This is a genomic window from Haladaptatus sp. QDMS2 (assembly GCF_029338295.1).
In the GTDB taxonomy this organism is placed as follows: Archaea; Halobacteriota; Halobacteria; order Halobacteriales; family Halococcaceae; genus QDMS2.
Map to the genome: position 1 here is coordinate 2,198,168 of NZ_CP119791.1, position 112,411 is coordinate 2,310,578.

The window sequence follows — 112,411 nt, forward strand, 5'->3', positions numbered from 1 at the left end:
GAGACGAGCCTCGACGACCTGGTCGCGGCACGCGTCGACGCGCTCATCGACGAGCGCCTGGATGCCCTCATCGACGAACATCTTCGGTCGCGCGCGGGGAGCGGCCAGGACGTGAACGTGAACATCACCCTCGACGGAGATGGAGTGCGCGCGCGCCAGACGCCGCGTAAGACATCCGAGCCGGAGCCACTCGACGCGACGGACAATGCCTGTGTCCAATGCGGCGAATCGCTGGACGGAGACCACGTGTACTGCCCGAACTGCGGTGAGAAAGCAACCCACCGCGTGTTCTGTGAGTGTGGCGACGAGGTCCGGTCGGACTGGGCGTTCTGCCCGAGCTGCGGCCGTCGGACCCCGGCAGCCGACGTGTTGGACCGCTCGTAACCGAGTTACGGCGACGATTTTGCGCGATTGTCTTACAATCGCCACAACATTTATAACCCTTCAATTAGTGCATACTTCTGCGTAAGACGGTTGTCTTACACACCAGCAATTTGGGGGTGGCGCGGTGCGGCCTCATGCGGTTTTGGTGTGTAAGACAGGTGTGCGGGGGACCCGCATGCTTCCATCTTACAAGGGGATATACCATGGAGCGTGTGACACTACGGATTCCAAAGCAGCAGATCGAGGAGGTCGAGAGAATGGTCGAGACGGGAGAATTCCCGAACCGAAGCGAGGCCATTCGCTCCGCCGTCCGCGAGATGCTCAACGAACAGACAGAGGGTCGTGAACCGACGACCAAGAAGCGCAACTGGGCGAGGGTCTAACTAATGCAAGACATCGTTCAATCCGCGCTCGAGAACTCTGAAGCAGAACAGCAAAAGCGAAACGACGCAGCTTCGACCAACGACGAATTCGGCGACCCACGCATCGTCATCGTTGGTGCTGGTGGTGCCGGTAACAACACCATCAACCGCCTGTACAACATCGGCGTCGAAGGCGCAGACACGATCGCCATCAACACCGACAAGCAGCACCTCAAGATGATCGAGGCGGACACCAAGATTCTCGTCGGCAAATCGCTGACGCAGGGGCTTGGTGCCGGTGGCGACCCGTCGATGGGCGAACGCGCAACCGAGATGGCTCAGGGGACCATCAAGGAAGTGCTCGGCGAGGCAGACCTCGTCTTCGTCACGGCAGGCATGGGTGGCGGTACCGGGACCGGTGCCGCACCTGTGGTCGCCAAAATCGCCAAAGAGCAAGGCGCAATCGTCGTCGGCATGGTCTCGACACCGTTCAACGTCGAGCGTGCCCGCACGGTGAAGGCAGAGGAAGGACTGGAGAAACTCCGCAACGCCGCGGACTCCATCATCGTCCTCGACAACAACCGTCTGCTCGACTACGTCCCGAACCTCCCAATCGGCAAGGCGTTCTCGGTCATGGACCAGATCATCGCCGAAACCGTGAAGGGTATCTCGGAGACGATTACCCAGCCGTCGCTCATCAACCTGGACTACGCCGACATGACCGCCATCATGAATCAGGGTGGCGTCGCCGTCATGCTCGTCGGCGAGACACAGGACAAGAACAAGACCGAAGAAGTGGTTCGCGACGCGATGAACCACCCACTGCTGGACGTTGACTACCGCGGTGCATCCGGTGGGCTCGTCCACATCACCGGCGGCCCAGACCTTACCCTGAAAGAGGCAGAGGGCATCGCCCAGAACATCACCGAGCGCCTCGACGCCTCGGCGAACGTCATCTGGGGCGCCCGCATCCAGGAGGAGTACAAGGGCAAAGTCCGCGTCATGGCCATCATGACCGGCGTCCAGAGCGCCCAGATTCTCGGGCCATCGACCCAGAAGCAGGCCAACCGCTCGCGTGCAAAGCTGAACGAAGGCAACAACGGTAGCACCAACGACAACGACGACGGCATCAAAACCTTCGGCGCACAGTCCGACGGCGGCCAGAACGAACTCGAGAACAACAACGGTCTCGACGTCATCCGGTAGACGTCGCTCCCAGACCTCATTCCAAGAACTACGGTTTCTTTTTTCGCTTTTTTTCGCCCGTGAGGGCTCCTCGTGCGAAGCGTTTACCGGACTCCGATGAGATGCTTCGTTCAATGACCGACGACGGGACGATTTCGACGTACGATTCGCGGGTCACAGAGTACACGGAGCGAAACCACGACCGCTCGGTAATCGAAGCCGAAGTCCGTGAATTTCTGCGACACGTCGAACGTAAGACACCGCGTGAGACGGCCCGCATCGCCGACGTCGGCTGTGGCCCCGGCTTCGAATCCACGACGTTCGCCGCGGCCGGTCACGACATGGTCGGCGTCGATTTGACCCCCGACTTCCTCCACGCTGCCCGCGCCGACGTGCCCAATGCCGAATTCACCCGAATGGACATGCGCACCCTCGGGCTCGCGTCGGACAGCCTCGACGGCCTCTGGGCCTGTGCCCCTTCCTCCACGTTCCCCGCGAAGACGCACCCGCGACGCTGGCCGAATTTCGGCGTGTCTTACGTCCGGGCGGCGTGCTCCACGTCTCGGTGAAACAGGGAGACGGTGAGTCTGAAGGCGACGTGCACGAGGGCGACTCACGGACGTTTACGCTGTACGAGGTGGAAGAGTTGGAGGAGTTGGCGAACGAGGCTGGCTTCAAGATCGACTCGTGTGAGGCGAACGACGACGGCTGGATTCAGTTGGTGGCGGCCGCAGAAAAGCGCTAGACAGCGTTTACAGCCTCGACCAACTTGCACTTCCGACAGACGTCCCGGGTCGTCGCCGACCCACAGCGTTCGCACTCCACGAGATTCGTCTCGCCGTCGCCGTCCTCGCGGTACTCCTTGGCGGCGATGGCGGCGAGTTCCTCGTAGCCGGCCATAATCGAGTGGCGCGTGCCGGGGTGGTTCGATTCTAAGTTGAGCAGGAGTTCCTGAATCTCGCCGCGGAACGCCTCCGAGGAGTGAGGGCATTCGGTGATGTGCGCGGGGAGGTTTTTGATGTGGGCGTAGAGGGCAACTTCCTTCTCGGGAATGTCACGGAGCGGCTTGGCGCGGGGGATGAAGTGGTCTGACTCGCCGCGCTCGTCGAAACTGCCGAGACTCGCGTCGAAGTGTTTCGCGACCTGTCGGACGTCGCCTTCCAAGATGTTCATCAGCGCAGTCTGAGCTTCGTCGTCCAGATTGTGCCCGGTCAGGAGTTTGGTCGCGCCGTATTCTTCGGCGTACTTAGAGAGCAGGTCCCTGCGGAACACGCCGCAGTAGGCGCAGGCGGCCATGTTCATCGGGTCCTTCTCGACGACGTCGTCCATCTTCAGGTCGAACTCGTCCTCGTAGGTGACGACTTCGTGGCGCATGTCGAGTTTCTCCGCGAGTTCGACGCAGGCGTCGAGACTGGTGTCGCGGTAGCCCTCGATGCCCTCGTGAATCGTGAGCGCAATCATCTCGATGCGCGGGTCCTGGTTGAACGTCTCGTCTAAAATCGAGGTGAGGACCACGCTGTCTTTGCCCCCCGAGAGGCCGATGACCCACGTTTCGGGGTCGTCGGGCGTGGCCGAGCGCGGGACGAGTGAGTCCTCTCGAATCCGGCGTCGGACGCGCTTTTCGACCGACTGGCAGAAGTGGGACTCACAGAGGTGGCCCCCGGAGTACGCCGCGTGCATGACAGCATCGCGGTCGCACTTGTCGCATTCCATTGGGCGACGATTACGGAGCGGCGCGTATCACCGTTTCGCCTTAACTACTCGAGTGGCGTCCAGGTGGACGCTACGTTCGGCAACCCGACCACGCGCGCTTCGAGCGTCCCGTCGTCGGTTTCGCGGAGTTTGAGGGCTGCGTCGAACAGCGACCGGAGCACGTTCAGGTCCGCGTCGTCGTGGGCCGACGGGTCGATGGTGTAGACGCCAAAGTAGCCCGCGGCGGACACCCGCCCGGTGAGGACGTGGAGGAAGTTGAACACGCGGCCGACCTCGGCGTAGCGAAGTAGCGTCGAGAGGGAGAACACCCCAAGCCGGAGGCCCGACGTCGCCCCCGCACCGATTTCCTGCGTGCACTTGACGAGGCCGACGCCGATGCCGGTGAGGTCGCTCGGCGAGGTGACGTACTTCACGTGAGGTTCGTCGTCGAACGAACCCTTCCCCGAGACGCCGGTACAATCGACGACGTACAGCCGGTCTGCGTCGCCGTCGAAGGCCGAAACGTCGCGGACGACCCGGTCTGCGTTCGCGTCCGAAGAGATGACGACGGCGTTCTCGCCCTGTGCGGTACCAGTGGCGAGCAGCTGCGTCGCAAGCTGGCGGGTGTCCGCCTGGAGCGGCCCCTCGATGAGGAGGTTCGTCCCCGGTGGCACCTCCTCGAACCCTTCGATGTCGATGGCCGAGCCGAGCGCGTAGGTCGTCGGACGCGAGACGACCGCCTGCAGTTGCCGGTCACTGCTACTCATTGCTTGCCACCTCCCTCGCCCGCGTCGAACCCACGGATGGCTGCGACGAACGACATGTCGTCGAGAAACGCGTCTTTCTGTGCGTCGAGTTCGGCTTCGAGTGCCTCGATGGCGGCTTCGAGTTCGGCGAACGCTTCACTTCCTGCCAGTTCGCCGGCTGGCTTCTCTGCTGTGAGTGCGGCCCGTTTCGCGAGCAACGAGTGGTACTCCCTGACCTGTCCCGTGTAGGCATCGCGTGCCAGTAAATCCTCAATCGTCTCGACGAGTTGCTGTTCGGTCGGTGGCTTTCTGACGTAGTCGTCGAAGCCCATCTCGATGATGTCGAAGTCGGGGTCGACTGCGGTGACCATCGCGACTCGACAGTCGATATTCCGGCTTCGAATTTCGGCGAGAACTTCGTCGCCGGACAGCCGGGGCATCATCCGGTCGAGCAACACGACGTCCACCTCGTCGGTGAGCACGTCGAGGGCCGCCTGCCCGTCTCCGGCGTGACGAACGTCGTATCGGTCCAACAACCACATCTCGTAGGTTTCGGCGACGTCAAGGTTGTCTTCGACGATGAGGACGACAGGTTTCTCGGGAGAAGTCATTCGAGTGGGCTGATAATTCGGGCCCACTACTATGATGGTTTCCCACGAACCAGGTCAGGCCAGCGGGAGGGTGATGACGAAGACGGCCCCAGAGGGGTCGTTGTCCTCGATGTGAACCGTACCGCCGTACTGGTCGACCATCGTATCGACGAAAAAGAGCCCAAAACCGCTGCCCGCAGACTTCACGTGACCGGTCTCGTCGCGCCTGAAGATGTGGTCTTTCAGGTCGTCGGGGACGCCGACGCCGTTGTCGCCAACGCGGACCGTCGCCGTCTCGCCGTCGGTCGTGAGCGAAACGTCGATGTGTGGGTTCTCCGTTCGGTTGTGCTCGACGGCGTTCGTGATGACGTTGCCCAGGACTTCGGCGAGTAACGCGTTCGCCTCGACGGTGACGGCCTCGTCGATGTCGACGTCGAATCCGATCTCCGGATAGGCAGACCGGATGCGGTCGACCTGTCTTTCGAGAATGTCGGACAGGGACACCGGGTGGAACTCCACGCCCCGTCCCGCGAACAGGTCGAGCATCACTCGGACGTGCTGGACGAGTTCGATGATATTGTCAGACCAGCGCTCGATGGTCTCTGCGTGTCGTTTCTCCTCTCCTTCGAGTCTGTCGCGCAAGTACGTCGCTCGCGACTGAATCACGACCATCCCGTTCAGGATGTCGTGGCGCAGGAGACTGTTGAGAAATTCGAGACGGTCGTTTTGCTCCTGTAAGTCGGCCTCGAAGCGTGCTTCTTTGAGCGCCGCCTCGGTGTTTGCGGCGAGCAACCGCGCGATGGACACGTCGGTTTCGTCGAAGTCTCCGGGGACGAGCGACCCGATGTTCAACACGCCGGCAGACCCGAGCGGCAAGATGAGTTCGCTTCGAATCTTCGTGTTCGGATTGTACCGACCCTCAGTAGCCTGCACGTCCGCAATCGTGAATGGCGTTCCCGACTCGAAGGCCTGCCAGGAGAGGCTCTCACCGTCTGCAGTGAACGTCGGCATTTCGGAGAAGAGTTCGGCCGACTCGTCGGTCCACGCGACCGGTTCGAGTCTCGTCCCCGTCTCGTCGGCCAGCCAGAGGGTACAGAGCGGGAAGCCGAGGACGTTTCGCGCCGTCTCGATGGCGATTTCCGCGACTTCCTGCACCTCGGTCGTCGCGACCATCGTCCGCATATCCGCGTGCAACGCCTCGATGGTTTCTTCACGGGAGATTCGTTCGAGCGCGTTTTCGACGCTGCGAGAGAGGATGCTCACGAGATAGCGACTCGTCTGTGAGACCGTCTGGCGTTCGAGCGACCCCAGCCCGAGCAGCCCGTGCGACCCGAGCGGGACGTACACGGCGCTCGTAAGCGGCAGTGGGAACCGACGCGCGGCGGGGAAGTCCTGATAGTTTTCGACCACCTGCATCTCACCATTCTCGAATGCGTCCATCTGTTGCATCCCGGGCGTGACGACGAGGTTGTCGATTACCATGTCAGCGTCTTCGAACATCTGGTGGGCAGCATCGGACGCGTGCGTCGGAACCAGCGAATCTCGCTCTTCGTCGTACGTCCAGTAGATGGCGAGCGAGTAGTCCATGATGGACTGGCTGATTTCGACCGCAGACTCGATGACACTGGATAGGTCGCGTTCGGTGCCGAGGTCGAGGGTCGCCTCCTGTAAGAGATTGAGCCTGATTTCTTCGAGGCGACGTTCGGTAACGTCGCGAGCCGTACAGACGAGGTGGCCGTCCGCGAGCGCGTTCAGCGACAGTTCCTGCGTGAATTTCGACCCATCGCGTTTCGTAGCGTGGGTCTCGCCGTTCCAGTGGCCGATCGATTGGAGCGCCGGGAACACGGTCGATTCGACGCGTTTCAATTCCGTGGAGTCGTAGTGGGTGCGCCACGACGCTCCCACGAGCGCCTCAGGGTCGTCGAAGCCGTAGAGCCGCGCGTGGGCGGCGTTCAGGTAGACGTACTCCCCGTCCGGGTCGATAATCGCAATCCCGTCGAGGGCGTTTTCTATCGCTGCCGCCTGTAAGTCGAGGCGTTGTTCGCGTTCCTTTCGTTCCGAGATGTCGATGAGGATACCCGTAAACAGGTGCTGGCCATCGAAGGTGGTTTCACCGAACGAGACGCTGAGGGGGACTTCGTGACCGTCGCGGTGGAGTCCCGCCAGTTCGAGCGCACTCCAATCGAGGTGCTGTTCGCCCGTATTGAGGTAGCGGTTTACACCAGCTTTGTGCGCGGGTCGGAATCTGTCTGGAATAAGCGTCGCCATCGGCTCACCGACGAGTTCTACGGCGTCGTAGCCGAGCATTTCGGCGAGTTGCTGGTTCGCGAATTGAATGACGTTGTCCTCGTCGAGCGTGACGACACCGACGGGAGCGTTTTCCGTAAGGGCCCGGAAGCGAGCGCGCTCCTCCCTGAGTGCGCGCTGGGATTCGTGTTTTTCAGTGATGTCACGGATGACGACCGCGAGGCCGCCGTCGTCCAGTTGGTTGACCGTGAGTTCCTTCGGGAACGTCGTTCCGTCGCAGCGAACGCCCGTGAGTTCGCCGCGCCAGCCACCGGTTTGCTGAACCGCAGGTTTCACTTCCTCCTCGAGTCGGTCCGTCTCGACGGTCAGTTCCAGTTCGAGGTAGGAGTGGCCACACAGTTGGTCCGCAGACTCGAAGCCGTAGATGTCGAGAAACGATTGATTTGCCGACTGGAATCGGTGGTGTTCGTCCAGCACCGCGACGCCGTCCATCGTCGCGTCCACTGCCTGTTCGGTCCGAACTGCTCGCTCTCGGTGCTCTGCTCTACGAACGTCCAGAAAGCCGATTGCGGCCCCGGATAGTCCGCCGACGGTGACGTTTACGAGTGCCTGTTCGAGTATTTCTGCCGTCGAGATGCCGCTCGTGAGGTTATGATACCCTGACCAAAGACTCACGACGAAGAGGACGCCAATTCCCGCGACCACCCAGAGCGCGATAGAGGCGACCTTTGCGGGCGAGAGACGGGACTGAACCAGCCACCAGCCGAACCCAACCAACCCCATCGCGAGAAAGAGCGGAAGGACGTGTTCGAGCGCAGAGAGAGACGAATGTTCACTGTACAGGAGGCCGGATGAGAGCGCCGCGAGCAGCCCGCCAAGCAGGGCGACCGACCACTGCTTGACACGGCGCAACGCGACAGCGAAAGACATACCGAACACTCACAACATATCAGCAAGAAAGTTTTCCCTAACCAACACGCGCGGAAGCAACCGTTTTCCGCACCCGCTTGCAATACCCGGGCATGGAACTGGACCGTGCGACGGCGGTCGACCGCGTCGAACGACTCGTCGAGACGGTCGAGAACGAGACGATGCCGGTCCCGGTGCGCGAAATCTGGGTGTACGGCGACCTCGCACTCGGCCTCGACCCCGTCTCTCGCCTCGATATCTACCTGAAAAAGGACCTGCTGTTCCACGGCGACGCCAGCCGTGAGGAGGAGTTTCGCCGCGAATACGGCGTGAAGGGCGTCGGGCAGACCGTCAGTCTGGAGTGGGCAGAACAGTACCCGGAGTACATCCGCGCGAACGACAACGGGCACGTCGCCCCCGAAAAGTGCCTCGCCGCCCACCTCGTCGACAGCGACGAACCGATTCACCTCGAAGTGTGCAACGCCGGGTTCGAGAACAACGTCACCCAGCGCCTGAAAGGCGCGATGGCGCGTGAGGCATACGAACAGATTCTCGACCCCCGCGGGGCCGCCCTCTGGATAGATGGCCAGCGCTCGACTGACGCCTTCGACAAACTGCGAACCGGCGAGTACGTCTTCCCGACGCTCGCGGGCGCACTCGAAATGCTCGGCATGGACGACGACGAAGCCGCCACAGCGGCGGACGCGGTTCGCGCCTACCGGTCGAGTCAGGAGGGCGCGTCCGTCCGGGGTGACGTTGTCTAACACGCTGGCCGCAACAGGTTTTAGACTGGTGTGCTGTATTCCCGACAATGACCGACTGGACGACGCGCCGCCGACTGCTCCAGCTTACGGGGGCAGGGCTCGCACTCTCGCTCGCTGGCTGTACGTCGGGTGGATCCGAGACCGACCAGACGACGAGCGCCACGACCGCTGGACAATCGAATAATACGACGACCACGGCCGCGACGACGACGCGGACGGCGACACCCGAAGACCCAAGCGAACCGTCGGGCGACACGACCGTCGAGATGTGGACGGAGGGCAGTGAGACCGGCTTCGCCCCGGATATCGTCTGGGTCGAACAGGGCGCGACTGTGACGTGGAAGCAGGTCAGTGGCGTCCACTCGGCGACCGCGTACCACCTCGACTACGACCAGCCCACACGCATCCCGGACGAGGCAGAGCCGTGGGACAGTGAGGTGCTGGTAGACGAAGGTGCCGTGTTCGAGCACACCTTCGAGGTGGAAGGCGTCTACGACTACTTCTGTACGCCCCACGAGAAGGTGGGAATGCTCGGGACTGTCATCGTCGGCAAGCCGTCCCCCGACGGTCAGCCCGGCCTGGAACCCCCACAGAAAATGCTCCCCGAGGAAGCCCAGAAGAAAATCGAGGAACTCAACGAGCGGACGAAGAAGATTCTCGACGGGTAATTCGCGTCACTCAAACGCGCCCGACGGTTACGTAAAACGGCACGGTCTCAGTTTTCTCGTAGGTTTCTGCTTGCATCTGCGCGATTGCCTCGCGCCCCATCTCGCGCCACGCGGTTCGCAGGGCGTCGTACTGGTCTGCGGTCAGGTCACCGGCGAGCAGCGTCTTCCGGTCCTTTTCGAGTCCCGACCCGAGCGCTTTTCGCTTCGCCGCTTCGAGTTCGTGGGCCGCATACGGCACAGTGACCGTTCGAGTGTGGTCGTAGCGGACGGTCGAAACGTCGGTGAACCCGGCGTCACGGAACAGGGCAGCCGCGTCCGCGCCGAGCGTCACGTCCGTGTTTACGCCGGCGACGTAGTGTTTACGCGCCGTTTCCGCGAGCTGCGACTCAGCAGCGACGGTCGAATCGATGGTCACCGCACCGTTGTCCGGTTCGATGGCCGCGACGAGGTCGCCCGAAACGCGCCCGAACTCGCGGACGGCGACGGCGGGGTCGGGCAGATTGATGAGCAGTGCCTGACAGACCACGAGGTCGAACGAGTCGTCCGTAAACGGAATCGAGAGGGCGTCTCCGAGGACTGCGGGCCCAGAAAGGTGTGCAAGCAGCGCCGGGTCGCGGTCGAGACCGACCACTTCACCGGGCGTCTCCGCGCTGAGTACCGTCGTCAGTTCGCCCGTGCCACAGCCAACGTCGAGGACACGCCGGCGATTCGGGAGATCGAGACCGGCGAGTGCAGACCGGTCCGTCCACATCCCGCGGCGTGTCTCGCGGAGGTACTCGGCGGCGAATCGACGCATTTCAGTTTTCGCGCAGGTCCTTCACGCGGTCGATGTTCCACGCGAAGCCCTTGCCGTCTTCCGTCGGCGTTTCGAGGACGAGCGGGACGTCTTCGAGGTCCGGATGGTTGATGATGGCGCGCATGCCTTCTTCACCAATCAGGCCCTCGCCGATGAGGGCGTGTTCGTCCTTGTTGGTTCCACAGGCGTGTTTTGAGTCGTTGAGGTGGATGCACTTGAGGTGTTCGAGGCCGACGACGTCGTCGAGTTCTTCGACGGTTTCGTAGACGCCCTCCTCCGTCGAGAGGTCGTAGCCCGCGGCGAAGGCGTGGGCCGTGTCGAGGCAGATGTCCAGATTCTGGTCCGAATGTTCGAGGACGTAGGCGAGGTGCTCGAAGTCGCCGCCGAGTTTCGTCCCGCTCCCGGCGTCGCTCTCGATGAGGACGGTCACGTCCTCGGGGACGTCGAGTTCGCTCAGCGCGGAGACGGCGTTTTCGAGGCCGCCTTCGACGCCTGCACCGGTGTGTGCCCCGAGGTGGACGTTCACGTACTCGATGTCGAGGGCGGCGGCGGCGTCTACTTCCTCTTGCATGCTGTCGATGGACTTCTGTCGGAGGCCGTCTTTCGGCGTACAGAGGTTCACGAGATACGAGGTATGGATGACCCACGGGCCGTCGAGTTCGGCGGCCGTCCGGTCTCTGAACAGCGCCACCTCTTCCTCGCCGAGGTCCGGGCTTTGCCAGACCTGGGGAGAGTGGGTGAAAATCTGTCCGCAGTTGCCGCCGAAGGCGACCTGGCGGAAGACGGCGTTCGCGATGTTGTCGTGTGGCGGTTTATCGTCGTCACTCGACACTTTCGAACTCGACATAGAAACGTGTGCTCCAACTCGCATACGCGTCTTTTTTCCCAGAGGAGCAAAGGGGCTTCGAAGGTGTCCCCGACCCGAGTCTATACATTCGTGTAGACCTATCAGAAATCATGACTGGAACCAGAGGACTCACTGTCGGACAGGAAGCGCCGGAGTTCACCGCCCCGCTCGTCACGCCGTCGGGGGCCATCGAACCGACCACGCTCTCTGCGCTGCTCGACGACCGGCCCGTCCTTCTCGCGTTTTACACGAACGACTTCACGCCCGACTGCATCAGCGAGTGGTGTGCCTTTCGCGACTACGACTGGTTCGCGACGGGCGAGCAGGTGCAGGTCGTCGGCGTGAGCAAGTCTCGCCCCGCCACGCACCGCCGGTTCATCGACCATCTCGGCCTCTCGTTTCCGCTCTACTCGGATACCGACCTCTCGATTGCGGAGGCCTACGACGTGCGATATCGGGCGTTCAAGGTCGTCCCGCGCGCGCATCGGTCCTGCTTCCTCATCGATACAGATGGCGTCATCCGGTACCGGTGGCTGGCGGACGACCCCATCGACCCGACGCGGGACACCCCGCCGATGGCGGCGCTTCACGAGGCCGTCGTCGAACACATCGGCGAACCGGAAAACGAGACGTTCGGGTTCTAGTTTGCGAGCGGATTCGTCCGCTCTCGGTTCCACGCGTCGGTGGCGAATTTCGTCGCTGCTCGCTCGCGCGCACGGTCGATTTCGTCCTGCGTCCATTGGCCTTCTTCTGCGTTCGCCCACTCACCGAGTGCGTCTTCGAGGGCGCGAACCGCCTGCTCGCGGTCGATGCCCGCGAGTTCGCGAATCGAGGTGATGCGAGTTTCTACGTCTTCGGGAGTGAGGTCAGGGTCTGCAAACACGGCCAGATGCGTCTCCGCGTCGAGGTCGTACTTAAGCGACCCGTGCTGGATGATGGCGTCCCGACGGCGGTACTGGGCATTGCCGCTTATCTTGCGCCCCGCCGCGACCACGTCGTGGGCGGGATGCAGGTCGCGCAGGTAGCACGACGGTTGGTAAAGCGACGGCTGGGGTTCGTCCGCGAAGTGGGCGGGGACGTCCATCGCGGAGAAGGCATCGAAGACGGGCGTACACAGCAGTTCGTAGGTCTCCATGAGGTCGCCGGGCAACTCCGCCGCGGGCGCGGTAATCGAGTAGGAGATGTCGGTGTCGTAGCCGTGGAAAATACCGCCGCCGCCGGTCGGTCGCCGGGTGACCGTGATGCCTTCGCGGTCGCAGTAGTCCCAGTCGGCGGTGTCTGCCTCCTGTCTGTAGCCGAGCGAGAGCGTGCTCGGTTTCCAGCGGTAGACTCGAAGCGTGCGCGGTCCGCCGGCGGCCGCCGTCTCTGCTGCAATTTCGTCGAGTGCCATGTTCATCGGCCCGTCCCACGATTCTTCGCGGATGAGCCGCCACTCGCGGTCTGCGAGGTCTGTCATCAAGTCACTGTCCGCAGGCCGAAAAGAAAGGAGTTGCGCCGGTCAGTGGTCTTCGAGTGCGCCGTGGGCGGCCCCCGCGTGGATGGCGGCGACCGTCACACAGTCGAGACACGCCCAGACGCGGTCGTCGTTGTCGCCGAACACGCGCCGGAACTGCGGGGTGACGGCCTGTCCGCAGTTTTGACAGAGCGTCTTCTCGAACGCGGCTCCGTTCACGGCGTCACCTCGAACGGGTGGTACGGTCGGTTTCGGTACTGAAACGGTGTGGAGACGGTGGTAGTGATGGCTATTCCCCCCTGAAGGTAATGGCGTGAAAGTCGTGACCCCACACGACTTTCAGTTGGGCCCCGAATTCCCCACCCCATTGGGTCCGGTGACCCGTACTCATTCGAGAATTTCAACCAACTAACAAATAGTGCTTGAGTGGTAAAGCCCTATTTATTGCACAGTCGATTACGGTGAATCTTCCCCGGTTGCGAGACCATCGAGAACCGAGGCAATCTGCGTCAATCGCTCGTCCTCACCTTCGATATCGTGACGGTCGGACAGATACTGCGGGTCGTTGTATGTCACGTTCACAGTGCCGTCTTCCTCCCAGACGAGGAGTTTCTGGGGCAGGACAGTATCGACTGGATACGAATTTACACCGGCGGCGGGGCAATCCACGCCCACCGAAAGAGATAGGTTGTATATTTGAGATTTGAAAAGCAGCTCCGAAATGCACGCACGAACGATGGTCCTCGTCTGGCTGGCGCTGGCGCTCTCCGTCGGCAACGGTGCTGCGCTGACCCCGCACCCGGCGCTCGACACCGCGGTCTCACTCCCAGACGACACGACCGACACTCTAACCGACACAGACGGCGATGGGCTGACAGACGTCGAAGAGGAACAGAATTACCAGACAGACCCGAGAGAAGCCGACAGCGACCAAGACGGACTCGGTGACGGCAGAGAAATCCAGTACGGCACCGACCCGGCCGACCCCGATTCGGACAACGACGGCGTCCTCGACGGTGAGGAACTCGACGTGACCGACCCCCTCCACCCGGATACCGACACCGACGGGCTGAGAGACGGTGCCGAGTTGGAGCACGGAACCGATCCCGTGCGGAGCGACACCGACGGCGATGGCTTACCGGACGGCGAGGAAATCGACCGCGGAACCGACCCACTCAGTGTCGACTCAGACGGCGACGGTGCGCGTGATGGTGAGGAGGTTCGCCTCGAAACCGACCCGCTGCAACCCGACCAGCGGACGGAACTCGACCTCTCGCTGTCGGCGATGCAAACGCAGATCGCGACGTGGAAACCGGTCGATTTCGTCGGCGTCGGAGTACTGGTCGCCCTGGCTGCGTTCAGCGCGTTTTTCCTCTTGCGACGGGCCTAACGGAGTCGCGCTTCGGCCAGCACCCTCCGTAAACCACCGCGGAATGAACCACTAAGCTCGGATTTTATATCCCAATATGCGGTTTATTCACCATGCTCCCGCACACGCGGAACTTTTAGTCACGGGCCCGCTATCAGCCAGTAATGGTCAGAAACGTCGCACCCGAGATGGCGGATCTCGAGCCCGAGGACTTCTATCTCCTCTCGGGCATCGAACACGGGATGCGCTTTAGCAAGTGGGTCAACCGCGAGAAACTCCCCGAGTTCGCGAACCTCACCGAGAAAGAGGTCGATTACCGCATCGACCGGTGTCACGACCGAGGGTTCATCGAACGAAAGACCCAGCAGTACGAGGGGTTCCGGCTGACCTTCGAGGGGTACGACATCCTCGCGCTACGAACGTTTGCGGAGCGCGACACCATCCGCGGGTTCGGATCACCACTCGGCGTCGGCAAAGAGAGCGACGTCTACGAAGTGCAGTCGTACAAACCGCTCGCGCTCAAGTACCACCGGGAGGGCTTTACGAATTTCCGGCAGGTGCAAAAAGAGCGCGACTACACGTCCGACAACCAGCACGTCTCCTGGCAGTACACCGCCCGCAAGGCAGCAGAGCGCGAGTACGAAATCCTCGAAACGCTCTACCCCGACGTGCGAGTCCCCCGGCCCATCGACCACAACCGTCACGCCATCATCATGGAGAAGATAGACGGCGTCGAACTCTCCCGGGCCGGACTCGAACCGGAGCAGGTCGTCCCCGTGTTGAACCTCATCCTCCGCGAGATGCAGGGGGCCTACGAGCGAGGGTACGTCCACTCGGACATGAGCGCGTACAACGTGTTCGTCGGAACCGACGGCGTCACGATTTTCGACTGGCCACAGGCGGTGGCCACCGACCACGACAACGCCGCGGAACTGCTCACCCGCGACGTCGAGAACATCGTTGGCCACTTCCAGCAGAAATACCCCGGGCAGATGGCCGACAACATAGACATGCGCGCCATCGCCCAGGCCGTGATGGCCGGCGAGTTCGAGTCGATCGAACACACGGCGTAGTAGGATTCCGTATTTTCGGCAGTTAGAGCCTCGATACGGCCGAGTATGCGATTGTGGAGGCGCGACGAATAAACCGTATTTCAGGATATGAAATCCGCGTTCGAGGCGGAATCCACCGTAGGTAGCGTGCTACCAACGGTTGAGACGGCTACCCGAACACTTCGAGTTGCGCTTCGTAGTCTGTCCCGTCGTACGCGAAGTAGACCTCCTCGGAGAACTCGACGCGTCCCGAGTCCGGCTCTGGAGTATCGTCCACACCGAGTCGCGCTAAAATATCGGTGAAGTCGGTCGAGAGCGGAACTGTTTCTTCGTATCCGAGACCCCCCTGCGCCGAGTCGAGCAATGACTGTTGTTCGTCCGTGAGGTCTTCGCTCCAGAAGGTAGTCTCGAGATACGTGTCGTCGAGATAGGCACGGTACGCGGCTTCCGAGTCAGCGATTCGCGTCGCTTCGTGTTCGTACTGCGCGAGTTCGACCGACACTTCTTCCACGACCGCACGGGCGTATACCGTTCCGTCACCCGATTCGAAGACGACGTGCGTGAACGGTGGTGCGGGGACGAGGTCGGTTTCGTCGGCTGACCGGCGAAGGAACAGGTGTCCCCGGTGTTCGGGCGGTTCATCTTCGAGGTCGATAAAGCCGTACTCGGGTGCCATCCTGCCTTCCGCAGTTTCGACTGCGTGAATATCGAGTTCCGAAAGCCCGTGAGTCGTGTCGAGAGGCGTTGGATTACCCAGGCCGAGACTGGAGGTGTACGTTTCGGCGTCAGCAGGTGGTTGACCGTCGATGCGGTCGAACCAGAGCAGCCATCGCGTCCGCGTCACCGTCCCCGTTTCCCTGACGCGCACTTCGTAGTAGTTCCCTTCCTGTTCCAGATAGGCGGGAACGTTTCTCCCGGTGGTCGAAAGGGCGAAACCCTCGGTGGTGACCGCGCCCTCGGTTACGATTCGTGAAGCAAGGTCCCGGTCGGATTCGTCGTACGGACCGGCGGCTCGCCAGGTGAACCGACCCACAAGAGATGGCCCGAGCCTGCGAAGGGAAAGCCGATATCTGGGGGCATTGTCTGTACGTGTAACACACCCACCGACTGTGCCAATGGCCACCCCACCGAGCGAAGTCAGGAACGTCCGTCGAGACGGGGAGCGACCGCCGGGAGTAGCAGATGGCCGATGTGGAGGAACCTGCATACGACAAAATGTTAATCTGTTGGTAAATGTTTTCTCCCACTTCGACGCAAACCAAGTGGATTGGACCTCGAAATAGCCGCTGGTAGCGCGCGCTGGCAGGGGCGGGTGCCGCTGGAACCGCCAGAGCGCTTAATTGGCTCACGCGAGTGTGACGACTCACGAAATGTGTTCGTCTCCCCAGTCGCTTCGTGAGCCAGTGGTACAGCGCCGCGTCGCCGCCGAACTGGCAGCCGAAGAGACGCTCGCGCTCTGTCTCGACTTCGACGGGACGCTCTCGCCGATTCGCGCCGACCCGACCGCCGCGACGCTTGCCAGCGAGAATCGACGACTGCTCACCGCGTTCCGTGACCATCCGGCCACCGAAGTGGCCGTCATCAGCGGGCGGGCGCTCGCCGACGTGCGCGACCGGGTTGGCATCGAGGGACTCACCTACGCCGGGAATCACGGACTCGAACTGCAGAGAGACGGGCGAACGGTCATCCACCCGCTCGCGGCGGCGTGTGAACCGACCATTCGTTCGGTGGTCGAGACGGTTCGAGACAGCCTCGTGGACATCGACGGCGCGTTCGTAGAGGACAAAGACGTCACCGCGACCATTCACTACCGAGGGGTTGCAAGTCAGCAGGTCGAGGCAGTGCATCGAGCAGTGGACCGAGCGGTCGCGGACGCAGACCGTCCCGTTCAGGTCGGCGACGGTAAGGAGATACTCGAAGTGCGTCCGGCTGTCTCCTGGGACAAAGGAGCTATCGTCGAACTGGTCGACGAGTCCGCTGGCCCGGGTGCGACTACCGTCTACATTGGCGACGATACGACCGACGAAGCCGCCTTCCGAGCAGTCGGCCGGTCGGGCGCGTCGGTTCACGTCGGAACCACCAGCGAAACCACTGCCGCGTATCAGCTGTCTGACCCGGAGGCGGTGACCGCTTTCCTCGGTAGGTTGTGGGCTGAACTGGCGAGTTCGGCCGACGTTGAGGGCTGAGCGACGGCCGCTTGCTCGCTGTTCTCGCCGTCTTTCGGCGTCGACTGGCCCGCAGTTCTTTACGTCGTGAGAGTTGATTTTCCAACACAATATATGGGTGAAAATAGATGGCTTGCTGCGTGGGGACTGGGCTCGATTGCCGCCGGCGGTGCGTCGTTGCTCGTGCCGCTCTACGTGGTCAACCTCGGTGCCGGGCCCGGCGAACTCGGCGTGCTCGCGTCAATGGCGGCACTCGCTGGCGCAGTCGGGGCACTCGTCTGGGGACGACTCGCCGACAGGATGGGGCGTTGGCGACTGCTCGGCGTGGCTAGTCTCGGCGGCATCGGGCTCTCGCTTGCGACCATTCCGGTCGTTTCTGGAACGACCCTCATTGTCGCGCTGAACGGGTTGCTCTGGCTCTCGTTTTCCGCCGCGACGCCCGTGTTCACCATACTGACAGTGAACGACGCGAATCCCGGCGAACGGAGTGGACGGCTCGCCCACCTCAACCGAGTCCAGGGCTACGGCTGGGCGAGCGGCCTCGCCATCGGAACTGTCTGGACCGTCGTGTCGAGTCAAATCTTCGCACTCCCGGCGCTCGCGAGCCAGCGACTCTTCTTTGGGATGTGCGCCGCAATGGCAGTCGGAAGCGTCCTCGCCGCCGGGGTCTGGTTGCCTGTCGGTGGGGGGCGGACGCCCTCGAACGGAACGACGAACCGGCAGCGAAACCCTCGTCCGGTCGTCGCGTCCACGTTCCCATTCCTGCCGAGTCAGTTGTACTGGAAGGTCAGAGGGCTCCAGCCCCAGCAGTTCGTCACCCGATTCACCCCGGCGCTGGCGGCGTATTTTTTTACCGTGGCGCTGTTCTTCGCCGGATTCGGCATCTTCTTCGCTCCCCTGCCGGCGTATCTCACGGTGGTCGGCTACTCTGAGACGTTCATCTACCTGTTCTACGTCGTGTCGGCGCTCGGGTCGGCAGTCTTCTTCGGCAAAGCCGGGGAATTGAGCGCGACGCGCAATCGTCGGTCGCTCCAGGCGGGTGCGCTCTCTATTCGCGGGACCGCACTTCCCGCCGTCGCGCTCGTCGGCTCGGGCACGGCATTCGACGCGGGCGTCCTTGCACTTGGTGGCATCTTCGCACTCATCGGTGCTGCCTGGGCAGTCATCGCGCTCACCGCGACCGAGTTCATCTCGGACCTCGCGCCGTCGGTGATTCGGGGTGAGGCCCTCGGGATGTACACCGCGCTCTCCGCGCTCGCCGGCGGACTCGGAAGCCTGCTCGGCGGGGCGCTCGCCGACACGCTTGGCTACTCGCTCACGTTCACCGTCGCTGGCATCGTCGTGCTCGTGAGCGCCGTGTTCGTGATGAAACCGAAACTCCTGCGCGTCGGGTTCGGCGCGGGACAAAAACAGGAAGCCGGGTCGTCACTCGATTGAGGCGGCCTCGGCGAAGAAGCCGTCTATCCACGACTCCAGATTCTCCTCGCGGACGACCTCTCTGAGCGCACGCATCCTGGCGATGCGCTCTGCTTTCGACAATTCGATTGCCTGCTCGATCGTCGCGGCCATCGCGCCGGTGTCGTGGGGATTGACCGTGAGTGCCCCCTCACCGAGTTCCTCGCTCGCGCCGGCGAGTTCGCTGAGAACCAGGACACCGTCATCGTCTGTCTGGGCAGCGATGTACTCCTTCGCGACGAGGTTCATCCCGTCACGCAGCGAACTAACGAGGCCGATATCGCTGTGGTGATACAGCGAGACGAGGTGTTCGCGTGAGAGGTGCGCTCGCGTCTCGACCACCGGTTGCCAGTCGTCGGTCCCGAAGCGGTCGTTGATGCGCTCGATGGCGTCGGCCACGGTCTCCTGAAGATTCTGATAGGCAGGGATGCGACTGCGACTTTCGGTCCCCTTCTGAACGTAGGTTAGTTCCTCTCGTAGGTCGGGACGATGCTCGAACAGCGATTCGAGGGCGTCGAGGCGCTTTGGAATCCCTTTCGTGTAGTCGAGACGGTCCACGCCGAGGGCGACCTGCACGTCAGCATCGATGCTGTGTTCGGCACGGAAGTCGGCCCAGAACGATCCGTCTGCGGCACGGGCCTGCTTCCGGACGGATTCCTCGTCGATACCCATCGAGGCGTGTGTGACGGTCGTCGTGCCCTGCGCGGTGTGAACCGTATTCTCTTCCCAGTTGACCGTCGCTTCGGGGAGCAACCGGTCTGCACATTCGAGGAAGTTCGCGGCGAACCGCGGCGTGTGGAAGCCGAGCAGGTCGTTCCCGGTGAGGCCGTCGAGGATTCGTTCCGCGTGGGGACAGGCGCGGAAGACGTCCGGGGCGGGCCACGGGATGTGGAAGAAGTGCATCAGTCGGACGTCCTCGTCCAGACGATTTCGCACCATCCGCGGCACGAGGGTGAGGTGGTAGTCCTGGAACCAGATTGCACCGCCCGGCTGGGCGTGGGTGACGACCGCGTCTGCGAACTTATCGTTCACCTCACGGTAGGTCTGCCAGTCGCCCGTGTCGATGTCAATTTTCTCGGCCATGCTGTGACAGAGCGGCCAGAGCAGCTGGTTGCTGTAGCCGTCGTAATAGCCTCGAACGTCGAACTCGCTGAGCGAGAGCCGTTGCAGCGTGTATCTGGGTTGGTCGGGCGGGACCCGGACACAGTTGTCGTCGTCGGTCGACGCGGAGTCTGCGTCCCCATCACCCCAGGCGACCCACGTCCCCTGTATCTCCTGCATCACGGGGTCGAGACCGGCGGTGAGGCCGCCACACGGTCTGTCTACGGAAATCGTTTCGCCGTCCTCGTCGAAGGAGTGGCGATACGGCTGTCGGTTCGAAACCACGACCACGTCCGAAAACGCGTTCGTCGGGTCTGTGGCTGCTGACGTCTGATTGACTACAGAGCGCTGTGACATATGGTATAATTGACCACGAGCGCCACTCCTGTAGACCCGTGGCTTGCTTGTGAAAGCCGAACAGAGAAATTGCCTGCAGACCCGCCTCCAGTAGGTGGTCGAGACTGTTCAGAAACGTGCTAATAATCGTCTTTCAGGTAGACACCGTCGTCGCTGACCGACCCGACTGCGTGGAGTGCGAGCGGGTAGGTGTCCATCCCGTCTTCGCTCACCGACCACCCGAGTTTCGAACGCAGGAGGCCGGAAAGTCCGGTTTGCGGCGCGACGTACACCGTCTCCTGGTCTACGCGTGCGACTTCGCCAACCGTCTCGTCTCCCCAGAACACCGTCTTCCCCGAATCGATTTCGGCGAGTTGTATCGTCATAGCGCTACTTGGAGTCTGTCCCCCAAATTACTTGACCATGCAAATGCAGGCGATATCGCATGCCGGCGGCGACTTGCAAATGCAGGCACAAGAATAGTGCCTGCGCCGTCGGAACTGACGGCTGGGCTCTGGGACGGTTTCCACGACAGCGCTTTCCCGCTGTCGGACGAGATGAAATCATTGGATGGAGCTTCCGAAGGGGGACTCCGCCGCGCTGGGGGGCGCGGACCGCTTCTCTCGTCGCCATCTCAGAACCCGGTGGTTCTCTCGACGCCATCGAAAGCCGCTTAGCGCTGCGATTCGCGCAGGATGAGCGGTCCGATGGCGAGCGTTCGCTTCGCGATGGTTGCGATGCGGGCGATGTACGACACGAGCAACAGGAAGGGCAACAGCGTAATCGACAGCGCCCCGACCACGAGCCAGACGATAGTCGGGATGCCGAGCATCGTGCCTGGCACCGTTCCGCTCCCGATGAACGTGAGCATCCCACCCGAGACGATGAGCGCCGGAATCGCGGCGTAGAGAATCATCTGGGAGAGGTCGATGAGCGCCCACTCGAAGTAGAGCGTCTTGATGTGCTCGCGGGCAGGGCCGAACATCGTGAGCGTCGTCTTCAGTTCTTCGAGCAGCCCCTGGTCGTCGTCGGTGAGGACGTCTTCGTACTCGTGTTGAATCCGCTCGACCTGGAAAATCTTCCAGCCGTAATTGAAGTCGAGCGCCGAGTAGAGCACGTCGAACTCGCCGAACTTCGCGCCGTCGAGTTCGGACTTCACCTCGTCTGCGTTCCCGGTCAGACTGTCGGTGAACTCGTCCACCTCGTCGCGCAATTGGTCGTTGTCGTGACCTGAAATCTGGTCGCGGAAGGCCTTGGTCCGGCGCTGTGTGGCATGGACGAGATGCTGGAGGAACGCAGATGGGTCCGCCGGCACCGGGTGGCCGAGAAACTCCTTCGTGTAGGTGCGAAAGTCCATCGTGTTGCTCATGCGCAGGTGCTGGTCGCCGAGTGGGCCGTTCTCCTGTGAGACGACCAACTGGGTGATGGTGACGACGAGCGTCGTCCCGGTGATGATCGCCCCGAGCATGGTCGAGAAGATTGTCTCGATGGTGTCCCCCGACTGGAGGTCGGACTGGAACGCCGGGTAGAACACCGCCCCGAGGACGAGCAACGAGACGAACACCAGGCCGGCGAGCGCCCCCGTCACCGCGAGGCGGTTCGCGTCCAGCATCACGTACAGTTTGATGCGACTCTCGTTGGTCCGCTCGGTCATCGTGTTCGCGGTGCTGATGTCCGCGTCACCAGCGGTGTCTAACTCCGTGTCCGAGTCGGCGTCGCCGTTCAAGTCGGTCGTCGCCTGATCACTCATCACTGTCCTCTGTGGCCGGGCGTTTGAAGACCAGATACTTCGTCCCGCCGCCGACGTACGAGATAGATTCCGCGAGTTCCCACCCCTCGCTGCCGAGTTCGTTGAGTTCAGCTGTCGGGTCCGTCGCCTCTTTCTTCGTCGAACCACGAGGCGGCTGAATTGTCTTGTACTCCCACGCCACCGTCGAATCGCTCCCCATAGATTCTGCGTTGGGACGTGAGTTAAAAAGGCAACTGGCCAGCAGTTTGGCGTTGTGACTCTCAGGGTCGCGAGTGCGTCAGAAAAATCACGGCGTCACGTCACAGGATGAGCGCGATGATGGCGAGGATGAGGAAGATCGCGATGAAGATTTTCGCGATTTCCATCGTAATCCCCGCAATCCCGCGTGCTCCCACGACGGACGCGATGATCGCCAGCACGAAGAACAACAGCGCATACTGGAGGAACTGGCCGGAGAACGCCTGCAGCGGCGTGAGTAACTCCAACATCTCAGTTCACCTCCGAACGGCCGGATTGGTGTGCGGGCAAGTCGCCATCTGCGCCGCTTGGTAGTGGCACCATGGCGTCCTGTATTCTGGGCCGGATGCCCTTTGTTAAGCAGATGCAAAGATTACAAAATACGGACCTTATGTCCGACGTAAGGTGTGAAACGGTTCGTAGCGAACGTCCGATTCGAAGGCCTTAAGCGGCAAAGCGCGGAAGTGGCGAACAACTCGCTGGGCGACACGGGCACCAGCGGGCACCTGTGAATTCAGGTCGGAATGTGGCCAGGGTGGACCGTCCACCGAACCGCACGGCCCCGCGCCGTCGAGATGGCTGAACCACGCAACGCCCGTGGTGATACCCATGGCAAAAAGCTTCTACTCTCACATCCGAGACGCATGGAAGACCCCGAAGGAAGGCAAACTCGCCGACCTGCAGTGGGAACGAATGCAGGACTGGCGAAACCAGGGCGCAATCGAGCGCATCGAGCGCCCCACCCGCCTCGACAAAGCCCGCCAGCTCGGCTACAAGGCCAAGCAGGGCATCGTCGTCGTGCGCGTCAGCGTCCGCAAGGGCAGCGCCCGCAAACAGCGCCACAAAGCCGGTCGCCGGTCGAAGCGCCAGGGCGTAAACCGCATCACGCGCAAGAAGTCCATCCAGCGCATCGCCGAGGAGCGCTCCTCGACGAAGTACCGCAACATGCGCGTGCTCAACTCCTACTGGGTCGGTGAAGACGGCCGACAGAAGTGGTTCGAAGTGATTCTGGTCGACCCGGCACACCCGGCCATCCAGAACGACGACGACCTCAACTGGATCGTCGACGAAGACCACAAGGGACGCGCCTTCCGCGGTCTCACCAGCGCCGGCAAGTCCAACCGCGGCCTCCAGAAGCGTGGCAAGGGGACGGAACACAACCGTCCGTCCACCCGCAAAGGCCAGCGTCGCGACTAAACCGCAGTTTTTCTTTCGCGCTCAATCTTCCGTGACTGGCGAGACCCCCGTCCGGTAGGCTTCCGCGCCGAACTCCGGGTGGGTTTCGCGCATCCAGACAATCGCGACGCCGCCAGAGAGGAACATCGCGAGGGCGACCATCACGAAGGCTGCCTCGATGCCGAGGGCGTCTGCGGTGACGCCGATGAGGATTGCCCCGAAGCCGTAGCCAGCGTCGCGCCACATGCGGTAGACGCCGAGGCCCGTCGCCCGCCACGTCGGGTGGGCGGCGTCGCCAACCACGGTGATGAGGTTCGGGTAGAGCAGCGCCATCCCGACGCCGGTGAATCCGGCAGTCAGTATCCACGGCCAGTAGCCGGTGACGAAAACCGTGCCAAGCACGCCCGCCCCGGCGATGAACATCCCGAAGATGATCGGGATGCGCCGGCCGATGTCGTCTGCGAGTTTGCCGGTGTAGAGTTGGAGGACGCCCCAGACGCCGCCGTAGACGCCAACGACTACGCCGACCTGTGCGACGTTCAGCCCGTTGGCGGTGAGATAGAGGGGGTAGGCAATCCAGACGAGAGCGTCCACGAACTTCTCGACGCTGCCCGCCTGTGCGGCGGCGAACAGCGTTCGATCGCCCCACGTCGCACGCTTGAGGACGGCGGTGAAAGGGAGGTCTGCGTCAGTACCGTCGCTCGCGTCGGCCTCAGCCTGCGCGTAGGGCAGCGTCTCTTCGACGAAGAATATCGCACCGAAGAGGGCGAGGACGATGACCCCCGCGAGGAAGTAAAACGGTTCTGGCTGGAGGCTGTATTCGGCGGCGATGACGCCGGTAATCCACGCGCCGATGGCGACGCCCGTGTAGCCAAACGCCTCATCCAGGCCGACGGCGGTGCCGCGGGCGGCCTCACCCGCGAGGTCGATTTTCGCGTTCACGCTCATACTCCACGCGAGGCCCTGATTGACCCCGAGGAGGACGTTCCCGAGCGTAATCCACCACCAGTTCGGCGCGTAGATAAGGATGACCGGGATAGGAAGGGCAACTAGCCAGCCCGCGATGAGAATCGGGCGACGACCGTAGGTCTCCGACCATTTTCCCCCGTAGAGGTTGAGCAGGGCTTTGACGAAGCCAAAGCTCACGACGAACGACCCGATAATCGCGAGCGACTCGACGCCGAAGAGGTCTCTGCCCAACAGCGGGACGACGTTTCGCTCGGCCCCGATGGTGAGGCCGACGGCGAAGACGGTCAACAGTTGGAGGGCGAACTGTGCGCGATTCTGCCGAATACCCTGTGCGTAGTTCATTTATGTGAGAGCGGGGTGGTCACTGCACGTTCTCCAGCGGTGATTATATCGGTACCGTCCGCAGGCCAGTATTGTCCAATATGGGCACAACTATTGCATCCAACCTGATTACGGTGTTGCTTCCACGTGCCATTGGTATCTATTGCCACGCGCGACGAACGGGTAGTGATGGCTGACCATCCGCTGAAACAGCGATTCGTCCTTGACACGACGACGTTCATCACGGAGGAGATTCGGGTGGACGACGAAGGCGTTGAGGAAGCGGTCGACCGACTCCTCGACCTCATCGCCGAAGCCAAACTCAAACTTCACATCTCCTGTTACATCCCGCCGTCGGTGTACGACGAACTCGCCCAGATGCTCGAAGACCGGGGCGTCTCAGACGAGGTGCTCTCGAAACTGAACACCTGGCTCATCAAGAAGAATCCAGACCGGTACACCGTGATGATTCCGGCCGAAATCGTCTACGAGTTCATCGAGGAGATGAGCAATCGCGTGAACCGCGGGCTGCGCGTCTCAGAGAAGGCGGTGCGGAAAGCAGAGGAGTCGAAAGATGCAGCGACCGGCGACGTCATGAGCGAAGTCGATAAGGTCATCTCCGAACTCCGCTCTGAGTATCGCTCGACGCTTCGGCGGGGGATTCTCGACTCCCGGGAGGACTTCGACTTGCTGATTCTCGCCCGCGAACTCGAAGCCGGGGTCGTCACCGAGGACACTGGCATCATCCGGTGGGCGGAGGATTTCGGCCTTCGCTATCTGAAAGGCCGGGACTTCCCATTGCTCCTCGAATCGTATCTGAACGCGAGCGACGACGAGACGACGTAATCACCCGGGGACATAAAATCGTCGAGAGCCACGAATAGGACCCGAACGGGAAACGTTTTCCACAACCCCCTACGGCTCTTCTGGTTTCCCAGATTCACGAACGACGCTTACACGCCATCCGTTACATGGCCTTCACAACACGCCTTCCGGAAGGCGACGTTTGTGGGTTGCTTCGGTTCTCCTTCGGAGCGTTGACTTCGTTCTCCTTTCACAGAGACTCAGTTGTTGCCCCTAACCTGTTCCGTACTGTCTGAGATCAGAGTTTCTGGTTCAGATCGCTCGGTGAATCCTCGTGGTTCCCGATACAGCATATGATACGTCACATCATACCATAAAACTGCGTTCGTTTACCCAGACACGTTCTCTCTCAAAAGATAAGCACGTCTTCAGGCGTCAGGCCACCGCTCGATGTAGATGGTCTTGTCCGTGTAGAACTGAATCATGTCCTCGCCCTGTGCGTGCAGGTCGCCAAAGGCAGAGGCTTTGCGCCCGCCGAAGTGGAAGAAGGCCATCGGGGCGCTCGTCCCGACGTTCACGCCGAGGTTGCCCGCCTGCGCTTCGTTGCGGAACCGGCGAGCGTCCGCACCCTCGCGGGTGAACAGACTCGCCGCGTTCCCGAACTCGCTCATGTTCAGCGTCTCGATGGCGTCGGTCATGTCCGAGACGCGCACCAGGCCGAACACGGGGCCGAAGATTTCCTCGCGTGCGATGGTCATGTCCGGGGTCACGTCGCCGAAGATGGTCGGGCCGATGAACTCGCCGTCGTAGCCCTCGACTTCGACGTCTCGCCCGTCGCGCAGGAGCGTCGCACCCTCGTCGATGCCGCTCTGGATGTGGCCGCGCACCCGCTCTGCGTGGGGTGCAGAAATCATCGCGCCGATGTCGGTGCCCTCGTCAAGCCCGTAGCCGACGACCTGCTGGTCTGCGATTTCGACGACGAGGTCTGCGAACTCGTCGTACACCGAGTCGTGGACGAGCACCACGTCGTTGGCGAGACAGCGCTCGCCCGCACAGGCGCAGGCCGAGGAGACGGTCTGCTCTGCGGCGTGGCGGAGGTCCGCGGACTCCGCGACGATGATGTGGTTTTTCGCCCCGCCCTGTGCCTGCACGCGCTTGCCCGCGGCGGCGGCTTCCTTGTAGACGTGGCGGGCGACCGGCGTGCTGCCGACGAAGGAAACGCCCGCGATGCCCTCGTGGGTGATGAGCGCGTTCACGGTGTCCTTCCCGCCGTTTACGAGCTGGACGACGCCGTCTGGGAAGCCCGCCTCGTCGATGAGTTCGAAGATGCGCTGGGCAACCAGTGGGTCCTGCTCGGAGGGCTTCAGAATGAACGAATTCCCCGTCGCGACGGCGTACGGGAGGAACCAGAGCGGAATCATGCCCGGGAAGTTAAACGGCGTGATGGCGGTGAAGACGCCGAGTGGCTGGCGGATGGCGGCTTCGTCGATGCCGGGTGCGGCGTTTTCGAGGAAGCCAGCCTGCATCATCGTCGGGATGCCACAGGCGACTTCGACGTTCTCAATACCGCGGCGCAGTTCCCCGCGCGCCTCGGCGAGCGTCTTCCCGTGTTCCTGGACGAGAATCTCCGCGAGTTCGTCCTGATGTTCGTCGAGCAGGGCTTTCAGCCGGAACATCGGCTGGATTCGCTCGACGACTGGCGTGTTTCGCCACGTCTCGAACGCTTTCTGCCCGGTCGCGATTGCCTCGTCTAGCTGTGCCTGGCCGGTGAACGGGACGTAGGCGAGTTCCTCGCCAGTCGCGGGGTTGACGACTGGTTGGCCGTCGTCGCCCTCGACCGCGGTCCAGTTGCCACCGACGTAGTTGCGTACCTCTCCCGTCTGAGAGAGGGCGTCAAGTGAAACCATGTGCGTGAATGGTTCTCAGCCACCACTATAAAGATTCGTCGCGCTAAAATTCGATAGATATCGGCTTCTTTCGAACAGTGTTCAATTGTTTTCCGAAACTACACGAAAGAGTTGTCTAATCGAGCTATTGAGCAAAAGATTAACCATACATGAGAATCGATGTCAAGCCACATGACGAGCCAAGAGGCCGCGGATGGCATGAACGAAATCGAGCGGCTGGACAAACAGTACGTCTTCGGGACGTGGTCGTACCAGTCTGAAGTCAGACCGACGCAAGTCGTCGGCGCAAACGGGAACCGCATCGAGACGGCAGACGGGAACAGCTATCTGGACCTGTCGGGCCAACTCATGTGTTCGAACCTCGGGCACTCGGCCGACGCCGTCGCGGAGGCGATGGCCGAGCAAGCACAGCGTGCCGCCTACGTCGCGCCGGGCTACACCACGGAAGCGCGCGCGAAACTCGGGCAAAAACTAGCCGAGGTGACGCCGGGCAACCTCACGAAGACGTTCTTCTCTACGAGTGGGACGGAGGCAATCGAGGCGGCCATCAAAATCGCCCGCTTCGTCACGGGCAAGCACAAAATCGTCTCGCGCTACCGGTCGTACCACGGCTCTACCTACGGGTCGATTAGCGTCACGGGCGACCCCCGCCGACTGATGGCCGAACCGGGCATCCCGGGCACCATCAAGGCTCCCGACCCCTACGCCTACGGGTCGACGCTCGAACCGATGGAAAGTCTCGAATACATCGACGAGATGCTGATGCTCGAAGGCGACACCGTCGCCGCCATCCTGGTCGAACCCATCGTCGGGTCGAACGGAATTCTCGTCCCACCAAAGGAGTACCTCCCCCGGTTGAAAGAGATCGCCCACGACCACGGCGCACTGCTCATCGCGGACGAAGTGATGAGCGGCTTTGGGCGCACCGGCGAGTGGTTCGGCTGTGACGTCTTCGACGTGACGCCGGACATCATGACGATGGCGAAGGGCCTGACCGGGGCGTACGCACCGCTCGGCGCGACCATCGTCACCGACGAGGTGGCCGCCCACTTCGAGGACAACATGTTCTGTCACGGCCACACCTACTCCGGGCACCCGGTGGCCGTGGCCGCGGGTCTCGCCGCCGTCGAAACCTACGAACGCGAGGGTCTCATCGACCAGGCGCGCGAGCGCGGGGCGTACCTCGGCGAGAAACTCGAGGAACTCGCAGCAGACCACCCGAGCGTGGGCGAAACTCGCGGCGTCGGCCTGTTCCGTGGTATCGAACTCACGAAATCGAGCGAGGGGCGCGTGCCGTTTGGCCACCGCGAGGACAAGATTTCGATGGGCAAGACTGTCGTCGACGAAGTTTCCGGCGCGGCGAAAGAACAGGGCGTCTACGTCGCGAACATGATTAACACGCTCATCATCGCGCCGCCGCTCACCATCAGCGAGGACGAAATCGACGAGGCGGTTGCGGCGCTCGATACCGCGCTCGAAGTCTCAGACGCCGCGATGGAGGAGTGATGGACGGCGCCCCCGCCGTCTCGCTCGACGAGACAGACTTCGCGCTGCTGTCGGCAGTCGAACGCGACTTCGACGTGAGCCTGGAGACGCTCGCGAACGAACTCGGTCTCTCGAAATCGGCGGTCCACTATCGACTGTCGAAATTAAAAGAGAACGGGGCGATTTCGGGTGTCACGGCGGACGTAGACCCCCACGCCCTGGGGCTGTCGATGGTGACGATAACCGAAGTGTCGGTCACCCACGAACGAGGGTACGCAGAGGAAATCGGTGCCCGACTCGGCCAGATTGGCGGCGTCCAGCAGGTGTTCTACACCCTCGGCGACGTCGACTTCATCGTCATCTCCCGGGTCGCCTCGCGCGAACAGATGAACGCCCTCTTAGACGACATCGTCGCCGTCGAGGGTGTAGACGAAACGTCCTCACACTTCGTGATGAAAGAGATTCCCGTGAATCCAGAACGCCTGCTCAACCTCTCCAAGACGCAGGCGACGCAGTTGCTCTCCGGAGATGCAAATGACTGACGAACTCACCGAACTCATCCAGGACCTCGTCCGTATCGAGACGGAAAATCCACCCGGCAACGAAGCCGCCGCCGCCGAGTACATCCACGATTGGTTTCGCGACCAGGGCATCGAGTCGTGGCTGGTCGAAGAGCCGTACCCAGACCGCCCGCAGGTCGCAGCGCGGGTGGGCGACGGCGACCCCACCATCGTCCTGAACGGCCACATCGACGTGGTGCCGGCGGGCGACCGCGACCAGTGGACCTATGACCCGTACGGCGGCGAAATCGCAGACGGGAAACTCTACGGTCGGGGCAGCGTGGACATGAAAGCGCAGGTCGCCATCGCGATGGTGCTCGCTCGCGACCTCGCCCCAGAATTCGAATCCGGCAACATGCCGGGGTCACTCGTCGTCCACGCGGCCATCGGCGAGGAAACCGGCGAACCCGGCACGAAATCACTCCTCGAAGAAGGCTACGACGGCGACTACGGCGTCGTCCTCGAACCGACGAAACTGCGCACTGCGACCAGCGAGAAGGGCCTCGCGTGGTACGAGTTCTCCGTCGAGGGCACGCCGTCGCACGCGAGTCGCCCCGACCAGGGGACGAACGCCATCATGCACGCTCGCCCGCTGCTCGACGCCATCGAAGCCTACGACGCGGAACTGCGGACGCGGACCGACCCGCTCGTGGAGAAGGCCTACGCGACGGTGACGAAGTTCGAAGCCGGGACGAAGGAGAACGTCGTGCCAGAACGTGCCGTCATCACGATTGACCGCCGAATTCTGCCGGGTGAGCCGGTCGAGGGCGTCGATGCGGAAATTGACGACCTTGTGGCCGAGGTGGCCCGCGACCACGACGTGGACATTTCGTGGGAGCGAATTCGGACCTACGAGGCCGCGGAAATCGACGTAGACAGCCCGCTCGCCGACGTGTTCCGAAAGCACTCGGCAGAACTCGGCGGCGTCGACCCGGAGCCGTGGGGCATTCAGGCCTCGACCGACGTGCGAAACTTCGTCAACGACGCGGACATCGAGGCCATCACCTGGGGGCCGGGTGACCTCTCGCGAGCGCACAAGTTCGACGAGTACATCGAACTCGCGGAGGTCGAAACCGGGTACGACGTACTCGACCGCGCCGTCCGCGAGGTGCTCACCCGCTAGTCGTCGCCGTAGAGGTGACAGGCGATTGGGTGTGACTGCCCTCGCAGTTCGAGTGCCGGATTTTTTCTATCGCAGGGTGAGTCGAACCGCTCTGCGAGCAGGGCGGCCGCCCCCTGCTCGTTGCCCGCGGCGAGTTGGTCGAGGGCGTTCGAAAAAACTGCTTCTGCGGCGTCGTCGACGAGCGAGGAGAGGAAGTCGAGAATCTCTGCCTGCACGCTCACGTCTAAGGCACTCACGGGTTCGTCCGCGATGAGCAGGTCAGGGTTGACGACGAGCGCCATGGCGATAACCACGCACGCGGTCGAGCAGCGCGACCGCCCGGTCGCCTGCCTCACGCTTATGGTGCTCAACGTCTACGTCATCGAGCGACTGTTCGGCATCGGCGGCATCGGCCGGTTGAGTCTGTTCGCCATCCTTCAGCGCGACCTTCCGCTCGTCATCGGGACGGCGATGATCATCGTCCTCGCGAGCGTGGTCATCTCGCTGCTCCAGGACGTTGCGAACACCATCATCGACCCGCGTGTGGCCGGCGACGCCTGAGTCGGTTGGCCCGCACCGTTATCTGGGATTAGTGCTTTTGCCGGGGCATGGTAGACCTCTCGGGACACGTCGCGTTTGCCCTCCTGCTCTCACTGCCCGTCTGGCTGACGTTCGACCGACGCCACAGTCTCGTCTTTCTTGCCCTCGCCGCACCAACGGCGCTGTTGCCGGACTCTGACCTCTTTCTCCGGGCGGTGCTCCCCGTCTCCCACCACGGCATCACCCACACCGTCGTGTTCGCACTCGGACTGGCGCTCGCCATTGGTGGCCTCGCCGCCACCGGGGTCGCCCCGCGCATTCGGTCGCACCTCGACCGATATCTCGGGTCCGTGCCGAGTACGCGCGACGTGTTCGGATTCACCGCCGTCGCCGTCTTTATCGGGGCGTCAAGCCACCTCGTCGGCGACATCCTCTCTGCGCCAGACATCGCCCCGCCGATCAAGCCGTTCCTCCCCTTTACCGACGCGCCGGTCATCGTCGATACCATCTACTACAACGCGGACGTGTGGAACTACGGTCTGTTCGCCACGCTGGTGGCCGTCCACGGCGTCATCTACTGGTACGTCGGCGAGTGACACAGTAGTTTAGGCGTGCCAAAAAATCGGAATCGTTATAGTGGTTTAGGCAGGCCTAAACCCCATGGACAAGCAGACGTGGGCACCGACGCGACGAACCCTCCTCACGACCGGCGGCGCGCTTGCCGGTGCGTCGCTGGCCGGTTGTCTCGGCGGCGCAACCGACTCGAGCAACGAAGACGAAAGCGACGGCGACTCCGGTGACGGTCCCTACACCGTCTCGATGGCTCCCGTCGGCGAGGTCACCTTCGACGCCGTCCCCGAGACGTGGGTCGCGAACAACGGCAGTTGGGCCGACATGGGCATCGCACTCGGCCTCGAACCGCCGAAGGCGCTCTGGCTCACGAGTCGCTATCACACCCAGTACTACGACGAGATTCCGGGCGTCTCGGTGGACAAAAGCGACATGGTGTCGCTCTATCAGGACGGCGTGAGCAAGGAGTTGTTCTACGAACTCGACGCCGACGTCCACGTCATGGATCCGAACTTCCTCACCAATCGGTTCAAGGGCTGGAAACAGGCCGACGTAGACGAGATTACGGACACCATCGGCCCGCTTTTCGGCAACTGCATCTACGCCCAGCACTACCCGTGGCACGAGGACTATCGGTACTACTCGCTGTACGAAGGCTTCGAAAAACTCGCCCAGGTGTTCAAGCGAACCGACCGCTACGAAGCCTTCGCCACCCTCCACGACGAGTTTCAACAGCAACTCACCGACGTCGTCCCCGACGAGGGCGACCGGCCCGCCGTCGCCGTCCTCTGGGGCGTCGGCGAGGAACCCGAGGAGTTCTACCCGTACATCATCGGCGAGGGAACCGGCTTCAAACACCTGCGCGACCTCGGCGTGAGCGACGCGCTCGCCAATACCGACGTGAAAGACTTCCACGGAAGTCGCGCCGCCATCGACCTCGAAACGGTGCTCGAAGTCGACCCAGAAGTGCTCATGCTCCGGGGCTACGAGGCGAAGTCCGAGGCCGAGTTCCAGGACACCGTCGTCTCGGCGCTCGAGAACCACGAAACTGCGAGCGCACTCACCGCGGTCGAAAACGGCGACGTGTACCGCGCCGGCGGCCTCTATCAGGGTCCGATTACGAACCTCGTGTTGACCGAGCGGACGGCAGGACAACTGTACGACTTCGAGGGTGAACTGTTCGACCGCGACCGCGTCACGAGCATCGTCGACGGAGACGTCTAACCGTGGCGCACGAGCGGTCGGACGACGCAGACTACGACGTGGTCGTGGTCGGTGGCGGCCCCGCTGGCTGTTCTGTCGGCGTGTTCACCGCCCGGTACGGCCTCACGACGGCCATCTTCGACCGCGGACGCTCCTCGTTGGGGCTGTGTGGTCACCTCGAAAACTACCTCGGCTTCCCCGCCGGCATCGACATCGAGACGTTCTACGCGCTCATGCACGACCACGCCGAAGAGGCCGGGTGCGAGCGTATCCCCGACCTCGTCGAATTGGTCACCCGGCGTGACGAGGGTCGTGGGTTCGTCGTCGAACCACAGGAGGGTGAGCCGGTCACCGCCACGCGCGTCGTCGCTGCCACTCGCTACGACGGCGAGTACCTGCGACCCCTCGGCGGGGACGCGATGTTCGAGACCCGCGAGTACGACGGCGAACAGCGGGAGTTCTTCGACAACGACTACGCGGACGCAGACGGCACGACGCCGGTCGAGGGATTGTACGTCGCCTCCCCCTCTGCTGCGGCAGACCGGCAGGCAATCATCACGGCCGGGCGGGGCGCGCGCGTCGGGCTTGCGGTGGTCGAAGCCGGCCGCCGCGAGCAGGGCTACCCCGCCGAGATGGCCCCCCGCTACGACTGGGTGCGCCAGGAGTCCAGTCGGCCCCCTGAGTGGGACACCCGCGACCGATGGCGCGAGTGGGCAGAAGAGAAGCGACCCGAAGACCACGAACTGGACGAGGAGCGGTGGGTCGCCCTTCGAGAGGCAGAAATCGACCGCCGACTCGCGACCTACGTCACTGACGACGAACGCGACCAACTGGCGGCCCGCGGTCAGGAACGACTGCTCGAACACGTGGACGACGAGCGCATCCTCGCGTACGCGCGGAATCTCGAATCAGCAGGCGAACAGTCGCCAGCAGAACCGGCCGTGAGCAAAAAGCGCGAGCAATCGGTGGAGCACTGACATGGCGAGCGAGAACGACTCGGTCGAACTCGGGAACCTTGGCGTGCTCGGCCGCTTCGACCGGTCGCTCGTGACGCTCTGTCTCGGCAGTCTCGTCGTCGTCGTCGCTGGGGGCCTCGTGCAGGTCAGTTTTGGCGCGTACTCGATGAGTCTCGGGGAGGCGTGGCGGGCGGTGTTCAACCCGAACGTCATCTTCAACGTCCAGACGTGGCAGGCGTTCCTCCTCGGCGGCGAAGTGCCCGAGATGACGAAACAGAGCCTCATCGTCTGGAACATCCGCCTGCCGCGGGTGTTCGTCGCGATGCTCGTCGGGATGAACCTCGCTGTCTCAGGAGCCATCTTCCAGGCGGTCACCCGCAACGAACTCGCGAGTCCGTTCGTCCTCGGCGTCTCCTCGGGTGCAGGACTGCTCATCCTGCTCACGCTCGTCGTGTTTTCGGGACTTACCGCCTTCCTCCCGCTCATCGCCTCCGTCGGCGGGGCGCTCGCGTTCCTCGTCGTCTACGTCATCGCGTGGAAGAACGGGACCTCGCCCGTGCGACTGGTGCTCGCAGGCGTCATCGTCGGCACCGTCTTCGGGAGCCTCCAGACGGCGCTGTTCTTCTTCGCAGACGACATCGGCGTCGTCCAGTCGGCCATCGCGTGGACCACCGGGTCGCTCACCGGAACCGACTGGGAGCAAGTCCGTATGGCCCTCCCGTGGACGCTCGTCGCCATGTTCCTCGCGCTACTCGGCTCTCGCCAACTCAACCTCCTCATGCTCGGAGAGACCACGGCGAAGTCGCTCGGGATGCGCGTCGAGAAGGTTCGCTTCGCGCTGTCGGGCGTTGCCGTCCTCGCGGCGGCGGCGAGCATCGCCGTCGCGGGTATCGTCGGCTTCGTCGGCCTCATCGTCCCGCACATGGTGCGAACCATCGTCGGCAGCGACTCGCGGAAACTCGTCGTCGGCTGCATCTTCGCGGGGCCGGCGCTGATGGTCGCCGCAGACGTCGGGGCGCGCCTCGTGTTGAACCCCGTCCAGATTCCAGTCGGCATCGTCACCGGCCTCGTCGGCGGTCCGTACTTCCTCTATCTGATGCGAAAACAGGATTCGATGGGTGAACTCTGATGAGCGACAGCCACCACATCACCGAGCGAATCGACGCGGAAGCTGAAGCGGACGAGCGACCGCCGAGTGAACTCGTCGGCGAGGCGCTCGAAATTGGCTATCCCACCACGGACGAACCGGTCGTCGAGTGCGACACGGTCGTCCTGCCGGCGGGTGAGGTGACGGCGCTGGTCGGGCCGAACGGCAGTGGCAAGAGCACGCTGCTGAAGACGATGGCCAACCAGCTCGCCCCCGACGGCGGACACATCCTGCTCGACGGCGAGCGCATCCAGTCGTTCGACTCGAAGCAACTCGCCCAGCACCTCGGCTTGCTCTCGCAGGAGAACGACTCGCCGGGGACGCTCACCGTCGAAGAACTCGTCTATCACGGCCGGTATCCCCACCGGAGTTTCTTCGATTCGCTCTCCGCGGCGGACCGCGAGGCAGTAGACCGCGCAATCGACTTGGCTGGCGTCGAGAATCTCCGCGACGCCGAGATGGGAAATCTGAGCGGCGGGCAAAAGCAACTCGCGTGGATCGCGATGGTGCTCGCCCAGGACACGGACGTTCTCCTGCTCGACGAGCCGACCACGTACTTGGACCTCCACCACCAGCTTCGCGTGATGGAGGTCGTGCGGACGCTCAACCGCGAGAAGGGCGTCACCGTCGGCATCGTGCTCCACGACATCGGACAGGCAGCGCGGTTCGCGGACAACCTCATCGCGATGAAGGACGGCGCGTTGTACGACTGGGGACCGCCGCGCGAAGTCGTGACGGAGGAACTGCTCGCAGACGTGTTCCGCGTCGACGCGGACGTGGACGGCGAGAGCCCCACCGGCCCCCACATCGCCCCCCACCGCGCCATCGAACGGTGAGTTCAGGGCGCGAGCACAGACCGTATTTTTAGGCCGACCTAAAAATCGGAGCTGTTATATATTTTTAGGCTAGCCTAAAACTATGCGAGATTCACAGACGGGCACGGACGGCGTGACGAGACGGACCTACCTGAAATACGGGAGCGCGGCACTCGGAAGCGCGTTCGTCGCTGGGTGTACGGGCGGCGCAGACGAAGCGCCGGGCACGGAGGGGTCGGACGACAAACCGACCGCAGAAGGTGGAGACAGCACCTACTCGATCACCATGGAACCGATGGGCGAGGTCACATTCGAGTCGGTCCCCGAGCGGTGGGTCGCCTACGACGGCGGCTACGCCGACATGGGCGTCGCCCTCGGGAAGGGAGACGGCATGGCCGGAATCGGCAGTTCAGACCGCTACTACACGCAGGTGTACGACGAACTGCCGGGCGTGAGCGTCGACCGCGAATCGCTCGAAGCCAACGACCTGGGAGAGGCGGGCATGTCCAAGGAATTGTTCTACGAACTCGACTGCGACGTCCACGTGATGGACCCGCAGATGCTCGTAAACTGGTTCGACTGGAAGGAATCCGATGTCGAGGAAATCGAGACGGGCGTCGGACCATTCGTCGGCAACCTCATCTTCCGCCGGGAAGACGAGTGGCACGACTACCGCTACTACACCCTCTACGAGGCCTTCGAGAAGGTCGCTCAGCTGTTCGGCGAAGTCGAACGGTACGAGGCCTTCGAGACGCTCCACGACGAGTTCATCGCCGACGTGCAGGCGAAGCTTCCGCCAGCAGACGAGCGCCCGAACGTCCTCCTCGTCTACGCGGGAAGCGACCAGCCCGAGGAGTTCTCCCCCTACCGGCTGAACGACAAGGGGACGAGCAAGAAACAGTGGCACGACCTCGGCGTGAGTGACGCGCTCGCGGGAACGGACGTCGACGGCCTGAGCACGACCGACCGCGGGAAGATTGACTACGAGACGATGCTCGAAATCGACCCCGACGTCATCATGCTCCGGGCCCACGAGCGCAAGTCGGCCGCCGAGTTCCAGGAGACGGTGCTCTCGTTCATGCAAGACCACCCCGTCGCGCGCGAACTCACGGCCGTCCAGAACGGCCGGGTCTATCGCGGTGGCTACCTCTTTCAGGGACCGATTCATAACCTGTTTCTCACCGAACGGGGCGCACAACAACTCTATCCCGACGTGTTCGGCGAAGTTACGGGCGACGACCAGTTGTTCGACCGCCAGCGCGTCGCAGACATCGTGAACGGGGAGTTCTGACGTGAGCGAGACGGGAAGCGACCGCACGACTGGCCCGACTCGACGCCAATATCTTGTCTCCGGCGGAGCAGTCGTCGCCGGCGGCCTCCTCGCCGGGTGCACCTCGTCGAAGTCGCCTGACGAGACGACGGGAACGGCAATGAGTGGCCCGGATTCGTCGGTGAAACCATACACGGCAACCATCTCTCCCGTCGGCGAGGTGACGGTCGACGGTGTCCCGGAACGCGTGTTCACCGTCTTCCCGCAGTACCTCGACATGGCCGTCGCACTCGGCCACGGCGACGCGGTCAACGCGGTGTACGTCCCGGAGATGTCCGGGACGACGATGAACCACTACTACCACCACTTAGACGGCGTCTCTCTCGACTGGGAGGGACTTCACGACCCGCTGGCCGACGGGCTCTCGAAGGAACTCCTGTACGAACTCAACAGCGACGTCCACCTCGCCGACCCTACGTGGGTGGCCACTCAGGACAGCTGGACCGAATCCGACGTTTCCGAGGTGGCGACCCAACTTGCCCCCTGGTTCGGCAACTTCTACAGCGGGACGCAGGCCGCGCCGCCGTCGGGGGCCGACGAGTACGAGTATTACACGCTCTGGGAACTGTTCGAGAGGATGGCGGCGGTGTTCGACGAACGAGAGCGATACGAGGCGCTCGAACAGGTCCACGCTGACCTCGTCTCGCACATCCAGGAGAATCTCCCACCGAAAGTCGAGCGACCGACCGCGGTCCGCGCCACACTTTCTGCCGACGGGACGAAATTCTGGACGTACCACCTCAACGAACCGGGGTACTGGCTGGCCGACACCCGCCCCCTCGGCGCGAACGACGCGTTCGAATCGGCAGACTGGGGCGGTCTGTGGGGCACGGTCGATTACGAGGCCATGCTCGAAGCAGACCCGGACGTCATCCTCCACCTGTGGGGGCTGACGCCGAGTTACAGCATGTCCGAGACGCGCGCGACACTCTCGAACGACCCGGCAGGCAAGCAGTTGCGGGCGGTCAAAAACGACCGCGTCTACGCCGCTGGGATGCGCTATCAGGGGCCGATAATGAACCTCTTTCAGCTCGAGATGGGCGCAAAACAGCTCTACCCCGACGTGTTCGGCCCGTGGCCAGGGTACGAAGACGGCGACCACTACCCGGAGATACAAGAGGATGAACACCTGTTCGACCGCCAGCGCGTCGCCGATATCGTGACCGGCGAGTTCTGAAGAAGGAACCGATTCAATCGACCAGACCGGAGACGAGTTCCCGGACGGCGTCGATTTCGTCGTCGTTCACCGTGTGGCCCATGCCGCGGTAGATGCGTTCGTCGACTTCTGCGCCGAGTTCGGAGAGGACTTTGGTGGTTTCCTGGACTCGGTCGAGCGGAATGTGTGGGTCGGAGTCGGAGCAGCCGAGGAACACTGGCGTCTCTTCTAAGTCACCCTCGTAGTTGCGCGGCGTCCCCCGCGGGCCGATGAGGCCGGCGCTCAGCCCCGCGACGCCGCCGTAGCGTTTCGCGTTGCGAGCGATGTACTCGGTGGCCAGACAGCCACCCTGTGAGAAGCCGACGAGTGCGGTATTTTCGGCCGGGATGCCGGCCTCCTCGATTTCCGCGAGCAGGTCGGCGACGAGTTCGAGCGCAGAGGAGAGGTGGGGCTCGTTCGTCGAGATGTGGTTCATGAACGAGTAGGGATACCACGTGTTGTTCGCCGCCTGCGGGGCGAGATACGCGACGCCGTCGACGGCCAGTTGGTCGCCGAGCGCGAGGATGCCGGTGGCCATCGCGCCGCGCCCGTGGAGCAGGATGACGGCCGCCTCGGCTTCTTCGAGGGGCGTCCCGCCGCGGGAGACGTGCTGGCCCTGGTGGGGATGTTCGTCCGTCGTGCTCATTGTTCGGCCTCCATCGTGGCCGGGCGAGAGACGTCGAGCGGCGGCAGGTTCGCTTCGATTTCCTCACGGCGACCTTCGAGCCATTCGGGAAGCACGAGGCTCGTGCCGAGGGCGTCGAGTTCCTCGTCTACGGTGTAGCCGGGGTTCTCGGTCGCGATTTCGAACAGCACGCCGCCGGGTTCGCGGAAGTAAATCGAGTGGAACCACTTGCGGTCGATGATGTCGGTCACGTTCAACTGCCGGGCGACGAGCGCCTTGCGCCACGATTCGTGAACCTCGTCGTTCGGGACGCGGAAGGCGACGTGGTGGACCGTCCCCGCACCGGGAACGCCACGCTCACGGTCGGAATCTTCGACGATGTCCACGACGAAGCCGCGGTCACCGGACGACCGGAACCGCTGGCGTTCTGCGTCCACGTCGCCGACGCGCTCGTAGCCCATCGCCGAGAGCAGGTCGGCCGTCGGGCCGGCGGCTCTGAGCGCGAGCGTCACGCCGAAGAAACCGCGAATCTGGTTTTCTGCAGGAACCGGACTCTCGTCCCACGGGGTGCCCGCCGGGGCGTCCGGGTGGGCGACGAGTTCGAGTTGTAGGCCGTCCGGGTCACGGAACGGGACGACCGTCTCGTCTGCACGCTGTTCCGGGTCGCTGTACTCGACGCCCAGGTCTTCGAACCGTTCGACCCAGTAGTCGACCGCGTCCGGGTCTACGAGAAAGCTCGTCGTCTGCGCCATGCCCGCCCCGGCGCGGCCCGGCCGGGCGTGTTCGATGGGGAAGAAGGTCATCGAGGTGCCCGGAGAGCCGGCCCCGTCGCCGTAGAACAGGTGGTAGGTGTGAACCTCGTCCTGGTTCACGCTCTGTTTCACGAGACGCAGCCCGAGGGTCTCGGTGTAGAAATCGACGTTTCGCTGGGGGTCGCTCGCGAGCGCCGTGACGTGGTGGATGCCTTCCGTAGGGTCGAAATCTGATGTCACGTTACTCGCACTAAGCGATGGGCACGAAAATACCTTCGCAGACACCACAGCCACCAGGTGACGCCGATGTTAGCTGCAGCCCCCAACGGGGTCTACGGATCGAGGGCGGCAAGTCGGGGATTCTCCCCCGGCAGCGGATGCGGGTCGAAACCGTCGATGCCTGCGGCGAGGCCAAAGGAGTTGTCGAGCGTGAACACCGGGAGCGCCACCCGCTCTTCGAGCAGGGTACGCGTCGCCGACTCGTACAGGTCGCGGCGACGCGCCTCGTCGGTGGTTTTGCGTGCGTCATCGAGGGTCTGCATCACCGATTCGTTCTGGTAGAACGTCCCGTTGGTTCGCCCCTCCGCGTTCTCGTGGAACAATGGGTAGAGGTACGTGTCGGGGTCCGGCCCGCCGGCCCACGCGTCCACGAAGATGTTGTACTCGCTCGGCGACCCTGAGACGATCTTCTCGCGGAACTCGTCCCACGGGTACTTCTCGGTCCGAGCGCGGTAGAACCCGACCGCAGAGAGGCCGTGGACGAGTTCCTCCGCGATTTTCTCTCGCAGGAGGTCGTGTTTCGGCACGGCGATAGTCGGGGCCCACGACCCCACGTCGGCCTCGATGAACAACTGCTTCGCTTTCTCTTTGTTCTTCGCGCGCGGAATCGACCGCCACGCGTCGACCGGCAGTTCCCACTCGCTCGCGAGCTGCGGCGGGAGCAGACCGTACTGGCGTCTGCCAACCGGCCCGATGAACTGTTCGGTCACCTCGTCCAGGTTCACGAGGTAGTCGATAGCCAGCCGAACCCTCGGGTCGGCGGTCGGCCCCTCGTTGCAGTTGAAGCCGATGTAGTGAGAGAGATAGCCCTCTTGAAGAGCCGTTTTCGCGTTCGAGAAGTCCTTCGTCACGTCCCACAACCGCGGATTCACACGTTCGACGATGTCGTTTTGCCCCGTCTTGAGGCTGGTCGTGCGAGCGAGGTCTGAGTGGTTCTGGACGAACCGGGCGTGCGTGATTGTCGGGGCTGCGTCACCCCAATACTCCGGCCAGTGGGTGAGCGAGACGTGCTCGCCGAGCGTGGCCGTCTCCACCTCGTAGGGGCCGGAGCCGACGGGTTTCTTGTGGGCGAACTTCTCGGGGTTCGACTCTCGGACGCCTTTCGGCACGATGCCCCGAGTGAGCGCGTGGCCCATCGCCGGATACGGGTGCGAGAGGTGGAACGCGACCGTCGTTTCGTCGCGAACCTCGATGTGGTCGAGTGGCCGCACCTGCCACATATCGGGACGTTCCTCCTCGCGGACCGCGCGGTAGGAGTAAGCCACGTCCGCGGCAGTCACCGCGGCTCCGTCGTGGAACCGTGCGTCCGTTTCGAGCGTCACGACGTGGGTTTTCCCGTCGTTCTCGACGGTGGGTTCGCCCGCGGCGAGTTGCGGGACGAGGGTCATGTCGTGGTCGTAGCGGTACAATCCCTCGAACACGTTCGTCGCCACCGACTGCGACCACGGGTCGGCCATCCGAACGGGGTCGAGCGTCTTCGGCGCGAGTGCCTGGGCGTACCGGACTGAGGGCGCGGAGTCCCGCCCGAGGACGCTCGAACAACCGGCGAGTGCGGCGGTGCTCGCAAGGCCGCCGAGTCCCTTGAGCACGCTTCGTCTGCTGAAATCAGTGGTGTCATTCATGGTCATTCACCCGACATCCACGGCAGCACGTCTTCGATTGGTTCTCGTTCGAAGTACAGCAGTTCGACGCCGATGACCGCCGCGCCGATGAGCAGGACGGTCACAAACATCTCCGGACTGTTGAGATAGAGGTCGTAGAGCAACAGCGGGAAAAACGCCGCCGTGCCGAGGAGTCCGACCACCGGAATCGGCGTGATGAGGTCCAGCTGGTCGCGCTGTTTCAGGGCGAGATAGCTCATCCCCCCGAACACCGCGATGAAGGCGAGCGAGGCGAAGGAGGTGATGCTCTTCAGACTGCCCACCACGGCGAAACCGGCAGAAAGCGCCCCCAACACGACGACGATTCGTTTCGGTATCTCGCCGTCGCTGCTCCCGCCGATTTTTTCGGGGAGGAGACCCCGGTCGATGAGGTTCTGTGAGAATAGGGCGCTCGAAAATAGCGTGGCGTTCACCGCGCTCGCCGTCGAGAACAGCGCAGAGATGCCGATGATGAGCGCACCGATAATCCCCATGAACTGGAGACCGGCGTAAAGCAGCGACACCTCCGGGGAGACGGCGATGACCGAAATCTTGAGCAGGCTCACCGTCGTCAGCGCGACGAGTATGTAGAGCACCGTTGCAGCCGGAATCGAGATGTAAATCGCTTTCTTGATGTCTGTTTTCGGGTTGTCGAACTTGTCCTGGTCGTACATCAGGAGTTGCCATCCCTGGAAGGCAACGAACGACATCGCCGCGCCGAGGATGGGGTCGCGAATCGACATCGACGAGAGCCCGAACGTCAACTTCTGGACGGTGAATGCGTGGTACACTCCCCAGATGCCGAACACCCCGATGACGACGACTTTGATGAAGGTGAGCACGTCCTCTGCCTGCCCCGTCTCCGCGGCCCCAACGAGGTTGAGCGCGACGAACGCGCCGATGAGGAGGATTGAAACGGCGTTTGCAACGGGAATCCCGTAGAAGTGGAGGCGACCGAGCAGTTCCGAGAAGAACGAGGAGAAGGCGTAAGCGTAGAGCGCCATCGACCCAACGTACCCGAACAGTAGGGTCCAGCCGGTCATCCCCGCGAGCGTCGAGTTGCCGACGAGTTCCTCGATGTAGGTCGGTGCGCCTCCCTTAGCGTCCACGAAGGTGTTCAGTTTCACGTAGCTGTACCCCGCACACATCGCGACGATGCCCGCGACGAGCCACGCGAGCCACGATGCGTCACCGGAGATGGCGACGACGATGCCGAAGGCCGAGTAAATCCCCCCGCCAATCATGCCACCGAGCGCCATTGCAACGGCTTCTTTGAGTGAAAGCTGTCCCATGTGTCAGTCCGAATTCGAAAACGTCCACTCGTCAATCGGAATACGATACCCACCGTCCCCAACGCACGTCGTCCTTCTATTGGGCAGGACGGGCGCGGGTACAATAATGGCTACGGCCAACCGGTCAGGTCACCCCGCCCTGTCGCAGTTTGAACCTTTCATATGCAAGGTCATCGACGATTTCCCCGAGCATTTCGACGACGTGCCACACGTCCTCGAAGGTTGAGTAGAGCGGCGCAGGACACACGCGGACGACGTTCGGCGGGCGGAAATCGACGACGACACCGCGCTCTTTGAGCGCGAGCGAGATGCGGTAGGCTTCCGCGTGTTCGAGCGCGATGTGACCACCGCGGCGGGCGTGTTCGCGCGGCGTCCCAATCGCGAATCCGCGGTCTGTGAGTTTCGCATTCGCGAGCGCCACGAGGAAGTCGGTGAGCGCGAGCGACTTCTCGCGCACGGCCTCGATGCTCGTCTCCTCGAAGATGGAGAGCGACCCGTCGAGGGGGGCCGCGGCGAGAATCGGGATGGTTCCGATTTGCCACGCGCCCGCCGACTCGGCAGACGTGAACTCGTGGCGCATCTCGAACTGGGTGGCTTTGTCGTGACCCCACCATCCGGCGAGTGCGGGCGTCGTCCCGAAGTGTTTCGAATTGACGTACAGACCGGCGATGGCCCCCGGCCCGGCGTTCAGGTACTTGTAGGAACACCAGACGGCGAAATCGACGCCCCACGCAGACAGTTCGTGGGGAACCGCGCCGACCGAGTGGGCGAGGTCGAATCCGGCGAGTGCGCCGTGGTCGTGGGCCGCCTCCGTGATGCGTTCGACGTCGAGCAACTGCCCGCTTCGGTAAAGCACTGAGGGCATGAACACGATGGCCGTCTCGTCGTCGATGGCTGCCTCGATGTCGGCCTCGTCGATGGTGCGTCCGTCTCGACTCTCGACGGCGACGAGGTGGTCGTCCGGGTCGAGTCTGCGCAGACGGAGTTGGGACTTGATGGCGTAGTGGTCGGTCGGAAAGTCGAGGTCGTTGACGATAATTTTGCCCGGGTTGTCCGCGAGGAAGGTGCCGATGAGCGTGTGAATGTTGACTGTCGTGGAGTTGGCGACGACGACCGCTTCGGGGGCCGCGCCGACGAGCGGGGCGGTGCGCGCGCCGAGGCGTTCGCCGTAGTGAAACCAGTCCGGGTCTGCGTCCGTCCACCCCCGGATGGCGAGGTCGCGCCACTCGGCGACGGCGTCCGTGAGGGCGGTGTCCGCGTCTTCGGAGGAGATGCCGAGCGAATTGCCGTCCATGTAGAACTCGTCTTCGCGCGTGTGAAAGCGCGCTCTGAGGTGTGCGAGGCCGTCGGCCGCGTCGCGCTCGCGGGCGGCGGCGAGTGAAAGGTCCATATCGGGGGAACGAACCGGGCAGGGAAAGCCCTTGAGTGAAGTGAACGTTTCAGTCTACGGAGTAGTTATCCGGACGCCACCCGAAGTGCTACCAATGCGCTTGCACCTGCCCGCGTTCCTCTTCGGCGAGGAACCGGCCCACTTCCTTCCGCTGGTGGTGCTCGCCGTCCTCCTCGCGGGGGCGACGACGGTTGCGTACGAACTGGTGTTGCACCAGATGCTCGGCGGTGTCGTGTTCTATCCCGGGCCGGTCGCCTTCCTCGGCGTGCTCGCCGCCGGACTGGCGGGCCTGCGAAACAGCGGGCTCGTGGTAGGCATACTGCTCGGCGCGGCCCCAGCGTTCGGATTCAACGTCTTTCACTACGTGCTCTCCATCGGCCACCGGTCGGTGCAGTGGGGACTGGTCGAAGCCGCGTTGAGTCCCATGCTGGTCATCGGTGGCGTCATCGGCGTCGTGGGCTTCTTGCTCGGGCGCGGCCTCGACCGGCTCAGTCCCGAACTCGCGCGAAAAAGTGGCGTGTGACTTCAGAGACACTCGTTTACGAACCCGCTCGCCAGCCAGGATTCGGCGCGCTGGAGGCGATACTGGAGCGTCGATTGCGGGACGCCGATTTCGTCTGCAAGTTCGGCGAGCGTCGTCTCGCGGGGGGTCTCGTAGTAGCCGTGCGAGACGGCGAGTTCCAGCACCTCGCGCTGTTCGAACGGGAGTTCGCAGGCCGTGATGGCCTCGTCCGTCCAGTGGGTCGGATTCGAGAGGTGTGAGAGCGACACGCTAACGCCACCAGAGAGGTGCGCCTGCACCGCGTCGAACAGTTCGCCGACGCTGTCGTCAGAGCGCATGAGGATACGCCATTCGTAGGCATTCCCGCGGCGCTGGGTCTCGTAGAGCAGTCCCGGACCGAGGTGTTCGTGGGCGAGCGAGGGGAGGGTGCGACACTCCTCGATGCCCTGGCGGTAGGTGTAGATGGTTGCGCTCGTGGTGTCCGCCGCGAGTAGTTCGTGTTCGCGATACGAATCGCAGGTCGGGTCGTTCAGACACTCGTTACAGCGCGAGGGGTCGGTGAGAAGGTCCGTGAGCGCGGAGACGGCAGGTTCCGGACCGGTGATGCGGTCTAACCGCCACATGTCGTTCCCAGCGACGGCGCAATCGAGTGACTTAGACAGCGCGGCCGGATATTCGATGAACACGTCTGCGACAGGGTCTACACCCGGTTCGTACGTGAGGCTGAACACGAACTCTCTCATTGCCCCAAGTTGGTGTGTACCAAGTAAAGAGCGTATCGGTCTGCACAGTTAGGCACAACATTTATAGTAGGTTATGACCGGGGCATGTATGCGGTTTCCCCTAAATTTCGCCGCGTTACTTACTGTGACGTAAGCAGGTGACACGAGTGTTATTTGGTCTATACCAAACGAGGTTATAACCCCAAACGGTCCCTACAATGTCGTGTATAGAACCGCGTAGCTACCCCCATTTCCCACTCCAGTGCAACAAGTAACCTCATACAATCAGTCGGAACGGACGAAGCGCACGCAGACTCGCGAACAGCAGGCCGAAGTGACCTGTCCAGAGTGTGGGAGTCTCCTCACGACTGACCACGAACACGGCGAACGCCACTGTGAAGAGTGTGGCCTCGTCGTCGAAGAGACAGAGCTCGACCACGGCCCAGAATGGCGAGCGTTCGACTCCGCAGAGCGCGACCAGAAGTCCCGCGTCGGTGCCCCGATGACGAAGATGATGCACGACAAGGGACTGTCCACCACCATCGACTGGCAGGACAAGGACGCTCGGGGGAACACCCTGAGCGCGAAAAAGCGAAAGCAACTCGGTCGCCTTCGGATGTGGGACCGCCGGACGAAGACCCGTAACGCCCGCGACCGCAACCTCAGACAGGCGCTCGGCGAAATCGACCGCATGGCAAGTGCCCTCGGCCTGCCGAAGGCCATCCGCGAGACCGCTTCGGTCATCTACCGCCGCGCCCTCGAAGAGGACCTGCTGCCGGGCCGCTCCATCGAAGGGATGGCGACGGCTTCGCTTCACGCCGCCGCTCGGCAGGCCGGGAACCCCCGAACCGTAGACGAGATGGCATCGGTCACGCGCGTCGGCGAGATGGAATTCCAGCGCGCCTACCGCTACATCGTCCGCGAACTCGACCTCCAGATTGCGCCCCCGGACCCCGTCAGCTACGTCGGTCGGTTCGCCTCTGGTCTCGACGTGAGCGACGAGACCGAACGCCGCGCCCGCGAGTTGCTCGAAACCGCAAAGCGCGAGGGCATCCTGAGCGGGAAGTCGCCGGTCGGCCTCGCCGCCGCGTCGATTTACGCCGCTGGCCTGCTCACCAACGCCGAAATCACGCAGGCAGAAGTGAGTGAGGTCGCAGACATCAGCGAGGTCACCATCCGCAACCGGTACCGCGAGCTTCTGAAGACGGAACAGGAGGCCGCCGCCGCGTGACGACGCACCGACCAGCACTCACGTGCTATCGGTGTGGCCACCAGTACGATTACCTCGGCACGACACCGCATCCGGGTCGCTGCCCAGCGTGCGATTCGCGTGCGGTCACGCCAGCAGGAAACCTCGTCGTCGTGGGAACTGAGACTGACACGGACGGCGACCCTCCGGTCGTCCGCCTGCAAGCGACCGACGGGAGCGACCGAACCTTCCGGTTCACGTTCGAAATCACGGGCGAAGGAAAGGTCGCACTCCGGCGGTTGCTCGTGGACAACACCCTCATCCGCAGTCCGGACGGGACGTGGCCGGAGGCCGTCGTTGCCGAACCGATTCGAGAGACACTCGCGGACGCGGGCTACTCGCTCGCCCCCACCCAGTAAGTTTCATTTTGTAACCTGGTTCCAATCCGAACCTCTATATCGAATGGGACCCCAGGTATGACGAGAACGCCCATGCAAGGCCAGGACGCAGAAATTGACAAGTACTCGGAAAATGCGTGTGTCGTCATCGACTCACTCCAGCAAATCGGGTCACAGTGGCGACTCATCGTCCTCCACGACCTCCAGGAGGGCGAAAAGCGGTTCAACGAACTCAAGCGTTCGACCGACGCGAGTTCGCGCACGCTGTCGCGGGTGCTCGACGACCTCCAGGAAACAGGGTTCGTCGACCGCCGTCTTGAAGAGGACGCACCGGTCGCAACGTACTACAGCCTCACCGAGAAGGGAGCCTCGCTGTTTCCCGTCTTCGAAGAGATCGAACGCTGGGCGAACGAGTGGCTCGACACGTCCATCATCGAGCCAACAGCCGACTGACAGGGCCGCGTTTTCGTTCCCGATGTGACCGCGTGGCTAGCCACGCGTACCCACGGAAATCGGGCGCATACGGGCCGCTGTCGCCGGAATCGAAACATTTTGCATCGACCCGTCCTGACCCTCGACTGGAGGCACCATCGATGCGAGGCACACAGCAATCTCCCACCCATCCCCCGGAATCGACGACCGCCTCGCCCGACATCGACTACCTCATCGACTGGGACGCAGACACCCAGGGTCGAATCCACGTCACGCTCCCCCGGTGGCGGCGATTCGGCGCGTATCTCGAATCTCACCTGTTCGAGTGGGGCGAGTCGGTCGGCGACACGGTCGAAGTACACTACGTGAAATCCATCCACCGAAACGGACAGACCACGCGCATCTACCGCGACCCAGACATCGTCGCCGCGCTGCAGCGCGAGCGGAACGTCGTCGTGAGCTGGTAGACGCGACCCCATCGATAACCCACTGTTCTCGCACCCACCCGGCAGGCTAAGTACGTCGCGCAAGTACAGTTGTCAGTGACAGCCACCACGCCAGCGAAACCAGACCGGCCGGTCCGCCTCGAATCGGCCGCCGAGTTAGACGCCCTCGTCGCGGACCACGACCTCGTCCTCGTCGATTTCTACACCAAGGGCTGTACCCTCTGTCAGAGCATCGAACCGGTGCTCGGGAACGTCCACCGCGTCTCGGAAGCCGTCGTTGCGCTCATCAATCCCGTGAACGACATCGACCTCGTCGAGACGTACAACGTCCGAAGCGTTCCGACTCTGTTACTGTTCAAAGATGGCGACGTGGTGGGTCGCCTCGCCGAGGGGTTCCAGAGCACAGAACAGATTCTCTCGTTCGTCGAGTCGGCCTGACCTTTTTATCCGAAGACGGGGCCAGGTACCCGTGCCGTGTCCCCAGCGCAGCACCCCCAGCAAGCAGCACAGTCACCCAGCACAGCGGAGCAGTGGTAGCAGATGGGTCACCGTGCCCTCGTCGCCTACGAACAGGCAGACGGGACGTTCGACCTCCACTACTCCCAGTGGGGAGCCCTCGGCTTTCGCCTTGCATACACGCTCGCCGAAACTGACCCCTTCGGCCCCGACGAGACGGTCGAACCCACTCCCCGGGCCACGGGCCTCTCGTTCGACGTCATTCTCACCGATTACCTCGATTTCCTGTTACACGAGGCGTTCTACGTCGTCTCGCCCGGGTTCGACGTGACGGCCTACGTTCCCGTCTGGTTCGGGCTCGAAACTGACGACGAGGTGGTTGGCAACGGCGCGCTCGTGCCCGTCATCTGGCGGAACGGGACTCCCGTCGATGTGGAGTATCTCGAAGGCTGGGTCGACGGCGCAAAGACCAGCCTCCGCGCCCACCACGAGCAGTGTGCGCTCACCCCGGCTGCCATCCAGGAATTCTTCGCAGAGACACTTCCCGAGTGGTTCGGCAACGACGTGATACTCGCCTCTGAGGTGCGCTGAGTCCGGCGCTCAGCAGGCGGTTTTTATGCGCCGAGTGGCAACGCTCACGCAGTGACCGCGACAGACGAGGAGCAAGCAGGCCCACCCGCGACGCTCTCCCAGCCGACGCCAGCGGCGGCCACCGACTTCCTCGAAACCGCACTCGCCCGCGACTCGTTGATAACCCTGTTCGGGCGCTGTACGGTCGAGTACGACGGCCGGGCGGCGAGCTATCTCGGCCCCGGCGACCGCCACGTCATGCTCAAACCCGACGGGTCGTTGCTCGTCCACACGGGCGAGGGGCAGAAACCGGTCAACTGGCAACCACCGGGCTGTACTCACGAGCCACGGCTCTGTGAGGGAAGTCTCCAGATTCGAAGCGTACGGTCCAACCCCGCCGAAGAACTCCTCGTGACCTTCGAGTCCGTGGTGCAGGTCGCCGCGTTCGACCCGACCGACGAGAGTACGCTCGCCGTCGAAGGGACCGAAGCAGACCTGAAACGACGCATCCTCGACGACCCGTCGCTCGTCGAACCGGGCTTCCAGCCACTGGCTACGGAGCGCGAGACGCCTGCTGGCGCAGTGGACATCTTCGGGCGGGACGCCGCCGGCCGGATCGTCGTCGTGGAGTTGAAACGCCGGCGCGTCGGCCCGGACGCGGTGGGGCAACTTGGCCGCTACGTCGAGGCGCTTCGGCGGGAGTTACACGCGGACGCCACCGTTCGTGGCATCCTCGTCGCTCCCTCCGTGACCGACCGGGCACGCGACTTGCTCGCAGAGAATGGGCTCGAATTCGTCGCGCTCGACCCGACCGCGTAATCAGTCGAGGTCGTTTTTCAGCCGGTGGAGGACGTTCATCGCTTCGAGTGGCGTCGTGTTCGCGAGGTCGACCTCACGGAGGAGGTCGGCGAGGTCGCCATCGACAGCGGGTGGTTCTTGCTCGGCAACGTCTGTCTCGGCGAGCAGTTCCTGCGACCGGGTAACGACCGAGGCGGGCAAGCCGGCGGCCTTCGCGACTTCCACGCCGTAGGAGGCGGCGGCCGCGCCGGGCGAGAGGTCGTGCTGGAACACGACTTCGTCGTCCACCTGCGTCGCTTCGAAGTGGAGGTTGTGGACGCCCGCAAGGCGGTTTGCCATCGCCGTCAGTTCGTGATGGTGAGTCGCGAACAGCGTCCGCGCACCGATATCGTCGTGGATGTGTTCGGTTACCGCCCGGGCGATGGCGAGGCCGTCTGTGGTGCTCGTCCCGCGGCCCACTTCGTCCAAAAGGACGAGCGATTTGTCGGTCGCCTCCCGCAGAATGTCGGCAACCTCAGTCATCTCGACCATGAAGGTTGACCGCCCGCCAGCGATGTCGTCGGACGCTCCGACTCGCGTGAAGATGCGGTCGACGAGTTCGATTTCCGCGCTCGCCGCGGGGATGAAACTGCCCACCTGCGTGAGAATCGTGAGGAGCGCCACCTGTCGCATGTAGGTGGACTTCCCGCTCATGTTCGGCCCGGTGAGGATGGCGAACCGGTCGGTCGCGTCGAGGTGCGTGTCGTTGGGCACGAACGACTGTTCGGTACGTTCGACGACGGGGTGGCGACCGCCTTCGATGTGGATGCCGTCGGTTCCGATGTCGGGCCGGGTGTAGCCGTGATTCGCCGCGACGTCGGCGAGCGAGACGAGCACGTCGAGCGCCGCGAGCGTGTCCGCGACGGCCTGAATCCGCGCGGATTCGGCGGCCACCTCATCGCGGATGTCGCGGAACAACTCGTGTTCCAGGTCGTCTGCGCGCTGTTCGGCCCGGAGGATTTCGTCCTCGCGTTCTTTCAGGTCGGGCGTGTAGAATCGCTCTGAGTTCTTGAGCGTCTGGCGGCGCTGGTAGTCGTCTGGAACCTTCTCGAGGTTCGGGTTCGTCACCTCGATGTAGTAGCCGTGGACCTGGTTGAACCCGACTTTCAGCGACCCGATGCCGGTGCGTTCGCGCTCGGTTTCTTCGAGGGCGTTTATCCACTCCTTGCCGGAACGCTCGGTATCTCGGAGTTGGTCTAAGTCGTCGTCGTAGCCGAGTTTGATGACGCGCCCCTCGGTGATTTCGACCGGCGGGTCTTCGCGGATGGACTGGGCGATGAGGTTGCGAATCTCGGGCAGGTCGTCGAGGCCCTCGTGGAGCGACTGGAGTTGCTCCGAGTCGGCGTCTCGCAGGAGGTCTCGGAGGTTGGGAACCACGTCGAGGGTCTGTTTGAGCGAGCGCAGGTCCCTGGCGTTCGCCCGCCCACGAGAGACGCGTCCGATGAGTCGCTCGATGTCGTAGACGTCCCGGAGGTGGTCGTGGGCCGCCTCCCGCACCTGGAGGGCGGTCGTGAGTTCCTCGACCGCGTCGAGCCGGTCGTCGATGCGCGTCGAATCGACGAGCGGGCGGCGAAGCCACGCCTTCAGTTTGCGACTGCCGAGCGCCGAGGCCGTCTCGTCTAAGATGCCGACGAGGGTTGCGTTTCGCGCCGCGTGGACCGCCCGCGGCTCGAACAGTTCGAGGCTTCGGAGGGCGACGGGGTCGAGCAGGAGGTACTCCCGGGGGTCGTAGCGCGTGAGGTGGTTGAGGTAGTCGAGGTGGCCGTCCTCGCCGCCGCGAGTGTATTCGGCGTAGGCGAGCAGCGCCCCACAAGCCTGAATCTCCGCTTCGCCCGCGAGCAACGCCTCCGGCGGGCCAAAGTAGGTCGAGATGCGGTCGCGGGCCGCGTCTGACTCGAAGATATCGTCAGAGACGGGCGTTACCATGCAGTCTGCGTCGAACAGGTTGTCGTCCACGCCGGGGCCGACGATGGCTTCGGTGGGGGCGAAGCGACCGAGTTCGTCGCGAATCGAGTCGAGCGACTGGGCGCTCGTCGCGAGGAACTCACCGGTCGAAACGTCGAGCAGCGCGAGGCCGTACCCGGCGGTCAGGCAGGCGACGTAGTTGTTGTCGTCAGTCCGAAGAAGTTCGTCTTCGGTGAGCGTCCCCGGCGTGATGATGCGGGTGACCGCGCGGTCGACGATGCCGGAGGTTTCAGACGGGTCCTGCACCTGGTCTGCGATGGCGACACGAAAGCCCGCGTCGAGCAGTTTCGCGACGTAGGAGGACGCGTTGTCGATAGGGACGCCGGCCATCGGGTAACGGCCCGTACTGTCCTCGCGGGCGGTGAGCGTGATATCGAGGAGCCGGGAGATGGTCTCTGCGGCGTCGCAGAACGCCTCGTAGAAGTCGCCGACCTGAAACAGCACCAGACAGTCTTCGTACTGGCCCGTCAACTCGAAGTACTGACTCATCATCGGCGTCAACTCGTCTGCGTTCTCGGCCATCTGTGCGGGTTGCCCAAGCGCCCCTTCCATGTGAAAGGGAGTCGCCTTCAGCGTCAAAAAGATGCTCGGGTTGGGCCGTCGGTCGCCAGGTCAGTAGTGGCGCGGTGAGTGATTGAGGCGTTCGTGGCCGTTTTCGGTGACCACGACGAGGTCCTCGATGCGAATGCCGAATTCGTTCGAGCGGTAGACGCCGGGTTCGACGCTGAACACCATGCCGGGTTCGAGTTCCATCTCGTTGCCGGCGACGATATAGGGGTCCTCGTGAACGTCGAGGCCGACACCGTGACCCGTCCGGTGGATGAACTGCTCGCCGTATCCCGCTTCCGTGATGATGTCGCGGGCAACCTGGTCGATGCGCTCCGCTTTCACACCGGGTTCGACCGCTTGCACGGCGGCTTCCTGGGCCGCGTTCACCGCGTCGAAGGCGTCCTCGAACCCGTCTGGCGGGTCGCCCGCGAACACGACAGTGCGCGTCTGGTCGCTCGGGTAGTGGTCGCAGAACACGCCGAAGTCGAGGACGACGGGGTCGCCCGCCTCGATTTCTCGATCGCTGTGGCGGTGGTGGGGCTTCGCCCCGTTCGGTCCCGACCCGACGATGACGTCGAAGGAGAGCGCGTCCGCGCCGGCGTCGCTACACAGAGTCTCGATGTGTCGGGCGAGTTCGGCCTCGGTCATGCCGATTGCCTCCTCGCCCATGGCCCTGATGCGCTCGCACACGTCGTCCGCGATGGCGGCCGCTCTGCGCATCGCGGCCAGTTCGGTCTCGTCTTTGCGTATTCGGAGCGGGGCGAGGGCTTCGCTCGCGAGGCCGAATGTGGCCGTCGGTGCGGCGGCTTCGAGGTCCTGGGTGAACTGCGCCCACAGCTGGTCGTCCACGAAGAGATTTCCGGCCACGATGTCGAGGTCGATGAGGACGTTCTCGACGAGGCGGCGCGGGTCGTCGCCGTCGGCCCAGGTTCGCACGTCTTCGACCCACGAGGCGTCTCGAATCTGCGCTTCGTACAGTTCGGGCGCGACGAAGATGGGGTCGCCCTCGCGGGCTACGAACAAGAAGAGGTGACGCTCCATCGGTTCGTCGTGAAACCCCGAGAGATAGTACATGTTCTCGCCGGGAAAACAGACGACAGCGTCCGCGTCGGCGGCGGCGAGCGCCTCCTGACAGGCACGGGTGCGTCGCTCGAATGCGTTCATACGAACCGTTTTCGCGGCAGGGTCAAAGGGCTATCCACCGCTCAGGCGAGGATGAGGTGTGAGTCGCCGAATTCGTGCCAGAGGTAGCCCTCGTCTATGGCTTCTCGGTATCCGTCCATGATGCGCTCGCGTCCCGCAATCGCGTAGAGCATTGCGAGGTGGGTCGTCTGGGGGTCGTGAAGCCCGGTCAGTAGGCCATCGACGACGTGAACCCCGCTATCGGGTGAGATGAACCGACGGGTGAATCCACCGGTCGCCCGGACCTGTTCGCCATCCCACGCGGTTTCGACGGCGCGGACGACGGTGGTCCCGACGGCGACGACTCGACCCCCGCGCGCTTTCGTGGCCGAAATCGCTCGCGCCGTCGCGGCGGGAACCGAGAACGGTTCGGGATAGAGGGGGAGGCAGGCGTCCTCCCGGCAGCCGAGTTCGCACTGGTCGGCTTCGACCTCCAGACTCGACACGCCGGTGTGGAGAGTGAGCGTCGCGATACCCACCCCGCGGGCGCGGAGACGGTCCACGACGCGGGCGGTGAACGGCCGGGCGGCCGAGGGCATCTCCGCGCTCCCCGGCGTCGTGGCGAAGTACGTCTGGTAGGCCGAAAGCGGAAACGCGCGGTCGAGGTAGCCGTACCGGATGGGCGAGCCGTGCGTCGCCATCGCCGCTCCCACGTCGCCGGCTATGCGGACGAACGTGAGTCGTGGAATGTTCGGGAATACGGAGACGACCCGACCGTGGAGGCCCGCAACTTCGAGTCGGTCGCCCGGTGAGAGGGAGAGCGGGCCGGGTTCGCTCGCGCTTCGTCGTGGCTCAGTGAGCCAGAGGCCGTGTCCGTAGTCGGTACACAGGTTGAGGATGAACGCGCCGTCCGGACCGGTCGCTGGGAGGGTGGCTGGAATCGTCGCACTCTGGTTGACGATGAGCAGGTCGCCCGGACGGAGGGCGTCGGCGAGATGAAGGAACCGGTCGTGGTGGTGGCTCCCGCCTTCGCTCACGAGTAAGCGCACTTCGTCGCGTTCGAGCCCTCGTTCCTCTGGCGGTTCGGTCGCCTGCAAGGCTTGCGGGCGTTCGAACTGCAGGTCGGTCAGTTGCATCACGGCGCGGCCTCCCAGTAGTCCGCCTGCGCCTGGAAGCGTCGCCCGTTGATTGCGAGCGGGTCCTGCCCGAGCAACCAGCCCCAGAACGGGAGCGTAATGTCTGGCAGCGGACGGTCCGTGATGTCCTCGCCGGGGTACGCCTGCTGGTGCATGTCGGTTCGCATATCGCCGGGGTCTACGATGACGACGCCGACCTCGCCTTCGAGTTCCGCGGCCAGTGTCTTGCTCAGGAGTTCGAGCGCCGCTTTGCTCGCACCGTAGCCACCCCACCCGGGATAGCCCTCCACGCCCGCGTCGCTCGTAATGTTCACGACGAGTCCTGACCGCGCGGCGAGCGCCGGAAGGAGCGCCTGAATTAGCGCGAGCGGGGCGACCGCGTTCGTCTCGAAGACGGCTTCGAGGTCAGCGAGGGGATACTCGGCGAGCGGCGGAAGCGGAGACGGTCCGAGCGTCGAGGCGTTGTTCACGAGCAGGTCGAGGCCGCCGCGTTCGTCTACGTACTTGCGTAACGCGTCGCGGTGGGCGAGGTCGGTCACGTCGCCGACGACCGTTTCGACTGGTCCCTCGAAACCCATCGCCTCGATGTCGCGGGCCGTCTCGGTCAGGTCGGCCGCCGTCCTCGCGGTGAGCAACAGGTCGTAGCCATGCCCGGCGAGGAAGGTCGCCACTACCTTGCCAAGACCCTTGCTCGCGCCGGTGACCAGGGCGAGGCGCGCGTCGCCACTCGCTGTCGTCGAATCCATGCAAGAGATACTCTGTCAATGCGGAAAAGGTGCGCGCAGTGACGAGTTACGGGGCGATTTCGACGGCGACCTCGTTTCGCCGCATGAACGGGGGCGTCCACGGCGCGTCGTACTGGAGGACGTAGGGGTCGCCTTTCACAATAATTTCGTTGTCCGTGAGCGTCCGAAGCAGGGCGCGTTTCTCGCGTTCGATGCGGTCGTCGGTGGCGTACCAGCCAAACGACCGCACTGCAAGCGTTCGGGGCACCTCCACGACGAGCGAGACGGTCGGGTTCGTGGGTTTCGGCACCGCTGCGGGGGTGTATTCGCGTGGCAAGAAAAAGCCCATCGTGACCTGCGCTTCGTCGGTGACGGTGCGAACCGGTGCGGTCATCGAAATCTTCCCGCCGTGGGTCCGCACGGGCGCAGTCATCGAAATCTTCGACGCGCCCTCGTTCTCGCCGGAGATGTACTCAAACAGCCGGCGGAACGCGACGTTTTCGTTTGGGGCTCTCGTCTCCGCGACGATGACCTCGGGGTACTCCCTGAGTTCTACCCCGTCTACGGTGCTGCGTATGGTGTAGGGGATGCGGTCTGCAGCCCGTTTGTTGTAGAGTCCCCACGCTGCCCAGATGGCGAGGAGACCGGCCGTCGTGGCCGCCGCGAATTTGGCCGTGCGATTCACGAACGATGTAAGCCCCGAGAGGCGATAAGTACCGGTGGCGAATCAGACGCCTTCGACGAGTCGGTCGAGTTGCTCGGGCGGCACCGCACCGCGGGCGGCGTAGCCGTCGTAGGCGAACGTCGGGACGCCCGTGACGCCGTACTCGTGAGCCTCACTGAACTTTTCGAACACCTGCTCACGGAGCGTTTCGTCGTCGAGCGCGAGTTCGATTTCCTCGGGGTCGATGCCCGAAGCTTCGGCGAGCTCGAAGAGAACCTCCCGGTCACCGATGTCCCGACCGTCCTGCCAGAGCGCGGTGAAGATGGCCTCGTCGAAGTCCAGCCACTGCTCGGGATACTCCTGTTTGACGTAGAAGGAGGCGACTTGTGCATCGAGGGAATCGATGTCCGTCGCGAGGTCGAGGGTCATCTCGACGTCGTACTTTTCCTGCAGGCGGCGGACGTTCTCCTTGGCCTGGGCGTAGTAGTCTTCGTCCTTGCCGTCGTCGACCGAGAAGTCGATGGTGCCGTCCGGGTTGCGCTTTTGGCTGCGGAGGTCGAACGGATGCCAGTCGACGTCGAGTGGCTCCTCACGAGTTTCCTGGTACTTCGAGAGGGAGTGTCGGCCGAGGTAGCAAAACGGACAGACGTAGTCCGAGAACACGGTAATCTGGTCGGATTCGGAATCGCTCATATGGCCTTACTTGGGCGACGAAACAAAAGGCAGTTGGTCGGGTGTGTACTTGCCGCGGACGACCGTGTTCAGTCCGTGGAGTGCACCATTCCGCCAGGAGCGTCCTCGCCGGCCGATTCGCGGGTATGCAGCCAGTAGAGGGCGATGAAGACGACAGTCGCCAGGACGTTCAAAACGAGTTTGTAGTTCATCTCGATTTTCACCTCGGCGACCTGTGCGGTCGAGGGGTCTGGGATGAGGCCCAGTCCGAGGAACAGGAAGTGGATGACCACGCCCACGAGTACCGCCGCGAGGAAGATCATCCCCGAGAGCATGGCGGCGAATTTCGTCCCGTAGTACTCGCGGTAGGCGTCCATAATCGGCGGGACGATGAGGTCCGCGTAGATGTACGAGAGCACCGACCCGAACGGCAGGCCGTTCGTCCAGAGGACGGTTCCGAACGGCACGTTCCCGACCGAACAGACGAACGTCGCGACGCCGACGATGGCCCCGAGGGCGGCCGTCCAGACGATGAAGACGGGAGCGCCGCTCGCACCGCCCGAGAAGAGACTCGTCCAGACGGTCTGTGGGATGAATCCGGCGATGAGGCCGGCGAAGACGAACCCGATAGCGATTTCGTCCCAGAGCATGGCCCACTCCTTCCACTGCTTGTCGGCGAGGGCTTTCCAGCCCGCTTTCGAGGTGGCCTGTTCGACGATGGTCGTGTTCGCTTCCTCGGGGTCGAAACTTTCCTTGCACGACTGCGAGCAGAAGTGGTAGGTCGTGCCGTCGTGCTGTATGTGATAATCCGTTTCTTCGGGGTTCACCTCCATACCACAGACGGGGTCCTCTGCGGTGGGCTCGCCGTCGCGCTGGGCGTTCTCGCGGGCCTGGTCGATGACCTCGTCCGGGACGAGGTAGACGAACCCGACGGTCATCAGGCCGATGAGCAGGAAGCCACCGAGGAAGTCAGCGAGCAGGAATTCCCACCCCAGCAGAATCCAGATGACGGCCCCGATTTCGATGACGAGGTTGGTGGAGGCGAACATGAACGCGCCGAGCGCGGCGGCCGCCGAAGCCCCCTTCTTGAAGAGGTTCTTCGCGGTCGCGATGGCGCTGTAGGAGCACGAAGACGAGACGAACCCGAAGAACGTCGCCGCGCCGATGTCTCGTGGTCCGTGCCCGGACATGAGGTCGGCGATGTCGTCGGAATCGACCCACGCCTCGACACCGCCAGCGATGGCGAACCCGAGGACGAGCGCCCACCAGGTAATCCACGCCATCGCGACGGTGGTCGTGGCGGCCGTCGTCGCGCTCTCGACGAAGAACGTGGAGAGTGGTTGATTCGTGGTCGCAACGCCAATTCCGACCACGGCCAGTGCGATCGTCGTTAATAGGGCGTACTCCCAGCGGTCCATGAGTCTCTCGTCTAAACAAACGGGAGCGGACTCTAATGCGATTGTGGCTTGGAAACCGAAACACAGGACGGCATTCGGTTTGGTTTCCAAACCGGAGCCGGAGAACAACTGGCGATGGCAAATCCGGTTCGACGAGCGCGAACGCCGTCAAATCACCTCGAATCGGCTTCGAGGCGGTGTTTTCGCGTCTCGTACTCCTCGTCGGTCAGGTCGCCGCGTGCGTACGCGAGTCGTAATTCGTCGAGCGCGGAATCGGTTCCACTGTTCGATATCGACCGCACGAGCAGATAGCCGCCGGCGACGATGGCGGCGAGAAACAGGAGTTGACCGACGAACGCTACCGCGAGCATCCATCCGGGAATCGCCCCGCTTCCCATCCCGAAGCCACCACCCCAGAACCCGCCCATCATCGACCCGAAGCCCATCATGCCGAATCCCACGAAGAGAATCGGGAAGAGGAGGAGCGCGCCGAGGATGACGAGTACAATCGAGCCCACTCGTCGGTCCGTTGTTGATGTCGTCATTATCGCACTCACGTATTGTTAATTGTAGACAATACCACACGTAGAGATATGCGAGACTGCTTGAATACGTTTTTCCCTCAGAAACCACGGTTTTTCGCCCCTTCGGCATTGAAATCGAAAGTCGATACGCGAGACCCGACCCACGGTTTCGTGCCGGTTCGTCGTCGCCCGTAGCGTCGGCCGACTTTCCATTGCTGGTTCAGCCCGCAGTGAAGAAGGCGGCAAGGGGATGAAACGACGCGACAAATATACACCATGGGTAACACTTCGGCACCCGGGACCGATGCGGAGTCGTTCGGCCCCGAGGGGAACGCCAGTCACGGAGCGCACGGGCACAACGTGGTCGAGCGAGACGGACGGCCTGCCGGCCACGGAGGGCACGCAGGACCGGCCATGCACACTGCCCAGCGTGCCCACACAGACCACACCGGTCACGAGGCGATGTTCCGCCGCCGATTCCTCGTGTCACTCGTCCTCTCGGTTCCGGTCGTCTTCTGGAGCGAGTTCATCCAGGATACCCTCGGGTACGCGGCGCCAGTGTTTCTGGGCAGTTCGCTGATAACGCCGGTCCTTTCGGTCGTCGTCTTCGCCTACGGTGGCGTTCCCTTCCTGCGGATGGCCCGGACCGAGGTCGATAATCGCGAACCGGGGATGATGCTACTCATCTCGCTCGCGATTACGGTCGCGTTCGGTTACTCGATTGTGAGTCTGGTCCTGCCCGGAACCACGCCCTTTTTCTGGGAACTCGTCACCCTCATCGACATCATGTTGCTCGGTCATTGGCTCGAAATGCGTTCGGTGCGACAGGCCTCGGGCGCGCTCGACGAACTGGCGAAACTCCTGCCCGATACCGCAGAGCGCGTCACCGCGAACGGTGGGACGGAGGAAGTCCCCGTCGCGACGCTGACAGAAGGCGACGTTGTCCTCGTCAGACCGGGCGCAAGCATCCCCGCTGACGGGATGGTGGTCGAAGGGGCTTCGTCCGTAGACGAGTCGATGATTACAGGCGAATCGAAACCGGTGGATAAGGAGGCCGAAAGCGACGTCGTTGCGGGAACCGTCAATCAGGACGGCAGCCTTCGCGTTCGAGTGACGAAGACGGGCGACGACACGGCCCTTGCAGGCATTATGCGCCTCGTCGACGAAGCCCAACGCTCTACGTCCCAGACACAACTGCTCGCAGACCGGGCGGCGGGGTGGCTGTTTTACATCGCTCTCGCTGTGGCGGCGTTCACCGCCGTCGCGTGGGTGCTTGCGACTGGATTCTCCATCGACGTGTTAGAGCGGGTAGTGACGGTGCTTGTCATCGCCTGTCCTCACGCCCTCGGCCTCGCCGTGCCGCTCGTCGTCGCGATCAATACCTCGACCGCCGCCCGAAACGGGATTCTCGTTCGCAATCGCAAGGCGATGGAGGAAGCGCGGAATCTGGATGTCGTGGTCTTCGACAAGACGGGAACGCTGACGAAGGGTCAACAGGGAGTGGTCGGCGTCAAAACCGAATCGGGGTGGGACGAAACGCGGGCGCTCACTGTTGGGGCGGGCGTCGAGGGCGACTCAGAACACATGATCGCTCGGGCGATTCGAGCGGCGGCGACCGACCGCGGACTGGTCGGCGTCACCGTCTCCGACTTCGAGAACCTCCGTGGGCTCGGCGTCCGCGCCACCGTAGACGGGGCAGTCGTCCACCTCGGTGGCCCGAACCTCCTGACACACCTTGGCATCGAACCGTCGGGTTCCATCCGCGCGTTCGCCGCGGAGGCCGGGGAAAACGCCCAGACCGTCGTCTATCTCGTCGAGAACGAAACGGCTATCGTCGCCGCCTTCGCGCTCGCTGACGTCGTTCGCGAAGAGAGCAGACGGGCCGTCGATGCCCTCCACGCGATGGACATCGAGGTCGCCATGTTGACCGGCGACAGCGAGGACGTGGCGCGCGCGGTCGCCACAGACCTCGGCATCGACCAGTATTTTGCGGAGGTACTCCCCGACGAGAAAGACGCAAAAATCGGCCAGTTACAGGCGGCGGGCAAACGCGTCGCGATGGTCGGCGACGGCGTCAACGACGCACCGGCCCTTGCCCGTGCCGACGTCGGCATCGCCATCGGCTCCGGCACGGACGTGGCAATCGAGTCCGGCGACATCGTCCTCGTCGAGAACGACCCGGTCGACGTGGTGCGACTCGTCGAGCTCTCGCGTGCGAGTTACCGCAAGATGCAGGAGAACCTCGTCTGGGCGACGGGTTACAACGTCGTTGCACTCCCGCTCGCGGCGGGCGTGCTCGCTCCGATTGGAATCTTGCTCTCACCCGCCATCGGCGCGGTGTTCATGTCCGTCTCGACGATTATCGTGGCCGTCAACGCTCGCCGGCTCCGTGGGGTCGCGTTGACCCCGTCGTGACCGACTCTTCACGCGAGAAGTAACTCGCAAGCGCCGGCCCAGTGACGTTGTGCCAGACGCTGAACAGCGCCGGGACGAGCGCCGCCGTCGGGCTGAAGAAGGCGGTGGCGAGCGCGACGGCGAGGCCGCTGTTCTGGAGGCCCACTTCGAAGGTGGTCGTCCGAACCCGGTCTTCAGCCATCCCCGAGAGTCTGCCAACGCCGTACCCTGCGCTGAGACCGATGGCGTTGTGGGCGACGACGGCGACGAGCACCGCCGCGCCCGCGGTGAGGATGTTTTCGACGTTCAGGCCGACCACGGCCGCGACGATGGCGACGATGGTGGCGACGCTCACGAGCGGGAACACGTCGAGGCCGACCTCGGCGGCGGCCGGCGCGTACTCGTCTAGAAGGAAGCGAACCCAGAACCCGACGACGACGGGGATGAACACGATTTGGACGATGCTCACGAAGAGGTCCATGAACGTGACGTTCAGCGTCTCGCCTGCGAGGAAGACGACCCATGCGGGCATGACGATGGGTGCGGCGAGCGTCGTCACCGTCGTGATGGCGACCGAGAGCGCGACGTCGCCCTTTCCGAGATAGGCCATCACGTTCGAGGCCGTGCCGCCGGGGGCCGCGCCGACGAGGATGACGCCGATGGCGAGTTCCGTGGGCAACTGGAGGGCGATGGTCAGGCCATAGGCGGCGAGTGGCATCACAATCCACTGGGCGACTGCGCCGATGGCGACGTCACGCGGTTCTGCGGCAAGCCGGCGGAAGTCGGCGGGACGAAGCGTGAGACCCATTCCGAGCATGATGAGGCCGAGACCCGGGGAGATGAGGCCGCGCTCTGCAATCCACGTGAACAGGCCCGGTTCGAGGAGTGCAATTGCCGAAAACAGGAGCACCCAGACGACGAAGTATCGGCTCGCGAGGTCGCTTACCCGGCGAACCGCGCCGAGGGCGCTCATCGTGACTCGCTCCGGCGTGCCCGAGTAATGTCATGTTCTGTCATGCGCGTATATCAATCGAATCGACAGGTTATGTGTATCGGTTTCGGCAACGCCATCAGCACGGCTTTTACCCGACACACCCACACTTTTGCGTATGACCGACCTCGGCAAGGTGGACCGCGCCTTCTTCGACGCCCTCATTTACCCGCATCTGGGGGCAGCCCGCGACGACGTGACTCTCGGCCCGAAACACGGCGTCGATTTCGGCGTGCTCGACGTGGGCGGAGAGGCACTCGTCGTCGCCACCGACCCCATCTCGATTCTTCCGCAGCTCGGCTTCGAACAGGCCGCTCGCTTCGCCCTCCACATCGTTCTCGCGGACGTGGCCGTGTCCGGAATCGCCCCCTCGCATCTCGCCATCTCGTTTTCCCTGCCGCCGGAGATTACCGACGAGCAGTTCGCGACCATCTGGGAGACCATCGACGCCGAGTGTCGCGAACTCGGCATCAGCATCGTCACCGGCCACACCGCCCGGTACTCGGGCATCGAGTACCCGTGGGTGGGCGCGGCGACCGTGTTCGGCGTCGGCGACCACACAGACCTCGTCCGGCCCGACGGAGCGAACCCGGGCGACAACCTCCTCGTCACGAAAGGTCCGGCCGCCGAAGCGGTTGGCCTGCTCACCAGCCTGTTCGGCGACCAGATGAACCTGGACGACGAGACACTCGAACAGGCGCGAGCACGCCTCGAAGACACGAGCGTCGTTCGGGACGCGCTCGTCGCCGGAGCGGCGGGCGGCGTCACCGCGATGCACGACGCCACCGAAGGTGGGATTCACGGTGGTCTCGTGGAACTGGCCCGCGGAGCAGGGGTGCGCATCGACTTCGACCCCGACGCGGTGCCGATGCTCCCTGGCGTGGCAGAAACCTGCGCGTATCTGGACATGGACCCGTGGGCCTCGACGAGTTGTGGGACGCTCCTCCTGACCGTCGAACCCGGAGCCGTGGCCCGCGTCGTCGCCGCCCTCGAAGCCGAAGACATCCTCGTCGCGGAGGCCGGAACGGTCACCGAAGGCGAGGGCGTGTACGCAGCCGGCGAGCGTATCGAGCATCCCGACGTGGACCCGTCGTGGGCCGTCTACGCGAAATACGCCGAAGACCGCTAACGTCGCCGACACCACTACCAACTAATAGCACCCAGTTGTAATTCGAGGTATGGCAGAACTGGGTAAAGTAGACCGGGAGTTCTTCGAGGAGTACATCTATCCGAATCTGGGCGCCACCCGCGACGACGAGACGCTGTCGCCCCAACACGGCGTCGACTTCGGCGTCATCGACGTCGGCGGGAAGGCGGTCGCCCTCGCGACTGACCCCGTGTTCCTCATGCCGTCGCTCGGCTTCGAACGCGCGGCGTGGTTCGCATTCCACATCCTGATGAGCGACGTGGCCGTCTCGGGGATGACCCCGACGCACCTCTCCATCGACTTCAACCTCCCGTCGGAGATTACCGACGAGCAGTTCGCGACGGTCTGGGAGACGTTCGACGCGGAGGCCAAGGAACTCGGCGTGAGCGTCGTGACCGGGCACACTGCGCGCTACGCCGGATGCAACTACCCGATGGTCGGCGGCGCGACCGCCATCGCCGTCGGTGAGTACGACGACCTCGTCCGGCCGGACGGCGCGCAGGTCGGTGACAAAGTCATCGTCACGAAAGGCCCAGCCGTCGAAGCGACCGGCCTGCTCTCGATTCAATTCGAGTCGCTCATGGTCGACGAGCTGGACGCAGACACAATCGAGGCCGCCAAAGACCGCTTCTACGACATGAGTCCGGTCCAGGATGCTCTCGTCGCCGCGGCCGCCGGGCCTGTCACCGCGATGCACGATGCAACCGAGTGTGGCATCTTCGGCGGCCTCTACGAAATCGCCCGTGCCGCCGGCGTCGGCATCGAGATGGAGACCGACGCCGTGCCCATCCTGCCGGGCGTCCGTGAGACCTGCGACTTCTTCGACATCGAACTGTGGCACTCCATCAGCGAGGGGACGCTGCTCGCAACAGTCCAGCCAGAGGGCGTAGACGACGTGCTCGCCGCGCTCGACGCCGAGGGGATTCCAGCCGCGGAAGTCGGCGAAGTGGTCGCAGACTCCGGCCTCGTCGTCGACGGCGAACCGACCGACCACCCCGGCGTGGACCCGTTCTGGGGCGCGTTCGAGGAGTACATGGGCAAACTGCAGGAGGCAGAATGACCCGGCGAGCTTCCCCCGTCTCGCCACCCGTGTGCCTGACCATCGCGGGGAGCGATTCGGGCGGCGGGGCAGGGATTCAAGCGGACATCAAAACCATGGAAGCCCACGGCGCATTCGCCACGAGCGTCGTGACGAGCGTAACCGCCCAGAACACACAGGGGGTGACAAGTTCGTACACCCTCCCCGTCGCAGAAATCGAAGCGCAGTACGACGCCGTCGTTTCGGACTTCGACGTGCGCGTGGTAAAGACGGGAATGCTCGGGACCGCCGAGGTCGTCGAAGCCGTGGCCGACCGACTGGCCGACTTCGACGCCCCACTCGTCGTGGACCCCGTAATGGTCGCCACCTCTGGGGACCGGCTGCTCGAATCTGCGGCGGAGTCGGCCTACGAGCAATTGGTCGCACAGGCGACGCTCGTCACGCCAAACGCGGACGAGGCGACGGTCCTCACCGGCGTCGAAATCGAGACAGCAGCAGACGCAATCGAGGCAGGCGAGCGACTGGTCGAGATGGGCGCGGACGCCGCGCTCGTGAAAGGCGGCCACCTCTCGGGAGCCACCGTCGTTGACGTGCTCGTGGCAGACGAAGTGACGAGATTCACCCACCCGCGCGTCGAGACGGACGCGACCCACGGTTCGGGGTGCACGCTGTCAAGCGCCATCGCCACCAGACTCGCCCACGGCGACCCGCTCACCGACGCCGTCGGGGCGGGCGTCTCCTTCATGACGCGAGCGGTGCGGTATCCACTCGATGTTGGGGAGGGTCCGGGCGCGGTCCACCACCTCGTCGACCTGCGAAACCGCGCCGCCCGCGAGGAGACGGCGGAGGCCGTGGAGGGGATTGTCGAGCAGTTCGTCGCCCGCGACGTGAGCGCGCTGGTCCCCGAAATCGGCATGAACGTCGTCGGCGCGACGCCCTTCGCGGAGGCCGTCTCCGAGACGGCGGCAGTCGAAGGACGCATCACTCGCACGCTCTCGGGCGTGAAACCGAATCGGGGCGTGCGCTTCGGCGCGTCGAGCCACGTCGCCCGGTTCCTGCTTGGCGCGCGGGAAAGCGTCCCGAACCTCAGATTCGCGGTCAACTGTCGGTTCGACGACGAGGTGGAAGCCGCACTTTCGGAACTGGAGTGGCCGCTCGCGGAGTTCGACCGGAGCGTCGAACCCGAGGACGTGAAAGCACGAGAGGGCAACACGATGGGGTGGGGCGCACGCCGGGCCTTTGGCGGTGCGGGCGAGACCCCGGTAGCGGTCATCGACCGCGGCGAAGTCGGCAAGGAGCCAATCGTGAAACTGGTTGCAGAAGACGCGGAGACGCTTGCAGAGAGGGCGTTCGAGTTACTGGGTGCGCTCGATTAGGCGAGTTCGTCGAACAGCGCCACGACGCGCCGCTCGATCTCGTCGCGAATCTCGCGGACTTCCTCTGGCGATTTTCCGTGCGGGTCATCTAGGTCCCAGTCGCGACTCTCGCCGCCCCAGCCGAAGGGGCAGACGTCGTTCGCGTCACAGCCCATCGTGATGACGTAGTCGTACTCGGCCAGGTCGTCGGGCGTGACTTCGTGGGGGTCCCGACCCGTGATGTCGATGCCGAGTTCGGCCATCGACTCGGCGACGTTCTCGTGGACGCGCTCTGCGGGGTTCGTGCCGCCGGTGAGCAGGTCGATATGGTCGGCGTTGCGGCGGCCGCGTTCGCGTTCGGCGAAGGCCATGGCCATCTGGCTGCGCCCGGCGTTCTGGACGCAGACGAAGGCGATTCGGGTGGAGTCGGTGGCGGTCATTGGAAGTTGTGTAGGGACTGCTGGTTGATTATCGTGACTGAAAGCAGGAGGGTGACGTACGCAGCCCCGGTGGGTGACGGATGGTAGTTGGTATGACAGCAACTGCCTCTGGATTGACTGGTTCGTGGGCTGTGTCTGATGCCTGTCTGACTCGTACGTCATCTGCACGTTTCGATAACGGGGCTAAATAACTCGCTATGAAACCTATAGAGTCGTACAGAGCCCGCAATACGACTCCCCGAAACGCGGTGTCCGGGCGAACCCACAGCGTTTTACACTCCCTCGCGGAGAGGTGAGAGTATGACTGAGGCGACGGGCATCGTCGGCGAATTTCTCTCGCTCAAGGAGTCTACGGATGCCGATATTCTCGCGATGCAGTGTGGCGACTTCTACGAATTCTTCGCGGACGACGCCGAACTCGTCGGCGAGGAACTCGACTTAAAAGTCTCACAGAAGTCCAGCCACGGTTCTTCGTATCCGATGGCCGGCGTCCCGCTCAAAGAACTGACCCCGTACCTCAAAGCCCTCGTCGAACGCGGCTATCGCGTGGCCGTCGCAGACCAGTACGACACCGAAGACGGCGGCCTCGCCCGCGAAATCGTCCGCGTCGTCACCCCCGGAACGCTCCTCGAAACCACCTCGGCTGACGCCCAGTACCTCGCCGCAGTGGTTCGCGGTGACGACGCCTACGGGCTGGCGTTCGCGGACGTGACCACGGGTCACTTCCACGCCACGGAAGTCGAAGATGCAGACGCCGCGCTGACCGAACTCTACCGCTTCGCGCCCGCCGAAATTCTCCCCGGTCCCGAGGTTCGGGGCGACGAGACGTTCCTCTCCGACCTGCGTTCGCGAACCGACGCTTCCCTCTCGTTGCACGCGGCAGACGCGTTCGCGCCGGGCCGCGCCCGCCACACCGTCGCCGCGCAGTTCGGCGACGAAGCACTCGCGAGCGTCGGCTTGGAAGAGGCAGAAGCCGCGATTCAGGCGGCCGGAGCGGTGCTCGCTTACGTCGACGAATCTGGCGTCGGCGTCCTCCAGTCGATGACGCGACTGCACCCCTACCGGGCCGACGACCACGTCGAACTCGACTCGACAACCCAGCGCAACCTCGAACTCGCGGAGACGATGGGTCGGGGCGGCCAGTCGCTGTTCGAGACGCTGGACCACACCGTAACCAGTCCGGGCGGTCGCCTGCTCAAATCGTGGCTCCAGCGCCCGCGACGCTCGACGCAGGTCCTCGAAGTCCGCCAGCAGAGCGTCGCCGCGCTCGCCGAAACCGCTCTCGCGCGCGAAGAGATTCGAGACGTGCTCGGCGATGCCTACGACGTCGAACGCCTCGCAAGTCGCGCCGCGTCCGGGAGTGTTGGTGCGAGTCAACTGTTGCAGGTGCGGGATACGCTCGCGTTGCTCCCCGACCTCGCAGACGCAATCGACGCCGACCCGACGCTCTCCGACTCGCCACTGGCGAGCATCGTGGCGAACCCCGACCGCGAGGCCGCAGCGGGCCTCCACGACGCCCTCGACGACGCACTCGCAGACGACCCACCGGCGACGGTAACGCAGGGCGGCCTGTTCCGGTACGGCTACGACGACGAACTCGACCGGCTCATCGAGCGCCACGACGACGCCTTAGACTGGATCGAGACGCTCGCCGGGCGGGAGAAGTCGAAGTACGGCATCTCTCACTTGCAGGTAGACCGCAACCGGACGGACGGCTACTACATTCAGGTCGGCAAGTCACAGGTCGAGAAGGTGCCAGACGCGTACCGCGAAATCAAGACGCTCAAGAACTCGAAACGGTACACGATTCCCGAGTTAGAGGAGAAAGAGCGCGACATCTTGCAGGTCGAAGAACAGCGCGGCGAACTGGAGTACGAACTGTTTCAGGACCTTCGCGCTGAAGTTGCCGCCGAGGCCGCCCTGTTGCAGGACGTGGGTCGCGCCCTCGCCGAGGTGGACGTGCTCGCGAGTTTCGCCGCCCACGCCGCGAAGCATCGCTGGGTGCGCCCCGAACTTGCTGACCACGGGCCGGTGGACATCGAGGCGGGTCGCCACCCCGTCGTCGAACAGACCACGGAGTTCGTGCCAAACGACGCGATGTTGGACGACGAGCGGTCGTTCCTCATCGTCACCGGACCGAACATGAGCGGGAAATCCACCTACATGCGACAGGTGGCGCTCATCGTCCTACTGGCGCAGGTGGGGAGTTACGTACCCGCGAAAGCCGCCCGCATCGGTCTCGTCGATGCCATCTTCACCCGCGTCGGGGCGCTCGACGAACTCGCGCAAGGGCGTTCGACGTTCATGGTCGAGATGCAGGAGTTGGCCAATATTCTCCACTCCGCGTCCGAAAATTCGCTGGTCATCCTGGACGAAGTGGGTCGCGGAACTGCAACCTACGACGGCATCTCCATCGCGTGGGCGGCCACGGAATACCTCGTGAACGAGATCTCGGCCAAGACGCTCTTTGCGACCCACTACCACGAACTCACGAGTCTCGCGGGTCGGCTTCCGGGCGTCCACAACGTCCACATGGGGGCGGACGAGCGCGACGGCGATGTGACCTTCCTCCGGACGATACGCGAGGGGGCCGCAGACCGCTCCTACGGGGTTCACGTCGCGGAACTGGCCGGCGTCCCGCGCCCCGTCGTGAGCAGGGCGGACGACGTGCTCTCCCGACTGCGGACGGACAGGGCCATCGACGTTCGCGGGAGTGCGAGCGGGACGAAACAGGTCGTCTTCGACCTCGGGTCGGGGCAGTTGCGCGAGTCCGACGACAACTCGGGGAGTGACGTGCCGGACCAGGAATCGCTCGACCCCGCCGCGAAAGCAGTGCTCGACGAACTGGGTGGAATCGACGTGAACTCGATTTCGCCGGTCGAACTGATGGCGAAGGTCCAGCAGTGGCAGGATTCACTCGAAAAATGAACAGCGGGAGTTAGAAGTAGAGCGACGCGATTTTGTCGGCGGTGCGCAGGGCGAGCGCCTGCCCCGAATTCGTCGGGTTCGGGCCACCGAGGCCGTTGGCGAGCGCCGAGTGGTCCGCGACGAACAGGCGGTCTACGTTCTTCGCCTCTGCGTTCGAGTCGAGCACCTTGCCCATCCGCATCGACGACTGCATGTGGAGGAGCAGCGGCGGCCAATCACAGCGGTGGACGTGCTCTGCGCCGGCTTCCCGGTGGATGCGAGCGGCGATGCGACAGAGTTCGTCGCGCTTCGCGTCGTCGTCCGGATGTGGCGACCATTTGATTTTCGGCACGGCACCGTGTTCGTCCGAGAACGTGTTGTCGAGCGAGACGCCGTTGTCCTGGCGTGGCAGGTCGTCGGTGAGGATGAGTAGTGCCTTCGTCTGGCGGTAATCCGACATCCGCCGCTTGAGTTCTTCGCCGACGACGTAGCCGCGGGTGTCCCACGGTTCGTCCGGGTCCACGGGCGTGTCGAAACTGTAGCCCGCCTGGCTGAACAGGTAGTCGGCGTAGGAGACGAGGCCGGGTGACATTCCGATGTCCTCCATCCCGCCGACGCCCGGCTTGTCGAAGCGGACGGCGGAGTTCTGGCCGATGTAGGGGTCCATGTGCTCGCCGTCGGGGTTGATTTCGGCGATAGTGTCGTCGTCGTAGACGCCGACAACCCAGTCGAACCAGTGGGTGGTGAGGCCCTTGCCGACCCAGCCGTCGTCCGGCAGGCCGGAGTTGAGCCAGAGGCGTGGCGACTCGATACAGCCGCCTGCGAGGACGACGGTGTCCGCCTCGACGGTTTGGGTCATGCCGGACCAGCTATCGCGGAAGGTGACGCCGCTCGCCTCGATGCTGCCCGGCCCGCCCGTCGTCTCGATGTTCGTGACGTAGGCGTTCGGCCGGATGGCGACGTTCCCCTTCTCTGCGTCCTTGTTCGTGTCGAGCGCGGGTGGCACGTAGCTCACGTTACTCGACTTACGGGCTTTGTCGCGGACCGGCGCGTCCACCGGCGTCGAAGAGCCCTGGAAGTGGTCGCCGACGAGCGTGTCGCCGCGGAAGCCGTCGTCGTAGCTAAAGGAGCCCTCGTAATCAGCGTCGAGTGGCTGGCCGTTCGAGGTTTCGCGGCCCGGCACCTCGACGGCGTTGGCCTGTGGCCGCCACCCCGTCTCGGTGACGTTTTTGCTGTCGATGAGTGGGTAGCCCGCGTTCGTCGCCCCCTCGATGAAGACCTCTTCTTTGCCCGTCATGGGTGCCTGCTGGGTGCTGGTCATCTCCTCGTTTAGCTGGTAGTAGGGAACGAGTTCCTCGTAGGAGATGGGCCAGTGGTCCTGCGTGTCGATGGCGTAGGGGTACGCCCGGGGGTGGTTCGCGAAGTAGTGCAGCGACGTGCCGCCCACGGCGCTGATTTGCCAGATGAACGCGTTCTGGTGGAGGTTGCGGAACCACGGGGCCCGGGAGTGGTCCGCAGGGCCGACCCGGAGGTACCCCCAAGTCGGGTCGTTCGCATCCGCCTCGAGGTGGGTGAACTGTTCGTCTAAGAGCTTACCGTCCAGGTCAGCGGGGTCGGTGCTGACGGTGCCGCCTGCGTCGGCGTGTGGTTTCGGCCACTGCTTGTTGCCGTGGAACGCCCCACCTTCGAGAATGAGCACGTCGAGACCGTGGTCGTCTGCGAGTTTCCACGCCGCCGCCGGGCCGTCGGCACCCGCGCCGACGATGATGACGTCTGGATTTTTCATTGGGAGCCACCTCCGAGACCGTCGATGACGTCATCGCCAGCGAGGTCGTCGGGTAAGTTCAGATTCTTCGCTTTCGGGTCTTTGAAGCCGCCGGGAACCGCGTGCCGCCAGTTTGCGGCGTAGCCGGGTGCGGGGCCTGGGTAGTCGGTCTGGGTTCTGCTCTGTACCTCGCCTGCGGGAACTTCCATCTCGCGGTCGTTTGGCATCTCTGCCTTCGTGCTGCCGTAGCCAGACCACTCGGTGTAGTAGCCAAAGCCGTGGAGGCCGTTTACGGCCATCACGACGTACTTGAGAATGCCTACGTCCGGAAGCATCGGTGAGAGCAATTCGTCGAGGTCGTCCACGGCGCCGCCATCGACGATGGTCCAGAGACAGCGCAGTCGGTCTTCGGGTGCGAGGCGGGTGAACGTCCCGCCAGCCGGGAACTTCTCGTTTGGTGCGGGCGGCTCCTCGTTTTTCCCCTTCGCGAGGAACTCTGCGGCCACGACGTCGAACGCGAACGTGAACACCGGCGCGTATGGGTAGTTCTGGAGCACCTGGTGGTACTGTTCGCCGTCGGAATCGACGGTAATCTCGAAGTTAGCGATGCCTTCGGTCGAGGTGTCGAGGTCCGCGAATCCGACGTCGATGGAATCGACCGCGCCGAAATCGAGGTGGTCTTCGAGGGCGTCGGGGTTGAGGCCCAGGTCGAGTAGGTCGAGCAACGTGAGGTCGGCGAGGTCGAGGAGCGCGTCAAGCGGGGAGCCGAGGCCGCCGAGGTCGAGGTCGAACTCGAACAGCGCGGTCGGCATGGAGAGTCCCGTCTCCGATTCGACCTTCTCGGTCACCATCTCGGAGCGAATCTCCTGGAAGTGGTTGAAGTCCCAGATGAGGAATTTCTCGAGTTCGGCGTCGAGGCCGCCAGGAACGTGTTCCGGGCCGAGTTCAGCTTCGAGCTGCGGGGTCCGCGGAATAATCGCGTCCACGATTGAGCGGTAGGTGTCCGCCGTGTGCGGGTCGCTCGGAAGCGGGTCGGTCAACGCTGCCTGTGCGTCAGCGATGGTCGCGTTCGACATCGAGAGGGCGGCGATGCCACTGATGCCTTTCATGACGCCTCTGCGCGTCATGGAGCTGTTGTTTTTGTCCATGGTTGTCACTGAATGAGGGCGATACCAACAACCGTCAGCCAACTGCTGGCGGCCCGTATTGCAGCCAATATAACCGTGGTTAAATAAATCTTGGTATTGATTGATAACTTATAGATGTGCGCGATACCTTCGCATCCACCGTAGAGGGGAAGAGAACTTCCGTGCTTCAGAAGTCGAAAATGAGGTGATTTAGCGTTTCGGACACGTCTCGAAAACGAGCCAAATTTAATGCGTGTTTTTTGGTAATTTCGGGTGTGAAGTTGTCTCACTATCCGGCTCGAACGCACGTCTGTCCCACATCGTCGAACAGAACTAAGTGTGGACCGCCCGAGCGAGAGGCATGGACGAGCCAGTTGTTCCCATCAATTCGATAAAACGGTCGTACGAAATCGTCGGTGAGATTCGCGACCGGGAAGGGTCGGGCGCGACCGAACTCTCGGGCGCGCTCGACCTTCCGAAGAGCACCGTCCACAATCATCTGAAGTCGCTCGAAGCGCTCGGCTACCTCGTCAAACGCGGCGGGGAGTATCGGCTGAGCACCCAGTTTCTCCACCTCGGTCGGGAGTCGCGCAACAGCAACGAACTGTTCATCCACGGCCGACAAGCGTCGAAGGCGCTCGCCGACGAGACGAACACCTACAGCCAACTCGTCGTCGAAGAAAACGGTCGCGGAGCCATCCTGCTCGCGACGCGCTGGGAGTACGAGGACCTCCCACCCTCCGCCCGCCACGTCTACCCCACGCACGAACACCTCCACACGAATGCGCCGGGGAAGGCGATTCTCTCCGCGTTCACCACCGACCGCGTCGAGAAAATCGTCGCACGCCACGGCCTGCCGGGGAGAACCGAGAAGACGCTGACAGCCCTTCCAGCCCTACGCGAAGAGCTCTCGACTGTCCGCGAACAGGGGTACGCCGTCGATACGGGCGAGATGATTCCGGGCATCGTCGGCGTGGCCGCGCCCGTGGCGACCGACGACCGGGTGTACGGCGCACTCGCCGCCTACGGCCCCGCGAGCGACCTTCGAGGGTCACTCGACGGCGACCTCTCGACCGTCGTCCGTGAGAAGGCCGCCCACGTCCGCGACGAGATCGTCTTCGCCACGATGGACTGAGCGGGCCTCGTTTCCCACATCGTCGAACGGCATTTGGCCGCTTTGCCCGTGCCCCGCCCGCCCATCGGAACGACCGTGAATACCCGTCCGTTCGTTATTCATTGCTGATAATTATTATTCGTGGGAAACACGCATTGTCGAGCAGGCGTATCGTGAGCCATGAACTTCGCGAACGTCCTCGACCTCGCCGCCGGGAACGCGCCGGTCAAGCCGGCGGTGAGCGACACGGACATCCTCCACACCTACCGGGCACTGAAAGCGCGGACGAACGCCGCGGCGAACGCGTTCACCGATATTGGCGTCGAGTCAGACGAGCGCGTAGGTATCTGCCTCACCAACAGCCTCGAACTGCTGACCGCACACCTCGGCGCGATGAAGCGCGGGGCCGTCCCCGTCCCGCTGAACACGCAGTTCTCGCCGTCGCAGATTCGTCACACCCTCGACGCGAGCGACGTGTCGGTCCTCGTCACGGACGACTCGTTCGCAGAAGTCGCGGGCGACGTCGAGGTTCCGATTACGGTAGACGGAAGCGTCGGCGAGGACTTCCACGACCTGCTCGCCGCGGCAGACGACGATTACGAGGTCTGCCCACGCCGGAGCGACGAACTCGCCGAAGTGTTCTACACATCGGGGACCACCGGCCAGCCGAAGGGCGTGCGCCACACCCACGGGAATCTCCTCTCTAACGCCCTCGGCATCGTGAACTACCTGAACCTCACCCGCCAGGACGTGGGCCTCACCGTCTGTCAGTGCTTCCACGTCACCGGTCTCAACGTCACGACCACGCCGCTGCTCTACACGGGAGCCGCGAATCACCTCCTGCCGGCGTTCGACCCCGAAACGGTGTTCGCGACCGTCGAAAACCACCGGGTGACCTACGCCTTCCTCACACCGAGCATGCTCATCGACCTGCTCGACCACCCAGCACGCGACCACTACGACCTCTCGTCGCTCGAAACGGTGGGCGTCGGCGGCGCACCGCTCCCGAAGGGCCGGTTCCACGAGGCCGAAGAAACCCTCGACTGTGCCGTCCTCGAAGGCTACGGGATGACCGAGACCACGCCGCTCGCCGCGTTCAACCGCCCGGACCCGACCCCGCGCAAACCCGGAAGCGTCGGCCCAGTCGCCCGGGAAGTGGTGGCACTTCGGGTGGAGCACCTTGAGACGGGAGAGTCTGTATCCCCCGGCGAGCGCGGAGAGTTGCTCTGGCGAGGCGACACCGTGACCCCCGGGTACGAACGCCCGCAAAACGACCGGAAGGCGTTCGTCGAGCGTGACGGCGTCCGCTGGCTGCGTTCGGGAGACATCGGCTGGGTGGACGACGACGACCACCTGTTCATTGTCGACCGCCGCGAGGACATGTTCACGACGGGGTGTGCGAACGTCTATCCACGAGAAATCGAGGACGTGCTCTACGACATCGAGGGCGTCGAGAGCGCCGCCGTCATCGACGCCCGAGACGACCTTCGCGGGGCGGTCGTGACGGCCATCATCACCCGGTCGGGAGACCTCTCTCGTGAACGCATTCGGGAGGTTTGCGCCGCCGCGCTGGACGAACACGAGGTTCCCCAGCGAATCGAGTTCGTGGACGAGATTCCACAGACGGTGACGGGAAAAGTGAACCGGGTTGCCCTGCGCGAGTCCTACGGCGGGTAGTCGAAACGCGCCCGCGAATCAGAGCAAGCCAAGCGTCGGAACCCACCCGGCCTGCGGGAGGACGCCGACGATAGCGAGCACCGCGATGAAGAACGAATTCACGACGATTGCCGCCGCGGGCGGGTCGAAGTGCGTGTCGCTGTGGGCGTAGAAGACGCGCTGGATGACCTCACCGGTGAGGGCCCCGCTTACGCCGAACAGCGCACCAATTGCGAGCGCGGGCAGAATCGGAACTGTCGTCACCGTCTCCGGAACGATGGCCAGTGCGGCCGTGCTCGCCGGCAGCGCGATGTGGTGGGTGACCGGAATCTGCTCGATGCCGAGTGCGAGAAACACGAGCGAAGCGGCGCTGATGCCGAAGGCGAGGAAGAAACTCCCCGTCTTGACCGCGGTGTAGGCGGCGAGCAGGCCGACGACGAGGCCAATCATGGCGACGTTCGCCCACTCGTACTGGTGGGGGAGCCACGGTTCAACCTTGAATCGAGTCGCTGTCGCACCGCCGTCTGCAATCGGCTTTCCGCCGTCGGCGACGACTTTGCCGCCCTCTGCGGTCTGGCGCATCTCCTCGCGCTCGAACGGCGACATGTCGAGGATGCTGCGGCCCCGCACGTCCCCGATGACCGGGAAGCCGAGGACGATTCGGTGGAAGATGGCAGAGAGAACAACACCCATCGCGATGGGGTCCCACGGAAGTGCGAATGCGCCCGAGAACTGGCGGATGAACATCCCGAGGATGCCGAACAGGCCACCGACGACGAGCACGTCGGGTTTCGTGCCGAGCGCGTGGGCAATGTTCTTCGCCTCGAAGTAGTCGAAGCCGGTGTCCATGTAGCCCTTCCGGGCGGCGTAGGCGGCCGCCGCCGCACCGCCGGCGAAGGAGATGTGCGGGCCGAACACCGGACCAAAGGCGATGCTCCCAGTGATACCGACGTTGATGGCGTCGGCGGAGGCGACGCCCGCGGCACCGAGTTCGCTCTTGATGATGTTCGCGCCCTCACCGACGATGACCATGAGGCCGGTGAAGACGAAGGCTGGAAGTGCGCCGATGGCTGCGCCGAACGCGCCGCCCGCGAACGCCGCGACGACGAGGACGAGCCACGCTTCGAGCGTATTGCCGAAGAATTCGACGGCCACGCTCAGTCACCTCCGTCGCGCGCCCAGTCGAGCGAGCGGTCGACTGCCTCGTGCCAGCGGTCGAACCGCGAATCGGCCTCTGTGGGCTCCATCTCCGGGGTGAACTTGCGGTCTACGTGCCAGTTGTTCCGCAGTTCGTCTACCGTCTCCCAGTAGCCAACCGCGAGGCCGGCGGCGTAGGCCGCGCCGAGAGCCGTGGTCTCGTCGACTTCGGGGCGGACGATGTCCGTCTGGATGATGTCAGATTGGAGTTGACAGAGGAAGTTGTTCTTGACCGCGCCGCCGTCGACGCGCAGGTAGTTCATCTCGATGCCCGAATCGCTCTCCATGGCTTCCGCGACGTCGCGGGTCTGGTAGGCGATGGATTCGAGCGTCGCCCGCACGAGGTGTTCGCGCTTCGTCCCGCGGGTGATGCCGACGATGGTGCCACGAGCGCGGCCGTCCCAGTGGGGTGCGCCGAGACCCGTGAAGGCGGGGACGACGTACACGTCGTCGGTCGAATCGACCGCCCGGGCGAGTTCTGCGGTCTGGGCCGGGTCGGCGATGAGTTCGACGTCCTCTAACCACTCGATGGCCGCGCCGGTGATGAAGATGGAGCCTTCGAGGGCGTACTGGACCGGTTCGCCGGAGCGCTGGAAGCCGATAGTCGTGAGCAGGCCGTGGTCGCTCGCGACGGCCTCCTCGCCGGTGTTCATCAGGAAGAACGACCCCGTGCCGTAGGTGTTCTTCGCGTCGCCTTCGTCAAAACACGTCTGGCCGAACAGGGCCGCCTGCTGGTCGCCGAGCGCGCCGGCGACGGGGACGCGCGCCCCGAGGAAGCCCTCGGGGTCGGTGTATCCGTAATAGTCGTCGTCGCTGGACGGGCGGACTTCCGGCAGGAGTTCCTGAGGGATGTCGAACTCGGCGAGGAGTTCTGTGTCCCACGTCAGGTCGCGGATGTTGTAGAGCATCGTCCGCGAGGCGTTGGTCACGTCGGTGACGTGCTGGCCCGTGAGTTTGTAAATGAGCCATGTGTCGATGGTCCCCATGCGCAGTTCGCCCGCCTCAGCGCGGTCACGCACGTCCTCGGGGCGACTTCGCTGAATCTTGATGGGGTCTGCGTTGTCGAGCAACCACTCGGCTTTCGTCGCGGAGAAGTAGGCGTCGGCTTCGAGGCCCGTCTTCTCGCGAATCCACTCGACTTTCTCGTCGGCTTCAAGTTCCTCGACGCGGTCGGTGGTCCGCCGGTCCTGCCAGACGAGGGCGTTGTGGACCGGCGTACCCGTCTGGGCGTCCCAGATGAGCGTCGTCTCGCGCTGATTCGTGATGCCGAGCGCCTCCAGCTGGGCCGGGTCGATGTCCGCTTCCCGCAGCGCCCGCGAGACCACAAGTTTGGTGTTCTCCCAGATTTCGACGGGGTCGTGTTCGACCCAGCCGGGTTCGGGGTAAATCTGTTCGTGCGTTTCGTAGGCGTTGGCGACGACCTGCCCGGCGTGGTCGAAGACCATGAACCGTGTGCCGGTCGTGCCCTGGTCTATCGCACCGATGTAGGTGTTCGTTGTCATTGGTGGAAGTGGGGGAGAGACGACGTGCCCGTCGATTCGTGCCCGCCGCCTGCAGAGACCAACCGAATTGTAATCATCGTTTGGTCTGTTGGCGTAGTCTGGTCTAGAATTGCCGATAAATCTTCGGGCCGCTCATCGGTTGTAATACAGCAATTGTCCAGAAATCCGGGGATACCCCCCATGGTTCGTGTGAACACGACGCGCGAGAGGCGGCAGAAATCACCCCAGCGCGGCGGTAAACATGAAGTACTCTCACCCGACAGGTGTACCATTGGATGGAGTCGAGAACTGAAGTCCTCGTCATCGGCGGGGGCTCTACGGGCTGTGGTATCACCCGGGACCTCGCGATGCGTGGGGTGGACGTCACCCTCGTAGAGCAGGGCAATCTGACCCATGGAACCACCGGGCGGATGCACGGGTTGCTCCACAGCGGCGGTCGCTACGCCGTTTCTGACCAGAAATCAGCCCGCGAATGTATCGAAGAGAACCGCGTCCTCCGGGACATCGCCGCCCACTGCGTCGAGGAGACGGGCGGCCTGTTCGTGAAGCGCCCGGAGGACACAGACGATTACTTCGAGGAGAAACTCGCAGGCTGTGAGGCCTGTGACATTCCCACGGAGATTCTGAGTAACGAAGAAGCCCGCGAAGTCGAGCCTTTCCTCGCCCCGGACATCGAGAAGGCCATCTGGGTTCCGGACGGGGCGGTCGACCCCTTCCGGCTGTGCGTCGCGAACGCCGCGAGCGCGGAGCAACACGGCGGACGAGTCCTGACTCACGCGCCCGTCACCGACCTCATCGTGGAGGCGGGCGAAGTGGTCGGCGCGAAAATTCGCCACGAACCGGGCCCGCGAAACGCGGCGACCGTCGGCAAAACCGAGACCATCTACGCAGACCACGTCGTGAACGCGACGGGCGCGTGGGCCGGGCGTCTCGGCGAGATGGCGGGCGTCGACATCGAGGTGCGCCCCTCGAAAGGCGTCATGACCATCATGAACGTCCGGCAGGTGGACACCGTTATCAACCGCTGTCGCCCCAAAGGTGACGCGGACATCATCGTCCCCCACGAAACCACCTGCATCCTCGGAACCACCGACGAGGAGGTTTCTGACCCGGAGGATTACCCCGAAGAACAGTGGGAAGTCGACCTGGTCATCGACGAACTCACGAAACTCGTCCCGATTCTCGGAGACGCCCGCACGATTCGCTCGTTCTGGGGGGTGCGCCCGCTGTACGAACCGCCGGAAGTCGGCAGCGCAGACCCCACCGACATCACGCGGGACTTCTTTCTGCTCGACCACGCAGACCGCGACGAACTGCCGGGCATGACGAGCATCGTCGGCGGGAAGTTCACCACCTACCGGATGATGGCCGAGTCGATTGCCGACCACGTCTGCCAGAAACTCGGCACCTGCGCCCGCTGTGAGACGGCCGACGTTCCACTTCCCGGCAGCGAGGATTTCAGCGTCCTTCGCGACTACATGGACGAGTTCAGTCTTCGCTCGCCGGTCGGTCGACGGTCGGTCCAACGCCTCGGCTCTCGCGCCGACGACGTGCTGAAAACGGACGCCCCGAATCCGGTTCTCTGTGAGTGCGAGGGCGTCACCCGCGCCGAGGTTCAGGACGCACTCTCCCAATCGGGAACCGACCTGAACGCCGTCCGCATCCGCACTCGGGCGTCGATGGGCAACTGTCAGGGTGGGTTTTGCTGTCAACGACTGGCGGCCGAACTCCACCCGGACCACGACGAGCAGACCGCTCGTGCCTCCCTCGACGACCTGTATCAGGAACGCTGGAAGGGCGAGCGCCACGCGCTGTGGGGCGAACAACTCTCGCAGGCCGCGCTCAACCATGCCCTCCACGCGGCGACGATGAATCGGGACACGGACCCCGCCAAAACGGGTACACCCGACTGGACCGACTTCGACGGAGGCCAGCCGTGATAGAGAGCGACGTCCTCGTCGTCGGCGGCGGGCTTGCGGGCGGGACGGCGGCGCTCTCGGCCGCCCGCGAAGGCGCAGACGTGCGCCTCGTCTCGCACAAGGAATCGACGCTTCGCCACGCGTCCGGCCTCATCGACGTGCTCGGCTACCACGACGGTACTCTACTCGCGGACCCCTTTTCCGCGGTCGGCGACATGCCAGAAGGGCATCCCTACGAGCGCGTCGGCTCGGCGGCCGTCGAAGCGGGCCTCGACCTGTTCGACGAGGTGGCAGGCGACCTGTACGCGGGCAGTCACACGACGAAGAACGCGCTCGTGCCGACCCACGGCGGGACAGTCAAACCGACCGCTCGCTACCCCGCGAGCGTCGCGCCGGGACTTGCGAGCGACGACGGCGAGATGCTCCTCGTCGGGTTCGAAACGCTCACCGACTTCGACGCACCACTCGCCGCAGACCACCTGCAAAATGCGGGCGTCCCGTTCGAAGTTCGAGGGGTCACGGCGCGCTTCCCGATGCTCCGGGCGGATGCGAAAATTACGCGGTATGCGAAGGTGCTCGACACCGACGAGAAGGGCATTCGCAGCCAACTCGTCGAGGCGATCGAACCGCACCTCGGCGACGCGACACGCGTGGGTTTCCCGGCCGTCCTCGGCCACGACCACCCGGCGCGTGTTCGTGAGGCACTCGCCGACGCACTCGGCGCGGACGTGTTCGAGGTCCCGAGCGGCCCGCCCTCGCTGCCCGGAATGCGCCTCGAAGACGTCCTGTTCGCGGTCCTCCGCGAGGCGGGCGTCACCATCGAGACTGGCAATCCAGTCGTCGGCTTCGAAGCCAGCGACGGACGCATCGACCACGTTGCCGTGAAACGCACCCACCAGCGCGTGCCGTATTTCGCAGATGAGTTCGTGCTGGCAACCGGCGGCCTCGTCGGGAAAGGAATCACCACCTCGCGCGAGGGTGTGCGCGAACCGGTGTTCGACCTGCACGTCCCACACCCGGAGAACCGATACGACTGGTTCGAAGACGAGGCCTTCGGCGACCACCCCTTCGCCCGATTCGGCGTGGCCGTCGATACGGACCTCCGACCTCTCGACGGGTCGGGTGCGGTCGAGTACGCAAACCTCCGGGCCGCAGGCGGCGTTCTCGGCGGCGCGGACTTCGCAGCAGAGAAATCGGGTAGCGGCATCTCGCTCGCAACCGGGCGGGTCGCCGGGAGGCGAGCAGCACAATCATGAGTGACTCTGAAAACTTCCCCATCGACGTATTTCCCGAGACGGAGGAGATGGACCTCCGGCCCGGGGCGGACAGTTGCTACAAATGCTCGGCCTGCGACACCTCGTGTCCCGTCGCCGAGGTGGATGACGACTTCCCCGGCCCGAAGTTCCAGGGGCCGGAACAGTGGCGGTTGAAACGAAAGGAGGACACGAGCGTCGACGAGTCGGTGATGAAGTGTTCGAACTGCATGCGTTGTGACGGGGCCTGTCCCTCCGGTGTCCCCCTCTCGCAGATGCACAACACCGCTCGCGCCGAGTACGTCTCTGAGGAGATGTCCATGCTCAGCACCGAATACTGGCGCAATCGCATCCTCGCGAACTACGGCACGCTCGCCCGGATTGGGTCGAAAGTCCCGCGACTCACCAACTTCGTGATGGGCAACTCGCTTGTCCAGCAGGTAAACGAGAAATTCCTCGGCATCACCGCAGAGCGCGAGTTCCCCGAGTTCGCCACGGAGACGTTCGTCGAGTGGTTCGAGAAACGTGGGGGGTCCACGGTCCAGTCCGAGGACAAACGCGTCGCCTACTTCCACGGCGACTACGCGAACTACAACACCCCCGAGGTGGCGAAGGCGCTCGTCCGCGTGTTCGAACACTACGGCTACGAAGTGGCCGTCCCCGACCAGCGGTGTTCCGGCACGCCGATGTTCGCCAACGGCATGATGGACGACGCGCGCCGCGCCGCGAAGTTCAACGTCGAAACGTTCCACAACCTCGTCGAAGATGGCTACGACATCGTCTGTTCGTGTACCTCGTGTTCGATGGCGCTCCGCCAGGAGTACCCCGAACTGTTCACCTTCGACGGAACCGCCGAAGTCGCCGCCCACACCTACGAGGCGCTCGAATACCTGCGCATCTACGAGGACGTCGAAGGTGACCTGAAAGGGGCGAAACCGAACTTCCCCAACCTCGCCTACCACGCGCCGTGTCACGCCCGCAATCAGGGCCTCGACGGACAGGCCGTGAACCTGTTCTCGGAACTCGACGGCCTCGAAGTCACGGACGTCGGCGACTCCTGTTCGGGGATTTCGGGGACCTACGGCTGGAAGGAGGAGAACTACGACACCTCCATGAAAATCGGCGAGGAGATGTTCGAGCACATGGAAGACGCGCCCGGCGAAACCGGCCTGACCGAGTGTCCGACCTGCGCGATGCAGATGGGCCACGGCTCTGGCTACGAGATACGCCACCCGCTCGAAGTCGTCGAGTCGGCGCTGGTGAACTGACGGAGAGAGCAGTTCACTGACTTCTGCCAGTGTGAGTGCAATCCCCCACCGGCCAGCGTGTGAAGTTTCTGAACCGTCTGCTGCGGTCATTTTATGAGAATGAAGAACAGTTGACACACATGGAGCCGTACGAACAGCTGTTTGCGATAGGTATGGTGATACTGATAGCCCCCTTCATCCATCCACTCCTCGTCGTGTTCGCTGATTTTCTCCAGGTCATCGTCCCTATTGGATTCGTTACGATATTTCTCGGCGTGCAATTGCGAATCTCAGAGAAATATTCTGCGTGAATGCGCAGCTCATGGAGCACCAGCGAAGTGGTAGAGTTCGAACCGACGAATTGTCGTCTCAATTTCACGATTCACGGAGTTTCACGGCCGATTAGGTAACGAGATTTCACTCGAAAATCCGATAGAAATGTTTTTCAGCTAACATATATTGCCGCCCCAGAAGTAGGCTTACCTGGGGAAAAGTCAATGAGACAAACCTACCACGCTGGGGGAATCGCGGTCGAATCGCTACTGAACACGGCTGTGGGCCGACGCCTCGTCTTCATCCTACTCGTGGCGCTCGCGTTGCTCGTCGTAGCGACCGGGAGTGCTGCGGCAATGGAGACGTTCCACGTCATCTAGGAGGCGCAGCCGAATCGATGCCACTCGAAGTGCTGGTGACGCTGGTCGCGTGGGTGGCGATACTCGGGCTGTTGGTCCTGCTTCCGTGGCTCGCCATTTCGGCGGTCGGCGGCGCGATAGACGCCTTCGAACCACGACCGAAGCCACTGCCCGTTGATCGCGTCGAACCGATAGACAAGCCGGCTATCGCGGACGGGTCCGGGTCGGCGTTCGACCCGAGTGACCCACACCCGCACCGGTGACGTTTTTTAGAGACGCGATGCGCTCAGCATTCGCGGTCAAGCAGGTCGTCCACGAGCGCAGACCCGACGCGATAGACGTTCTCGACGCTCGGCGCGAAGCCGCCGGAGTCCGCGGCGAGGCTCTCTTCTATCGTCTGACCGGGATGTGGCTGGTCGAAGTTCGAGACGCTGCGGATGCTCACGTAGCGGTCGAGCAGCCCGTAGCGTTTGAGGACGGTCGCCGTCGCGAAGTCCTCCATCTCCGTCGTGGCGTAGGTGCCGACGTCGTACTCGTCGACGATGTGCTGTGCTTGCTCTGAGAACGTCTCCCCGTGCCAGTAGGTGTCTCCACAGAGGGTCGTCCCGACGCCGACGAACGGTTCCGACTGAGCGACCTCCTCGTCGTAGAGTGCGCGGTACTCCTTCGCTCGCTCGCTGTCGGTGAGCGTCACGTCCTCGGCGAGCGTGCTGGCGCGTTCGACGAGGTCGTTGTTCAGTTCGAAGGCGTGGTCCGGGCGGTGCGGGCGGAGCATCATCGCGTGAGGGTCTGCCGGGCCGTCTGCACGCGACCAGCGGTGGAGCAGGTCCCAGTCGGCGACGGCCTCGCTGACGAACACGGAGCCGAGCGTGCCAACCGACGGCGGTGACCCAGAGATTCCCGCCGTGACGAAGTAGGTGTCTTCGAAGTCGAATTTCGGCGACCTGAGAATGGCCGAAAGCGACCCGGCAGTGTTGCTCTTTCCGATGCCCGTGATGGTCCCCGCGACGCCCTCGTCGTTGTAGTAAACGGGCGCGAACGCACCGGGAACGTCAGCCTCGGTCGTCAGGTCGTAGCCGTCGTACCAGAGCTGGAACTCACCGGGTGCGTCGTCGTCCTCTCGCTTCTTGAGCTTCGCGACTTCGAACGCCGCGAGGACGAACACCTTCACGTCCACAGGGTCCTCGACTGCGTCGGTGTCTCCAGCGAGGCTGGCCTGGGCCTCCTGCGACCCGGCACTCGACAGACAGCCGGCGAGTCCGGCGAGGGCGGTTGCACCACTGGCTTTCAGGAACTGGCGGCGGACGAGCGCGTTGCGCTTTCCAGACATGTGCAAATGTGTGCCCATGTAACTTAAATAAATTCTGGAATTCGCCAGTTTCTTGGGCACAGACTTGTATATTTTCGAGAAATGTATGTGGCGCGAAACATCAACACTTCCACACGCGATTTCCGGTTCGAGGGTCCCACAGCGGGAGCCGACATGTGCTGTTTACTCCCGACGTGCAAGAATAACTACTAAATTGGTCGTGTTCGAAAGATAACACTCGAAATGCCCTCCTTCATCACTCGCGTGCAAACCGGTCTGAGTCTCGCGCAATCGTACCTGGCGTTGGCGGTCGTCCCCCTGCTCACCGCTCTCGTGGAAGTTGAAAAGCTGGAGCGAATCGTCGCCCATCAGGGATTCCACATCGGCTTCAGATTCAGTGTTCCCGCAGACGTGGTGAACCTCTGGACCTTCGTTGACGTGCCGAATCAGGGGTTCCACGTCGAATCGGTCGCCCCAGCCATCGGTCCTATCTTCCTCACGCTTCCGGCGACACTCCTGCTCTCCACAGTCCTTTCCGCAGGCTACTTCGGCAGCATCGCAGAGGCACTCGAAACTGGGGAGTATCGGTTCGTCTCGAACGTCAAGAAACACTTCGTGGCGTTCCTCGTCTACGCAATCGTCCCTGTCGTCCTCGTCGCACCCCTGCTGCTGTTGGGTGGACAACCGCTCAGTCCGTCGATTATCCCCGTCGTTTTGCTTCTCGGGATCGCCTTCCTCGTCCTCGGATACCTGTTCTACGCGACGCCGTATCTCGTCGTCCTGCGCGACACCGGACTCGTCGCAGCTGCGCGCGGTGCGTACGGCATCGCGGTCGATGGCGGCGCGTTCTTTCGCTACACGGTCGGCTTCGTGTTGTTCTCGGTGCTCCTCTCCGCGTTCGCGTCAGCGTTCGTCGTGAACCTCGGCGTCGTCGGCCTGCTCGTTGGCATCCTCGTGCTCGCGCCTGTGGGACTCGGCCTCAACATCGCCACGATGCAACTGATTGCCGACGTCGACCCGCACTCGCCAGCGAGCGTCAGCCTGCAGGACGCGGTTGACGGGAGCGCCGGGACAGACTCGTCTACGGATTCTGCAGCCTGATTCACGATTGGACGACTCTCTACGAAACTATCAAATTACATACGGTTTCATCTCCTCAATCGTCGTAGTTCATGCAGGTGAGGTGAAATGGCACTTACAACCAGAAAACTGGACGGAGACGCCGTCACGGCGCTCCGAGGGATGGTGAGGGGGATGGTACTGCTTCCGGACGAACCCGGGTACGACGATTCGAGACACATCTGGAACGCGATGTACGACCGGCATCCGGCGGTCATCGTCCAGGCCCGCGGGGCGAGCGACGTGATGCAGGCGGTCCGATTCGCCAGGGAGCACGGCCTCGAAATCGCCATCAAAGGCGGCGGGCACAACGTCGCCGGCAACGCGGTGTGCGACGACGGGCTGGTAATCGACCTCTCCGAGATGCGATCGGTTCACATCGACCCCGAAGCGAAGACTGCCCGCGTGGAACCCGGCTGCAAACTTCACGACTTCGACGTCGAGGCGCAGGCCCACGGCCTCGTGACGCCAGCAGGATTCATCTCGACGACCGGCGTGGCGGGACTCACGCTCGGCGGTGGCTTTGGCTACCTCTCGCGCAAGTGGGGGCTGACTATCGACAACTTGCGGTCGGTGGACCTCGTGACCGCGACCGGCGAGTACGTCACCGCGAGCGGGACCGAGCACTCGGACCTGTTCTGGGCGATTCGCGGCGGCGGCGGCAATTTCGGTGTCGTTACGTCCTTCGAATTCGACCTCCACGAACTCGCGAGTCCGATACTCTGTGGACCTATCGTCCACGCGTTCGACGACGCGCCCGCTGTGATGCGCGAGGTGGCAGCATTCATCCGCGACGCACCGGACGAAGTGAGTTGCCTCGTCGGCATCCGCAACTCGCCACCGGCACCGTTCATTCCACAGGAGTGGCACGGAAAGTTGATTCTGCTCGTCGCACCGATGTACGCCGGATCGGTCGAGGCGGGTGAACAGGCGCTCGCGCCGCTGCGGGCAATCGGCGAACCAATCGTCGACGCCGTCGCCCCCCGACCGTACACGGTGTTCCAGACGTTGTTCGACGCGGCCGGCCTTCCCGGCAGCAGAAACTACTGGAAGGCACACTACCTCGCAGACCTGACCGACGAGGCGATAGCCGTCATCTGCGACCACGCGGCGACCATCTCGACGCCGGAGACGACTATCGGTATGCTGTCACTCGGCGGCGAGATTGCGCGGGTTCCAGAAGACGAGACACCCTACCCCCACCGCGATGCGGGGTGGGTGCTGAACGTCCAGTCACGGTGGGTGAACGAGGCCGAAGACGACGCCCACATCGCCTGGGCGAGAGACCTCTTTACCGACATGATTCCCCACTCGACCGGCGGGGTGTACGTGAACTTCCTCAGCGAAGGAGAAGGTGAAGACCGAATTCGTGCGGCGTACGGTCCAGAAGACTACGACCGCCTCGCCGAGGTGAAGGCGGCGTGGGACCCGGACAACGTGTTCCACATGAACCAGAACATCAAGCCCCGGACCTGAGCCGGTTCTGATTTTTTAGAGCCCGAAGTACTTCGCGAAGCTCAACACGAGCGTCATGATGACGGCGGCGAGCAGGCCGATGCGGACGTGCCAGAGCCACAGCCGTGAGAGCCCCTCCTGTGCGCCGCGGCTGAGTTCGGTGATGGCGTCGCGGCCGTACACCCAGCCGACGTAGAGCGTAGCGAAGAAGACGCCGAGCGGGAGGAGGATGTTGCTCGCGATGCCGTCGTACAGCCCGAGCGTGTTCGTGTCGAGTGCCGTCGGGATGCCGACGAGGAAACTCGTGAGGCCGAGGCCAGCGGCGAGGATGCGTCGGTCGATGTCGTAGTTGTCCACGAAGTAGGCGACGACGACTTCGAGCAGGCTGATGGCAGAGGAGATGGCTGCGATGAGCACGACGGCGTAGAACAGCACGCCGAGCAGGCGGCCCGCGGGCAGCGACTCGAACGCGGTTGCGACGCTGATGAAGATTGCCCCCGCTCCGGGGTCACCCGGGTCGATGCCCTGTGCGAACAGCAGCGGGAAGACGACGAGGCCCGCGAGGACGCCGATGAACGTGTTCACCGTGACGATGGCGAGACCGTCGGTGACGAGGCTCTCGTCGCCCTCGATGTACGAAGAGTAGGTAATCATCGCGCCCATCCCGAGCGAGAGAGTGAACAGCACCTCGCCGACGGCAGCGGGGACGATGGTCTGCCAGTTTGCCGCGAGGTGGGCGAAGTCCGGCTGGAGGAAGAACTCGTAGCCAGCACCCGCACCCGGCAGCGTGGCCGCCCAGATGGCAAGCCCGACCATCATCAACACGACGGAGGGGACCATGACGCGATTCCCGATTTCGATACCGCGCTCGACGCCGAGCGCGACGATGCCGATGGTCACGGCGAGGAACAGACCAGCGAAGGCGAGCGCCTCAGGCCCGGCGGACACGGTTCCGAAGTAGCCCTCCGGGTTACCGAAGTACGCGCCCGTCGCGCTCCCGACGATGTAGCGTATCACCCACCCGCCGACCACGGAGTAATACGAAAGAATCCAGAACCCGGTGAACAGCGCGAGGACGCCCGCCAGTTTCCAGGCCTTGTGGCCGTCGAAGCCGTAGGCATCGACCACGTTCTTCCGCGCCCGCCGCCCGATGGAAAACTCCACCAGCATCGCGGGGAGGCCAATGGCGAGTATCGCGATGATGTCCACGAGAAGGAACGCCGCCCCGCCATTCGCGGCCGCTTCGTAGGGGAACCGCCAGATGTTACCTAGTCCGACCGCACTGCCGACCGCCGCAAGAATGAATCCGATTCGTGACTTCCAGTGCTCTCGTTGTGCCATATTTGGCGGTGCTTCGGCAAATATTGCAATAAAGATATTGGCCCTGATATAGACACTCACACCAAATATCATTTCTTGACACGGCAACCCCGCTATGAGATAGACAAGTGTCTAGTAAAGTCGACGTCTGGGGGTGTTTATTCAGTTTCGTCTGGAAGAACTACCATCCCTCATAGTGTTAGCGAGGGCACAAGACTATTACCCGAATATTCTGAATCCACTAACGGAACTTTCCTCTATGACGCAACACAGTCGCCGCGATGTCCTGAAAGCAGCAGGCGTCGCAACAGGAATTGGGCTCTCCGGGTACGGCCTTTCGACGCTCGACGACGGAACAGTTCGCGCAGCAGAAACGGAAGCAACTCCCTACTGGCCGATGGCCAGGCAGAACGCTCAGGGGACGAGTCACAATGTCGAGGCCGTGAGTCCGGTCAATGAATTTGAAACGGCGTGGGCGTGGGAAGCAGATCAACACGGCCTACAATCGACTCCAGTCGTCTCCGAAGACACGGTGTACGTCGTCGAACACGAATTCGACATGGAAAACGGACGGATAACACTTCGAGCTCTCGATGAAGAAGATGGCTCTGAGCGATGGTCAGTAACAACGGAGGGCTACACCCAGTCTCCAGCAGTTGCCGGCGACCTTGTCTATCTACAAACGCAATTGGAAACGCAAGCACTCAATGTAGAAGATGGAGCTGTCGTCTGGAAACGAGAAGACATTGGTAATAGACGAGTATCTCCGACGATCGTCGGTGACACCCTGTACGTGAATAATTCAGGAACCATCGTGGCCCTTGACCGAAAAACCGGAGAAACCGAGCAGAAATTTGAGTTGGGTACAGAAAAGTCGGTCAGGAGCGACCCCGTCGTTGCGAACGGAACGCTGTACGCCGGGACGTACAACACCCTCTATGCAGTCGATATCGAAACAGGAAGTACACAGTGGTCCGTCGAAACGACGAACGAGATTGAAACCATTGCCGTCTCTAATGAGACGGTTTACTACACAGATAGTAGACTCGTAGCGGTCGATACATCGGGTACTCAACGATGGACAAACACGGATGTTGGTGGAGAGTTTGCCGTTGGTGGTGAGCACATTTTCGCCATGGGAAGCGACTCAACCAACGAGGCTGCGCTCGTCGCAATCGACAGAGAATCTGGCGAGGAAGTGTGGTCGTTCGATACGCTAAATGAGATTCACGCCACTCCGTCGGTTGCAAACGGAGCAGTGTACGTGACCGGCATGATCGATTCGATTCGAAGATATCAGGACCACCTTCATCTCTTCGTTCTCGATGCCCAGACAGGGATCCAGCACAGTCACGTGGAACGAGGCGACAATGAGTGGTTCGCAGAGCAGGCACTTCCTGTCGATGGACGTGTCTACTTTGGAGCGTTCACCATCTCTGGGAGTGAGAAGGAAAACTTCCTCTGGGCCCTCGACGGCCCAGTCGCCGAGAACAACCACGCCATCGAAATCGACAGCACACCGGACCTCGATTCGACGGACTTCGACGAAGGCGATTCCGTGGCCCTCGACGCCTCCGGGTCCGTAGACCCGAACGGCGAAATCGTCGAGTTCGAGTGGGACACCACCGGCGACGGGAATTACGACGAAACGGGCCCGCAAATCCAGATGGACCTCTCGTTCTGTGGCGTCCAAGACGTGACCGTCAAGACGACGGACGACGAGGGCGATACCACGACCAAGACAATTCAGGTCGACACGACGTAGAACTCTAAAATTGACCGAATCCGAACAGCATCGGATTGATAGGGGTCTACCCCGTCGGTGTGGACGATGACCGACTGTCCACGCGTTCTCTCTCTTCGTACAGTCACCACACACGCGGAGGCGGGCCGATGACCGACCGCCCCGAAATCCGCCACCTCGACGCCACGACCATCGAGCGAATCGCCGCCGGGGAAGTAGTCGAGCGCCCGGCCTCCGTCGTCAAGGAACTCGTCGAGAACAGCATCGACGCGGACGCCTCGCGCATCACCGTCGCCGTCGAGCAGGGCGGGAAGGCGGGCATCCGCATCAGCGACGACGGGGTCGGGATGACCCGCGAAGCTGTCGAACTGGCCGTCCAGAAGCACACCACGAGCAAGATTCGCGACAGTTCGGATTTGGAGGCGGGCATCGGGACGCTCGGTTTCCGGGGGGAGGCCCTCCACGTCATCGGCGCAGTGGCGCGGCTGACCATCCGCACGAAACCTCGCGGAGGCGAGACGGGCACGGAACTCGCCTACGAAGGTGGGAGCGTCGAACACGTGAAACCTGCCGGGTGTCCCGAAGGGACGACCATCGACGTCGCGGACCTGTTCTACAACACGCCTGCCCGGAAGAAATATCTCAAGCAGGAGTCGACGGAGTTCGCGCATGTGAACACCGTCGTCACGCAATACGCCCTCGCCAACCCGGACATCGCGGTAACCCTCGAACACAACGAACGCGAGGTGTTCTCAACCACCGGACAGGGGTCGCTCGAAGCGACGCTACTCTCGGTGTACGGCCGCGAAGTGGCGAAAGCGATGCTACCTGTCGAGCAGGTTCCACCGGGGCCGCTCGCCGACCTCTCGGGCGTCGTGAGCCACCCCGAAACCACCCGGAGCAGTGCCGAATACGTCTCGACCTACGTGAACGGGCGATACGTCACCTCGAAACCCGTCCGCGACGCCGTCGTCGAAGCCTATGGGTCGCAAATCGCTCCCGACCGCTACCCCTTCGCCGTGCTGTTCCTCGACGTGCCGCCAGAGACCGTAGACGTAAACGTCCATCCGCGGAAGATGGAGGTCCGGTTCGGCGACGACGCGGCGGTTCGCGAGCAAGTGAAAAACGCCGTCGAGGGCGCGCTGATGCGCGAAGGCCTCGTTCGGACGGCGGCCCCGCGAGGCCGGTCTGCCCCCGAACAGACAGAAATCGTCCCCGAGACGAGCGGGCAAGAAGACACCGAATCACCCGGCGTCTCGCATCCGGCGACCCGCAAACGCACCCGGACACGCCCTACGCCGTCTCGCCCCGAGAAACGCCGTCGGGCGCGTCCAGCGGCCGCCTCGCGTCCAGCCACCGACGAGAGCAGCGCGGACGAGGACGGTAACGAGGGAGGCGAACCCGAAACGGCAGACAGCAGCGACGAATCGACGCGGACAGCACCGGCCCGGCGTGAGTCGGCGGACCCGACAGCCGAGACGCCCACCGACACCACCTCGAACCGGAAGTTCCGCGACCGACCGACACAACAGACGCTTTCTGGCGAGCGGACGACGGGCGAGCGCGAGTTCGACCGCCTGCCCGCGCTGCGCGTCCTCGGCCAGCTCGACGACACCTACATCGTCGCGGAGACGGCAGAGGGAATGGTCCTCGTAGACCAGCACGCGGCGGACGAACGGGTGAACTACGAGCGCCTCCGCGAGCAGTTCCTCGGCGACGTGCCCGCACAGGCGCTCGCGTCGCCAGTTTCGCTCGAACTCACCGCACGCGAAGCCGAGTTGTTCGCAGACTACGAAGCGACGCTCGCGGAACTGGGATTCGAAGCGACCCTTGCGGACGACCGGACTGTTCGGCTGACGGCGGTTCCCTCGGTCGTTGCGGGGGCGGCAGACCCGGCGTTGCTCAGGGACGTGCTCTCAGAGTTCGTCGACACAGAACGGCCCGCAGAGACGGTGGACGCCGTGCGCGACCACCTCCTTGCCGACCTCGCGTGCTACCCGTCGATTACGGGGAACACGTCGCTCACGGAGGGGTCGGTGGTTGACCTGCTCGCCGCGCTCGACGCCTGCGAGAACCCCTACGCCTGCCCGCATGGCCGACCGGTCGTCATCGAGATCTCGAGCGCTGAAATCGAGAACCGCTTCGAGCGCGATTACCCCGGCCACGCCGGCCGCCGTGAAGAGTGAATCGAGCGACACGACCCCGGGAAACGCGAATCTCTGCTTTTCCAGACAGTCTCACCCCACTGAATTAAGTCGGTAGAAAGTGTCAATAGATTCATGGCTGACCTGGTTACCTTTGGGGAAGCACTGCTCCGACTCAAACCGGAGGCGAACGACCGACTCGAGACCGCCTCGGGGTTTACCGCCTGTGTTACCGGCCCGGAGTGTAACGTCGCCATCGCGGCCCAGCGACTCGGTACGAACACGTCGTGGCTCTCAAAATTGCCGGACACGCCGATTGGCCACCACGTCGCGCGGTCGATTCGCCAGCACGGCATCGACACGGAAATCGTCTGGACCGACGAGGGCAGGCAGGGAGTCGTCTACGTCGAACAGGCGACCGCGCCGCGAAAGGCGACCCGCACGCCCGACCGAATGGGAATTTCGATTGGCACGCTCACACCGGACGAACTACCCCAGGAGTACGTCGAAAATGCAGCCTGTTTCTTCGTCAGCGGGGTGACGCCGGGAATCTCTGACACGCTCGCCGAGACGACGGCCCGCCTGCTCAGGCAGGCGAAGGACGCGGAGGTGAAGACCGTGTTCAGTCTGGACTACCAGCAGGACTGCTGGACACCCGAGGAGGCCCGCGAGACGCTCACCGAGTACTTCTCCGCGGTAGACATCTTCATCGGACGCGAGCGCGACGCCCGGACGGTGTTCGACCTCGAAGGGCAACCGGCGGCGCTCGCCCACCGAATCGCGACGGAGTACGATCTCGAGACCGTCGTCCTCTCTCGTGGCGAACAGGGTGCAATCGCTCTCGACGGGACGACCATCCACGAGCAGAAGCCAATCCACACGGAGACCGTCGACCCAGAAGGGACCTACGACGCGTTCTGCGGGGCATTCGTGGCTCGCCATCTCGCCGGAAATTCCTTCGACGACGCGATTCGATACGGGGTCGCAACGGCGGCCCTCGCCCGGACGATTCCCGGTGCGGCGGCGACCATCTCTCTGCCGGAGGTCGAACGGGTTCTCACGGAGCAATCGGACGCAAACCGCCGGTAACCACCGGGCGGACTGGAATCGCACAACCGGGCCAAACGGCTAACAGGCACGCCCGCAACATCTTATCGTATGACGCACGTCGCAATCATCGGCGCGTACGGCAGCGCCGGTGTCGCCGTCGCCCAGTCGCTCGCCGAGGAGGACGTGGACCTCACGCTCGTAGACGACGGAGAGCCGGGCGGCGGCCTCTGTATCCTCCGGGGCTGTATGCCCTCGAAAGAGGTGCTCTCGGCGGCAGCCCACCGCTTTCACGTCCGCCACGACGAGCGGGTCACGGGAACCCCCGAGGTGGACCTGCAGGCGGTCGTCGAGACGAAAGACGAGCACATCTCGAACTTTGCGAAACACCGACGGGCGGCAGTTCACCGCCTCGCCGAACGAGATAACGTGACCTTCCACCACGAAACGGCGACGTTCGTCGGGGACCGAGAACTGGCGGTCTCCGACCGGACCATCGAACCAGACTACCTCGTCATCGCAACCGGGTCTACGGTTTCGATTCCCGACCTTCCGGGTATCGACGACGTGGAGTTTTGGACGAGCGACGACGTGCTCGACGCCACGACCCTCCCCGACTCGGCCATCGTGATGGGCTTTGGCGTCATCGGCCTCGAACTGGCTCCCTATCTCAGCGAGTGTGGCGTGGACGTAACCGTCATCGAGCACGACGCTCGCCCGCTCGACGACGCCCCGGACGAGTACGGGGACTGGGTTCTGGACATCTACCGCGACGAGTTCGACATTGAGGTTCTAACGCGCACCCGCGAGCAGGCAGTGAAAAGCACCGACGATGGCGGCGTTCGCATGACTGTCGACCGAGACGGTTCGACCGAGACCCTCGACGCTGACGACCTGTTCGTGTTCACCGGTCGCCGACCGAACGTGGACAGTCTCGGCCTCGAAAACACGAACATCGAAGCCGAATCGGGGTGGGTCAGAGACACGATGCAGACGACGACCGACGACCGGACCTACGTCGTCGGCGACGCAAACGGAAAGGAACCGCTGTTGCACGTCGCGAAAGAACAGGGATTCACCGCCGCGGATAACATTCTCGCGGACATCGCAGGCGACCCACTCGACCCCTACGAGAACTACCGCCATCTCGTCGTATTCTCGGGACTCGGCGTCTACCCCTACGCTCGCGTCGGCCACACGCCCGAGGCCGCACGAGACGCGGGCTACGACCCGATAGTGGTGACCCGCGAAGCGGCGACCGACGGCGTGTTCAAGACGAAACACCACGACGAGGGGATGGCTACGCTGGTGGTCGCACGCGACGGGACGCTACTTGGCTATCAGGGATTACATCTCCACGCGGACGTGATGGCGAAGACGATGCACGTGGCGGTTGCGCTCGGCCAGGACGTGCGCACGCTTCCGGACCGCGCCTACCACCCGACGACCCCCGAAATCCTCGATGGATTGTTCCGCGCCGCGAAGGACGAATTGTAAGGGCGTCAGACACCTCTTCACGTTCAAACAGGTCACGCGATTTCGGAGGGGGACAAGCCAGTATTCGCATAGAATTTTCGCTACACAGCACACCGTCTGACGATTCTATGAGACAGGATGACAGAGATTTATATTCTTTGGACATGAAGTAGACGTATGAGATTTCGTGCGCTCGCCGTCACACTGGTCGTGATTTTTTCCGTATTCGCCGGACCAGTCGCCGCACAGGAAACCGTGACGCTCACCGCGAGCGTCGTCGACCGAGCAGGCTCCCCCGTCTCCGGCGCCGAACTCACGGCGTCGTGGGACGGCGGCGAGCTCACCCGCACGACCGCTGGCAACGGCAAGGCGTTCCTCGACGTGCCCGAGGGAGCAGACGTGACGATAACCGTCTCCCACCCCACCTACGTGAGAAATCGCCCGCTCGTCGTTGAAGATGCGAGCGAACAGGAGATTACCGTCAACGTGGCTCAGCGAGGGTCGGTCGACCTCGTCGTGAGCGACGAAGACGGACCGCTCGCAGACGCCAGCGTCATCCTTTCGAAGGACAACCAGGAAATCGTCCGCGAGACCACAGACAGCGACGGGTCGGTCGAGACGGGAATCATCGAGCGCGGGGAGTACAGCATCACCGTGCTCAAATCGGGCTACTTCACCCATCGGGGCCCGCTCTCGGTCACGGGCGACATCAACCGACAGGTCGACTTAGAGCGCGGGTCGGTGACCGTTCAGTTCTCCGTGCGAGACGACCACTTCGACCCCGCACGGCCGGTTCAGGACGCCCGCGTGACCGTCGGCGGGTCGACAGTGACGACCCTCGGAAACGGTGAGGCGACGCTCCAGATCCCGGTGAACACGCGCGTCAGTGCGGAGGTTACCAAAGAAGGCTACGACGGACAGACCGTCGAGTTCAACGTCGCCGAACGTGCTCGAACCGTGGACGCCACCATCCAGCGAACGCCGTCGGTGACCATCGAATCCGCACAGAGCCGCATCGTCGTCGGTGAGAGCGTCAGGCTCGAAGTCACAGACGAGTACGGCGACCCTGTAAGCGGAGCCACCATCACGGTAGACGGCTCTGCGGTCGGCGAGACGAACGACCAGGGCGTCCTCGTGGCGACCATCGAATCTGCGGGTGAACAAGAACTCGTCGCAAGTATCGACTCGCTCCAGTCAGAACCGCTCGTCGTTGAGGGTATCGAGGCCAGCCAGCAGACGACGACCACGGAAGCGCCGACGACGACGGCGACGACTACCGAACCGACCACCGTCGCTGACGACGAGACCACCACCAACGTTGGCCTGCCGGGCTTTACCGCCATCACAGCCGTCCTCGCGCTGGTCGTCGTAGCGTTCCTCGCCCGGCGGCGGCTGAGATAAGGTTAGGTCGATTCAACACCAATTGTTCGTATGGATCTGAGCCTGCTGGTCATCGGGGCGTTTTTCGCCGTTCTCGCCGTCCACCAGTGGCTTCGCTGGCGGTGGCGGGCTGCGTGGTTCGACCGTATCTGGCTCGAAGCGGAGGAAGAACAGCGGGTAAAACGTCAGTGACACCTAGTGCTATTTTGGTCGGCATCTGACACCACGTATGGCAGGTGACGGCGTCCGCCGGACGCTTAGAGAGGTGGCCGGACTCGAACGCGACGTGCTCGTCCTCTCCGTCGCGATGCTCGCGTTCAGCCTCTCCTACCAGATGACAGACCGGTACGTCGCCGCCTACATGCAGGCGCTGGGGGCCGGCGCGGGCGTCATCGGGATCTTCGGCAGTTTCAAGCAGTTCATCGCGGCCATCTACCCCTACCCGGGCGGGGCGATTTCTGACCGCATCGGCACGCGGCGAGCGCTCACGCTGTTCGGCCTGCTCTCTGTCGTCGGGTTCGTTGTCTGGCTGGCCGCGCCTGGCCTCGGCGGGCCGCTCCCGGCGTGGGCGTGGCTGTTCGTCGGCCTCGTCCTGGTCCAGGCGTGGAACTCGCTCGGCCTCGGCGCGACGTTCGCGCTCGTCAAACAGAGCGTGGATGCCGCCCATCTCGCACGCGGATTCGCCGCCACGGAGGTCGTCCGCCGGGTCGGCTTCCTGCTCGGCCCGCTGTTCGCGACGGCCATCTTCGCGCTCACCGCCGGGTTCCTCGACGGCTTTCAGTTCGTGCTTGTCGTCGCGATTGGCTTCGCCGTGGTCGCGACGGTCGCCCAGCGCCTCCTCTACGACCCGATCGGCGACACGCTTGGGAAAGCGTGGGCCGGACTCGCGTCGGTGCGCGAGGACCTCGCCGCGCTCCCCCGGCCGCTGCGCCCGTTGCTCGTCGCGGACACTCTCGTCCGGTTCGCCAACGGGATGGTGTACGTCTTCTTCGTCCTCGTCGTGGTCGACCGCTTACAGGTGAGCGCGACCCTGCCAGTCGTTGGCCTCCTGCGCCCGGAGGCGTATTTCGGGGTGTTGCTCGCCGTGGAGATGGTGGTCGCGTTGCTTGTCATGCTCCCGAGCGCGTGGGTGGCCGACAACTGGGGGCTCAAACCCGTCGTTGCCGCCGGGTTTTCGGTGTACGCGCTCACCCCCATTCTCCTCATATCCGCACCACCGGAGGCACTCGTGGTCGCGCTCGTCTTCGCGTTCTCGGGCCTGCGCTTTGCGGGCCTTCCCGCACACAAGGCGCTCATCGTCGGCCCCGCAGAGAAAGGGGCTGGCGGGCGAGTCACGGGAGCGTACTACCTGCTCAGGAACGCACTCACTGTGCCGGGGGCGGCCGTGGGCGGCTTTCTCTACGCCCAATCACCGACGATCGCGTTCACCGTGGCTACCGTCGTTGGCCTCGTCGGGACGCTCGTGTTCGTGGTGTTCGGGGTCGAGCCGACAACATAACGGGTTTCGTCGTGGGGTCCCAAGCAAGGGTATGCTCGAAGTCGGAGACGAGGCTCCCTCGTTCACACTCACGAATCAGGACGGCGAGGACGTTTCACTCGCGGACTACGCTGGCAGACACGTCGTCGTTTACTTCTACCCGCGGGCCGACACGCCCGGCTGTACCACCGAAGCCTGCGAGTTTCGCGACCTCTGGAAGCAGTACGAAGCGCGCGACATCGCGGTGCTCGCCATCAGTGACGACCCTGTTGGCGACCTACAGGACTTCGCTGAAAAGTACGACCTGCCCATCGAACTTCTGAGCGACGAGTCGGGTGCGGTCGCCGCAGCTTACGACTCCTACGGCGAGAAGAACATGTTCGGCAAGACGTTCGACGGCGTGTTCCGGAACACCTACCTCGTCGGGCCTGACGGCACCGTCGTCGACGTCTACCGGAACGTCACACCGGAGGGCCACGCAGCGACCGTCCTCAAAGCGCTCGACTAGTCGGTCACGCACTCGGCCAATTCACGGTACGATTCGAACTGCGCTCTGCCCCACGCGATGGCGTCTGCGTCGTGGTTAGTGACGAACGCCCGCATGTTCTGGCGGCTGTCGTAGAGGCTTATTCCCACGAACGGTTCCGGTTCCTCGACCACGATAAGTTCGTACGGGAGCGGTTCCTCGGTCGTGAAAAAGCGGAAATTTTCGAGCGCGAACACGTCCTCCATCACGTCCGCGTACTCGGAGACGAGGTAGGTGACGACGGAGGTCGTCGTGAGTAACTCGGCCTCGAGCGACCCCGAGCGCAACTCGTTTGCGAACAGTTCGACGTACCGAGACCGGGTAATCGGGGAAAACCCCTGGAGGCGCGAGGCCTCTCTGACCGCCTGCTCGAAGGCATCGACCGGGCGGTCCGGGTCGTGGGAGACGGCGTGGACCACCTCGCCGCCACAGAACACGTCGGCAGGGAGGTTCGCTTCGCGAGGGAGGTCAGAGAGGGGCGTTTCGAGTTCACAGAGCGTTTTTAGATTCTCGTAAAACGAGTCGTACAGTTCGACTACGAGTCGCCCAAACGTCGTCAGATGGTACTTGCCACCGTCCTGTTCGACGAGTCTGAGCGCCTCGAGTTCACGCGTCCCCCGGTAGACGGTCGAGCGTGACGCCCCGAGTGCGTCTACGAGGTCTCGCGTGTCCTGTGGGCCGTCGAGGAGGCACGTCACGAGTTCGCTCCGTTTCCCGACGACCTCCATCGCCTCACGCGGTGCTGGCGTACCCATACTCTACTCTGTGATGAAGCGTCAGGTGGATAAGCGTACGGGTGGGTTGGTTCACTCGATTTCGAGCCGGGCGATGTCGGCTTCGCCGCAGTACGGACACTCACTGAATGCGGACTCGACGGTCGTTCCACACTCTCGGCACTCGTAGACGACTGGGTCGTCGTCGACGGCAAATACGGTTTTTACTCTATCTAACACGGATATTCTCCCCTGGCCGTTAGTCACGTATTACAACTAATCCACCATAATTATGCAGTCGCTAGTTTTGACAAATCGGGCTGTTGAACAGTCACAACAGTTATCTATAATCGACGGACAGCGCGGTGTCCGGGGACGATGTCGCCCGCGTGTACGTCGGCGGCCCGCTACCCACCACGTCGAAGGCCTCAATGCGGATGACGAGGCGGCCTGCAGGGAGGGTTGCGCGCAGTAGTGGCCCCGTACTCGTCACGACGACGTAGGGCGGGGCGGCGACCGGTTGTGCCTGCATCGTCTCGCCGCCGGCCTCGACCGCCGTCACGAGCATTGCGGGGTAGGTCGAGAGCACGCCCCGGTCCGTGAGGAGGGCGCGAAACGGTTCGACGACGTGCTCGCGGTCGCGTACTGACTCGTCCGGCCACGCCTCGCTCACGGCGTCTGCACACCGAAGCGTCTCGCGAATCAACTCCCCATACTCGGCTCCGAGCGCGCGCTGAATCCCCGCCGTGTCCATCGTCACTCCGAGATGGTGTTGAGGACGTAGGTGGAGAACCCAACCTCAGTGATGTCCTCCGCGTCCAGGGCTTCGAGCCAGCCCTTTTCCATGTGCCAGGTGCCGCGCAACGTTCCCTCCGTGTCGGTGACGCGGGCCTCGATTCTGCGTGGGCGGGCTGCCTGTTCGCGGTAAACCGTCACGACCTGTCCGACGCTCTGTTGTGGAACGCCCGTGCCCGGAGCAACCGTCTCGTATTCGAGTTCGAGCGTCTCCTGGGTTACCGTCGCGTCGGTCACGTAGACGCCGAAGCTCATCAGGTGCATTTCGAGCGTCTCTTCGAGCGACTCGCTCATGGCTCACGAGAGGGGCGGCAGGCACATAATGGCCACCATCGTCACTCTTCTGCGAGTTCGTCGAGGAGGGTTTCGAGGCTGTAGCTGTCGAGTGCCCGATTGCTGTCGCGCAGCGTCGAGATGACGAACGTCGAGTTGGTGCGCTCTACCTCCTCCAGCGATTCGAAGTCGGTGATGAGGCGTTCTACCTTGTCCGCGTCAGAAAGCTGGGCGATGACGATGAAGTCCGTCTCGCCCATCGTGAAGTACGCCTTGGTCACGCCCTCGATGGCGAGCAGTTTCTCCTCTACGTCCTGGTGGGGGCCGTGGTAGTCGGTGAGCACCTCCACGATGACGGTGACGCCGAGGCCGAGTTCCTCTAAGTCGAGGTCGTAGAGGTCGTTGGTGATGACGCCTCGCTCTTTGAGTTTGTTCAGTCGGTAGTGAATCGTCGAGACCGGAATCTCCGTCTCCTCGTGGAGTTTCTCTGGACTCCCGGTTTCCAGGTCCACGATTGCCTTGAGCAGCGTGATGTCGCGCTCGTCCATTGGCCCAACCCACGCCACCGAGGCGGTTGAATCTATCCTCTCAGTGACGAGCCATGCGGACACCCAGCGCTCAATCTATAAGGATTAATTACCCATCAAAATCGAAGTTTGGACCAATTCTCGTATATTTCTACAAACTATAATGGATTGTTTGTAGTAGAGTTTAAATGCCTGCGTCTATTTCGACTAGACACATGAACAAACGGCTCCTCGCTATGTTCGCCCTCCTCGCGACGTTCTGGGGCACCTCCTTCGTCGCCATCGAGGTGGGCCTGCACGCATTCCCACCACTCCTGTTCGCCGCCCTGCGCTACGACGTCGCCGGGCTGATTATCCTCGGCTACGCGGCCCTGACCACAGACCGGTGGCTCCCACGCGCGAAAGACGAGTTACTGCTCGTCGCCATCACGGGCGTCACCATCATCGGCGCGTACCACGGCCTGCTCTATCTCGGCGCACAGCACGTCTCCGGCGCGATCGCCGCCGTCATCATCAGCCTCTCGCCGGTGTTGACCGCCGTCTTCGCGAGCACGTTGCTCCCAGACGAGTCGCTTCACCCGCTGGGGATTGCCGGCCTGCTGGCCGGTCTCGTCGGCGTGGTCGTCATCGCCAACCCCGACCCATCTAACCTGCTCTCTGCGAGTATGCTCGGCATCGTCCTCATCTTCCTCGGCGCGGCGAGTTTCGCCCTCGGGTCGGTGCTCACCCGGCCGATTCGCTCTGACCTCCCGCTCCCCACCCTGCAGGGCTGGGCGATGCTCCTCGGGTCCGGCCTGCTTCACGTCGTCAGCGTCGCTCGCGGTGAGTCGTTCGCCGCTATCGAGTGGACCCTTCCCGCCGTCACGTCGCTCACGTACCTGACGCTCATCTCGGGAGTCGTCGCGTTCCTGCTCTACTTCGAGTTGCTCGACATCCTCGGCCCAATCGAGATTAACCTCATCGGCTACCTCGAACCGGTCGTCGCCTCCACGATGAGCTTCCTCCTGCTCGGTCACGTCATCAGCGCACCGACGCTCGCTGGCTTCGTCGCCATCTTCGTCGGATTCGCGCTCATCAAGTACGAGACCCTGCAGGCGGCGTTCCACAGGGCGTCGGCCAGAGCGCGCCGAACCACCCACCGGTTCTGAGCGCCATTTCTCTGCGAGAAACGTTCGAAAAACAGTCGCCCGCTACGCTTCTTCTTCGCCGCGCTCCGAGTACGCAGCGTAGCGAAGCAGGTTCAGACTCCACTCCTCTGGCAGGTCGGTGATGAGGTCGTTTACGTCCTGAGATTCGTAGTCGTCCGAGAGAATTTCCGCGACGAAATCTGCGGCCTTGCCGTAGGCGACCGACTTGCCGAGTGACTCGCCTTTCTGCTCTGCGCTCCACTCGTCTTCGTACTCGATTGCTTCGAGTTTGTGGGCTCCAGAGAGGATGCGAAGACGGAGTCGAAGATTTTCCAGTGACTTGCGGTCGGATGAATCTTGCATAGCTATTGGCGTCTCGTATGTGGGCCTGTGGTATAAAATCCGCTACCGCCGCGGGCAGTCGTAGGTGTCCCGAACCGTGTCCGCGAGCATGCCGCCCTTCTCCAGACAGATGTAGACCACGACGAACGGTTCGACCTCCGGATTGAGAACGAACACCTCGTAGGGCGGCGCGACGTGCTCGCCGACCCGTTCGACGAGCGGTTCGAGAGGGGTGATGCCGTCGCGGAACTCGGAGAACAGGTCGCGTTCACCCGCCTGTTTCGCGAAGGTGTAGACGACGCCGTTTGGCTCGTTGTCGGTACTATAGGTGACGGTGGAGTTCATCCCCTCACCCATCGACTCACCCTCCTGCCAGGTGTCCTGGGCGGCCTCGAAGATGTTCGTCGCGCCGTCTACGAACTCGAACAGCGTCTCCGTGCGCACCGAGAGCGTCGTGACCCGCGGCGTGCCCGCTTCCCACTCGACTGTCGCGTCGATGGTGTAGCCCGGTTCGAGGTCGGCGACCGACTCGCCGACTGCCACGTACGTCGGGTCGTACGATTCGACGTCGAGCAGGAGGAGTTCGTTCTCCTCACGCGTGCTCTCGAGAACGCGAAACGTCCCGTGGGTCGTCACCTGCATGCCCGGCGGTAGGCCGGGGAGCCTCTTGAACCGCCCGTCTCGGGGATGACTTACAAGCGCCGACCCCCAACCGACGCCCATGCGCATCGTCTCGCTCCTGCCCGCCGCCACCGAGTTGCTCTACGCCCTCGGCGTCACGCCCGTGGGCGTCAGCCACGAGTGTGACTACCCGCCCGCCGCCGCCAACCTGCCGTCCGTGGTCGAATCGCGCATCGACGCCTCGGCCACGAGCGCCGAAATCGACGTCCAGGTGCAGGCTGCGATGGCCGAACACGGCAGCGTCTACGCGCTCGACCGCGAGAAGCTGCGGACGCTCAACCCGGACGTCGTCGTCACGCAGGGCGTCTGTGACGTGTGCGCGGTCGATTCAGCGCTCGTCGAGACGGCCGTCCGCGATCTCGGCCTGGACGCCGAAGTCGTGACGACGGACGTTCACTCGCTCGCAGACCTGTATCGCGACCTGCGGAAGGTGGGCGCGGTGACGGGTCAAGAGGAGGCGGCCGAGGAGGTCGTTTCTACACTGCAAGCGCGGGTCAGCGAGGTCGAATCGCGGGCGAGCGCAGCCGCTGAATCACCCACAGTCGCCGTCCTCGACTGGCTCGACCCGGTGATGGTCGCCGGTCACTGGATTCCCGAACTCGTGGAATTGGCTGGGGGAACCTACCCACTCGCCGACGTGGGCGCGGAGTCCAGACCCCGCGAGTGGGCGACGATTCGGGAGTGCGACCCGGACGTGCTCGTCGCGGCTCCCTGTGGATTCGAACTGGCCGACGCCAGCGACGACGCCACGCAACTTCGCGAGAACCCGGGGTGGGACGACCTCACCGCGGTCCGGACGAACCGGGCCTACGCGATGGAGGGTCACCATCTCGTGAACCGCCCCGGCCCGCGACTCGTGGACACGCTCGAACATCTCGCACGACTGATTCATCCCGAGGAGTTCGGCAATCCAGACCCCACCGTCGCGGCCACAATCTCCCGAACCATCCCCCCACGATGATTCGATTCACGCAGGAAGCGTACGACGCACTCGTGGACCACGCGATGGCGGGCGCACCCGAAGAGATCTGTGGCATCCTCGAAGGCGGGCGCGAAGGAGACACAGCACAGGTGCAGGCCGCCCACCCGGTCGAAAACGTGGCTGAACAGCCACGGACGCGCTATACCCTCGACCCGGAGGCACAGCTCGACGTGATGGAGGAAATCGAGGAGCGCGGCGCGTCAGTGGTTGGCTTCTATCACTCACATCCCGACGGGCCGACGGGGCCGAGCGCCACCGACGAGGCTCAGGCGACGTGGCCTGGCTACTCGTACGTTATCGTCGCACTCGCGGGCCGCCCCTTCGTCGGGTCGTGGAAGTGGACCGGCGACCGGTTCGAACAGGAAGTCGTCTCAGTCGGCGGTGATTGAACAGGTTTCCGCATACTCCACGTCGTGGACGGACTCGATGGCCGGGTCCTCCCCGCAGACCGGGCACTCGGGATTCTTCTGGATGGTGACCTCCTCGAAGGTCATGTCCATCGCGTCGTAGAACAGCAGGCGACCGGTAAGCGTCTCGCCTTTGCCCATCAGGTGTTTCACCGTCTCCGTGGCCTGAATGCAGCCAACGGTCCCGGGGAGGACGCCGAGGACACCCGTCGTCGCGCAGTCGGGGACGGTTCCGGCCGGGGGCGCTTCGGGGAAGACACACCGATAACACGGCGAATCCTCGTCGCCCGAAAAGGTCGTGACCTGCCCCTCGAAGCGGTAAATCGCACCGTGCGAGAAGGGCGTGCCGGCGAGGGTGCAGGCGTCGTTCACGAGGTAGCGCGTCTGGAAGTTGTCGGAGCCATCGACCACGAAGTCGTAGTCCGCGATGAGGTCCTCTACGTTGTCGGGGGTGACGCGCAGTTCGTGGGTTTCGACGGTGATGTCGGGATTGAGTCGGGCCACGTACTCCGCGGCGCTCTCGACTTTCGGGTCGCCGATGTTCGCGTCGGCGTGGATGACCTGGCGCTGGAGGTTGCTCCGTTCGACCACGTCGTCGTCGGCGATGCCGAGGGTGCCCACGCCCGCGGCAGCGAGATACTGGATAATCGGTGCGCCGAGACCACCGGCACCAACGACGAGAACGCGGGCGTCGAGCAGGCGCTTCTGGCCCTCGGGGCCGACTTCGTCCATGATGATGTGCCGGGAGTAGCGGTCGAGTTGTGTCGCGTCGAGGTCCAAGCCCATGGCTTCAGATTGGCGGTGGTGGAGGATAAACGCCCGGGTGAGGCTTATCACGCCCCCATCCCTACCCCCGAGCAATGGTTCTCGTCCTCGAAAACGAGGTGGACCCGCGCTATCGCTACTTCGGCGAGGCACTCGTTTCGCACCTGCCCGGCGAGGTGACCGTCTACGACTACCCGGCCCAGGGCGGACGGCCCGCACTCGACGGCGTCGAAGCAGTCGTCATCGGCGGCAGCACCGCCGGCGTGTACGAGGCAGACGACCATCCGTGGATGGACGACGAGAAGGCGTTCATCTTGGACTTGGTCGAAGCGCGCGTTCCGACGCTCGGCGTCTGCTTCGGCCACCAACTCATCAACGAGGCGCTCGGCGGTCGGGTCGAACACCGCGGGACACACGCGCAACTCGAAACCGTCGACCTCGGAGACGACCCGCTGTTCGAGGGCGTAAACGACGTGATTCCGGCCGTCCACGGCGACTTCGTCGTCGAGCGCGGCGACGGAATGGAGGTACTCGCCGCCGCCGACTACTACGAGAACTTCGCCACTCGCCACCGCGAGGCCCCCGTTTGGACGGTACAGTTCCACCCCGAGTTCACTGCGGAACTCTTGAACGCGGTCCGCGAAGACTTTGGCTGGACTGACACCGAGCGGTCGTTCGACGACGTGACTGCGGTGAAAACGCTCGCCAATTTCGTCTCGTTAGCCGGCGACCGTCAATCCTGACCGACGGAACCTAAAGCTGGTCCAGAAATCGGTCGAATGCGCCACTTTCCGGGTGGAAGTGAGCGTACGTCCCAAGCGTCTGGTACGCCGTCAACCCCTCGCGTCCGTCGATGCCGGTGCCGCGTTCGACGTCGAACGCGAACGTAGCGTCCGGGGCGGCCGTCGCAGCGGAGTAGTGAAACTCGTGGCCGCGGAGGCGTTCTCCAGGCATCGCCGTCAATGTCCGGCCTCGTGCCCGCAGTTCGACGTGGTCGAGTGCTTGGTAGCGCTCGTGCATGGTCACCGCCGCAGGAAGCACACCGGCCATTTCGTGGGTAGTGCCATCGGTCGTCGTGAGCGTGTCAGCAAGCACCATGAATCCTCCGCACTCGCCGAAAACCGGAAGGCCGTCTTCGGCCCGGGTCGCGAGCGTCGACAGGGTCTGGCTTTCGGCGAGGTCAGCGGCGTGCCGCTCTGGATAGCCGCCGGGAATGTAGACGCCGTCACATGGAGGGAGTTCGTCGCCTGCGGTTGGAGAGAACGGGACGACTGTCGCTCGTCTGCGGAGACGTTCGAGCGTCGCCGGATAGATGAAGCAAAACGACTGGTCATGTGCGACGGCGACTGTGGGTGCCCGAGGAGTCGGTTCAGATTCGCGCGATTCCTGGGTCGCACGACAGTCTTCGTACCACGTGGGTTCACGAGCGATTTCGGCGAACCGATGCCCACGAACACCGTCCGCCGCAGCATCGAGCGCGTCCGTCGAAAGCGGGGCTTCATCGCCAAGATGTAATCCGAGGTGCCGTTCTGGGATGGTGAGGTCGTCGCGCGGAGGGATGTACCCCAAGAATTCGATATCGGATGGCAGCGCCGCTCGAATCCCATCTACGTGGCGGCCAGGATGGGCCCGCGACGCGATGACGCCGACCACGTCTACTGAGACGTCAACGTGCCCCGCGAACGATTTGAAGCCGAGCGCCGTGGCCGCGACGCTTTCCATCCCTGCGCTTGCGTCCACGACGAGCACGACTGGCAATTCGAGTTGCGCAGCGACCTGTGCTGTCGAGGTGTCGCCGTCGTACAACCCCATCATACCCTCGACGACGCAGACATCTCCGGTTCCACGCGCGTAGTTCTGGCGCATGCCCGCCCGCCCCTGTAACCAGGGGTCGAGCGTTCGCGAGGGAGCGCCGAGCGTCGCGTGATGCGAGGGGTCGATGAAATCTGGCCCCGCCTTCGCCGGTTGCACGGAATATCCTGCGTGCGTCAGCGCCCGACACACGGCCATGGTGGCGACGGTCTTACCAACGCCCGACGACGTTCCCCCGAGGACGACCCCTCGCATCAGTACCTCACTCCCGTCGCTTTCGGCTGCGACTTCCGTCGTGAATCGACACAGCAGTAGCTCATCGTAGACAAATTTAATTTCATTAGATAAAATTTTATTGTGTTACGGGCATCGCCGTATATGATGAACGGGCAAACACACGCACCAATTGTCATCGCGCTTCTCGTGGCTGTGACGCTGCTCCCCGTCGGGGCAGTCGGACACGCGACGGGGTCGAACGCGATTTCGGCCGAAGAATGTAGCTTTCCGGTGACGCTCACCGACGCGACTGGAACCGAGGTGAGGTTGACCGAGGAACCCACTCGAGTGGTCACACTCAGTCCGAGCGCGGCCCAGACGATGTGGGAAATCGGCGAGCGCGAGAAGGTCGTCGGCCTCACAAAGTACGCATCGAATTTGGAAGGAGCCGAGACGCGGACGAACGTTTCGAGCGGCGAGCGAATCGTCAATATCGAGCTGGTAGTCGGACTCGAACCCGACCTCGTCCTCGCCCCGAACGCCACCTCGAAGGACACGATTCGCGCCTTGAGAGCCGCAAATGTGACGGTCTATCACATCCACCGAGCAGAGACCATCGAAGACATCGAAGAGAAAGTGACGACAGTTGGTCGTCTCGTCGGCTCCTGTGATGGCGCTGGGAACACGGTCGCTTCGATGCGACAGAACCTCTCGGTCGTCGATACCGCAGTCGAAGGTGAGGACCGTCCGACGGTCCTCTACAGCTTTTATGGGTATACCGCAGGTAGCGACACGTTCATCGACACCATCATCGAACGCGCAGGCGGACGTAACGTCGCCGCCGAAGCCGGAATCGAAGGCTATCAGGCGGTGAACCCAGAGTTCATCGTTGGCGCGAACCCGGACTGGATCATCCGAAATACGGACACGCCAGCCGTCCCAAAAACCGACGCCTACAACGAAACGACCGCCGTTAAATCCGGGAACGTCGTCGTGATTCAACTGGAGTATTTGAACCGACCCGCTCCGCGAACCGTCCGCGCGGTGTCGAAACTCGCGGCGACGCTCCACCCGGAGGCGTACGCCGCAACTAGCGCCAACGCGAGCACTGAGTCAACTGCAACCGCGACCACAACCCGAACGACGGCGACCAACTCGACTACCGTAGCCGAGTCAACGACCCAGACCACCGGCCCGGGCTTCAGTCTCCTCGTCACCTTCGCCGCGTTCTGCGTGCTTTCGGCTGTCGCATTGTTCGGGCGGAGTGAAAGATGACCGACGCGCTCTTTCCGGACAATCCGACCCCGACCCCGCGAGTCGTTTCGACCTCCCCATCGGGAACGGAGATCTGTTACGCCCTTGGAATCGAACCTGTCGCCGTCTCTCACGCCTGTGATTTCCCCCCGGCAGTGGAGTCTCGACCGGTCATCGACCGCTCACGAGTTTCCGGCGAAACGAGCGCGGCCCGCCACACGTCCGTGACCAAATCACGACGCGAGGGAGGCGTGTACGAACTCGATACGAGTCTGCTCGAATCCTGTCGGCCAGACCTCATCCTTAGCCAGTCTGTCTGTGGCGTGTGTGCGGTCGACGAAGCGTTCGTTCGCGACACGCTCGGCGAGACATCGAGCGAGGTACTCGGCCTTAACGCACGCACATTGGACGACGTGTTCGAGTGCGTGATGCAGGTTGGCGAGGCGACGGGACGGAACAAGAGAGCGAAGGCGGTCGTCGACCACTGCCGTCAACGACTCGCAGAGATTGCGAATCCAGTACCCGAGAGCCGGCCACGCGCCGCGGTCATCGAATGGATGGACCCGCTCCACGTCAGCGCGAATTGGGTGCCGGATATCGTCGCGGCTGCTGGCGGTGCGTACGGTCTCGCAGAGTCCGGTGAGCGGAGCGTATCCCTCGACTGGAGCCGCCTCCGCGAGTACGACCCAGCGGTACTCATCGTCTCACCCTGTGGCATGGACCCGGACGAGACGCGGGCGCACCTCTCCGAATTGACGACCCGTTCCGGGTGGGATGAGTTCACTGCCGTCCGGACAGACCGCGTCCACGTGCTTGACGGAACCATACTCAATCGCTGGACACCGCGACTCGTCGAACTCGCAGAGACGGTTTCGAATCTGCTTCACCCGACGCCGTCGTAAATTCGGGCCAGGCGTCCGACTCCCTCCCGGAAAATTCGCGTGATTGTCTCTGTGGCTATACACGCACCCACTCTTGCAGCGTGAATCGGTCGTACTCGGTCTCGGATTCGAGTTCCCAGTCGGCCTCGTCCCACTCCGGGTAGTAGGCGTCGCCCTCGTACTCGCCGGGAACGCGGCTGAGAACCATTCGGTCGAGGTGCGGCTGGAACAGTTCGTAGATTTTCCCGCCGCCGATGACGTACACCGTGTCGTCGCCGAGCGATTCTGCGATGTCGAGCGCCTCCTCCAGGTCGGCGGCGTGGTGGGCAGTTTCAGGTTCGAACGCCGTCTCGCTCCGACTGAGGACGATTTGTGCGGTACCGGGCAAGTCATCGAGCATCGACTCGAACGTCTTTCGTCCGAGGATGATGGGATGGTCCGCGATGCGGGCGCGATACTGTCTTTTGTCCTCGGGAATGCTCTCCCACGGAATTTCCCCGTCCTTCCCGATGACGAGGTTATCTGAGATGGCGGCGACCGAAACGAGTTCCATACGTAATCTGCGACAGCGCGGGAAAAAAGCGTATTCACCGGGAAGGTGAGACGCCACGATTTAGATTCCGAAATTCAGCCCCGACGGACCGTAACATTCTGAGCCACAACTGGGGAAAGGGAAGCCGTCGTATCTAGACACGCTATGTCACTGGCAGACACCGTCTCCGAAATCAGTCACCTGAGCGACGAGCAGCAAGAATGCATCGAGAACTGCACCCGCGCTGCGGAGGTGTGCGAGTGGTGTGCCGACGCCTGCGCCGACGAGGACGGCATGGGCGAGTGCATCCGTCTCTGCCGTGACGTTGCGGATATTGCCTCGCTCCACGCCCGATTCATGGCACGCGATTCGGACTACAGCAACGACCTCGCGAGCATCTGCGCCGACCTCTGTGAAGCCTGCGCCGAAGAGTGCGCACAGCACGACCACGACCACTGCCAGCTGTGTGCCGAAGTGCTGCCCGAATGTGCCGAGACGTGTCGGCAGATGGCGTCGGCGTAGAGGACGCACTCGTTTTTTTGAGAATCGCTCTGTGCCTCCCCAAAGGAACCTACGAGATTCGTGAGAAGTGCCTCTTCGAGACCGAATCGCGCACGATGATACTGGGACTGGACCTTATGGTCGATGCTGAAAAGCAAATTGCTGTGGAAGCGACAGAGTCCGTGATTGAAGGTGTATGATGGGCCCTGCAGGATTTGAACCAGAGCAAGACTCACTGCGTTCGTCTTGCAGGCTTCAATCCTGCAGTCCGTCAGCGATTTGCTCCTCACCTTCGTTCGTCGCAAAATTGATGGGCCCTGCAGGATTTGAACCTCAGTCGCTCGCTGCGCTCGCTCCTTGCTTCAAATCCTTCGTGCTTAATACTCGGCCTTCACTGTCGTTCAGGCACTCGAATGGGCCCTGCAGGATTTGAACCAGCGCTCACCCGGTTATGAGCCGGGCGCTTTAACCAGACTAAGCTAAGGGCCCTCTGTTGGCTCCTTTTCTCGTCTTCGTATTTAGCCTATCGCTTGCCGAATCCCCGCCACCGATATGGTTGATACAATCCGGCCCCTCTTACCCCACCATGGAACGAGGGGACTTCGTCACCGGCATCGACCACGAACTGGCAGAGAGTATCGTAAGTGCAGCCCGAACCAGTCTCGGTGACACGCTGCGAAGCGTGGTGTACTTCACGCCCTCACAGTTCGACGTGCTGTACAGCCGCACCGACCTCTACGAGTCGGGCGCAGAGGTGCGCGACGCCAAGTCGCGACTCGTCGATTTGGAGATGATGGGATTCGCTGAAGCGCCACTCAGAACCGTTCTCACAGAAACGAGTGCCCCGTCGAGCATCGGCCCCTACGAATTCACCGTCCGATTCCACGAAGAGGGGTTCGTCGTCCGCGTCGTCCGCGGCAACCACGGCGTACTCCTGACGACGGATGCCATGGACGTGAACGCCTTCGAAGAGACGGTCGATGCGTTCAATCGACTCCTTGAATAACGGTACTTTCAGCTACCGGCACTGATTCGCGTCGTTCGGAGACGAGACTCCTCGTGAGGGGTGATGATTGGAAGAAGCGCCGTCGCCAGGGCTCGAATCCACTCGCTCACTGCGTTCGCTCGTTATTCGAGCCTGTCGAGTTTCGCTGATACCACTCTCAGAATGTGTTTGGAGCAGGAGCTCCTCACGGGTTGAGAGTGGAAGAAGCGCCGTCGCCAGGGCTCGAACTCAGTCGCACGAACTCTCCCTCCGGTCGAGCTGCGTGCTCCTTGCTCGACCCCTTTGTTGCGCGACGAACAATCATCGAAGTCACTCGGAGACGAGACTCCTCGTGAGGGGTGATGATTGGAAGAAGCGCCGTCGCCAGGGCTCGAACCTGGGACCACCTCGTTAACAGCGAGGTGCTCTACCATCTGAGCTACGACGGCCCATTACTGCACTTTCTGGTAGAGGGAGTTGCATGATATGACTTTCGTTTTTTCCCTCGCATCGACACGCTTTCACTACCGCGCGGGCAAGCAGTTTCAATGACTGAGCGAGACGAGTACGAGCGGGTCTTCGAGAGCGTCCGGGCGTGGGTCGAGCCCGGCGCTGACGAGCAAGCCCGACTCACCGAGGCGGCAGCGGCGCTCCTCGAGCGCACCGAAGAGGCCATCGCCGACCTCGGCGTCGAGGCCGACACCATCCTCGTCGGGAGCACCGCCCGCGGGACGTGGATCAGCGGGGACCGCGACATCGACGTGTTCGTGCGGTTTCCAGAATCACTTGCGCGCGAGGAACTCGAACGGTTTGGCCTGCAAATTGGCGCTACCGTCCTCCCCGACGGGCAAAAAGAGTACGCAGAACATCCCTACACCAAAGGCGACTACGACGGCTTCAGCGTGGACCTCGTGCCCTGCTATGCCGTGCCAACGGCCGCCGATATCAAGTCCGCAGTAGACCGGACGCCGTTTCACACCGAGTATCTAGACGACCACCTCACCGACGACCTCGCCGGAGAAGTGCGTCTGGCGAAACAGTTCCTGAAGGGAATCGGGAGCTACGGGTCAGACCTCCGGACGGAGGGATTTTCCGGCTATCTCACCGAACTCCTGATTCTCGAGTACGGGAGCCTTCTCGCGTTTCTCGAAGCCGCGGCCGATTGGAAGCCGCCAGTAAAGTTCGACTCGGAGAATCACGGCCAGCGCAGTTTCACCGACCCACTCGTCGTCATCGACCCGACCGACCCACGTCGGAACGTCGCCGCGGCCGTCTCGCCCGCGAACGTCGCTCGATTGCAACACTACGCCCGGGCGTTCCTCGCCGCGCCGAGTGAAACCATGTTCATCCCCGCCACTCCGGACCCCCTCAACACAGACCAGGTCCGGACGGCAATCGACCGCCGGGGAACGATTCCCGTCGCGGTCCGTTTCGAGACGCCGGACATCGTCGAGGACCAACTCTACCCGCAGTTGCGCAAGTCCATCGAAGGCATGGCGAGCGAACTCGACCGTCGGGGCTTCGACGTGCTCCGAACGGCCACGTTTGCGGCGGAGACGGCGGTGCTGTTCGCCGAGCTCGAAGTGGCGAGTCGTCCAGCAATAGAGCGCCACGAGGGACCGCCGGTCCACGTCCGCAAGCACGCGACGGGCTTCTACGAGAAATACGCGGACGACCCTGACGCCTTCGGGCCGTTCATCGACGGTGACCGCTACGTCGTCGAACGCGACCGTGAATTCACGACGGCGCGGGCGTTCCTCGAAAGCGAGGCGCTCTTCGACGTGGCGCTCGGGGCGACGATTCAACGGCAGTTACAGAAGGAGTACGAGGTGCTGGCTGGGTCCGACGTCGCCGACCTCGCAGGTGAGTTCGGAGCGCAACTGGCGCATTACTTCTCGCCGAAGCCGTGAACCTTCGCGGCCCGGTCGATGATTATTTGGGCGCGTTCTGAGGCGTCGCCCTCAGGTTGGACCGGTTCGCGCCCGTCGAACACCTCGTGGACCATCGTGATGCTCTCTGCGAGCGTATCGAGTCCGTACCCGCCCTCGAGAACGAACCCGAGCGCGGCGTCGAGGTCTGCCGCGAGCGACCGCACGCGGTCGGTGAGCACGCCGTAGCCCTCCGTCGAGACGCGCATTCGCGAGATGGGGTCGTGTTCGTGGGCGTCGAACCCGGCGCTCACGAGGAGCAGGTCCGGTTCGAACGCTTCCAGTGCGGGGACGAGCAGTTGGTCGAACGCGTCTGCGTACTCCGCGTCGCCGCTACCCGAGGGGAGCGGGGCGTTGAGCGTCGTTCCCTCACCTGCCCCCTCGCCGACTTCTTCTGCCTCGCCGGTCCCGGGGTAGAGGCCCGCCTCGTGGAACGAGGAGTAGTGGACGTCGCCACGCTCGTAGAAGATGTCTTGCGTGCCGTTACCGTGGTGGACGTCCCAGTCGAAGATTGCGACCCGACTCGCGTCGCCGCT

General features: G+C 63.3%; 114 protein-coding genes, 2 tRNA genes and 1 pseudogene (2 of these 117 cut by a window edge). 64 read left to right on the plus strand and 53 right to left on the minus strand.

Going from position 1 to position 112,411, the window contains the following annotated elements; genetic code table 11:
* From P1M51_RS11935 to P1M51_RS11955, 5 genes are all read left to right on the plus strand, one after another.
* Positions 1-384, plus strand: partial view of a zinc ribbon domain-containing protein gene (locus P1M51_RS11935; protein ID WP_276245403.1) — the 3' portion only. It extends 144 nt beyond the left edge of the window; 384 of the gene's 528 nt are visible here — the last part of the coding sequence; its start codon lies off the left edge, out of view; it ends in the stop codon at positions 382-384.
* A gap of 203 nt (positions 385-587) precedes the next feature.
* Entirely contained in the window at positions 588-767 is a 180-nt protein-coding gene (locus P1M51_RS11940; protein ID WP_276245404.1) for a ribbon-helix-helix domain-containing protein, read from the plus strand.
* 3 nt (positions 768-770) lie between these two features.
* Complete coding sequence (ftsZ, locus tag P1M51_RS11945) at positions 771-1,952, plus strand: cell division protein FtsZ (protein WP_276245405.1); 1,182 nt, start codon at positions 771-773, stop codon at positions 1,950-1,952.
* 113 nt (positions 1,953-2,065) lie between these two features.
* Positions 2,066-2,500 carry a trans-aconitate 2-methyltransferase gene (locus tag P1M51_RS11950; protein WP_276245406.1) on the plus strand — a complete coding sequence of 145 codons (435 nt, stop codon included), beginning with the start codon at positions 2,066-2,068 and terminating at the stop codon, positions 2,498-2,500.
* A complete protein-coding gene (locus tag P1M51_RS11955) occupies positions 2,497-2,676 on the plus strand; it encodes a hypothetical protein (RefSeq protein WP_276245407.1) in 180 nt (59 codons plus the stop codon). Before P1M51_RS11950 ends, P1M51_RS11955 begins: the two co-directional genes overlap by 4 nt.
* On the opposite strand, the gene P1M51_RS11960 is transcribed toward P1M51_RS11955, so the two are convergent.
* Genes P1M51_RS11960 through P1M51_RS11975 form a run of 4 tightly spaced genes read right to left on the minus strand, consistent with a single transcriptional unit; the run spans position 2,673 to position 8,136 of the window.
* Positions 2,673-3,644: a TIGR00269 family protein gene (locus tag P1M51_RS11960; protein ID WP_276245408.1), complete on the minus strand. Its 972-nt coding sequence runs from the start codon at positions 3,642-3,644 to the stop codon at positions 2,673-2,675. The two genes, P1M51_RS11955 and P1M51_RS11960, sit on opposite strands and share 4 nt — an antisense overlap.
* A 44-nt stretch (positions 3,645-3,688) precedes the next feature.
* Complete coding sequence (locus P1M51_RS11965) at positions 3,689-4,390, minus strand: hypothetical protein (protein WP_276245409.1); 702 nt, start codon at positions 4,388-4,390, stop codon at positions 3,689-3,691.
* Positions 4,387-4,980, minus strand: coding sequence for a HalX domain-containing protein (locus P1M51_RS11970; protein ID WP_276245410.1), 594 nt, complete (start codon positions 4,978-4,980; stop codon positions 4,387-4,389). The genes P1M51_RS11965 and P1M51_RS11970 overlap by 4 nt, the downstream gene beginning before the upstream one ends.
* A gap of 54 nt (positions 4,981-5,034) precedes the next feature.
* Entirely contained in the window at positions 5,035-8,136 is a 3,102-nt protein-coding gene (locus P1M51_RS11975) for a PAS domain S-box protein (RefSeq protein ID WP_276245411.1), read from the minus strand.
* A 92-nt stretch (positions 8,137-8,228) separates the two neighbouring features.
* On the opposite strand from P1M51_RS11975, the gene P1M51_RS11980 reads away from it, so the two are divergent.
* Both P1M51_RS11980 and P1M51_RS11985 read left to right on the plus strand, forming a co-directional pair.
* Positions 8,229-8,879, plus strand: coding sequence for a hypothetical protein (locus P1M51_RS11980; protein ID WP_276245412.1), 651 nt, complete (start codon positions 8,229-8,231; stop codon positions 8,877-8,879).
* A 47-nt stretch (positions 8,880-8,926) separates the two neighbouring features.
* Entirely contained in the window at positions 8,927-9,547 is a 621-nt protein-coding gene (locus P1M51_RS11985; RefSeq protein ID WP_276245413.1) for a plastocyanin/azurin family copper-binding protein, read from the plus strand.
* Between the two features lie 10 nt (positions 9,548-9,557).
* On the opposite strand, the gene P1M51_RS11990 is transcribed toward P1M51_RS11985, so the two are convergent.
* Positions 9,558-10,343: a class I SAM-dependent methyltransferase gene (locus P1M51_RS11990; protein WP_276245414.1), complete on the minus strand. Its 786-nt coding sequence runs from the start codon at positions 10,341-10,343 to the stop codon at positions 9,558-9,560.
* Position 10,344: 1 nt separating this feature from the next.
* On the minus strand, positions 10,345-11,214 hold the full coding sequence (locus tag P1M51_RS11995; RefSeq protein ID WP_369685064.1) for a deoxyribonuclease IV: 870 nt from the start codon (positions 11,212-11,214) through the stop codon (positions 10,345-10,347).
* An 86-nt stretch (positions 11,215-11,300) separates the two neighbouring features.
* Between P1M51_RS11995 and P1M51_RS12000 the strand changes: the two genes are divergently transcribed.
* Entirely contained in the window at positions 11,301-11,834 is a 534-nt protein-coding gene (locus tag P1M51_RS12000) for a peroxiredoxin (RefSeq protein WP_276245415.1), read from the plus strand.
* On the opposite strand, the gene P1M51_RS12005 is transcribed toward P1M51_RS12000, so the two are convergent.
* The 3 genes from P1M51_RS12005 to P1M51_RS12015 form a co-directional block, all read right to left on the minus strand.
* A complete protein-coding gene (locus tag P1M51_RS12005; protein WP_276245416.1) occupies positions 11,831-12,646 on the minus strand; it encodes a biotin/lipoate A/B protein ligase family protein in 816 nt (271 codons plus the stop codon). The two genes, P1M51_RS12000 and P1M51_RS12005, sit on opposite strands and share 4 nt — an antisense overlap.
* Positions 12,647-12,688: 42 nt before the next feature.
* Positions 12,689-12,862 carry a hypothetical protein gene (locus P1M51_RS12010; RefSeq protein WP_276245417.1) on the minus strand — a complete coding sequence of 58 codons (174 nt, stop codon included), beginning with the start codon at positions 12,860-12,862 and terminating at the stop codon, positions 12,689-12,691.
* A 237-nt stretch (positions 12,863-13,099) separates the two neighbouring features.
* On the minus strand, positions 13,100-13,312 hold the full coding sequence (locus P1M51_RS12015) for a DUF302 domain-containing protein (RefSeq protein WP_276245418.1): 213 nt from the start codon (positions 13,310-13,312) through the stop codon (positions 13,100-13,102).
* Between the two features lie 52 nt (positions 13,313-13,364).
* On the opposite strand from P1M51_RS12015, the gene P1M51_RS12020 reads away from it, so the two are divergent.
* Positions 13,365-14,033, plus strand: a complete 669-nt coding sequence (locus tag P1M51_RS12020; RefSeq protein ID WP_276274528.1) for a hypothetical protein — start codon at positions 13,365-13,367, stop codon at positions 14,031-14,033.
* A gap of 143 nt (positions 14,034-14,176) precedes the next feature.
* Positions 14,177-15,085 (plus strand): serine/threonine-protein kinase RIO2, encoded by a 909-nt coding sequence (locus tag P1M51_RS12025; protein WP_276245420.1) that lies wholly within the window; start codon positions 14,177-14,179, stop codon positions 15,083-15,085.
* 148 nt (positions 15,086-15,233) lie between these two features.
* On the opposite strand, the gene P1M51_RS12030 is transcribed toward P1M51_RS12025, so the two are convergent.
* Entirely contained in the window at positions 15,234-16,097 is an 864-nt protein-coding gene (locus tag P1M51_RS12030; protein WP_276245421.1) for a hypothetical protein, read from the minus strand.
* A gap of 370 nt (positions 16,098-16,467) precedes the next feature.
* Between P1M51_RS12030 and otsB the strand changes: the two genes are divergently transcribed.
* A complete protein-coding gene (otsB, locus tag P1M51_RS12035; RefSeq protein WP_276274529.1) occupies positions 16,468-17,250 on the plus strand; it encodes a trehalose-phosphatase in 783 nt (260 codons plus the stop codon).
* Positions 17,251-17,343: 93 nt separating this feature from the next.
* The gene (locus tag P1M51_RS12040) at positions 17,344-18,666 is read left to right on the plus strand and encodes an MFS transporter (protein WP_276245423.1); all 1,323 of its coding nucleotides are present in this window, start codon (positions 17,344-17,346) and stop codon (positions 18,664-18,666) included.
* Here P1M51_RS12040 and P1M51_RS12045 read toward each other — a convergent pair.
* From P1M51_RS12045 to P1M51_RS12065, 5 genes are all read right to left on the minus strand, one after another.
* Positions 18,655-20,142, minus strand: a complete 1,488-nt coding sequence (locus P1M51_RS12045) for a trehalose-6-phosphate synthase (protein WP_276274530.1) — start codon at positions 20,140-20,142, stop codon at positions 18,655-18,657. The two genes, P1M51_RS12040 and P1M51_RS12045, sit on opposite strands and share 12 nt — an antisense overlap.
* A 119-nt stretch (positions 20,143-20,261) precedes the next feature.
* Positions 20,262-20,507 carry a PRC-barrel domain containing protein gene (locus P1M51_RS12050; protein WP_276245425.1) on the minus strand — a complete coding sequence of 82 codons (246 nt, stop codon included), beginning with the start codon at positions 20,505-20,507 and terminating at the stop codon, positions 20,262-20,264.
* Between the two features lie 287 nt (positions 20,508-20,794).
* Positions 20,795-21,871, minus strand: coding sequence for a hypothetical protein (locus P1M51_RS12055; protein ID WP_276245426.1), 1,077 nt, complete (start codon positions 21,869-21,871; stop codon positions 20,795-20,797).
* A complete protein-coding gene (locus P1M51_RS12060) occupies positions 21,864-22,070 on the minus strand; it encodes a DUF4177 domain-containing protein (RefSeq protein WP_276245427.1) in 207 nt (68 codons plus the stop codon). The genes P1M51_RS12055 and P1M51_RS12060 overlap by 8 nt, the downstream gene beginning before the upstream one ends.
* 100 nt (positions 22,071-22,170) lie before the next feature.
* Positions 22,171-22,359, minus strand: a complete 189-nt coding sequence (locus P1M51_RS12065; protein ID WP_276245428.1) for a DUF1328 family protein — start codon at positions 22,357-22,359, stop codon at positions 22,171-22,173.
* 358 nt (positions 22,360-22,717) lie between these two features.
* Between P1M51_RS12065 and P1M51_RS12070 the strand changes: the two genes are divergently transcribed.
* The gene (locus tag P1M51_RS12070; protein ID WP_276245429.1) at positions 22,718-23,305 is read left to right on the plus strand and encodes a 50S ribosomal protein L15e; all 588 of its coding nucleotides are present in this window, start codon (positions 22,718-22,720) and stop codon (positions 23,303-23,305) included.
* A gap of 21 nt (positions 23,306-23,326) precedes the next feature.
* Here the strand turns inward: P1M51_RS12070 and P1M51_RS12075 are convergent, their stop codons facing one another.
* Entirely contained in the window at positions 23,327-24,595 is a 1,269-nt protein-coding gene (locus P1M51_RS12075; protein WP_276274531.1) for an MFS transporter, read from the minus strand.
* 168 nt (positions 24,596-24,763) lie between these two features.
* Between P1M51_RS12075 and P1M51_RS12080 the strand changes: the two genes are divergently transcribed.
* The gene (locus P1M51_RS12080) at positions 24,764-25,420 is read left to right on the plus strand and encodes an RNA ligase partner protein (RefSeq protein WP_276245431.1); all 657 of its coding nucleotides are present in this window, start codon (positions 24,764-24,766) and stop codon (positions 25,418-25,420) included.
* A gap of 386 nt (positions 25,421-25,806) precedes the next feature.
* Here the strand turns inward: P1M51_RS12080 and P1M51_RS12085 are convergent, their stop codons facing one another.
* Positions 25,807-27,285, minus strand: a complete 1,479-nt coding sequence (locus P1M51_RS12085) for a CoA-acylating methylmalonate-semialdehyde dehydrogenase (protein ID WP_276274532.1) — start codon at positions 27,283-27,285, stop codon at positions 25,807-25,809.
* Between the two features lie 171 nt (positions 27,286-27,456).
* On the opposite strand from P1M51_RS12085, the gene P1M51_RS12090 reads away from it, so the two are divergent.
* From P1M51_RS12090 to P1M51_RS12100, 3 genes are read left to right on the plus strand one after another with little or no spacing between them, the layout of a single operon-like run.
* The gene (locus P1M51_RS12090; RefSeq protein ID WP_276245433.1) at positions 27,457-28,791 is read left to right on the plus strand and encodes an aspartate aminotransferase family protein; all 1,335 of its coding nucleotides are present in this window, start codon (positions 27,457-27,459) and stop codon (positions 28,789-28,791) included.
* Positions 28,791-29,312, plus strand: a complete 522-nt coding sequence (locus P1M51_RS12095; protein WP_276245434.1) for an Lrp/AsnC family transcriptional regulator — start codon at positions 28,791-28,793, stop codon at positions 29,310-29,312. Before P1M51_RS12090 ends, P1M51_RS12095 begins: the two co-directional genes overlap by 1 nt.
* The gene (locus P1M51_RS12100) at positions 29,305-30,453 is read left to right on the plus strand and encodes a M20 family metallopeptidase (RefSeq protein WP_276274533.1); all 1,149 of its coding nucleotides are present in this window, start codon (positions 29,305-29,307) and stop codon (positions 30,451-30,453) included. Before P1M51_RS12095 ends, P1M51_RS12100 begins: the two co-directional genes overlap by 8 nt.
* A 170-nt stretch (positions 30,454-30,623) precedes the next feature.
* On the opposite strand, the pseudogene P1M51_RS12105 reads toward P1M51_RS12100, so the two are convergent.
* Positions 30,624-30,746 (minus strand): annotated as a pseudogene (locus P1M51_RS12105) (ABC transporter ATP-binding protein); the annotation flags it as partial.
* A gap of 46 nt (positions 30,747-30,792) precedes the next feature.
* Here P1M51_RS12105 and P1M51_RS12110 point away from each other — a divergent pair.
* The 8 genes from P1M51_RS12110 (at position 30,793) to P1M51_RS12145 (ending at position 38,170) form a co-directional block, all read left to right on the plus strand.
* The gene (locus P1M51_RS12110; protein ID WP_276248439.1) at positions 30,793-30,993 is read left to right on the plus strand and encodes an ABC transporter permease subunit; all 201 of its coding nucleotides are present in this window, start codon (positions 30,793-30,795) and stop codon (positions 30,991-30,993) included.
* Positions 30,994-31,040: 47 nt separating this feature from the next.
* Positions 31,041-31,568 (plus strand): metal-dependent hydrolase, encoded by a 528-nt coding sequence (locus tag P1M51_RS12115; RefSeq protein ID WP_276245436.1) that lies wholly within the window; start codon positions 31,041-31,043, stop codon positions 31,566-31,568.
* Between the two features lie 64 nt (positions 31,569-31,632).
* The gene (locus tag P1M51_RS12120; RefSeq protein ID WP_276245437.1) at positions 31,633-32,766 is read left to right on the plus strand and encodes an ABC transporter substrate-binding protein; all 1,134 of its coding nucleotides are present in this window, start codon (positions 31,633-31,635) and stop codon (positions 32,764-32,766) included.
* A gap of 2 nt (positions 32,767-32,768) precedes the next feature.
* Positions 32,769-33,722 (plus strand): thioredoxin reductase, encoded by a 954-nt coding sequence (locus P1M51_RS12125; protein WP_276245438.1) that lies wholly within the window; start codon positions 32,769-32,771, stop codon positions 33,720-33,722.
* A 1-nt stretch (position 33,723) separates the two neighbouring features.
* The gene (locus P1M51_RS12130) at positions 33,724-34,830 is read left to right on the plus strand and encodes an iron ABC transporter permease (RefSeq protein ID WP_276245439.1); all 1,107 of its coding nucleotides are present in this window, start codon (positions 33,724-33,726) and stop codon (positions 34,828-34,830) included.
* A complete protein-coding gene (locus P1M51_RS12135) occupies positions 34,830-35,684 on the plus strand; it encodes an ABC transporter ATP-binding protein (protein WP_276245440.1) in 855 nt (284 codons plus the stop codon). Before P1M51_RS12130 ends, P1M51_RS12135 begins: the two co-directional genes overlap by 1 nt.
* Positions 35,685-35,766: 82 nt before the next feature.
* Complete coding sequence (locus P1M51_RS12140; protein ID WP_276245441.1) at positions 35,767-36,954, plus strand: ABC transporter substrate-binding protein; 1,188 nt, start codon at positions 35,767-35,769, stop codon at positions 36,952-36,954.
* A gap of 1 nt (position 36,955) precedes the next feature.
* Entirely contained in the window at positions 36,956-38,170 is a 1,215-nt protein-coding gene (locus tag P1M51_RS12145; RefSeq protein WP_276245442.1) for an ABC transporter substrate-binding protein, read from the plus strand.
* Positions 38,171-38,183: 13 nt separating this feature from the next.
* Here the strand turns inward: P1M51_RS12145 and P1M51_RS12150 are convergent, their stop codons facing one another.
* From P1M51_RS12150 to kynU, 5 genes are all read right to left on the minus strand, one after another.
* Positions 38,184-38,834 (minus strand): alpha/beta hydrolase, encoded by a 651-nt coding sequence (locus tag P1M51_RS12150; protein WP_276245443.1) that lies wholly within the window; start codon positions 38,832-38,834, stop codon positions 38,184-38,186.
* A complete protein-coding gene (locus P1M51_RS12155) occupies positions 38,831-39,805 on the minus strand; it encodes a ring-cleaving dioxygenase (protein ID WP_276245444.1) in 975 nt (324 codons plus the stop codon). Before P1M51_RS12155 ends, P1M51_RS12150 begins: the two co-directional genes overlap by 4 nt.
* A 92-nt stretch (positions 39,806-39,897) precedes the next feature.
* Positions 39,898-41,472 (minus strand): ABC transporter substrate-binding protein, encoded by a 1,575-nt coding sequence (locus P1M51_RS12160; RefSeq protein ID WP_276274534.1) that lies wholly within the window; start codon positions 41,470-41,472, stop codon positions 39,898-39,900.
* Positions 41,469-42,776, minus strand: coding sequence for an APC family permease (locus P1M51_RS12165; RefSeq protein ID WP_276245446.1), 1,308 nt, complete (start codon positions 42,774-42,776; stop codon positions 41,469-41,471). The genes P1M51_RS12160 and P1M51_RS12165 overlap by 4 nt, the downstream gene beginning before the upstream one ends.
* Positions 42,777-42,900: 124 nt before the next feature.
* Positions 42,901-44,166 (minus strand): kynureninase, encoded by a 1,266-nt coding sequence (gene kynU / locus P1M51_RS12170; RefSeq protein WP_276245447.1) that lies wholly within the window; start codon positions 44,164-44,166, stop codon positions 42,901-42,903.
* A 94-nt stretch (positions 44,167-44,260) separates the two neighbouring features.
* Here kynU and P1M51_RS12175 point away from each other — a divergent pair, with 94 nt between their 5' ends.
* Entirely contained in the window at positions 44,261-44,689 is a 429-nt protein-coding gene (locus tag P1M51_RS12175; protein WP_276245448.1) for a hypothetical protein, read from the plus strand.
* Between the two features lie 2 nt (positions 44,690-44,691).
* Here P1M51_RS12175 and P1M51_RS12180 read toward each other — a convergent pair whose 3' ends face one another.
* On the minus strand, positions 44,692-45,411 hold the full coding sequence (locus P1M51_RS12180; RefSeq protein WP_276245449.1) for a helix-turn-helix domain-containing protein: 720 nt from the start codon (positions 45,409-45,411) through the stop codon (positions 44,692-44,694).
* A gap of 241 nt (positions 45,412-45,652) precedes the next feature.
* Here P1M51_RS12180 and P1M51_RS12185 point away from each other — a divergent pair, with 241 nt between their 5' ends.
* From P1M51_RS12185 to nucS, 7 genes are all read left to right on the plus strand, one after another.
* Positions 45,653-46,621 (plus strand): transcription initiation factor IIB family protein, encoded by a 969-nt coding sequence (locus P1M51_RS12185; RefSeq protein WP_276245450.1) that lies wholly within the window; start codon positions 45,653-45,655, stop codon positions 46,619-46,621.
* The gene (locus P1M51_RS12190; protein ID WP_276245451.1) at positions 46,618-46,998 is read left to right on the plus strand and encodes a hypothetical protein; all 381 of its coding nucleotides are present in this window, start codon (positions 46,618-46,620) and stop codon (positions 46,996-46,998) included. Before P1M51_RS12185 ends, P1M51_RS12190 begins: the two co-directional genes overlap by 4 nt.
* A gap of 72 nt (positions 46,999-47,070) precedes the next feature.
* Entirely contained in the window at positions 47,071-47,430 is a 360-nt protein-coding gene (locus tag P1M51_RS12195) for a helix-turn-helix domain-containing protein (protein WP_276274979.1), read from the plus strand.
* Between the two features lie 140 nt (positions 47,431-47,570).
* Positions 47,571-47,876: a hypothetical protein gene (locus P1M51_RS12200; RefSeq protein WP_276245452.1), complete on the plus strand. Its 306-nt coding sequence runs from the start codon at positions 47,571-47,573 to the stop codon at positions 47,874-47,876.
* A gap of 75 nt (positions 47,877-47,951) precedes the next feature.
* Entirely contained in the window at positions 47,952-48,293 is a 342-nt protein-coding gene (locus P1M51_RS12205; RefSeq protein WP_276274535.1) for a thioredoxin family protein, read from the plus strand.
* A 102-nt stretch (positions 48,294-48,395) separates the two neighbouring features.
* Positions 48,396-48,902 (plus strand): DUF6735 family protein, encoded by a 507-nt coding sequence (locus P1M51_RS12210; RefSeq protein ID WP_276274536.1) that lies wholly within the window; start codon positions 48,396-48,398, stop codon positions 48,900-48,902.
* Positions 48,903-48,953: 51 nt separating this feature from the next.
* Complete coding sequence (nucS, locus tag P1M51_RS12215) at positions 48,954-49,700, plus strand: endonuclease NucS (RefSeq protein WP_276245455.1); 747 nt, start codon at positions 48,954-48,956, stop codon at positions 49,698-49,700.
* Here the strand turns inward: nucS and mutS (P1M51_RS12220) are convergent, their stop codons facing one another.
* From mutS (P1M51_RS12220) to P1M51_RS12255, 8 genes are all read right to left on the minus strand, one after another.
* A complete protein-coding gene (mutS, locus tag P1M51_RS12220) occupies positions 49,701-52,235 on the minus strand; it encodes a DNA mismatch repair protein MutS (RefSeq protein ID WP_276245456.1) in 2,535 nt (844 codons plus the stop codon).
* A gap of 60 nt (positions 52,236-52,295) precedes the next feature.
* Complete coding sequence (locus tag P1M51_RS12225) at positions 52,296-53,396, minus strand: Xaa-Pro peptidase family protein (protein WP_276245457.1); 1,101 nt, start codon at positions 53,394-53,396, stop codon at positions 52,296-52,298.
* A 41-nt stretch (positions 53,397-53,437) separates the two neighbouring features.
* On the minus strand, positions 53,438-54,490 hold the full coding sequence (locus P1M51_RS12230) for an S-adenosylmethionine:tRNA ribosyltransferase-isomerase (protein WP_276245458.1): 1,053 nt from the start codon (positions 54,488-54,490) through the stop codon (positions 53,438-53,440).
* Positions 54,490-55,236: an SDR family oxidoreductase gene (locus P1M51_RS12235; protein ID WP_276245459.1), complete on the minus strand. Its 747-nt coding sequence runs from the start codon at positions 55,234-55,236 to the stop codon at positions 54,490-54,492. The genes P1M51_RS12230 and P1M51_RS12235 overlap by 1 nt, the downstream gene beginning before the upstream one ends.
* Before the next feature lie 46 nt (positions 55,237-55,282).
* Positions 55,283-55,900, minus strand: a complete 618-nt coding sequence (locus P1M51_RS12240; protein ID WP_276245460.1) for a heme-binding protein — start codon at positions 55,898-55,900, stop codon at positions 55,283-55,285.
* 42 nt (positions 55,901-55,942) lie between these two features.
* Positions 55,943-56,572, minus strand: a complete 630-nt coding sequence (locus P1M51_RS12245; protein WP_276274537.1) for a DsbA family protein — start codon at positions 56,570-56,572, stop codon at positions 55,943-55,945.
* Positions 56,573-56,640: 68 nt separating this feature from the next.
* Entirely contained in the window at positions 56,641-57,969 is a 1,329-nt protein-coding gene (locus tag P1M51_RS12250) for a permease (RefSeq protein ID WP_276245462.1), read from the minus strand.
* Between the two features lie 152 nt (positions 57,970-58,121).
* Entirely contained in the window at positions 58,122-58,493 is a 372-nt protein-coding gene (locus tag P1M51_RS12255) for an SHOCT domain-containing protein (RefSeq protein ID WP_276245463.1), read from the minus strand.
* Positions 58,494-58,934: 441 nt separating this feature from the next.
* Here P1M51_RS12255 and P1M51_RS12260 point away from each other — a divergent pair, with 441 nt between their 5' ends.
* A complete protein-coding gene (locus P1M51_RS12260; protein ID WP_369685106.1) occupies positions 58,935-60,887 on the plus strand; it encodes a copper-translocating P-type ATPase in 1,953 nt (650 codons plus the stop codon).
* On the opposite strand, the gene P1M51_RS12265 is transcribed toward P1M51_RS12260, so the two are convergent.
* The gene (locus tag P1M51_RS12265) at positions 60,844-61,839 is read right to left on the minus strand and encodes a bile acid:sodium symporter family protein (RefSeq protein ID WP_276245464.1); all 996 of its coding nucleotides are present in this window, start codon (positions 61,837-61,839) and stop codon (positions 60,844-60,846) included. The two genes, P1M51_RS12260 and P1M51_RS12265, sit on opposite strands and share 44 nt — an antisense overlap.
* A gap of 136 nt (positions 61,840-61,975) precedes the next feature.
* On the opposite strand from P1M51_RS12265, the gene P1M51_RS12270 reads away from it, so the two are divergent.
* From P1M51_RS12270 to thiD, 3 genes are read left to right on the plus strand one after another with little or no spacing between them, the layout of a single operon-like run.
* Positions 61,976-62,986 carry an AIR synthase family protein gene (locus P1M51_RS12270; RefSeq protein WP_276245465.1) on the plus strand — a complete coding sequence of 337 codons (1,011 nt, stop codon included), beginning with the start codon at positions 61,976-61,978 and terminating at the stop codon, positions 62,984-62,986.
* A 49-nt stretch (positions 62,987-63,035) separates the two neighbouring features.
* Positions 63,036-64,064, plus strand: coding sequence for an AIR synthase family protein (locus tag P1M51_RS12275; protein ID WP_276245466.1), 1,029 nt, complete (start codon positions 63,036-63,038; stop codon positions 64,062-64,064).
* Positions 64,061-65,419: a bifunctional hydroxymethylpyrimidine kinase/phosphomethylpyrimidine kinase gene (gene thiD / locus P1M51_RS12280; protein ID WP_276245467.1), complete on the plus strand. Its 1,359-nt coding sequence runs from the start codon at positions 64,061-64,063 to the stop codon at positions 65,417-65,419. Before P1M51_RS12275 ends, thiD begins: the two co-directional genes overlap by 4 nt.
* On the opposite strand, the gene P1M51_RS12285 is transcribed toward thiD, so the two are convergent.
* Entirely contained in the window at positions 65,416-65,838 is a 423-nt protein-coding gene (locus P1M51_RS12285; RefSeq protein WP_276245468.1) for a low molecular weight phosphatase family protein, read from the minus strand. The two genes, thiD and P1M51_RS12285, sit on opposite strands and share 4 nt — an antisense overlap.
* A 300-nt stretch (positions 65,839-66,138) precedes the next feature.
* Between P1M51_RS12285 and mutS (P1M51_RS12290) the strand changes: the two genes are divergently transcribed.
* Positions 66,139-68,766: a DNA mismatch repair protein MutS gene (gene mutS / locus P1M51_RS12290; RefSeq protein ID WP_276245469.1), complete on the plus strand. Its 2,628-nt coding sequence runs from the start codon at positions 66,139-66,141 to the stop codon at positions 68,764-68,766.
* 10 nt (positions 68,767-68,776) lie between these two features.
* On the opposite strand, the gene P1M51_RS12295 is transcribed toward mutS (P1M51_RS12290), so the two are convergent.
* Together P1M51_RS12295 and P1M51_RS12300 are read right to left on the minus strand one after the other, a co-directional pair.
* The gene (locus P1M51_RS12295; protein WP_276245470.1) at positions 68,777-70,531 is read right to left on the minus strand and encodes a GMC family oxidoreductase N-terminal domain-containing protein; all 1,755 of its coding nucleotides are present in this window, start codon (positions 70,529-70,531) and stop codon (positions 68,777-68,779) included.
* Positions 70,528-71,637 (minus strand): hypothetical protein, encoded by a 1,110-nt coding sequence (locus P1M51_RS12300; protein ID WP_276245471.1) that lies wholly within the window; start codon positions 71,635-71,637, stop codon positions 70,528-70,530. The genes P1M51_RS12295 and P1M51_RS12300 overlap by 4 nt, the downstream gene beginning before the upstream one ends.
* 361 nt (positions 71,638-71,998) lie before the next feature.
* On the opposite strand from P1M51_RS12300, the gene P1M51_RS12305 reads away from it, so the two are divergent.
* Positions 71,999-72,772, plus strand: a complete 774-nt coding sequence (locus P1M51_RS12305; protein WP_276245472.1) for an IclR family transcriptional regulator — start codon at positions 71,999-72,001, stop codon at positions 72,770-72,772.
* Between the two features lie 159 nt (positions 72,773-72,931).
* On the plus strand, positions 72,932-74,428 hold the full coding sequence (locus P1M51_RS12310) for a class I adenylate-forming enzyme family protein (RefSeq protein ID WP_276245473.1): 1,497 nt from the start codon (positions 72,932-72,934) through the stop codon (positions 74,426-74,428).
* Between the two features lie 18 nt (positions 74,429-74,446).
* Here the strand turns inward: P1M51_RS12310 and P1M51_RS12315 are convergent, their stop codons facing one another.
* Both P1M51_RS12315 and glpK read right to left on the minus strand, forming a co-directional pair.
* On the minus strand, positions 74,447-75,562 hold the full coding sequence (locus P1M51_RS12315) for a hypothetical protein (protein WP_276245474.1): 1,116 nt from the start codon (positions 75,560-75,562) through the stop codon (positions 74,447-74,449).
* Positions 75,563-75,564: 2 nt separating this feature from the next.
* The gene (glpK, locus tag P1M51_RS12320; protein ID WP_276245475.1) at positions 75,565-77,106 is read right to left on the minus strand and encodes a glycerol kinase GlpK; all 1,542 of its coding nucleotides are present in this window, start codon (positions 77,104-77,106) and stop codon (positions 75,565-75,567) included.
* 275 nt (positions 77,107-77,381) lie between these two features.
* Between glpK and glpA the strand changes: the two genes are divergently transcribed.
* The 5 genes from glpA to P1M51_RS12345 all read left to right on the plus strand — a co-directional run bounded on the left by glpA (position 77,382) and on the right by P1M51_RS12345 (position 82,420).
* Positions 77,382-79,046, plus strand: a complete 1,665-nt coding sequence (glpA, locus tag P1M51_RS12325; protein WP_276245476.1) for an anaerobic glycerol-3-phosphate dehydrogenase subunit GlpA — start codon at positions 77,382-77,384, stop codon at positions 79,044-79,046.
* Positions 79,043-80,281 carry a glycerol-3-phosphate dehydrogenase subunit GlpB gene (glpB, locus tag P1M51_RS12330; protein ID WP_276274538.1) on the plus strand — a complete coding sequence of 413 codons (1,239 nt, stop codon included), beginning with the start codon at positions 79,043-79,045 and terminating at the stop codon, positions 80,279-80,281. Before glpA ends, glpB begins: the two co-directional genes overlap by 4 nt.
* On the plus strand, positions 80,278-81,546 hold the full coding sequence (locus P1M51_RS12335) for an anaerobic glycerol-3-phosphate dehydrogenase subunit C (RefSeq protein WP_276245478.1): 1,269 nt from the start codon (positions 80,278-80,280) through the stop codon (positions 81,544-81,546). Before glpB ends, P1M51_RS12335 begins: the two co-directional genes overlap by 4 nt.
* A 476-nt stretch (positions 81,547-82,022) precedes the next feature.
* A complete protein-coding gene (locus P1M51_RS12340) occupies positions 82,023-82,178 on the plus strand; it encodes a hypothetical protein (protein WP_276274539.1) in 156 nt (51 codons plus the stop codon).
* A gap of 17 nt (positions 82,179-82,195) precedes the next feature.
* Positions 82,196-82,420, plus strand: a complete 225-nt coding sequence (locus P1M51_RS12345; RefSeq protein ID WP_276274540.1) for a hypothetical protein — start codon at positions 82,196-82,198, stop codon at positions 82,418-82,420.
* Between the two features lie 23 nt (positions 82,421-82,443).
* On the opposite strand, the gene P1M51_RS12350 is transcribed toward P1M51_RS12345, so the two are convergent.
* On the minus strand, positions 82,444-83,487 hold the full coding sequence (locus tag P1M51_RS12350; RefSeq protein WP_276274541.1) for a twin-arginine translocation signal domain-containing protein: 1,044 nt from the start codon (positions 83,485-83,487) through the stop codon (positions 82,444-82,446).
* 222 nt (positions 83,488-83,709) lie between these two features.
* Here P1M51_RS12350 and P1M51_RS12355 point away from each other — a divergent pair, with 222 nt between their 5' ends.
* Both P1M51_RS12355 and P1M51_RS12360 read left to right on the plus strand, forming a co-directional pair.
* Positions 83,710-84,567 carry a hypothetical protein gene (locus P1M51_RS12355; protein WP_276274542.1) on the plus strand — a complete coding sequence of 286 codons (858 nt, stop codon included), beginning with the start codon at positions 83,710-83,712 and terminating at the stop codon, positions 84,565-84,567.
* Between the two features lie 87 nt (positions 84,568-84,654).
* Positions 84,655-86,061, plus strand: coding sequence for an FAD-binding oxidoreductase (locus tag P1M51_RS12360; protein WP_276245484.1), 1,407 nt, complete (start codon positions 84,655-84,657; stop codon positions 86,059-86,061).
* Positions 86,062-86,076: 15 nt separating this feature from the next.
* On the opposite strand, the gene P1M51_RS12365 is transcribed toward P1M51_RS12360, so the two are convergent.
* Positions 86,077-87,381, minus strand: coding sequence for a sodium-dependent transporter (locus P1M51_RS12365; RefSeq protein ID WP_276245485.1), 1,305 nt, complete (start codon positions 87,379-87,381; stop codon positions 86,077-86,079).
* A 238-nt stretch (positions 87,382-87,619) separates the two neighbouring features.
* Between P1M51_RS12365 and P1M51_RS12370 the strand changes: the two genes are divergently transcribed.
* The 8 genes from P1M51_RS12370 to bcp all read left to right on the plus strand — a co-directional run bounded on the left by P1M51_RS12370 (position 87,620) and on the right by bcp (position 97,136).
* The gene (locus tag P1M51_RS12370) at positions 87,620-89,125 is read left to right on the plus strand and encodes a PQQ-like beta-propeller repeat protein (RefSeq protein WP_276245486.1); all 1,506 of its coding nucleotides are present in this window, start codon (positions 87,620-87,622) and stop codon (positions 89,123-89,125) included.
* A 128-nt stretch (positions 89,126-89,253) separates the two neighbouring features.
* Complete coding sequence (gene mutL / locus P1M51_RS12375; protein WP_276245487.1) at positions 89,254-91,290, plus strand: DNA mismatch repair endonuclease MutL; 2,037 nt, start codon at positions 89,254-89,256, stop codon at positions 91,288-91,290.
* A gap of 93 nt (positions 91,291-91,383) precedes the next feature.
* Positions 91,384-92,337, plus strand: a complete 954-nt coding sequence (locus P1M51_RS12380) for a sugar kinase (protein ID WP_276245488.1) — start codon at positions 91,384-91,386, stop codon at positions 92,335-92,337.
* Positions 92,338-92,406: 69 nt separating this feature from the next.
* Positions 92,407-93,792, plus strand: a complete 1,386-nt coding sequence (locus P1M51_RS12385) for an NAD(P)/FAD-dependent oxidoreductase (RefSeq protein WP_276245489.1) — start codon at positions 92,407-92,409, stop codon at positions 93,790-93,792.
* 156 nt (positions 93,793-93,948) lie between these two features.
* Positions 93,949-95,172, plus strand: a complete 1,224-nt coding sequence (locus P1M51_RS12390) for a PGF-CTERM sorting domain-containing protein (RefSeq protein ID WP_276245490.1) — start codon at positions 93,949-93,951, stop codon at positions 95,170-95,172.
* Between the two features lie 30 nt (positions 95,173-95,202).
* Positions 95,203-95,343, plus strand: coding sequence for a hypothetical protein (locus P1M51_RS12395; RefSeq protein WP_276245491.1), 141 nt, complete (start codon positions 95,203-95,205; stop codon positions 95,341-95,343).
* Between the two features lie 37 nt (positions 95,344-95,380).
* Complete coding sequence (locus P1M51_RS12400) at positions 95,381-96,649, plus strand: MFS transporter (protein ID WP_276245492.1); 1,269 nt, start codon at positions 95,381-95,383, stop codon at positions 96,647-96,649.
* A 31-nt stretch (positions 96,650-96,680) separates the two neighbouring features.
* Positions 96,681-97,136, plus strand: a complete 456-nt coding sequence (bcp, locus tag P1M51_RS12405; protein WP_276245493.1) for a thioredoxin-dependent thiol peroxidase — start codon at positions 96,681-96,683, stop codon at positions 97,134-97,136.
* On the opposite strand, the gene P1M51_RS12410 is transcribed toward bcp, so the two are convergent.
* From P1M51_RS12410 to P1M51_RS12430, 5 genes are all read right to left on the minus strand, one after another.
* The gene (locus P1M51_RS12410; protein WP_276245494.1) at positions 97,133-97,909 is read right to left on the minus strand and encodes a winged helix-turn-helix domain-containing protein; all 777 of its coding nucleotides are present in this window, start codon (positions 97,907-97,909) and stop codon (positions 97,133-97,135) included. The two genes, bcp and P1M51_RS12410, sit on opposite strands and share 4 nt — an antisense overlap.
* 51 nt (positions 97,910-97,960) lie before the next feature.
* Positions 97,961-98,107, minus strand: coding sequence for a hypothetical protein (locus P1M51_RS12415; RefSeq protein WP_276245495.1), 147 nt, complete (start codon positions 98,105-98,107; stop codon positions 97,961-97,963).
* 100 nt (positions 98,108-98,207) lie between these two features.
* A complete protein-coding gene (locus P1M51_RS12420; protein ID WP_276274543.1) occupies positions 98,208-98,621 on the minus strand; it encodes a hypothetical protein in 414 nt (137 codons plus the stop codon).
* Between the two features lie 2 nt (positions 98,622-98,623).
* Positions 98,624-98,956, minus strand: coding sequence for a hypothetical protein (locus tag P1M51_RS12425; RefSeq protein ID WP_276245497.1), 333 nt, complete (start codon positions 98,954-98,956; stop codon positions 98,624-98,626).
* Positions 98,957-98,997: 41 nt separating this feature from the next.
* Positions 98,998-99,483: an Lrp/AsnC family transcriptional regulator gene (locus P1M51_RS12430; protein WP_276245498.1), complete on the minus strand. Its 486-nt coding sequence runs from the start codon at positions 99,481-99,483 to the stop codon at positions 98,998-99,000.
* Positions 99,484-99,677: 194 nt separating this feature from the next.
* Between P1M51_RS12430 and P1M51_RS12435 the strand changes: the two genes are divergently transcribed.
* Positions 99,678-100,610: a DMT family transporter gene (locus tag P1M51_RS12435; RefSeq protein WP_276274544.1), complete on the plus strand. Its 933-nt coding sequence runs from the start codon at positions 99,678-99,680 to the stop codon at positions 100,608-100,610.
* Between the two features lie 42 nt (positions 100,611-100,652).
* Here P1M51_RS12435 and P1M51_RS12440 read toward each other — a convergent pair whose 3' ends face one another.
* Positions 100,653-100,952 (minus strand): hypothetical protein, encoded by a 300-nt coding sequence (locus P1M51_RS12440; protein ID WP_276274545.1) that lies wholly within the window; start codon positions 100,950-100,952, stop codon positions 100,653-100,655.
* A gap of 42 nt (positions 100,953-100,994) precedes the next feature.
* Entirely contained in the window at positions 100,995-101,573 is a 579-nt protein-coding gene (locus P1M51_RS12445) for a DUF6663 family protein (RefSeq protein WP_276274980.1), read from the minus strand.
* A gap of 79 nt (positions 101,574-101,652) precedes the next feature.
* On the opposite strand from P1M51_RS12445, the gene P1M51_RS12450 reads away from it, so the two are divergent.
* Positions 101,653-102,573: a cobalamin-binding protein gene (locus tag P1M51_RS12450; protein WP_276274546.1), complete on the plus strand. Its 921-nt coding sequence runs from the start codon at positions 101,653-101,655 to the stop codon at positions 102,571-102,573.
* Positions 102,570-102,983, plus strand: a complete 414-nt coding sequence (locus tag P1M51_RS12455) for a desampylase (RefSeq protein ID WP_276245503.1) — start codon at positions 102,570-102,572, stop codon at positions 102,981-102,983. The genes P1M51_RS12450 and P1M51_RS12455 overlap by 4 nt, the downstream gene beginning before the upstream one ends.
* Here P1M51_RS12455 and moeB read toward each other — a convergent pair.
* Positions 102,966-103,787, minus strand: a complete 822-nt coding sequence (moeB, locus tag P1M51_RS12460) for a molybdopterin-synthase adenylyltransferase MoeB (RefSeq protein WP_276274547.1) — start codon at positions 103,785-103,787, stop codon at positions 102,966-102,968. The genes P1M51_RS12455 and moeB overlap by 18 nt on opposite strands.
* A 74-nt stretch (positions 103,788-103,861) precedes the next feature.
* Between moeB and P1M51_RS12465 the strand changes: the two genes are divergently transcribed.
* Positions 103,862-104,509 carry a type 1 glutamine amidotransferase gene (locus P1M51_RS12465; protein ID WP_276274548.1) on the plus strand — a complete coding sequence of 216 codons (648 nt, stop codon included), beginning with the start codon at positions 103,862-103,864 and terminating at the stop codon, positions 104,507-104,509.
* 10 nt (positions 104,510-104,519) lie between these two features.
* Here P1M51_RS12465 and P1M51_RS12470 read toward each other — a convergent pair whose 3' ends face one another.
* Positions 104,520-105,833 (minus strand): cobyrinic acid a,c-diamide synthase, encoded by a 1,314-nt coding sequence (locus P1M51_RS12470; protein WP_276274549.1) that lies wholly within the window; start codon positions 105,831-105,833, stop codon positions 104,520-104,522.
* 126 nt (positions 105,834-105,959) lie between these two features.
* On the opposite strand from P1M51_RS12470, the gene P1M51_RS12475 reads away from it, so the two are divergent.
* Positions 105,960-107,069 carry a PGF-CTERM-anchored ABC transporter substrate-binding protein gene (locus P1M51_RS12475; protein WP_276274550.1) on the plus strand — a complete coding sequence of 370 codons (1,110 nt, stop codon included), beginning with the start codon at positions 105,960-105,962 and terminating at the stop codon, positions 107,067-107,069.
* Entirely contained in the window at positions 107,066-107,950 is an 885-nt protein-coding gene (locus tag P1M51_RS12480) for an ABC transporter substrate-binding protein (RefSeq protein WP_276274551.1), read from the plus strand. The genes P1M51_RS12475 and P1M51_RS12480 overlap by 4 nt, the downstream gene beginning before the upstream one ends.
* 55 nt (positions 107,951-108,005) lie before the next feature.
* Here the strand turns inward: P1M51_RS12480 and P1M51_RS12485 are convergent, their stop codons facing one another.
* Positions 108,006-108,482: a dihydrofolate reductase gene (locus P1M51_RS12485; protein ID WP_276274552.1), complete on the minus strand. Its 477-nt coding sequence runs from the start codon at positions 108,480-108,482 to the stop codon at positions 108,006-108,008.
* A 144-nt stretch (positions 108,483-108,626) separates the two neighbouring features.
* Here P1M51_RS12485 and P1M51_RS12490 point away from each other — a divergent pair, with 144 nt between their 5' ends.
* Entirely contained in the window at positions 108,627-108,983 is a 357-nt protein-coding gene (locus P1M51_RS12490; RefSeq protein ID WP_276274553.1) for a four-helix bundle copper-binding protein, read from the plus strand.
* Positions 108,984-109,376: 393 nt separating this feature from the next.
* Here P1M51_RS12490 and P1M51_RS12495 read toward each other — a convergent pair.
* Positions 109,377-109,451 (minus strand) — tRNA-Ile (locus P1M51_RS12495).
* Positions 109,452-109,548: 97 nt separating this feature from the next.
* Between P1M51_RS12495 and P1M51_RS12500 the strand changes: the two genes are divergently transcribed.
* Positions 109,549-109,968: a hypothetical protein gene (locus tag P1M51_RS12500; protein WP_276274554.1), complete on the plus strand. Its 420-nt coding sequence runs from the start codon at positions 109,549-109,551 to the stop codon at positions 109,966-109,968.
* Positions 109,969-110,323: 355 nt separating this feature from the next.
* Here P1M51_RS12500 and P1M51_RS12505 read toward each other — a convergent pair.
* Positions 110,324-110,396 (minus strand) — tRNA-Asn (locus P1M51_RS12505).
* Between the two features lie 99 nt (positions 110,397-110,495).
* On the opposite strand from P1M51_RS12505, the gene cca reads away from it, so the two are divergent.
* Positions 110,496-111,857 carry a CCA tRNA nucleotidyltransferase gene (gene cca, locus P1M51_RS12510; RefSeq protein WP_276274555.1) on the plus strand — a complete coding sequence of 454 codons (1,362 nt, stop codon included), beginning with the start codon at positions 110,496-110,498 and terminating at the stop codon, positions 111,855-111,857.
* Here the strand turns inward: cca and P1M51_RS12515 are convergent.
* Positions 111,836-112,411 carry the 3' portion of a histone deacetylase gene (locus P1M51_RS12515; RefSeq protein ID WP_276274556.1) on the minus strand. Its footprint extends 438 nt past the window's final position, so only the last 576 of its 1,014 coding nucleotides appear in the window; its start codon lies beyond the right edge, outside the window; the stop codon is at positions 111,836-111,838. The genes cca and P1M51_RS12515 overlap by 22 nt on opposite strands.

Coding starts and splice junctions, on each gene's coding strand:
- P1M51_RS12090 (WP_276245433.1), top strand. CDS start 27,457: ATGACGAGCCAAGAGGCCGCGGATGGCATGAACGAAATCGAGCGGCTG.
- P1M51_RS12350 (WP_276274541.1), bottom strand. CDS start 83,487: ATGTCTGGAAAGCGCAACGCGCTCGTCCGCCGCCAGTTCCTGAAAGCC.
- P1M51_RS12335 (WP_276245478.1), top strand. CDS start 80,278: ATGAGTGACTCTGAAAACTTCCCCATCGACGTATTTCCCGAGACGGAG.
- P1M51_RS12345 (WP_276274540.1), top strand. CDS start 82,196: ATGCCACTCGAAGTGCTGGTGACGCTGGTCGCGTGGGTGGCGATACTC.
- kynU (WP_276245447.1), bottom strand. CDS start 44,166: ATGGACCTTTCACTCGCCGCCGCCCGCGAGCGCGACGCGGCCGACGGC.
- P1M51_RS12230 (WP_276245458.1), bottom strand. CDS start 54,490: ATGCAACTGACCGACCTGCAGTTCGAACGCCCGCAAGCCTTGCAGGCG.
- bcp (WP_276245493.1), top strand. CDS start 96,681: ATGCTCGAAGTCGGAGACGAGGCTCCCTCGTTCACACTCACGAATCAG.
- P1M51_RS12470 (WP_276274549.1), bottom strand. CDS start 105,833: ATGCGAGGGGTCGTCCTCGGGGGAACGTCGTCGGGCGTTGGTAAGACC.
- P1M51_RS12110 (WP_276248439.1), top strand. CDS start 30,793: ATGGTGCTCAACGTCTACGTCATCGAGCGACTGTTCGGCATCGGCGGC.
- P1M51_RS12200 (WP_276245452.1), top strand. CDS start 47,571: ATGCGAGGCACACAGCAATCTCCCACCCATCCCCCGGAATCGACGACC.
- P1M51_RS12085 (WP_276274532.1), bottom strand. CDS start 27,285: ATGGTTTCACTTGACGCCCTCTCTCAGACGGGAGAGGTACGCAACTAC.
- P1M51_RS12165 (WP_276245446.1), bottom strand. CDS start 42,776: ATGGGACAGCTTTCACTCAAAGAAGCCGTTGCAATGGCGCTCGGTGGC.
- mutS (WP_276245469.1), top strand. CDS start 66,139: ATGACTGAGGCGACGGGCATCGTCGGCGAATTTCTCTCGCTCAAGGAG.
- P1M51_RS12500 (WP_276274554.1), top strand. CDS start 109,549: ATGGAACGAGGGGACTTCGTCACCGGCATCGACCACGAACTGGCAGAG.
- P1M51_RS12440 (WP_276274545.1), bottom strand. CDS start 100,952: ATGCAAGATTCATCCGACCGCAAGTCACTGGAAAATCTTCGACTCCGT.
- P1M51_RS12070 (WP_276245429.1), top strand. CDS start 22,718: ATGGCAAAAAGCTTCTACTCTCACATCCGAGACGCATGGAAGACCCCG.
- P1M51_RS12435 (WP_276274544.1), top strand. CDS start 99,678: ATGAACAAACGGCTCCTCGCTATGTTCGCCCTCCTCGCGACGTTCTGG.
- mutS (WP_276245456.1), bottom strand. CDS start 52,235: ATGGAAGGGGCGCTTGGGCAACCCGCACAGATGGCCGAGAACGCAGAC.
- P1M51_RS12255 (WP_276245463.1), bottom strand. CDS start 58,493: ATGACGACATCAACAACGGACCGACGAGTGGGCTCGATTGTACTCGTC.
- P1M51_RS12140 (WP_276245441.1), top strand. CDS start 35,767: ATGCGAGATTCACAGACGGGCACGGACGGCGTGACGAGACGGACCTAC.
- P1M51_RS12455 (WP_276245503.1), top strand. CDS start 102,570: ATGATTCGATTCACGCAGGAAGCGTACGACGCACTCGTGGACCACGCG.
- P1M51_RS11960 (WP_276245408.1), bottom strand. CDS start 3,644: ATGGAATGCGACAAGTGCGACCGCGATGCTGTCATGCACGCGGCGTAC.
- P1M51_RS12065 (WP_276245428.1), bottom strand. CDS start 22,359: ATGTTGGAGTTACTCACGCCGCTGCAGGCGTTCTCCGGCCAGTTCCTC.
- P1M51_RS12120 (WP_276245437.1), top strand. CDS start 31,633: ATGGACAAGCAGACGTGGGCACCGACGCGACGAACCCTCCTCACGACC.
- P1M51_RS12360 (WP_276245484.1), top strand. CDS start 84,655: ATGGCACTTACAACCAGAAAACTGGACGGAGACGCCGTCACGGCGCTC.
- P1M51_RS12425 (WP_276245497.1), bottom strand. CDS start 98,956: ATGAGCGAGTCGCTCGAAGAGACGCTCGAAATGCACCTGATGAGCTTC.
- P1M51_RS12250 (WP_276245462.1), bottom strand. CDS start 57,969: ATGGACCGCTGGGAGTACGCCCTATTAACGACGATCGCACTGGCCGTG.
- P1M51_RS12400 (WP_276245492.1), top strand. CDS start 95,381: ATGGCAGGTGACGGCGTCCGCCGGACGCTTAGAGAGGTGGCCGGACTC.
- P1M51_RS12395 (WP_276245491.1), top strand. CDS start 95,203: ATGGATCTGAGCCTGCTGGTCATCGGGGCGTTTTTCGCCGTTCTCGCC.
- P1M51_RS12130 (WP_276245439.1), top strand. CDS start 33,724: ATGGCGAGCGAGAACGACTCGGTCGAACTCGGGAACCTTGGCGTGCTC.
- P1M51_RS11950 (WP_276245406.1), top strand. CDS start 2,066: ATGACCGACGACGGGACGATTTCGACGTACGATTCGCGGGTCACAGAG.
- P1M51_RS12410 (WP_276245494.1), bottom strand. CDS start 97,909: ATGGGTACGCCAGCACCGCGTGAGGCGATGGAGGTCGTCGGGAAACGG.
- P1M51_RS12300 (WP_276245471.1), bottom strand. CDS start 71,637: ATGACGCGCAGAGGCGTCATGAAAGGCATCAGTGGCATCGCCGCCCTC.
- P1M51_RS12270 (WP_276245465.1), top strand. CDS start 61,976: ATGACCGACCTCGGCAAGGTGGACCGCGCCTTCTTCGACGCCCTCATT.
- mutL (WP_276245487.1), top strand. CDS start 89,254: ATGACCGACCGCCCCGAAATCCGCCACCTCGACGCCACGACCATCGAG.
- P1M51_RS11940 (WP_276245404.1), top strand. CDS start 588: ATGGAGCGTGTGACACTACGGATTCCAAAGCAGCAGATCGAGGAGGTC.
- P1M51_RS12285 (WP_276245468.1), bottom strand. CDS start 65,838: ATGACCGCCACCGACTCCACCCGAATCGCCTTCGTCTGCGTCCAGAAC.
- glpK (WP_276245475.1), bottom strand. CDS start 77,106: ATGACAACGAACACCTACATCGGTGCGATAGACCAGGGCACGACCGGC.
- P1M51_RS12055 (WP_276245426.1), bottom strand. CDS start 21,871: ATGAGTGATCAGGCGACGACCGACTTGAACGGCGACGCCGACTCGGAC.
- P1M51_RS12075 (WP_276274531.1), bottom strand. CDS start 24,595: ATGAACTACGCACAGGGTATTCGGCAGAATCGCGCACAGTTCGCCCTC.
- P1M51_RS11975 (WP_276245411.1), bottom strand. CDS start 8,136: ATGTCTTTCGCTGTCGCGTTGCGCCGTGTCAAGCAGTGGTCGGTCGCC.
- P1M51_RS12305 (WP_276245472.1), top strand. CDS start 71,999: ATGGACGAGCCAGTTGTTCCCATCAATTCGATAAAACGGTCGTACGAA.
- P1M51_RS12175 (WP_276245448.1), top strand. CDS start 44,261: ATGCGCTTGCACCTGCCCGCGTTCCTCTTCGGCGAGGAACCGGCCCAC.
- P1M51_RS12445 (WP_276274980.1), bottom strand. CDS start 101,573: ATGCAGGTGACGACCCACGGGACGTTTCGCGTTCTCGAGAGCACGCGT.
- thiD (WP_276245467.1), top strand. CDS start 64,061: ATGACCCGGCGAGCTTCCCCCGTCTCGCCACCCGTGTGCCTGACCATC.
- P1M51_RS12365 (WP_276245485.1), bottom strand. CDS start 87,381: ATGGCACAACGAGAGCACTGGAAGTCACGAATCGGATTCATTCTTGCG.
- P1M51_RS12310 (WP_276245473.1), top strand. CDS start 72,932: ATGAACTTCGCGAACGTCCTCGACCTCGCCGCCGGGAACGCGCCGGTC.
- P1M51_RS12490 (WP_276274553.1), top strand. CDS start 108,627: ATGTCACTGGCAGACACCGTCTCCGAAATCAGTCACCTGAGCGACGAG.
- P1M51_RS12340 (WP_276274539.1), top strand. CDS start 82,023: ATGAGACAAACCTACCACGCTGGGGGAATCGCGGTCGAATCGCTACTG.
- P1M51_RS12450 (WP_276274546.1), top strand. CDS start 101,653: ATGCGCATCGTCTCGCTCCTGCCCGCCGCCACCGAGTTGCTCTACGCC.
- P1M51_RS12040 (WP_276245423.1), top strand. CDS start 17,344: ATGGGTGAAAATAGATGGCTTGCTGCGTGGGGACTGGGCTCGATTGCC.
- P1M51_RS12390 (WP_276245490.1), top strand. CDS start 93,949: ATGAGATTTCGTGCGCTCGCCGTCACACTGGTCGTGATTTTTTCCGTA.
- P1M51_RS12295 (WP_276245470.1), bottom strand. CDS start 70,531: ATGAAAAATCCAGACGTCATCATCGTCGGCGCGGGTGCCGACGGCCCG.
- P1M51_RS12245 (WP_276274537.1), bottom strand. CDS start 56,572: ATGAGCGATTCCGAATCCGACCAGATTACCGTGTTCTCGGACTACGTC.
- P1M51_RS11970 (WP_276245410.1), bottom strand. CDS start 4,980: ATGACTTCTCCCGAGAAACCTGTCGTCCTCATCGTCGAAGACAACCTT.
- P1M51_RS12160 (WP_276274534.1), bottom strand. CDS start 41,472: ATGACCATGAATGACACCACTGATTTCAGCAGACGAAGCGTGCTCAAG.
- P1M51_RS12465 (WP_276274548.1), top strand. CDS start 103,862: ATGGTTCTCGTCCTCGAAAACGAGGTGGACCCGCGCTATCGCTACTTC.
- P1M51_RS11965 (WP_276245409.1), bottom strand. CDS start 4,390: ATGAGTAGCAGTGACCGGCAACTGCAGGCGGTCGTCTCGCGTCCGACG.
- glpA (WP_276245476.1), top strand. CDS start 77,382: ATGGAGTCGAGAACTGAAGTCCTCGTCATCGGCGGGGGCTCTACGGGC.
- P1M51_RS12260 (WP_369685106.1), top strand. CDS start 58,935: ATGTTCCGCCGCCGATTCCTCGTGTCACTCGTCCTCTCGGTTCCGGTC.
- P1M51_RS12115 (WP_276245436.1), top strand. CDS start 31,041: ATGGTAGACCTCTCGGGACACGTCGCGTTTGCCCTCCTGCTCTCACTG.
- P1M51_RS12050 (WP_276245425.1), bottom strand. CDS start 20,507: ATGACGATACAACTCGCCGAAATCGATTCGGGGAAGACGGTGTTCTGG.
- P1M51_RS11995 (WP_369685064.1), bottom strand. CDS start 11,214: ATGCGAGTTGGAGCACACGTTTCTATGTCGAGTTCGAAAGTGTCGAGT.
- P1M51_RS12060 (WP_276245427.1), bottom strand. CDS start 22,070: ATGGGGAGCGATTCGACGGTGGCGTGGGAGTACAAGACAATTCAGCCG.
- P1M51_RS12225 (WP_276245457.1), bottom strand. CDS start 53,396: ATGAACGCATTCGAGCGACGCACCCGTGCCTGTCAGGAGGCGCTCGCC.
- P1M51_RS11990 (WP_276245414.1), bottom strand. CDS start 10,343: ATGCGTCGATTCGCCGCCGAGTACCTCCGCGAGACACGCCGCGGGATG.
- P1M51_RS12265 (WP_276245464.1), bottom strand. CDS start 61,839: ATGAGCGCCCTCGGCGCGGTTCGCCGGGTAAGCGACCTCGCGAGCCGA.
- P1M51_RS12025 (WP_276245420.1), top strand. CDS start 14,177: ATGGTCAGAAACGTCGCACCCGAGATGGCGGATCTCGAGCCCGAGGAC.
- P1M51_RS12480 (WP_276274551.1), top strand. CDS start 107,066: ATGACCGACGCGCTCTTTCCGGACAATCCGACCCCGACCCCGCGAGTC.
- P1M51_RS12135 (WP_276245440.1), top strand. CDS start 34,830: ATGAGCGACAGCCACCACATCACCGAGCGAATCGACGCGGAAGCTGAA.
- P1M51_RS12430 (WP_276245498.1), bottom strand. CDS start 99,483: ATGGACGAGCGCGACATCACGCTGCTCAAGGCAATCGTGGACCTGGAA.
- P1M51_RS12150 (WP_276245443.1), bottom strand. CDS start 38,834: ATGAGCACGACGGACGAACATCCCCACCAGGGCCAGCACGTCTCCCGC.
- P1M51_RS12045 (WP_276274530.1), bottom strand. CDS start 20,142: ATGTCACAGCGCTCTGTAGTCAATCAGACGTCAGCAGCCACAGACCCG.
- ftsZ (WP_276245405.1), top strand. CDS start 771: ATGCAAGACATCGTTCAATCCGCGCTCGAGAACTCTGAAGCAGAACAG.
- P1M51_RS12275 (WP_276245466.1), top strand. CDS start 63,036: ATGGCAGAACTGGGTAAAGTAGACCGGGAGTTCTTCGAGGAGTACATC.
- P1M51_RS12385 (WP_276245489.1), top strand. CDS start 92,407: ATGACGCACGTCGCAATCATCGGCGCGTACGGCAGCGCCGGTGTCGCC.
- moeB (WP_276274547.1), bottom strand. CDS start 103,787: ATGGGCTTGGACCTCGACGCGACACAACTCGACCGCTACTCCCGGCAC.
- P1M51_RS12195 (WP_276274979.1), top strand. CDS start 47,071: ATGCAAGGCCAGGACGCAGAAATTGACAAGTACTCGGAAAATGCGTGT.
- cca (WP_276274555.1), top strand. CDS start 110,496: ATGACTGAGCGAGACGAGTACGAGCGGGTCTTCGAGAGCGTCCGGGCG.
- P1M51_RS12180 (WP_276245449.1), bottom strand. CDS start 45,411: ATGAGAGAGTTCGTGTTCAGCCTCACGTACGAACCGGGTGTAGACCCT.
- P1M51_RS12095 (WP_276245434.1), top strand. CDS start 28,791: ATGGACGGCGCCCCCGCCGTCTCGCTCGACGAGACAGACTTCGCGCTG.
- P1M51_RS11985 (WP_276245413.1), top strand. CDS start 8,927: ATGACCGACTGGACGACGCGCCGCCGACTGCTCCAGCTTACGGGGGCA.
- P1M51_RS12235 (WP_276245459.1), bottom strand. CDS start 55,236: ATGGATTCGACGACAGCGAGTGGCGACGCGCGCCTCGCCCTGGTCACC.
- P1M51_RS12475 (WP_276274550.1), top strand. CDS start 105,960: ATGAACGGGCAAACACACGCACCAATTGTCATCGCGCTTCTCGTGGCT.
- P1M51_RS12370 (WP_276245486.1), top strand. CDS start 87,620: ATGACGCAACACAGTCGCCGCGATGTCCTGAAAGCAGCAGGCGTCGCA.
- P1M51_RS12020 (WP_276274528.1), top strand. CDS start 13,365: ATGCACGCACGAACGATGGTCCTCGTCTGGCTGGCGCTGGCGCTCTCC.
- P1M51_RS12210 (WP_276274536.1), top strand. CDS start 48,396: ATGGGTCACCGTGCCCTCGTCGCCTACGAACAGGCAGACGGGACGTTC.
- P1M51_RS12485 (WP_276274552.1), bottom strand. CDS start 108,482: ATGGAACTCGTTTCGGTCGCCGCCATCTCAGATAACCTCGTCATCGGG.
- P1M51_RS11980 (WP_276245412.1), top strand. CDS start 8,229: ATGGAACTGGACCGTGCGACGGCGGTCGACCGCGTCGAACGACTCGTC.
- P1M51_RS12100 (WP_276274533.1), top strand. CDS start 29,305: ATGACTGACGAACTCACCGAACTCATCCAGGACCTCGTCCGTATCGAG.
- P1M51_RS12000 (WP_276245415.1), top strand. CDS start 11,301: ATGACTGGAACCAGAGGACTCACTGTCGGACAGGAAGCGCCGGAGTTC.
- P1M51_RS12355 (WP_276274542.1), top strand. CDS start 83,710: ATGCCCTCCTTCATCACTCGCGTGCAAACCGGTCTGAGTCTCGCGCAA.
- P1M51_RS12380 (WP_276245488.1), top strand. CDS start 91,384: ATGGCTGACCTGGTTACCTTTGGGGAAGCACTGCTCCGACTCAAACCG.
- P1M51_RS12080 (WP_276245431.1), top strand. CDS start 24,764: ATGGCTGACCATCCGCTGAAACAGCGATTCGTCCTTGACACGACGACG.
- P1M51_RS12005 (WP_276245416.1), bottom strand. CDS start 12,646: ATGACAGACCTCGCAGACCGCGAGTGGCGGCTCATCCGCGAAGAATCG.
- P1M51_RS12420 (WP_276274543.1), bottom strand. CDS start 98,621: ATGGACACGGCGGGGATTCAGCGCGCGCTCGGAGCCGAGTATGGGGAG.